We start from the raw sequence: 113,766 nt of genomic DNA on the forward strand, positions 1-113,766 counted from the left end.
GGGTTTGCCCGCCGAGCGCTGGGTGGCCATGCTCCATGATCGGCAGGGGACATTGTGGCTGCGTGGCGAGCGCCATGTATTTGCCTTGCCGGCGGACGCGAATAGCTTCCTGGATCGTTCTCCGGCGCAGGACCAACAGAAAAAGGCGGGGCGTGTCCCGCTCCTTGTAGCGGATGCCAGCGGCAGGATTCTAAGCCAGCAGGATAGCGGCATCATCCGGTGGCAAGGCAATAGCTGGGAATCCTTTACCGAATCGAATGGCTTGGCGATCGGCGGCGGAATCAACTCGATCCTGGTTGACCGCGACGATGGCGTATGGCTAGGATCTTTCGGCCTTGGCTTGATTCATTGGCTGGGTTATCCAAGCTGGGAGAATTGGACGTCGACGCAGGGCTTGCCCAGCAACGTCGTATGGTCTTTTCTGCGTGACCAGGAAGGGTTGCTCCATGTCGGCACGGCATCCGGATCTGCGACGCTGCAGAAAACCGGCCGCTTTTCCATTTTTCCGGGGCGCTATGGCGATCGGTCCCACCAATGGGACAGCCTGGTCCAGGATGGCCGGGGCCGTATCTGGGCAAGCTCGCTTTCAGGATTCCTGGTTCGCCGCGACCCCGGAGCAAAGCGGGACGCCGTCGTCGCCAAGCTGCCGATGATCGTCAGATTGTTCTTTGACCGTTCGGGGCAACTCTGGATATGTACCCGGCGTGGGCTCTATGTCATCAAGCATGCCGATGCGAACGCCGTGCCGTTGCAGGTAACAGAATTTACGTCAATCACCGGGAGTGCGGACATTCGTTTTTTTCATGGATGTCAAAGTAAATCCGGGGCGCTCTGGTTTGTCTCCAATAAAGGGGTGCTGCGGTTTGACGGTGGAGGCTGGCGCAAGCGCCGGCTGAGTCCGGCAGCTCCTGTTGCCAGGTTGGAATCCATCGTCTGCTCGGACAATGGCGACTTGTGGTTTGGCACCGGCGGCGGCGGGATTTGGCGTGCTAGAGAGCAGGACGATAGGCTGGAGATAAGCGACGCGACGCCATTGCCGTTGCTAAACCAGGCAGTGCTGTCATTGCTTGAAGACCGGCGCGGCTGGCTGTGGCTAGCTACCGATACTGGAATCGCAGTCTGGAATCGCGCGCAATGGCGATTTTTCAACCAGGAAAGCGGCATGGTCTGGAACGACAGCAATCAGTACGCTTTGTATGAAGATAGCGATGGTTCGATTTGGGTGGGAACCAGCAATGGCGCTTCCCATATTGTGCACCCTGAGTCGCTTTTTGCTCCGGTACACCTGGAAGTGCAGGTGGCAAGCGTGACCGGTGACGGTCAGGTGCTTGCCGCTGATAAGCCGATCAGGCTGCCATGGACGACCGGTCCGCTCAACTTCAAGCTGGCGGTGCTTTCGTACCAGAATCGCGAGGCAGTCCAATTTAGTTACCGATTGAAGGGGCTGGAGCGGGACTGGTCGAAGACCGCCATCCCTGAAGTCCGTTACCCGGCTTTACCGCCTGGACGCTATAGCCTCCAGGTGGCCGCCGATAATGTCGCCATGCAAACGTCTTCTCCGATGGCCGAGATCGGGATCGTGATTCTCCCTCCCTGGTGGAAGACAACGACAATCTATGTCGCCTGTGCTGTCTTTCTTCTTCTGCTGCTGTTTTTGATAGAGCGCCATCGTGCCCGCAGCCTGCGCGCCAGGCAGCAGCTGAAGGCGCAATTGGAGCGTGAACGCGCCTATGAACTCGAACAGTCGCGAGAAGAGGAGCGCAAGCACCTGACGCGCGAAATTCATGATGAACTAGGCCAATATCTGTCGGCGCTGCGCATGGGGGTTTCAGTGGTAGGCATGGAATTTGGAGAGAAAAATCCATCGCTGCAAGGAAAAATACAGCGCCTGGTATCGCTGGTCGACGGCACCATCAGGGTAGTTCGCAACATCGTCTCCGCGTTACGTCCTGGGGCGCTGGATATGGGGATCGTGTCGGCGCTGGAATGGCTGGTGGAAGAATTTTCAGAAAACACCGGCATACCATGTACGCTGCGCGTCTGCGAGGAAACAATCACCCTGGATGACAAACGAGCGACGACCATTTTTCGCATTGTGCAGGAATCCCTGACCAATATCGGCCGGCATGCGGAAGCGAGCCAAGTGGGGATCCGGCTGGAGAGAAAAGACCAGCATTATCTGCTGGAGGTGTGCGACAACGGCAAGGGGTTTGATCCTGCTTTGCGCAAAAAGAAGTCATTCGGCCTGGTCGGCATCCGCGAGCGGGCCAGCATGCTTGATGGCCATGCGGACATCATCAGCGTGCCCAACGTCGGCACCACAATCAAGGTATTTATTCCGATTGGCGGCTAGATGCCGGCCCGAGTCTGCATGCATCGTCGTGGTGCATGAGGTTTCATGGTGCATCATCCAAATCTTCTGTTGAAGCACGTTACGTAAATAGTGTTTTACGCAATTATTGGTACGTACCAATAGGCATTGTGAAATAACGTAATCCACATCCATAGAATAAAGTTATTTTATTTTTTATAAAAAGATATTTTTATACGCATTCATCTGGTGCGTACCTCTATGGCGCGAAATTTGCATGTGAACGGGTTGCTACCACCGCGGGAGCCGTTTGATGCTGCGGTGGCCGGACAACCTTGATCTGAAACTGGAGCAATCATGCGAGAACTTGCAGCAAAGCGCTTTTCCGTCAAATTCAGCCTGGTGGCAGGGCTGTTCGCACCGGGCATCGACGTCTATGCCCAGGCCAATCCGGCAGCGCCCGATCAGGCGCCCGCTGCGGGACAATTGCAGTCGATGACCGTCACCGCCGAGCGCCGCGAGGAAAACATCAAGAATGTCCCGGTGTCGGCGTCGATCATCAGCGATGACATGCTCAATGTGCTCAATTCCGGCGGTCAGGATATGCAGATGCTGGCTGGCCGGGTGCCGAGCCTGAATGTCGAATCCTCTCTCGGCAGAGCATTTCCGCGGTTTTATATTCGTGGCTACGGCAACGTCGATTTCCATCAGAATGCTTCGCAACCGGTGTCGCTGGTGTATGACGACATCGTTCTTGAAAGCCCTGTACTTAAAGGTTTTCCGGCGTTCGACCTGGATCGCATTGAAGTGCTGCGCGGCCCGCAGGGCTCGTTGTTCGGGCGCAACACGCCGGCCGGCGTGGTCAAGTTCGATTCGGTCAAGCCGTCTTTCAAGCAGGAGGGATATGTCAGCGTCTCCGATGCCACCTATAACACGGCCAATCTGGAGGCCGCCGTCAACCTGCCCATCAACGGCGAGCTGGCGGCGCGCATTTCCGTGCTAGACCAGCATCGCGACGACTGGATCGGTAATTCCCATACCGGAAAAACCGATCAATATGGCGGCTACAATGACAACGCGGCCAGGCTGCAGCTGCTCTACAAGCCCAATGCCGATTTCAGCGCCCTGGCCAATCTGCATGAGCGCACGATGAACGGCAGCGCATCGCTGTTCCGCGCAAATATCATTCAGAAGGGCACGGATAACCTGATTCCCGGCTTCGACAAAAACAATATCGCGACGGATGGCCAGAACGGCCAGCATCTCGATAATTACGGCGGCAGCTTGCGCCTGCGATGGCAACTGGGGGATTACACCTTGCATTCGACCACCGGCTACGAGACCGTGCGCATGTTCAGCCGCGGCGACGTCGATGGCGGTTATGGCGCGGTATTCGCACCGCCGTCCGGTCCGGGCGTGATTCCTTTTCCGGTCGAATCTGCCGACGGTACGTCTGGCCATCATCAGTTCACTCAGGAATTCCGTTTGGAGTCGGACCGCAAGCAGAAGCTAAGCTGGCAGACCGGCCTTTTTTTCTTCGACGAGAAATACAATGTCGACAGCTACAGCTACAATTCTCTGGCCAATGGCGTGCTGACCGGCGACGTCAAGTCGCAGCAGAAAAACGATGCCTTGGCGGTGTTCGGTTCGCTCAACTATGCATTGAGCGATCGCATCGACCTGCGCGCGGGCTTGCGCTATACCCACGACAAGAAGGATCTGGAGACGGCTGCCGTCAACAAGCCTGACGGCAGCTCCGACCTTGACAAATCGAACGGGCTGAGTGCGTCGACCAGCGTTTCGAAAATCAACTGGGACTTGAGCGGTGTCTACAAACTGAGCGACACAAGCAATCTCTATTCCCGTATCGCCACCGGTTTCCGCGGCGCGACCATCCAGCCGGCCGGGTCCTTCAATCCGATGTCGGTCGCCAATCCGGAAACGGTCACGTCGTATGAAGTCGGATTCAAGTCCGACCTGTTTGACCGGCGCGCGCGCCTTAACTTCGACATCTACAATTACGACGTCAAGAACCAGCAGCTGAGCGCCGTTGGCGGTACCTCCAATTCGACCATTCTTCTCAATGCCAAGAAGAGCGTGGGACGGGGAGCGGAACTCGACCTCGAAACCTACCTTACGGAGAATTTGCTGATGACGCTCGGCGGCAGCTATAACTTCACCAAGGTCGAAGATAAGGACCTTGCCGTCGGCGCATGTGCGGCCTGTACCATACAGAACCCGACCTTCGTGAATGCCGCCGGCGCCACCTTGGTGCGCATCGACGGCAATCCTCTGCCGCAAGCGCCGCGCTGGGTCGCCAACTTCACTTTGCGTTACGGATTGCCATACAAGAATGGTGAATTTTTCGCCTACACCGATTGGGTATATCGCAGCGCAGTCAACTTCACGCTCTACCGTTCCGCCGAATATGTCGGCAAGCCTTTGCTGACCGGCGGCCTGCGCCTCGGTTACAAGTGGGACCATGAGCGTTACGAACTAGCGCTGTTTGGCCGTAACATCACTAATCGCGTGCAGCTGATCGGCGGCCTCGATTTCAATAACCTGACAGGCTTCGTCAACGACACCAATCCGCGTATCTTCGGCCTGCAGTTCACTACCCGCTTTTAATGGGGTTGGAAACGCGGTTAACCTATTTCAGTTAAGTAAGATTCCAAGAGAAGGGGCAGCATCAGCTGCCCCTTGGCATTTTCTTGCGAGAGACTTCAGTGCGTCTCGAAAAAAATCTATTACGTCAAGACGCCCCCATCACTTCCGCGCTCGCGGGAATGAGGGGGTTTTCAGAGCGCCCTTTCAGCGTCAGATCGGCGACGTTGGCAAGACTGATTTGAATGGCACGAATGCGGAGCTGCAATCCAGCGCGCTTCCGCTTCCCGGCGTGCCGCTGACGGTCACGCCGTTGGCGGAGGAGGTGATGATCGACGATGCAAAACTCACCGGCCCCGGGCCTAGCGTGAAGTGGGTGGCAGCGGGGGTGACCGGTCCGCCGTTGTGGGCAGCGGTAAACGTCGGCTGTGTACCGTCGAAGACCACATTGTCCAGTGTTATCGTCAGCGGATTGTTCTGGCCATTGATAGCGTATCCGGAAAAGGTCAGCCTGCCTCCCGCATACTTGCTGCTTCCCAGGTCATGAAATTTCCGGACCGCGATGTTGGTGAAGCTCGGGTACAAGGATCCTTTCGAGTTGCTATAGAACGGATCAAAGGTGAGCGGCTGGCTGACATTGCGCACGCAGATCTGGCTATAGCTTACGTTTGCGACTGCACCCCCCCGCGACTGGTCCGACTTGATGCGCAGACCACCGCTGGTGCCGCTGTTGAAGCCGTCGATCGACAGATCGGTAACCGCGATGTCGCTCACACCTGCATTGGTTTCGCTGCCGATGGACAGCGCGTGTCCGTAATAGAAGTGGTTATGCGCGTAGGTGTGATTGTGGGCTCCTGCGCCGGAGCTCGACTTGATTGCCACATGGTCGTCACCCACGCTGATGTAGGAGTAAGCGAGCAGCACCTTGCTGGAGTAGCCTGTGTCGAAACCGTCTGTGTTCACAGCCGTGTCCGGCGTGAAGCAGGTGGCAGGCGTGACGGCATCCGGCGTCGTGCCGGCAGGGCACGCATAGCCGTCCCTGCTGTAGGCCAGGCTCGGCGTCAGTATCTTGATGCCCCAGGCTGTCAATCCTGTCACGCCATAGGCCCAGATATGGAAGTTGGGGGAGTTCTGCAGCGTGATGCCATGCAGCGTAAAGTTACTGCCGTTCTGGATCTGCAGTATGCGCGGATTCTGCTGGTTCAGGCCGGAAGTGCGGTTCTGCCAGGCTACATCCCACCATGTACGCATGTTGGCGTTTGCCCCGCCGGTCACTACGCTGCCGCCGCGGCCGTCGATGATGCCGCCGCCTACGACGCCACTTTGCGCCGTCTTATCCGCCAGGATCAGCGGCTTGCACGATTTGATGCTGGATTTAGTGGCCGTGCCACAGGTGCCGACGCCGTTGTCGTAGTCCTTCGGGTTGCGCGAGGCAAAAAGCGTGACGCCGGTATCGACCCATAGCGTGACGCCGGACTTAAGATTTAATGGACCACTCAGGAATGCAGTTTGTCCTGCGGAACCTGCAACCAGCCTGACCGCCTGCCCGGCCGGGCAAGCGTTGATTTTATCCTGGATAAGCGACGTATCGGGCTGCGAGCGGGACGGGTCGCCGTCCAGCGAATCGACCGAACCGTTGACCGGTGTCAGCGTAGCTGCCAGCGTGCTGCAGACAGTGGCGGGAAGTGCAGGCTCGGAGACTTGCCCCCATTGCGTACTGACGGGCGTGCCGGCGGCATGCGCATTGGCCAATCCAGCGACAGCCAGTATTGTGAAACATCTGATCGGGCTCAACAACATACGTGCTCCATGTAAAAGGAATTGGATTTTGATACTGCAGGCCTGGAATGGCTGGAATAAGAAGATGTATCAGGATGGCCCCTGCACCAGGGGCCATCCTGCGGAAATGCCGATGGCATATTCAAGTCCTTGGTGGCCGACAGAACTCTCGTCGGCCCGTCAAGGATGGCATCCGGCTGCAGCATCTTGCGAGAAAAGTTGTTTCTTTCCGTAAATTATTCTACCCGCAAAAATATCGAAAATAACCATTGATTTCTCGAATCAAGAAACAAGGAAATCCTTACATAAAAACAGGAATTACCTTATTTTCATTGATGGGTATCCGTTGAATGATCTTGCGCGGAGCAACGGTCTGACGATGCGTGTAAAAATGCGCCGCGAGGTCGATAACGGATACATTGCGCATGCGTGCTTGGGTAAGGAATTTCTTATGCCAGCTTCTTTCTTGCCTACACAGAAATCACGATTTCCCGATGACTCAAGTCTTTGATGTTGATTAAAATTTCTAATTGGAAATATGTGAATTCTTCCAAGGATTCACATAGCCGGGCTTTTATCTCAACACTCGAAGGTTGCAAATGAAACGTAAAGACAGCACAGAAGAATATATAAATAACGCAAACAGATTGTTGGATGCGGTCACTGCCAAACTCGGGCTCAAGAACGACGCCGCGCTTTCCCGCTGCCTTAAAGTGCGGCCGCCGGTCATCAGCAAGATTCGCCATGGCCGGGTGTCGGTTGCCGCCTCCCTTTTGATCACTATGCATGAAACCTGCGATTTATCGATTGCTGAATTGAAGAGTTTCTTGCAATCGAATGATCTTTCTTCGAAGGGCTTGGCATGAGAAGCTGCCGGCCAGGCAAACCGGGGACTATCGCTGTCGCTCAGGAGCTGTAGATATCGGCTTGGCATGAATTAAAGTGTTTTTTCTGAGGAAACTCATTCATCCAACTATAAAAATAATAGCGATTGGATCAGGAATGCCGTTGATCTTGCGCTGGCGTTATCGATTGATTGTGCCGCTGTGGCTGGTTTGCATGCCGCTGCAGGTACTTTGCCAGCAACTGCCGTTGCGCTATTACGGTCAGACGGATGGCCTGGGGAATATGGCCATTTCGGCGCTGGCGCAGGAGCCGGGAGGCTATCTCTGGATCGGCACTCAAAACGGCCTGTTCCGTTACGATGGCGCGCGCTTTCAGCGCTTTGAGTTGCGCCATGGCGTTCCTGGCCCCAACTCCGGCCCCAGCCTCAGTCCGCACATAACGGCACTGCATGTCGATAGCAGTGGTCGATTGTGGGCCGGCACCAGTGAAGGCTTGTATCGCTGGCAGGGGCAGCGCATGGTGCCGATGCAATTCCAGAATGCCAAGTTCAGCTTTTATGAGGGACAGAATTTTGCCGCCTTTGGGCCGGATCGCCTGCTGGCGATAAGCCAGGATCGATTGTGGCTGCTGAAAACGGCGGATCATGGGAAATCCTGGCAGGCGCAGGAATTTTTCGACGCGGCGCAACTGGCGCATCATCCTGAAATGCGCACGCTTTTCAGCATTCATGTCGGCCCGCGGGAAGAGCTGTGGATGGGGTGCGGGCGAGCGTTGTGCCATTACCATCAAGGGAAACTGGAAGTACTGGGGAAAGAGAGTGGTTTGCCCGCTGAAAGCTGGCGCGCGATTATGCATGACAGGCAACAGACACTCTGGGTGCGCGGCGAGCACCACATACTTGTATTGCCGGCGGGCGGCCATGTGTTCCAGGATCGCTCCCCCCGGCAGGCTGAGCAGAAAAAGGCAAATGCGGTTCCTTTCCTGATGACGGATGCCGGCGGCCGGGTATTCAGCAGAAACGATCAAGGCGTCATCCGATGGAATGGCAAGCACTGGGAATCCTTTGGCGAGGCCAACGGACTGAGCGTCGGCGGCGGCATCAACTCTGCTCTGGTTGACCGCGATGGCGGCGTCTGGCTTGGCTCGCTGGGACATGGCCTGATTCATTGGATAGGTTATCCGAATTGGGAGAACTGGACGCCCAGGCAAGGCTTGCCCAGCAGCGTTGTGTTGTCCTTCATGCGCGACCGGGAAAATCTGCTGCATGTCGGCACCCGTTCCGGTTCCGCGATATTGCAGAAAACCGGATACTTTTCCGTTGTGCCGGCAACCTATGGCGGCAGTTCGTACCAGTGGAGCAATATGGCTGAAGACGCCAACGGCAATATCTGGGCAGGCTCGCCGTCGGGCTTTCTGGTGCAGCGCGGCCGCGGCGCGGAAGCGGACGTCATGGTCGCAAAACTGCCACGCATCCGCGTCTTGTTTTTCGATTTGTCAGGGCAACTCTGGATTGCCACCGAGCGGGGCATTTACCGCATCAGGCATCCCGAGTCCAATCCAGTTCCGCTCAAGGTCACGGCATTCCCGTCGATTGAGAGCGTCAATGTATTCCAAGGATGCCAAAGCCCTACGGGAGTGCTGTGGTTTCTCACAGATAAAGGGTTGTTGCGTTTTGACGGCGCAGGTTGGCGCAAGCCGCGATTCAAGCCGGCAGCACAGGTCTTTCAATCTAATATCCTTGCTTGCGCCCATGATGGAACACTGTGGCTGGGAGGGGAACTCGGGGGGATCTGGCATGCTGCCGAACAGGGCGAGACGCAGGGCATCAGCGACGTCACACCGTCGTTGATGCAGGATCAAACGGTGCTAGCGCTGTTTGAAGATAGTCGCGGCTGGTTATGGGTCGCGACGGGTGCGGGAATCGGCGTATGGAATCGCAGGCAATGGCGGTTTTTCAACCAGGACAGCGGCCTGGTCTGGAACGATACCAGCATGAACTCTTTTTATGAGGATGGCGACGGTTCGATGTGGGTGGCAACCAGTAACGGCGCCTCCCATATCTTGCGGCCGGACTCCCTGTTCGCGCCGTTGCAGTTGAATGTGCTGGTGGAGAGCGTCGTGCGCGACGATAAGATCCTTTCCCCGGATCAGCCTGTCCGCCTGCCATGGGCATCGAGCCCGCTGAATTTCAAGCTGGCCGCGCTGTCATACCAGAGCCGCGAAACCCTCAATTATCGTTACCGGATGCAAGGCCTGGAGCCTGACTGGTCGAAGACCAGCGTGCCGGAAGTACGCTATGCGGCTTTGCCTGCCGGCCATTATCGCTTCCAGGTAGCTGCCGATAATCCCGCCATGCAGGCTTATTCGCCGACGGTGGAAGTCGAGGTCGTTATCCTGCCGCCATGGTGGGCAACCAGGACTTTCTATGCTGTCTGCGGCTTGCTGCTGGTGCTGCTGCCTTTTTTGCTGCATCGCTACCGCGTCCGCTGGCTGATCTCCCGTCAGCGTCTCAAGGAACAGCTGGCGCGTGAGCGCGCCTATGAACTGGAAGCTTCGCGCGAAGAAGAACGCAAGCACCTGACACGAGAAATTCACGACGAATTGGGACAACACCTGTCGGCGCTGCGCATGGGGGTGTCAGTGGTGGGGCTGGAGTTCGGTGGAAAAAATCCATCGCTGCAAGGAAAAATCGAAGGTATGGTAGCGCTGGTGGACGCCACCATCAAGGTAGTGCGCAACGTCGTCTCCTCGCTGCGGCCGTCGGCGCTTGACATGGGGGTGGTGTCGGCGCTGGAGTGGCTGACCGAGGAATTTACAGGGCACACCGGCGTTCCATGCAGCCTGGATGTATGTGAAGAAAACATTGTCCTGGACGATCAGCGGGCGACTACCATTTTCCGTATCGCGCAGGAATCATTGACCAATATCAGCCGCCACGCGCAAGCTAGCCAGGTGAAAATCAGTCTGGAGAGAATAGACGAGCATTACGTGCTGCAGGTACGCGATAACGGCGTGGGATTCGATACTGCTCTGCGCAAAAAGAAATCGCTGGGCTTGATCGGCATTCGCGAACGCACCTCCATGCTCGGCGGCGAGGTCGCCATCTTCAGCGTGACTGGTGTCGGCACCACGGTCAAAGTATCGATTCCCGTAGCCGATGAGGCGCAGAATCAATGAGGGCGGAGATCGATATTGTTCGCGACATTACGCAATCAATTATTCAATCAGATTGTAGGTAATCGCGTAGCGCACCAGCTCGGCGTTATTCTGGAAGTTCATCTTTTGCATCAGCCGCGCCTTGTGGGTGCTGACCGTCTTGTTGCTGATCGACAGCTCTTCGGCAACCTGGTTGACGCTTTTGCCGCCCACCAGCAGACGCAGGATGTGGAGTTCCCGATCGGACAACATTTCATGGGGCGGACTCTGATCGGAACTGCCGGATTCGAATACCATCTGTTCCGCCAGTTCAGGGTCGATGAAACGTCCTCCCGCGACCACTTTGCGGATCGCGTTCATCAATGTTTCCGGTTTGTTATCCTTGGTCAGGTAGCCGGAGGCGCCCGCTGCCAGGGCCCGCCGTGCAATCGGCAGCTCATTGTGCATGCTGAGGACCAGGACCGGCGGATAGGATTCATGGGCGCGGATGCGCTGGATGAGGTTGACGCCGCTGACGCCCGGCATGGTCATGTCGAGCAGCACCAGGTCTATGCCGCCCGCATGCAAGGCGTCGAGCACTTGTCCGCCGTTGACGGCTTCTCCCGCAACCTCCACCTCTTTGCCTAGGGCGAACAATTGTTTCAGCCCTTCACGCATTATCGCGTGATCGTCGGCGATCAATACTCGTATCATGAATCCCTCAATTTCTTGTGGACAGGAATGCTTACCCTGATTATTGTTCCTTGATCCGGCATGCTGGAAATCTCAACTTCACCTTCCAGCATCAGCACGCGTTCGCGGACGCCAATCAGACCGAAGGATTGTTTTTTCTGTAATAGCGAGTTGAATCCCTTGCCATTATCGCGTACCTCCAGCAGGTAATGGCTTTCTTTCCGCTTAAATGCGATCTGGACTTCAGTTGCGTCTGCATGACGGCTGATATTGGTCAGCGATTCCTGTGTAATCCGGAAAATTTCGGTAGCGCGTTTTTCATCCAGATGGATATCCTCTTCAACCACGTACAACATGCATCGTATGCCGGGATGTCCGCGGCTGAATTCCTCCACCAGCCATTCCAGCGCGGGCACAATCCCCATGTCGAGCGCTGTCGGGCGTAACCACGTCACCAGGTTGCGCACTATCCGGATCGTAGAATCGACCAGCGTTATCATGCGCTGAATTATTGCTTGCGACGAGGCATGATCTTCGTTGTATTGGAGCTCAAGGACCGACATGCCCATGCGCAAAGCCGACAGGCACTGTCCCAGTTCGTCGTGAATTTCACGCGACAGGTGCCGACGTTCATCTTCTCTTGCGGTTTCGTTGTGCGCAGCCAGTTGCCGCAGCAGCAGCTGTGATTCTTCAAGACGGCGCTGGGTTTCTTTCAGGACCGTGACGTTCTTGCCGATCGCCAGCGCGCCGATTACCTCGCCATCCGGATTGCATTCTGCGACGACGTGGAAGGCATAATCGGCAGTTTGCAGCTCCGCTTTGACCCCTCTGAGAAAAATCTGTGCAGGGATCCTGGTTTCCATGACTTTACATAGCGTCGCGTTGAATTCTTCGCCCGAAATGCCGGTCCGCCATTTTGCATCCGGCATTTTATTCATCGATTGTCTTGCCGGAATGCCGGTTTCCTGTTCATAGGCCGGATTGACGTAGGTGCGCCGGCAATTGCGGTCGTAGCGCACCACCAGATCTGGCAGATTTTCAGCAAGCGTGCGGAATTCCTGCTCGCGCTTACGCAATAATTCATCCGCTTGCTTGCGTTCGGTGATGTCGCGTCCGATCGCCAGCACGCCGATGGTCGACCCGAAGCCGTTCTTCTTGGGGATAAAACGTATTTCAAAAAGACGTTCCCCGTCCGGCGTCATCCGTCTGTTTTCTATCGTATGGGGCGCGCCTAGCCGGATGGTTTCCTTGAGGTATTTTCCCAGTTGTTCATCCGGATCCAGCTGCAACTCGTGCAGCGTTTTACCGATGAAATACTGAGCGGACTGACCGCAAGCCTTCGCCGCGGACGGATTGACGTATGTATGGCGGCCTTGCAAATCAAAGCGGGATATGAAATCGGGCAGATTCTCGACCAGGGTGCGCAGCCTCATCTCGCTTTCCTTGAGCGCGGTGATGTCCCGCCCCAGCGACAATACACTGATAACTTGCCCGTTCGGATCCAGTTCAGGCATCAACTGGAATTGCAGGCAACTGGTTTTGCCGTCCGGGGAGTGCATGAAGAGCTCGGTTTCCTGCTTCACGCCGCTCTGCAGGACTTGTTTTATTGCGTGTTGATATTCCGTTGTCCCGTTGTAATTCAATTTAAATTCGACAGGAGTTTTACCGAGCATTTCATGTGCTGGAATACCGGTGATATGCGTCAGTGCGGGATTGACGTACATGCGCCGGCATTCCCGGTCGTAACGGACAATGGTGTCGGGAGAGTTTTCCACCAGGGCGCGAAACTCCTGTTCCCGCTTGTGCAAAAGCTCTTCTGTGCGCTTGCGTTCAGTAATGTCGCGCACCAGCGCGACGTTGTAACTGCGTCCTTGGTATTCGAAATATCTGGCGCTGACTTCCACCGGGAAGGTGCGCCCGTCCTTGGCCTGATGGCGAGTTTCGATCTTGTTGGAGCCGTGGATCCTGATGTAATCAAAGCATTCAGGCCAGCGCGCCGCCGGCCAGTCGGGATCGATATCGGCTACACCCATGCGCAGCAATTCGGAGCGACTGTAATTGAGCGCCCGGCAGGCTGCATCGTTGACATAGTGAAAGCGGGCGTGCTGATCGATCAGGACCAGGCTGTCATTGAGCTGATTCAGGGTGAATTCGGCCAGCGCCAGATCCCGCGGGCGGATATCAAGATCTGGTTCGCCGACGAATTCATCGGAGGATGCGAGACTGGAGGCATCGACCAGCCAGGGCTTCTTTGGCGATGCCAGCTCGCTAATGCAGATAAGCTGAGAGAAAAAATACAGGAGTCCTCCGCACTCCTCACGCACTGGCGAGATGCGTAACATTCTCTGGATGATTTGGCCGTTTTTGCGAATATATCGCGATTCCAGGCATAAGCCGTCGGCCGTGTCATGGATCAATCGATCAAACGCGTCCTGGATTGAAAGCCGGTCATCAGGATGCAGGATGTCAGTGAAATGCTTGCCGATCAATTCTTCCGCTTCATGTCCGAGGAACGCGCACATTGCGCCATTGAGCGCCAGGAAGGTTTGGTCCGGGCCGACGATCATCGATGCAGTTGCAGACCGCTCGAAGATTCTTTTAAAAAAATCTTCCCCATTGAGTGGCAAATTGATGGATGGCTCATTTCGCATAGAGGTCATTTAGATAGTTTTTTTCGGCGAAGTCTGGTGTATCGCAAGTGCTCGGCTTACTCTTGCTGAGCACCTGAAATAACCGATCGCTATCGATTGTAGTGCGGCCATATCCATTTTTGCTATACATGATTTGATGCCTGACGGGTTCTTTCAACGGTTGCAACCGTGATCCCGGCCTGCGGAGGAACGCGCGGTCACGGGAAGAAGCTCGATTTCCATAGGGACGCGGAGTGATGACAGTTTTGGGAGTGGTCACACATGCAGGTATTGGCTTACATCAATGTCGGAAATGCCTACGATAAATTCAAGAAATTCCCACAGTGTTTTTGTCGTTTTTAACTTCATGCGAGCGAAGACCGTAGAGCCTTCAGCACAATCTTTTCATCGAATAAAATCGTATCTCTTCAAGGACCGTGCTTATGCAATCAATGAAGTGTAGTTGCGATGACAACGCGATCCGGCATCAACATGTGCGCGGTTTCACATTGATCGCGCTGATGGTGACTGTGGCGGGATTCGATTATTTTCCCAAGCGATAAGGCAGGAGATTGAAAACGCACTAAAAATACAAAAAAATAAGGCAGCCATCGATATCGATGGCTGCCTGGCGTGCTCAGGTCCCGAGGCAAATCAAGCCAGGAGAAATTCTCATCTGGCCTGCGGCAGTGCTCACATCACCAGCGCTTGCTCTGCATCCAGTACCTTGCGGCGGGCCAGCGCCAGATTGGCTTTGCTCTTGTCCAGGACGGCATAGATGAACAGGCCGTCTTGTTTATCGATAGGGCGCAAGATGTGATACTGCTTGCCGAGGGTAATCAGGATGTCTTCGATGTTGTCTTTCAGGCCGAGGCTTTTCATGGTTTTTGTCTTGGCGCGCACTACCTCGGTATTGCCGGCCGCTGCCAGTTCCAGGTCGACGCCGGAACCGCCGGAACCCAGGATCATGCCGCTATTGCTATCGACAATTGCTGCCGCCAAAGCACCATCGATGGCCAACAATTTTTCAACGATAACATTCATGTTACTCATATTTTTTCCCCTGCATATATTGATAGCGGCGTTAAATGGACCAGAAACATCACCGTCGGCCGGCCAGCGCCGGTGATGCATGAAGTGAACTTGGAAACGGCTTGGCGTTATTGGCTGAGCTCTAGCTGCTGGATGAAATTGCTGACAATCTTGTCGACCGTCCACAGCGTGTGCCCCAGGATGGCGTCCCGATTGACAACGATGCAAAGCAAATAGGGATATTGCATGCCGACTGGCCGGAAGATGATTTTCCCGTTCGGGGTTTCAAGCAGCAGGCGATCGCATCCGTGAAAATCCACTTCCTTGCCTACCGATCGCGCAATCGCGACCAGGGAGCTGGTCATTGCCGACAGGCGCGCCGCGCTGAATTTCCGCCCCGGGTCGTGGATGGCGATTTCCTGGCCATCCAGGGTGGTCATGACTATCGTGGAAATGCCGTTTTGGGACATGCCGATTTGATTGAATACGTGGTGGGCTGCGATTGATGCAGAAGCTAGTTTGGCTTTCATGTCTCTTGATAGTTGAATTTATATTGTTACCAGCAACGAAGAAAATATATCCAATGCGTCGAGCATTTGCGATTTTTCCCGTACGTCCGCAGCGATTACCGGCACCGGCATGCCTAGTATGTCGGTGATTGCAGATGTAAACCGGTCAGCCGCCTCGGCACTGATTGGGCGTGCCTGCAACAGCATGCATGGCATGCTCTCGGATACCGAAAGTACAGTACGGATATATCTGGTCGCCACCTGAACCGCGTCTGGCTGGTTAGCGTCGATCATCACGATGACGCCGATAGACATGGAGAGCAGCCAGCCGCGCATGAAGTCGAAGCGATCCTGTCCGGGGCTGCCGTAAATATGCAATTGCTCGCCGCCATCCAGCTCCACCACGCCGAAATCGGCGCCGACGGTGGTGCTTTCTTTGGCGCAGGATGACGGATCCATGTTGGGGACATCGCAATCGACCATGAGATCGCCGCACAGAGAGCGAATGGCGGTGGTCTTGCCGATTCCCATCGGCCCTAGCAGAACAATCCGGAGTATGCACACTATGAGGTTTTCTCCAATTCTTGTGAGCGAGTCCGGCCTAGCCATTGATTGATTTTTTTGACGAACAATCCGACGCCGCCTTCATGTTGCTCAAGAGAGATCGGCCGCGATGCGTGTGCGATGCGGTCGTGGACGAGGAACATTTTATTTCTCTCTACAAGTGCGCTTTTCTTTCTCAATTCGCCAAGAAACAGCATGGCGTCACGTTCCGTCAAGCCGCCATATGTCAACAGCCAGCCCCAGCTGATGTCTTGTTTTGTCATTATTGCCAGGATTTTCTGAAAGCGGAGAGTGGAAAAGCCGTGTTCGAGACTGACCCATTTCGAGATGCGGTAGGTTTTTTGTGAAAGCGGTTCCGATTCAATATCCGGGCTGTCATTAGCTGCTTTCATGTCTAGCAATCGCAAAGCAGCACGATCCAATGCGTTAATCAAATCCGAAACGCCGAAATTGGGTAGCAAAGTCATGTCGCCTTTACGGCCTGGATAGGCAGGGGATTCAGAGATCCAGATACACACGCAGTTAGCAGGAAGTGGCTCGCGAGCAGCGAAAATCGTCATGTCCAGCAATGCCACGGAGGCGAGTTTGAGATCGGATGGACGCCATTGGGATATGGTTTTTTCATCCGCGATCTGCATCAGGAGGTCATAACGCAGGAATTCTTTTTCAGCCAGGTATTTGACGGATATGAAGGAAGTTTTACGCATCACGCAAACCGATTCGAGTGCAGCCAATGAGGATGGCGGTGAAATCGCAGAATTGTGTGCTTGCACTTTCTGGTTGGCAATTCGGCATGGTTCTTCCTTCAAAGACGCGGTAACTCAGTCGACACTGCCTTGCCGGGCCAGTGGAGGACGTAAGGGATGTGCATGCAACGTATGTTTTTCAATCGCTGGGCATACGGCAAGACTAAGCAATGCGATGAATGGGGGGTATCAGGGGATCTTGATATTTCTGTAGGCTCACTGCTGTCGACTGTAAGAATTTCCCTAATCCTGCTATGAAAATCTGATCGCCGCAGTGTGCTAAAACTGCGAATTCTTGTTGTTGTTGATCCAATTTCCAACGGCCGGTCGCTGGAATTGTTTGCACTATTGAAGGAAATGCTTACATGGATTTCAGGATGGTCTGATTGGAATTTTCTTTGACACTATGCACTATCGAACATAGGACTGAAGCAGATCCGGAAGGTAGCCAGAGGTAGCGACTAATGAGCCCAACTCTTCGAAAAATTTCTCCGCCAGCAATGAGTGCGAGCGCGTCAGCGGCAACCGTTATCACAAGCAGGAAATTCTGCACAAATCACCAGGGAGAGGTGGTGGCAGGCGCGGGCAGCTACGTTTTGCGCAGAAAATCAAAACGCTGGATCTGCTTTCGATGCCAGGAAATCATCGAAATCATCCGCTGCCGTGGTTAATAGCTACTTTCAATATTTCCGATACTTGAGTTGGCGCTGCTTAAGCAGGCTTTGAATACATCGAACTATCTGTATGACCTTTTACAACTATTCGCGTTTTCAGACCGACGAGGTGGACAACATGGTGGAAAAGATTTCAGACGACGATGCTTTATTGCTGGCGCAGATATTGCGTTCTTTTAATCTGGATGAGACAACCAGTGCTGCACGATTTATAGAGAGCCTGACTTTCGACGCCATTTTTCTTGAAGAATGGGAGAGCATCTGCGGCAATCAGCCTCAGCTGCAATTTTACGGCACGCTTGCCGAGGCCATTCTGGATGGACTGGCGAACCATGGCGACGTAGACAATGCGGTACGCGAAAAAGCCAGTCAGCTGCTTGTCGAAATTGAAGCGCATTATGAATGGCTCAGCAACTATATGAATTCAAGCAGGGGTCGCGATGCAAGACCCAGGATGGCATTCCGGCCATATTGACGCGGATTTTTCCATTGCGGCGGTGATCGAGTTCGCTTTGTCTTGACGCTGGTCAATTCAAGCTCCAATTGCTTCGTCTTATGCAATGGGATTTCGCAGCGTTGGTAAATGCCCTTTGGCTTACCTGTAGCATTTCTTGAGCTTGAGGCCAGCCAGGCACAAAATGGAACTCGGGTAATCATTTGTTTTTCATGCTTGGCATGCCAGCCTAATGCCGCAAACCACCTGGAGCCTGCCATGCCTATTCGCCCCAATGTTGGCCGGGGAATTCCGGCCATAACGCAAACTTCCGCGCAGGAACCGCCATCCACTGCATCGTCGGCCGCACAGGAGAATCCGCCAACGGAGCGCGGACGGGCGAGTGGAATGTCGGTGCAATTGTCCACGCTTTCCGATATGTCTAGAGTAAGGCGTTCCAGATCGGAACTCAACCTCCCACGCAAGACGGATGCAGGCGTTTCCTTGTCACGCAGTTTTCGTGAACCGCCGGCGTCCGCCTCGGCGGCGCTGCTCGACAGTGTGGTGCGTAGCGACGATGGGAGGTGGAGTGAAGAATCATTGGCGCAATCCCTTGCTTCGAAAGGCAAGGCTAAACTTGAGGAACGATCCGGCGTGATCGATCTTCACACTTTGCCAGACATGGACTCGTCGGCCGCGCCGCTGACGAGTGAGGAAATCGTCGCCTCATGGCTGTCGAAGGCTGAATTGAGCAATCCGCGAAGGCGCGGTGAGGCAGAGCTTTCGTCGAGTGCATCGCGCGCACCGCCGATAGGCTCTTCCCGACGCAGTGTCGCCTCCTTGCCCAGCATTGCCGAGCAGCAGGACGACCGGCGGGATCAACAACGCACCGAGCCCTCTACCAGTTCCGGCGCGCGCCGCAATGGCAGCGTGAAGCCGCGGCCGGAGGTGCTGGAGCGCCAGTCGGGCACGCTGGCCGCCGCTGCTCCGCAATTCTCTCGCGGCACAGTCAAAGACCGATTTGCACAATTGGTCAATATCAAAAAAGTCCCATTCACGCCTCCCATCCGGGTCGAACAGTGGAATCTGGAGAGCACGCTGGAGATTTGCCAGGGGTGGCGCAACAGCCAGGCCGGCTCGCCGGCAATACCGGAATTGTCCAGGCTCATGGCGCTTAATTTCGAACGTGCCCATGCCGGCGCGATTCCCGAGGAAAGGCGAGGGCAGAGGCTTCTTCCCAAAGGAGCGGGAGACGACGACTACTACCGGGAAATGATCGCGACCTTCCTCAAAGCTGCAGGGATCGAGAATTCCGACGAAGTGCTCAATAGTTTCAAGACGACCGGAACCGGTGCTCTGCACCGGCAGCCGGTCATGTCTTCGTCTACGGTGGGCGGCGCTGTAAGCAGCATCGCGCAGATTGCCGCTTCCTCCCATCCGGCAGCAAAAACCGCACTGTCGGCGGTCCAATTGATTCTCACGGCCGTGACTGCCAAGCTTTCGTTCGACTCCGCCGAGTTGCGCATGCGTAACGCCGGCACCGAGGAAATCATGCCATTGGGAAAAGCCGATGCCTCTCCGAGCGCCAAAACCGGACCCAACGTATTGGGTGCGGCGGCAACGCTCGTATGGCGTTTGCCGAAGATCCGGCAATGCGTGCAGCGGATGGAAAAAGCACAGATCCTGCTCGATGCCGCGAAATCAAGGCTTGCCGTTGTGGACATCTCTCCCGCAGAACGTCTGCAAGCTGAAAACGATGTCCGTGCCGCAGGAGGAAAACTCGGCATCGAGTACGCGCGGTTCTGCTTGCGCAACGAGCTGAAGACGGACTACAAAACCGCTTCTGAAAGCGCCAAAATCGAATATGAGGGTAACAAGCGCTACCTGGGCGTCAGTGGCGCAAGTGCTGCGTTTTCCGTCACGTCGACCGTTCTGGGTATCTTGTCCCATGCTGTTGCAGCCACCGTGACGGGGGGCTTCAGTGCCGTAGCGGTGACGGCGGTGGCATTGATGTATGTGGGTTATCAGCTCAGTTCCGGACCGAGCAAAGATGGAGAGTCCAAGGCGAAGCGCGCCATCGTGGCGCTTGGGAAGTCGCTCGATCTGCTCGGCGGCAATGCGGCCAGACAGCAAAAGGAAAGAGCGCAAGCCTATCAAATTTACATCAAGGAAAAACGCCTCTGGCGCCGCCCGGAAGTGCGCGCGCAGGCAAAGACCAGGCTGCTCGCCGCGTTAGACGATATCGCGCGCCGTGACACGACAGAGCATGACGTCAAGCCGCTGGCGAACTGGACAGCCTATGCCGATTACCGGCAGCAGATGGAAGCCGCCGCCGCTGACCCGCATGCCATGCAGGAGCTGGAAGCGGCCTTTACGCAAGCGCACCAGGCCGAGTTCAAGGCTTCGACCCTCGCTGACTCCTGGAAAACACCGTATCGCATGCGCCTCGACAGCATGGGCCGTATCTTGCTCGGCAAGAGCGGCAAGACAATGGCGGCATTGCTGAAATCCGCCGCCCGCACCGGACAGGCATCATCCGGCCGGCCTGAGCGTCGCACATTTGTGCAGGCGGAGATTCATGCCGGCTTGCGCGCCGACGTCAAAGCCAGCCTGCGCGATTGGATCTCATTTGAGCTGGCGCAATCGAACATCAAGAGCGTGCTCTCCGAGGGTGAAGGCCCCGCTGCGGAAGCCGGTTTGCAATCGGCCGCCCGGGCTCTTGCAGCGATCAGGGATGGCGATGCACAGGCGCTGTTCACCGGCGATGGCCGCGGTCAGGTAGAAGCGACCGAATTGGCGAAGAGATTGACTGCCGGCGAGGCCGAGCGCTACTCCATAACCAATGCCGGTTCTGCCACGCTGGCAGGTGTCGCCAATACTTTCGGCGCTGCGGTGAGCCTAGGCCTCAACATCAAGAATGAAATCAAGATAAGCCACGGCATCCACGTTCCCAAGACGTACAACGATCAGAACGACGCGCGCGTGTTTGTGCAGGGAACGGCTCCGGTCACGGCGCCATACATTTCGGCCGAACGCGCCCGGTTCCAGAAGACCAGCATGGCGAAGCTGTTGGGAACGCTGGCGCGGGATGGCGATCCGGTTTCTCTCGGATTGGACATCGCCGAGGCAGATCCGTCGGCGATGGATATGAGCGATCCGCGGATCGATGTCGCACTCGACAGGCTGGTGGACGATCTCGAAAGACTTGCCGACTTGCCGGACGACATCAAGCTTTCGATTGGCGGGAAGAGCATCGCAACCGGCAAGTTGAGCGGCACGTCGAACTATTTCGATTGGCGCTACAGGCAGGCCTCGGCCGGTACCAAGGCCCGGTTTCAGATGCGGCGTACCGGGATGATTGTTAATAACATGCATGTACCCATCACGTCCCCGATCAGCCAGCTCGTGGCGCAGATTCCGCTATCCGTGACCCGGCGCGCGGCCAATCGCGGCCAAGAGATGAGCCATGACGTGCGCGACCGCCTCACCGGTCTCACCAGGCAATCGTCGTCCATCGGTCCAGTAGACGAGGGAGCGGCGCCGGCAGAAGCGGCGTTGAAGATTCAGGCAAACATTTAAGTGGAAATTCTGCTTCAATGAGAACGTCCGATGCGCGTATTAGGACAGTATTATGAGCCTTGACCGCGCCGAGCCGCTTCAATCGCAGCGATGTCTATCTTTCTCATCCCCATCATGGCATCGAACGCCCGCTTGGCCGCAGCGCGATCAGGATCGGTGACCGCGGCCGTCAGGACGCGTGGCGTGATCTGCCACGACAATCCCCATTTGTCCTTGCACCAGCCGCACGCGCTTTCCTGGCCGCCATTTCCGACAATCGCGTGCCACAAGCGGTCCGTTTCGGCCTGGTTGTCGGTCGCGACCTGGAATGAGAAAGCCTCGTTGTGCTTGATCGCCGGCCCCCCGTTCAGGCCAAGACAAGGAATGCCCATCACCGTAAACTCGACCGTCAGGACGTCGTTCTCCTTACCCGCAGGATAGTCGCCAGGCGCGCGATGGACTGCCCCCACCGCGCTGTCCGGGAACGTCTCGGCGTAGAATTTCGCAGCGTCCAGCGCCGCGCCGTCGAACCAGAGACAAATCGTGTTTTTGCTGACCATGTTGTTTCTCCTGAATTGGAACAGATAAAAGAAGCCTCATCCGCCTCTCAACATTTGGGCTGGGTATGCCTAGTCACACGCTTCTTCGATTTGATTTCCTGAAAATAGTGCCGGCAAAATTCCTGGCTCCCAGATGGTCCGCAGATCAAGATGGAATACATTACTTGATTGCTGAACAACAATGATGATTCTTTTCTATGGTCGATGGCAAGTGGCGCGGATGATGGCTTGCTATTATTTTATGCCTACATCCGGCCACAAGCGGACGATTAGCCATCTTCCGCAAATAGGTTTCCGTCTCACGGGTTTCGGCGCCGTACGTCTTGCACGGTGATTACTGCGCTGCGCGGGCAAGGAAACTGGTGGAACGGGAAGTGCGCAGCAAGATCGCGAACACCAGCACATGGGTCCAAAGCAAGAGAGGAACGCCGACAGTCGGGATAAACCAGGCAGCACCGAGCGCAGCCGGCTCGATGCCTACGCCGATCACGCCTTGGTAGAAGGCGAACAAAAGGTCGGCAAAACCCCACAAGTTGAACACCCAGATCGCGATGCGCGAATAGCGGCCTGATCCCATCGTCAAAGCCACCCACGCCAGCACCGTTGCAACGAGATCGCCGTACGCCGCGGGCGCGGCGAACCCCACGGCAAGACTCGGGCCGACGACGCCCGGCACGATGAAAGCCAAACCTATGAAGCGGAACAAGTGCAGATGCAGAATAGGACGTATCGCCGCGTGCAGCGGGAGCTCGCGCACGCGCGGCCAGACATAGGTAAGGCAGAATGCTCCCCACGCGAGCATGCCGAAGGCGACGCTCGCCGCAAAGGGAAGTAAGGTTGCAAGGTTTCTGATGGGTTCCATACAAGACTCCAATAGAATGTTTCCGACATCAACGCCAGTGAGCGATGCTTGACCTTGCCCAGCCGCGCTGCTCATGGCTCATGGCATGCGCCAGCGCCAATATCCTGTAGCTGCCAGGCGGCATCGGACTTAAACTTGCAAAATGCAAGTTCGAACTTGTATTTTGCAAGTATTTTGGATAAAGTCAAGCAATGGACAACAAAAACCCGATTCCGCCCCGACGACCGTTACGCAGGAGTTTCTTTGCCACGCGCTAAGCAGGGTGCTGCGCGCCCCCAAAACAACACGAGCTCGGCTCACAACGAGAATCGCCGATCGGTATGCCCGGTCGCGTGCACCTTGGATCTTTTAGGCGACAAGTGGACTCTGCTTGTCGTTCGAGATTTGATGTACGGTAAGTCGCATTTCAAGGAATTCCTCGCGTCGCCAGAGAGAATCGCAACCAATATCCTTGCCGAGCGGCTCGCCCGGCTTTCTGCCAGCGGTCTTGTCGAACGCTACCCGTCCAGCGATATTGCCGGCAGGGAGGCTTATCGATTGACTGAGAAGGGACGTTCGCTCCAAGGGCTGATGGCCCAGCTCAGGACCTGGGGACTGGATCACATTGATGGAACTGACGCGCGGCTGCAGACAGATAGTTCGAAATCCTTGTCCGACTGACCGATTGAGCAAATGTACTTTTGCTGTCGGCGAGGTCATTAGCCAGGGTCGTCTAGAAGCAGTGTTCCGAGGCAGGGAAGGACTTGTCCCTCACCGCCTTGATATAGGCGCGGACAGCAGCTTCAATGCTCGACTGCCCCTCCATGAAATTGCGCACGAAGCGGGCCTTCTTGCCGGGGAATACGTCCAGCATGTCGTGCATCACAAGCACTTGTCCCGAGCAGTCGGGGCCGGCGCCTATGCCGATGGTTGGGATGGCCAGCATCTCAGTCACTTCCTTGCCCAGCGCAGCCGGAATCGCTTCAAGCAGGAGCAGCGTTGCGCCTGCAGCCTGGAGCGCCATGGCGTCGGCTTTCAGCCGCTCCGCGCTTTCCGCTGTTTTTCCCTGCACCTTGAATCCGCCCAGTTGATGCACGGCTTGCGGCGTCAGGCCGAGATGGGCGAATACCGGTATGCCGCGCTCGGTGAGGAATTTTACGGTGTCCGCCAGCCATGCGCCTCCTTCAAGCTTGACCATCTGCGCGCCTGCCTGCATCAGCTTCACTGCATTGTCGAATGCCGACTGCGGCGTGGCATAGCTGCCGAACGGCATGTCTGCGGCCAGCAGCGCAGTCTGGTTTCCGCGCGCGGCGCATGCGGTGTGATAGGCAATATCCGCAATCGTCACCGGCAGCGTCGTGCCATGTCCCTGCAAGACATTGCCGAGCGAGTCGCCGACCAGCAACAAGTCAACGCCACAGTAGTCCATGAGCGACGCAAAGCTGGCGTCGTAGCAGGTCAGCGTCGCAATCTTTTCGCCGGCGGCTCGCATGGCCGATAGTGATTGCATGGTAACCGCCTTGCGGCGCACGGCGCCTTCGCGTTCCTGCAGGTATCCAGACATAGTCATTCCTTAATGTTGAAAAGTGCACACTTGCCACATGCTGCCGACGCGCCCAGGCGCCGCGTCGTTGTCCTGACCGTGCTCAATCAGGTTAAAGCTTTTCCTCTTGCATGACGCCAGGAGCGGGGAGGGGGAGTGATGATACCCGAAAAGGCTGCGATCTTTGCCGGCGCCAGGTAACGCGGCGCCTGGAATTGTTGTGCCGAATCGGCCGAGTCCACCTTCTTGCTGGAAATGGTTTTCCTTATGCATAATGACTGCATGCATATCCGGTCCGCCTAATGATCGTTAGGCGGTATCCACTTTCCTGACAAGAGGCAAATTCTCCATGAGTGGCATTCAAGAAAGAATCGCAGCCAGCTTCAACGCGCAGGGCCTGATGGCGACCCTCGGCGCCCGGCTGGTCTCAGTCGCGGACGGCGAGGTGCAAATCGAATTGCCGTTTTCCACCCGGCTTTCGCAGCAGCGCGGTTATGTTCACGCTGGCGCAATAACCAGCATTGTTGACAGTGCATGCGGGTACGCGGCGCTGACCAAGGCGTCGTTGGAAAGCGATGTTGTGACTGCCGAGTTCAAGATCAACTTCGTGCGCCCTGCGATTGGCGAACGATTCCTGGCAGTCGGAAAAGTGCAGACTTCGGGCAAGCTGCTCACTGTCTGCACGGGAGAAGTCCAAGCCTTGTCGGGAGGCGTCTGGAAAGTGGTCGCCATCATGCAGGCAACGATCGTCAATGTTGGCGCCTGACGCCTGATTCCGCTCCATATATCTGATCATGGATGACAAGGGACGTTTGCGCGCCGACAAGAGGGCAGCAGCGGTGCCTTCCTCGGGAGCGGGGCGGTCCGGCGTTGTCTTTACCGTTCTGTTCTACTGTTTCCTGCTGGTGGCCACATTGATGGTGTGGATTCCGCTTGCGGTGCTTGTCTTCTACCACGCGGCAAGCGCCATCGCGTTTCTCGCGTATGCACTTGACAAGGACGCCGCAAAGAAAAAACGATGGCGCACCAAGGAGAGCACGCTGCACCTGCTGGCGCTTGCCGGCGGCTGGCCAGGGGCTTTCCTGGCCCAGAGAATAATGCGCCACAAATCGAAGAAAGAAGAATTCCAGGCGGTATTCTGGATCACCGTCATCTTGAATTGCTGCGCGCTTGGCTGGATTCTCACGAAGCCTGGCGCCGGTTTCCTGCGCTCTGCCATGGCCTTGGGCGCATAGGCAATGTTGAGCAGATCGACATGAGGCGCTCCACGTTGCCGAAAGCACTCAAATATTAGCGAGAAAACAACATGTTGTAATGCTCGCTATCGCACATACGGCCGCGAAGGTTTCCGATAGATTCAAATTTTAGATCGGAGATCCATCATGCCAGCCAAGCGAAATTTTTCCTTATCCACGTTTATTGATTGCAAGGCAATACGGCAACTGGCCTTGGCGCTCTTTATCTCCGGCGCCTCGCTGGCAGCCGTGGCCGCCGGCAATCCGCAAGATGCGAATGCACGCTACCAGGCGGAACGGGCAGCCTGCCTGAACGGACAATCGAACCAGGCGCGCGAGACTTGCCTGCGCGAAGCCGGCGCCGCTTTGCAAGAGTCAAAAAGAGGCCACCTCAGCGACAACCCGGAGGCCGACCAAAAGAATGCCCTGTTAAGGTGCAACGCTTTGCCGGCCGACGACAGGGATGCGTGCCAGCGCCGCATAGCAGGTGAAGGCACGGCGACCGGCAGCGTACTTGACGGTGGCGTGCTGCGGGAATTGACTGTGCCGGATCGCAAATAGGCGTCCTGCTTTTGAATTGAAGCGGCCGGCCAAAGCCAAGCCGCGCGGCTTGCCGGCTGCGCGGTGTGGATATTGGTAAATGCTCAATACATCGATCGTGATGTATTGGGCTGCGGTTAAATGCGTATCTAAATGCGCATAAATTTTGAACTTGCGAAACGGGTGCGATGTCTTATTCCATCAGCTCCATCGCAGGCGTCCGCATGGTTTCAAGGCTGGCGCGACAGTTACTGTTCAATGCTGGGATGGGAATGCTGGTTTTACCACCTATTTTCAGGAGAGAAGAAAATGCGGATTTCCTTTCTCGGTGCAATAGTCCACGATCCCAATTCCAACAGCGTCATCATTCCAGTCGTCATTGATAACAAACTGACAAAATGCAATGTCACCAAGGAATGCCTGGATAATAAATTCTACGCGGGGCCGCAACCGGAAGACCGGCTTGCGACTTATCGCGGCCATAAGGTCGAGATCCAGATAGCGCTTGCCCACAAGCTCAGGGCAACGGGACGCCGCAACGGCGTTACACTGTTGGCTGACGATTTTAACGATTAGATAATTCTTCATTATTGCAGGCCGGTATTCAACCGGAACAGCGGATAATATCGAGCATGCATATCAAACCTGTCATGTCCCGGCTGATCGCTCTTGGAGCGATCAGCCTTGCCTTGTGCGCCAGCACTGTACAAGCCGATGAAATCGATGTGATGAACTCGGGTGGCTTTACCGCCGCCTATAAATCCTTGCAGCCCAAATTTGAAGCGGCTACCGGCCATGCGCTGGCAACCGCCTGGGGACCTTCCATGGGCAAGGCGCCGGAAGCGATTCCCAACCGCCTGCAGCGGGGCGAACCGGCTGATGTCGTGATCATGGTCGGTTATGCCTTGGACGAATTGATCAAGCAAGGCAGAGTGATTGCCGGCAGCCGCGTCGATCTGGCGGATTCCCGCATTGGCATGGCGGTCCGGAGCGGCGCCGCCAAACCGGACATCAGCACGGTGGCAGGCTTGAAATCGGCTTTGCTCGGTGCGCAATCGATTGCCTATTCAGATAGCGCCAGCGGAGTCTATATCGAGCGCGAGCTGTTCAAGAAGCTGGGCATTGAAGAACAGGTCAAGCCGAAAGCCCGCATGATCCAGAAAACCCCGGTCGCTGCACTGGTGGCTGGCGGCCAGTACGAACTGGGATTCCAGCAGGTGAGCGAGATATTGCCGGTGCAAGGCGTCGATTTTGTCGCCAGGATTCCTGAGCAGGTCCAGAGCATCACCACTTTCGCGGCCGGCATTCCAGTCGGCGCCAAACATCCGGACGCCGCGCGCGCATTGATTCGTTACCTGGCTTCGCCGGAGGCGCGCGCCGACGTGATCAAGAGCGGCCTCGATCCGCGCCAGTGAACTGCGCCGCGCGCAGGCACGCAATACGGATCAAATATTCGTTCGCAAGCAGCGGCGGCAATGGATTAACATGTGGTATCTGCCGACATGTATCCACTGCCCGTATCCGAGCTATATGAAATTACCGATCGCTATTGTCATAGGTTGCATCATCATCGCAGTTGCCATATTCCTGGGCCTTACCTACGACAAGCGCACCTGGATGGCGTCATGCACCAGCGGCAATGAACTTTTCCTCAAAGACCAGACGGCGCAAACCTGCGAGCTGCAATACGTCAAATCCAGGAAATAAATCGAGGGGCGGACAGCTTGCCGGCGGGCGCCGGCGCTGTCGTGAAAAATTTCTTATCTCTCAGTCAGCGCCAGCTTGACCGCCAAGGCGCCAAACGCCGCTGCAAAACTGCGCCGCATCCAGGTCATGACATGCGGCCGCGATACCACGCGATCGCGCATCACGGCGGCAAACACGCCATAGCCTGAAAAAATCACGAAGGTGGCCAGCATGAAGGCGCCGGACAGTTCCAGCATGCGCAACAGCGGATGCGTATCCTGGGGACTGACGAACTGCGGCAAGAACGCGACGAAGAAGATGGATAGCTTCGGATTGAGGATGTTGACGAGGACGCCATCGACGATCACGCGCAGGTCGGAGCGTTTGTCTTCGACGCGGTCCACCCGCAATGCGCCTTTCTCGCGCAAGGAACTCCAGGCCATGAACAGGAGATAGGCGATGCCCGCATACTTGACGGCGTTGAAGGCAAGCGCCCTGGCGTGCAGGATCGCGGCCAGTCCGAACATGGCGGCGCCGAGGTGCGGCAGGATTCCCAGCGTACAGCTGAAGGCGGCCAGGATGCTGGCCTTTGTTCCGCGCGACAGGCCGGCGGACAAGGTGTAGATCACCCCGGTGCCGGGCGATGCGACAATGATCAAGGTCGTCAGCAGGAATCCGAGTGTCATTGGCCGGTCCTCAATGATGTGGTTTGCGGGCAGGATGGTGAGTCGCGATTGCAAAGTCTATCATTGAAAACAGCTTTGGTATTCCGGGGCGTCATTACGTGGGGAAATGCTGGGGAGGGGGCACAAGGGGGTAAATGTATTGGCGCACGCGCCAGCTGTGGAAGCGTGCCGCTGCTCCCAGTGCGGTTTGTTGCATGCCAAGCCTGAACTCCACCGGCCGATCCACATATACATCAAATCGGTGGAAAGCGTCCAGCCCGGTTCAGGCAAGTCTTTCGACGCCAGGCATGTCATTCGAGAGCTGTAAAACGGCTCTCGGGGCCTGGCGCTCGTGATCGAGGTTCAGGGGTTTTGAATATTGGATGCCTGCTTGCCTTTCGGACCTTGGGTGACATCGAATGACACCTTCTGGCCTTCCTTGAGGGTCTTGAAACCTTCCATGTTGATCGCGGAGAAGTGCGCGAACAGATCTTCGCCGCCATCGTCCGGCGTGATGAAGCCGAAACCTTTGGAGTCGTTGAACCACTTTACTGTACCTGTTGCCATGATGATCTTTCAAATGTGTTAGCTACGGGCCAAGGTTAGTAGCGCCAGGAAAATGCTTCTGTACGCTATTTAACATAGCGCCGAGGGTCGGGCCGAAAACAAGCTGCGTCCCGGCATCGATCAGTATCCTCCTAAATTTCTGTTTTTGCCAAGAGTGTTGCTGAAATAAATACAGATATCCAACTATTGGATACCTGCCGTCCGTCAGCGCACGTTCGCCAGCGATTCCAGAAACTGTCCGCACCACCAGTGCACATCGTATTTCCGCACATTTTCCAGCAGCGCCCCGTGGCGCGCCTGGCGCTCTGCCAGCGGCATTTGCAGGGCGCGCTGGATGGCCTGCGCCGTGCCGGGAATGTCGTAGGGGTTGACCAGCAACGCCTCTTTCAGCTGCTCGGCGGCGCCGGCAAAACGCGACAGCACCAGCACTCCCGGATCGGCGGCATCTTGCGCCGCGATGAACTCCTTGGCGACCAGGTTCATGCCGTCGCGCAGCGGCGTCACCAGCGCGACGTCGCAAGCCTGGTACAAGCCTGGCAGCCGGCGCCGCGCCACGGCGCGATGGATGTACCGGATAGGCATCCAGTCAAGGTCGCCGTAATTGCCGTTGATGGCGCCGCACAGGCTTTCCAGTTCATGCTGGATGTCGCTGTAGGCGTCGACATCTTCGCGGCTGGGCGCTGCTATCTGCAGCAAGGTCGCGCTATGCCGGTTCTCCGGGTATTCCTTGAGCAGTTCGCCGAAGGCGCGGATGCGTTGCGGCAGTCCTTTTGAATAATCGAGGCGGTCAACTCCGATCAGCAGCCGCCGGCGCGAATATTCGCGGCAGGTAGTTTCATAGGTTTCCTGCGATTCGCGCGCCCGTCCCAGGCGATGAAAGTCGTCGATGTCGATGCCGATCGGGAACGCGCCGGCCTGCACCGTGCTGTTGAAGGCGCGGAACTGGCCGACGCCGACGGTTTCAGCAGTGGCCTCGGCTTTCACGTAGTGAGCGAAATTCAGCAGGTCGGCCTCGCTCTGGAAACCCACCAGGTCGTAGGCAAACAGGGCGCGCATCAGCCATTCGTGCGATGGGATGGCAGCCAGGATCTGCTGCGGCGGCAGCGGGATATGCAAAAAGAAGCCGATCTTGTTGCCGCAGCCCATGGCGCGCAGTTCTGCCGCCAGCGGGATCAGATGGTAGTCGTGGATCCAGATAAGGTCGTCCGGTTTCAGCAGCGGCATCAGCTTGCGCGCGAACAGGTGGTTGACGCGGCGGTAGCCGCTCAGGTAGCCGGACTCCAGGTTGGCCAGGTCCAGCCGGTAATGGAATATCGGCCACAGCACGCCGTTGGCGTAGCCGCGGTAATACGCATCGTGGTCTTCCTGGCACAGGTCCATTTCGGCCAGCGTCACCGGCCCGGCCTGGTGCACGCGCAGTTCGCCTTCGCCGGGCGTGCCGTCCTTGACTACGGTACCGCTCCAGCCGAACCACAGGCCGCCGGTTTTCTTGAGGGTTTCGCCTAGCGCCACCGCCAGACCTCCTGCCGCGGGTTTGCGCGGGTCAGCGAGTCGGTTGGATACTACGACCAGGCGGGGCATGGGCGGATTCCTTTCTTGTTGTGGTTGAGGGGCACTAGCCGGAAGATGTTCAGATGGCGCTCTCCCAGGCTGCAGACAGGCGCATGGCGCAGTTGATGATGCCGACCATGGAGTAGGTCTGTGGAAAATTGCCCCACATCTCGCCGGTGACCGGATGCGTGTCTTCCGATAGCAGGCCGAGGTGGTTGCGGGTCGCCAGCATGGTCTCGAAAATCTCGCGCGCCTGTTTTTTGCGGCCTATGCGCGCCAGCGCGTCGATACGCCAGAAGGTGCAGATATTGAACGCGGTTTCGGGCCGGCCGAAATCGTCGGGCGCTTCGTAGCGCCGCATGTAAGGGCCGTCGCACAGATATTTTTCCAGGGCGTCGACGGTGGCGATGAAACGTTTGTCGGTCGGCGTTACCAGGCCGACTTCCACCATCAGCAGCACGCTGGCGTCGAGGTCGCGGCCGCCGAAACTCTCGGCGTAAGCCTGGCGCTCCTCGTTCCAGGCTTCGCTCAGGATACGCTGGCCGATGGTTGCGGCGCGCTCCTGCCAATAGCGGGCGCGTTCGGGGAGTTCCAGCTTGGCGGCAATCTTGCCCAGGCGGTCGCAGGCGGCCCAGCTCATCAGTGCCGACGAGGTATGGATGCGCGAACGGGTGCGCAACTCCCACATGCCGGCGTCCGGCTGGTCATACAAGGTGAAGGCACGTTCGCCGCAGGCTTCCAGATGCTGGAACTGTTCAACGCCGGAACGGTGCAGCAGGCGCTCATCATGGAACGACTGCGCCGCGCCGAGCACGATATTGCCGTAGACGTCGTGCTGGAAATGCTCGTAAGCCTGGTTGCCGACGCGCACCGGTGCGTGATTGCGATAACCGGGCAGGTGGTCCAGGGTTATTTCCGGCAGCGCTTCTTCCAGGCCGATGCCGTACAAGGGCTGTACATGGCCGCCGGCGCTCCTGACCACGACATTGCCGAGCCAGCGCAGATAGTCTTCCATGGTGCCCAGTTCGGACAGGCTGTTGAGCGCGCGCACCACAAAAAACGCGTCGCGCAGCCAGCAATAGCGATAGTCCCAGTTGCGCGCGCTGCCTGGCGCTTCCGGCACGCTGGTGGTCATGGCCGCGATGATTGCGCCGGTGTCTTCGCACAGCGATAGCTTGAGCGTGATCGCGGCGCGGATCACGGCGGCCTGCCATTCCAGCGGCGTCGCCAGGGCGCGGCTCCAGCTGCGCCAGTAAGCCAGGGTCTCCTGCTCGAAGGTGCGGGCGGTGTCGCCGATGCCGTTGAGCAGGGTTTCGTCCGGTCCCAGGATAAAGTTGTAAGGGCGGCTGACGACGAACGCGGTTTCCGCCAGCAGGTAGCTGATGGGCGCGTCGGTGTTCAGGCGCAGGGTTTGTTCCGAGCCGACATAGCGCAGGTGGTTGCTGCCGCGCGTGATGACAGGTATCTCGCGGCCCCAGTCGAAGCGCGGCCGCAGCAATACGCGCAGGCGCGGCGCGCCGCTCAGCGGATGCAGGCGGCGCACCAGGGTCAGCGGGCGGAAGTAGCGGCCGCGGCTGGGAAAGCGCGGAGCGAAGTCGGTAATCTCCACGCCTTGCCCCAGGGTGTCGAACAGGCGCGTGTGCAGCACGGCGGTGTTCGGTTCATACCACTGCTCGCTATGGGAAAAATTCTCCAGCTGGAAACTCCACAAGCTGCCGTCTTCGCTGGGATCGAGCAAGGCGTTGAACACCGGGTCGCCGTCGAAGCGGGGCAGGCAGCACCAGACTACGCGCCCCAGCTTATCGATCAAGGCGTTCAGCGCGCAATTGCCGACGACGCCGAGGTCGAGAGAGGAGGTGGAGGGTATTGCGCCGTCTTCGATCACTGCGGCAGCGGCCAACGTTTCTGCGGGTGGCTTGGTCATGATTTCCTTCGACTTTATTGTTGTTCCAGAACTTGCGCCAGCATGCTGCGTACCGCAGCGGGGCTGGCGATACGCGCGCGCGCCAGGCTGGCGCCGTCGCCGACCTTGATGCCGAGGCCGCCTGCCGGTTCCGACTGGACCCAGGCAAAACCGATTTCATCCGTGATGTCGTCGCCGATGAAAATCGGACGGCGGCCGGCAAACGGCGCTTCTTCCATGAAGGCAGCAATCGCCTTGCCTTTGTCGGCGTCGGCGGCCTTGGCTTCGACCACCATGTTGCCGCGCAATAGCGAAAATCCTTGCTCATGGGCCAGGGCTTCGTTCATTGCTTCGACGCAGATCTGTTCCAGGTGCGGAGCGCGCCGGTAGTGCAAGGCCAGCGCGCCGCGTTTTACTTCCAGCAGCAAGCCCGCATGCTGCGCCGTCAGCGGTTGCAGGCAGGTCAGCAAGCGTTCAATGTCGGGGACCGCCAGTTGCGTCATGCGGCCGTCGGCGCTGCGGCGCTCGGCGCCGTGTACGCCGGCCACGGGCAAGCGCAGCGGTGCAAGGAAATGGTCGATCTGCTTTAACGGACGGCCGCTGACAATGGCCAGCGCTCCGTTTGCAGCATGTTGGAGCCGTTGCAAGGTTGTTATCAAATCCGGTGGCAGCACCACGCTTTCGGGCAGCGGGGCAAAATCGACCAGGGTATTGTCGAAGTCCAGAAACAACGCATCAGCGGCAAAGTCGTAGTCACGATTTTGTGGAGGCATGTTATGTATGGCGGCAGAATGCCGGAATAGTTCCATGACGAAAGTGACAAATGATGATTTGTCATCAAGGCCAGGCTGGAGAGGTGCTCGGGAAACTGGGCGGCAGTGCTGCCGATACGCCGTCCCGGCTTAATACAGCCGCGTTTTCATGACTTCGGATTCCATCGCTGCATTGCGCTCCTCGCTGGCTTCGATGGGATCGACTATGTCGTCGCTGAGCGCCGCCGCGCGCTCAGCGGCCGCGATGGCAGGATCCAGTCCGTCGCCGAATTCTTCCTCGTCGTCGCCCGGCGGCTCCAGCATGTCTTTCAGCATGGCGCTCAGCTCCGGCGTATCCCACGGCTCGCCATGGCGTTTTTTTACCGTGATGTAGTGCCGCACTTCTGCATCTTGCTCCGGAGTCAACGGCAGTCCCCGGAAACTGCTCTTGGGATCAATGTCGGTCATGATGTCACTCCCGTGTTGCGCTGGCTGGCGTGGCGCTGCATCGAATGGCTTGCGAAACACCACACTAGGAGTGTAGACCTATTGCGCGCGCTAGTGGGAGCCTTCGGCGGTTTTATCGCACCGCATCCGCCGCCCGCGGCCGGGCTTACAGTTTTGGAATCCGGATGCGGCTGACCATCAGGGCCCCGGACACGGCAAACATCAGTACCAGCGGGTGGAACTGGAAGCCGGCGACGTACACCACGCCCAGCCACAGCTGTTCGCCCACGGCGTCGTGCCAGGCAGCGGCGGCCAGCACCATGACCAGCAGCAGGGAAGTCGGGATCGGCGTGCCTTCGAAATATTTCACTTTGTCGCCGCCTTCGGCAAGCTTTTCGGAGGTGACGTTGTAGCGCGCCAGGCGCGAGACGCCGCAAGCGACAAAAAACACCAGGATGATGCGGTCCACCAGCCCCTGCATGCCGCAGCCGTAGGCGATGATTGCCGGGGCCACGCCAAACGAGATGATGTCGGCCAGCGAATCCAGTTCGCGCCCCATGGCCGAGCTTTGAGCGCGCCAGCGGGCGATGCGGCCATCCAGCACGTCGAACACCAGTGCCGCCGGAATCAGGCTGCACGCCAGCAGCAGGTGCAGCACTTCGCGCGTCTGCAGGTAAGTCATCACGGAAAACAGGGAACCGACTCCGCAGAACGCGTTGCTGAGCGTGAACCAATCGGCGAGATGGAATTCACGTATCATCGAAAAAGGCTTAGGTCTGGTCATTGATTCAATCCGGATGTGATAAAAAAGTAGGGGCAATCAATTGCCCGCACCAAATTTATCACATACGGCGCGCCAATCCGAAGTTGAATCTCCGATCTAAGGCCTGTTCGCACTCCCAAATCAAGTGTGAACACGCCCTAGCGCGATGCGACCTTGGTAAGCGCCGGCTGGGCGCGGTACACGGCTGGAAACAGGCGTTTCAGGTCGCCGATCTTCGGCAGGTCGTTGACCACGATATAAGGATAGCTCGGGTTGTGCACCAGGAAATTCTGATGATATGGCTCGGCAGGATAGAAACCGTTGAAGGGCTCTACCCGTGTCGCCAGCGCCTTGCCGAATACCTTGCTTTTATCTATCTGCCCGACATACGCCAGCGCCAGCTTGCGCTGCATGTCGTTGGCGGGAAACACGGCAGACCGGTACTGGGTGCCGGAATCCGGACCCTGGCGATTCAGCTCGGTCGGATCGTGGGCGACCGAGAAAAATATCTGCAGCAGCTTGCCATAAGTGACCTGGGCAGGATCGTAGGTGATCTGCACGGATTCCGCATGCCCGGTATCGCCCTCGCTGACGCGTTCGTAGCGGGCCGTATCGCGGCTGCCGCCGGCGTAGCCGGAGACCACGTCCGTCACTCCGCGCACATGCTGGAACACGCCTTGCACGCCCCAGAAACAGCCGCCGGCGAACACTGCAGTTTCCGAATGTGCCGCGGCAGACACCGGTTCGTCGCTGGCAGGCGGCGGCACGACTTGGGCCGCCTCCGACGAGAATGCGGGATTCAGGCCAAGCAGCAATGCCAACCCGAGTCCGCACGCCGTCAGCAGTCCCTTGGCCCAGAGCGCCATGGTTGCCGGTTGCCTTGTTTCAGTTGATAAGTTTCTCATGACGCCCATCCTCTTCGATATGATCAGTTTTTGCGGAGCTGATGGTTAGTCGGCGATGCCTGGATTTCCTTACGGGAGTGCGCACGATATGCGTAGATTTCCACGCCTCAGCTTACACCCAGGCTGGAATATCGACTGCGCCCGCAGCGCTCGATGTTGCTTTGCCAATTTTTCCATGGCAACATGCTTTGGCCATTTTGGGTTTGTTGTCTGGAAGAGAGCGTATGACAGAATTAAAGTTAAGACCGCCTGTCGCAGCCGATTACGCCGCGATCGCCGGATGGATCCCTGATGCCGCGGCGTGCACGCGCTGGGCCGGTCCGCAGCTGGCGTATCCGTTCGACGCCGGCGCGTTGCCCCGGCTGCTGGCGGTGGAGCGCGGCGCCAGCTACGCGCTCCATGACGCGCATGCCGAGCTGCTAGGGTTCGGCCAGTATCGGCTGCGCCAGCCGGGCACGGCGCATCTGTGCCGCATTATCGTGGCTCCGGCGGCGCGCGGCAAAGGCATGGGCAAGGCGCTATGCCGCCTGCTGATCGACGAAGCGCGCCGCGCCACTGCGGCAGAGGCCGTGACGCTGCGCGTTTATCGCGACAACCTTGCCGCCTTCGCGATCTATTCTGACCTGGGGTTTGTCCCGGCGGCTGCTGAATCGGACGCCGAAGTGCTCATGATGAAATTGACGCTCAAGGCCTGACCGCCGACGGCTGTTGCGTGACGCCCAGGAATGCCGCCCTGAGCCTGGCGTTGACCGGTTCCGAATAGAAGCGGGCGACAAGGCCGGCGACGATTGCCGAGACAGCCAGAAACAGCGCCAGCAGCGGCAGTTTGTAGGCATAGCCCATGGTCCCGCGCGGTACGGCGCTGCGCATCAGTCCAAGTACGATAATGTGGAACAGGTACAGCTCGTAGCTATGCCTGCCCAGCCAGCGCACTCCGGCGAGCAGCCGGTTGCGGCGCAGCCAGGCGGGTGTGGCGCGGCTGCCGGATCCGGCCAGCAGCACCGCGGTGCCGGCCGCGACCAGGCTGAAGCCAAACACCTCATGGCCATTGATGCCGCGCACATAAGTGACGGCGACCAGGCAGGCGGCGGCGACCTGGATTACCGCTCCGGCTTTCCCCTGCAAACTGTGCCGGCCCGCAAACAAGGCTGCGCAGCAGCCAAAGGCCACGGCGTCGAAACAGGCTGCATAGGCATACATGAAATAGATTTCATCGGTGGCGTGGAAGCTGCGGTAAACCGGGCCTGCCGCAATCGCCAGGATCCATATCGAAGCGATCGCCCATTCGCGTTTCAAGCCGAAGCAGAGCACGGGAAAGACAAGGTAGAACACCTCTTCCACCGACAGCGACCAGTAGATGTTCATCGCATAGTTGAAATACCAGGCATGCTGCATCAGCACGTTGTGCCAGAAGGTCAGGACAGACAGGACCGCGAGCGGATAGCCGACGTCGGGCCAGCCGTCCGCGGACGAATTCATGAATGCCGGTTGGCCGAGCAAGCCCAGGATGACGATGGCGGCAAGCGCGGCCAGCAGGCAGGGGATGATCCGCGACAGGCGGAAGACATAGAAGCTGCGGATATCGATATTGCCAAGGCTGCCGTAGCGTTTGACCGCAGTCGAAGTGATCAGGTACCCGGAGATCGCAAAAAACATCGTGACGCCATAGTTGCCGTTAACCGCAACCGCCTTGATTGCTTCCCTGGACAACAGCAGGTTGAGCGGACTGTCGGTGAGCGCGTAGGACAAATGGAAGTGAAGGATGAGGACCAGGAAGATGGCAATCCCTCTGAGCAGGTCTATTCTGAAATTGCGTGAATCGTCAAGAGCCATTGGGATTTTCATTTTCCAGGACGACCGGAACTGCCGGGCGGGCAAGCATCATAAACTTAATTTGCGACGATGGGCGGCGGCAGCAAATGCAATTGCGCGTATTGCAGCAGCATGATGGTCTTGCCGTCGGCGATTTCACCGCTGCCTATCATCTGCAGCGCCTGTTCCAGCGGCAGTTCCAATACCTGGATGTCTTCGCCTTCCGCATGCAAGCCGCCGCCATCGCTGACGCGCGATCCTGGATCATATTCGGCCACGAAAAAATACAGTTTTTCGGTGACGGAACCCGGGCTCATGAAGGCTTCGAATATTTTGCGCACTTCCGTCACCCGATAGCCGGTTTCTTCTTCCGCCTCGGCCTTGATGCGCTCTTCGGGACTGGCCTGGTCCAGCAGCCCGGCCGCGGTTTCGATCAGGAAACCGTCATGGCCGTTGCCGTAGGTGGGGAAGCGGAACTGGCGGATCAGGATCACGCTGCGCCGTTCGCGGTTGTACAGCAGGATGGTGGCGCCGTTGCCGCGGTCATAGGTTTCGCGCGTCAGGGTTTGCCAGCTGCCATCGCTGCGGCGGTAATCGAAGGTGGTTTTCTGCAGTAGGTACCAGTCGTTCGACAATACTTCAACCTTACGGATCTTGACTCTGTCATCTTGCACGGCGGATCTCCTGTTGGTGTTGCATCGGGCTTGCGTTCGGAGAATTTATCATGCAATATCGTTAAATATCAAGAAAAAACGTGCAAACCATGTGTGGAAAATTATGCTGACCCTGCAACGCAAGCAACACTTGCTGGAAATCCTGAAGCGCGACGGACAGATCGTCGCCAAGTCGTTGAGCGAGCAGCTCGGGCTGTCGGAAGACACTATCCGGCGCGACCTGCGCCAGCTGGCGAAGGAGGGCCTGCTGCAGCGGGTCCATGGCGGCGCCTTGCCGGCGTCCTCGGCGATGGCTCCTTTCGCTGAGCGGCAGCAGATTTCAAGCGACGCCAAATCCGCCATCGGCCGCGCCGCTGCCGCCATGATCCAGCCGGGGCAGGTGGTGTTCATCGATGGCGGCACCACCGCGGTGCAGCTGGCGCGGCAGCTGCCGCCAGCGTTGCGGGCAACGGTGGTGACGCACAGTCCGTCGATCGCGCTGGAGCTGGTTGAGCATGCCCACATTGACGTGATCATGATCGGCGGCCGCCTGTTCAAGCACTCGATCGTCAACGTCGGAGCGAACGCAATCGAAGCCATCGGCCAGATCCGTGCCGACCTGTATTTCATGGGGGTGTGCAGCTTGCATCCCGAGGCGGGCATCAGCACCGGTGATTTTGAGGAGGCTAGCGTCAAGCGCGCGCTGTGCAATGCGGCTGACCAGACCATCGTGATGGCGTCGCCGGAAAAACTGGATACCGCATCGCCGTTCCAGATTGCACCCTTGACTCAGGTCAGCGGCATCGTGGTTAGCGCAGGAGCGTCCGAAAGCCTGATCGCGCCTTATCGAAAAATAGGCATAGCGATCACCATGGCTTAGTTTTCCCCGGTGGCCGGATCCCATGATCTTCGGCCGTTGCCCGACAGGCTGTGAGGCCGAAGTGTTTTTATCTGAAAAGGCCAGGTGAAAATCTAACCCGGCCTCGGTGCGGCAGCCAAAAAATCAAAAAGATATTTTCAGGATCTGTGCTCCGTTGCCGCGGGTGCCGGCATATAGGTGCCCGCCGCTGTCTGCGACCAGCGAACTGATAAAGCCCGAGGTTATGCCCGTACTGAACGTCGTGACATTCCCTCTGGAGTCCAGGCGGACTATGTTTGAAAAACCGTCAGTTGTATAGATATTGCCAGATGAGTCAATGGCAATCGGACCACTCAAGTGCCCCAGTGTCGCGATAGTGCTGACTGTGCCGCCGGCCGTGATTTTCCGGATGGTCGACTTTCCCGGATTGGTGGTCGAGTCGGTAAAATACAGATTGCCGCCGGTATCGATTACCAAATCCGTCGGATTATTTAGCGTTGCCGCGGTGCCGATCCCATCGCCGCCGCCGCTTGTACCGCTTCCTGCAAAGACCGACATGACGCCGCTCGCGCTGAATTTCATGATACGGTTATTCAACCCGTCTGCCAGATATAGATTTCCGTTGCTGTCAACCGCAATGCCGCCAAAGCCGATGGCGGAGCTGGTAGTGGAAGTTTCCCAGTTCAGGGCAATGGTCTTGACCGCTCCCGCCACAGGCAACAGGTAAATCGATGCACCCCACGTGGCAGGAGATGTCGATACCAGCTGTGCGGAAGAGCCCGCTCCGTAGATATTTCCGCTACTGTCGATGGCGATCCCTTCCCAGTCTGCCGGCAGGTAGAGTGGAACCAGCGTGGTCACTATGCCGGCTTGCGTCACCTTTCTCAATGCTCCCCGGTCGGAAACGATGATGTTGCCGCTGGCGTCAAGAGCCAAGTGCCCGCCGCCCCAAAAAACGGCCGCTGTTCCCGTGCCGTCGACCGGGGCCTGGTTAGCCGTGGCCGAACCGGCTATCACGCTAACCGTGGCCGCCGTGGTCGCAAGAGCGCCATTTGCCGCCGGCCCGGTAGTTACCAGGTTGTTGGCTGGGCCGGTGGCGTTGGCTGGCACACTGACGATCGCCCCGGCCTGGGTATAGACGGTATTGGAAGTGCCGTTGATTGTGACGACGTTGCCATTGGGAGCGCTAATCGTGGTGCCGGCGGGCACCAGTACTGAACTGTTTTGCGTCATGGTCACGCTGGACCCGTTTGGAACGACTGGCGGCGTGCTGCTGGTGGTGGTTGGATTGGCGCCTGGCGCCGAGCTGCCGGAATCACCGCCGCCGCCGCATGCCGACAATATCGCGACAAGTCCGAGCACCAGTACCGACCGAAAATAGGGACGCATAAATTTGCCTTTTTGTTGTTGTTTGTTGTGTAGGGAGTTCGATTTGCGACCCGAAGTATAAATTGCCATTTTTTCTATTCGGAAACAAAGTTGTTTCTAAATGTTTCCGTATGCATATGCTTGGTGACGTCGAGAATTGGAGCCGATATGATGCATTTTTCTCAATCACAATCTTCCTCCATGAAAAACATCGTTCTAGGCTTGATTGGCGCGGCCCTTGCATTGCCTTGCGTTGCGCAATCCGTCGATGCTCCGTCGGTCAAGGCGGGCGACAGCTGGACTTACCGGACTACAGTGGAGAAAGGATCGTCCGGCTGGAGCCAGAGCCGTTCCGAAGTCACGGTTTCCCATGTCACGTCTTCCAGCATTTATTACTCGACAAAACAAAGCGGATCGACGCAAGCTGCCAATGACTTGTTTGCCGGCACCGACTGGAGCCGCAGCCGCGACGTGAACGGCAAGGAGATGGTGGTCAATAAACCGCTTTCATTTCCGTTGAATGCCGGGAAAACCTGGGAAGTCCAATACACCGAGCAGCACCCGAACAAGGCGCACAGGTTTGAGCAATGGAGCCAGAAGTTTACGGTGGTCGGCTTCGAAACGGTTGAAGTACCGGCGGGAAAATTCAAGGCAATCAAGATTGAAGAAGAAGGCCGCTGGAATGCGGAGATGGAGCCCGCTCAAAGAATCGTGCAAGGGGCGCAGACAGGACAAGGCGGCACCACCATGGTCACCCAGGTACAAAAGACGACAGCCGAGCCGGCGACCGGCAGAACCTACAAGGCATTCTGGTATGTGCCGGAAGTTAAACGCTGGGTCAAATCGGTAGAAGAATATTATGGGAATGGCGGCGTCCGTACCGAGCGTTACACCGGAGAGCTGGAATCATTCAAGTCGGGCGAGTGACTTCCCGGCCTGGATGAAATGCCATAGGATGGGAGCAACGGCTGGTTTCTAATGCATGAAAACGGCCTCATTCCTGTCAAATTCAATTTATGCGATATATCGATCTGCCTGAATTCGCACATGAACTCGTCTCTCTGCGTCCGCTGAGCCGCGCCGATGCGCCATCCTGGTATGCGTATTTGACCATGCCGCATGTGCTGGAACATACCAGCTGGCGTCTCGCCTCAATGGACGAATTGCAGTTGAAATTCGATGCCATGGAATCCTCTGACCCTGGGGCGGAGAGGCGGTTGGCGATTATCCGGCGCGACTCCGGCGCGCTGGCTGGCACTATCGGTTTCCATAGCGTATCGCAACTGAACCGGACCGCTGAAATCGCCTACGACCTTGCCCCCGATGTATGGGGCAAGGGCATTGCGGCAGCGGCATGCAATGCAGTAGTCGAATGGGGATTCTCGCATCTCGGCGCGGTCCGGATCCAGGCTACTGCGCTTGACACCAATGCGCGGTCTGTCAGGGTATTGGAAAAATGCGGCTTCCAGCGCGAAGGGCTGTTGCGCAGTTTCCGCATGGTGCGAGGCAGTCCGCGCGATTTCTGGATCTACTCTCGCCTCAATCCGCCTGCAGCGGTGGCATAAACCTGGATAGCGTCAGCCTGCTCGCCAGAGTCGTCGTCAGCGAGTACCATCGCCGCGTTGTCGCCTAACAAATAACGCGGTCCTGCGCCGCGCCGTTTTGCGGCATCGTCGGGATTGTATAGCGCGCATTTTTTCAGCGAAAGACAGCCGCAGCCGATGCACGAGGTAAGCTGGTCGCGCAGCGCGGTCAGGGTGTCTATGCGTTGCTGCAGCAGCGGGTGCCAGGAGCGTGAGAGCCGTTCCCAATCCTGCCTGGTCGGTGTGCGTTTTTGCGGCAGCGTGGACAGGGCGTCCTTGATTTCCTCGAGGCTGAGGCCTACCGTCTGCGCCACGCGGATGAAGGCGACCCGGCGCAATACGTCGCGCGAGAACTGGCGCTGCCGTCCGCTTTCGCGCGTGCTGCTCAGCAATCCCTGTTCTTCATAGAAGCGCAAGGCGCTGGCGGCCACGCCTGAGCGTTTTGCCAGTTCGCCGATGGTGATCAGTATCTCGCTCATCAGATGTTCCCGAAATGTCATTGGCTTCAAGTTTACTTGAACTTTGCGCTGCCTGCCCGATGTTGCGCCGGGCGAGGAATGCGGCGTGGGTGATCTGTGCTAAATTTGCATTCAACGTATATCGCCATGCAGGGCGGGGAGTAGTGAATTGAGCGAAAAAACCACCTCAGTGAATGCCGAAGGGGTATTCGAACCATTCCATGTCGGCAGCGTGCCATGGGAAGAAGCTTCACGCGGGGAGCGTTTTGGCATGCGTTTCCAGCACCTGAGTTCATTCGGCGGCGGTTCCCAGCTGAGCGTGTCGATGGAGGTGCTGGAGCCCGGCAAGCAAGCCAACCAGTCGCATTACCACCTGCTTGAAGAGGAGCACCTGTTCATCCTTGAAGGCAGCCTCACTTTGCAGCTCGGCGCCAAGAGCTACGAACTGTCGCCCGGGCACTATGCCTGTTTTCCGGCAGGCCAGAAAGTCGGCCATTGCCTGGTCAACCACACATCCGCGCCTTGTCGCTACCTGGTGCTGGGCAATCCGCAGCGCAACGACGTGGCGGTGTTTCCGGAAACGGGGCGGGTCAGCGTGAGGCTGACAGGGGAAAGTTATCGCCAGTCAGCCACCATGGAGTATTGGGATGGCGTCGATATCAACCAGCCGGCGCGGGCGCCCGGCGCCGGCTGACACCGGCGATGTCTTTGGAGCCAGGCGGCTGATTTAACCTAGCATTTGGCGAAGAACATTTTTGTCTTGGCGTCTTTGCGTTCCTTGTCTATCCATTCCTTGGTCTGGACCGGGCTTTGCTGCGCACCGGTCCGCCCGGCGCGGGCGATACGTTCATCGTCCATCCTGTCGAGTTCGCTGATACGGTCCTGCAGGCGCCGGCATTCGTCGGCGGCTTGCGGTTTGGCGGTATCCAGCGATGCGCGCGGTCCGGCTTCCTGCGCCTGGGCGGCGGCAAGGCTGGCCGCCGCCAGCAGTGCGGCAGCGGCGAGGATTTTGTGGATTGTCATGGCTGTCGTCAAGTTGATGCTCCTGTGAATCCAGGCGCAGGCTCTGCCTTTGCCTGTTGTCGTATGGCGTAGTGGTTAGCGGTGATGGCGGTCGTTGTCGCGGCGGTCGTAGCCGCGATGGTCATCGCCGCGGTGATGATCGCGCCTGCCGTCATATCCGCCGCGATGATCGCCGCCGCGCTGCCAGCCGCCGCGGCGCAGTTCCCAGCCGTGCCGCCCCTGGCGCCATTCCGGCCGGTTATACATATAGCCGTTGCGTGATCGTTCCCAGTGGCCGCCGGACCAGACATGGCGGCGGCCGTCCCAATTCCAGTATCCCGGCGCCCACATGTAGCCGTAGCGCGGCGGCGGCGCCACTTCGTATCTTGGCGGTGGCGGCGGGGTGCCGATGATGATGTTGACGCCGACCTGCGCCATCGCCTGGGTTGGCAATACCGCGGCAGCGCCGGCGGCGACAAGGGCAATTGCGCAGAGCAAACGTTTCATGGTTTTTTTCTAATGTTGTTGGGTTGGGCTAACTATACCTGTGAATGTTTGCCTGCCAAGCAATGATGCAAATAATTACATCCATTTGGAGACTGGCGCTGGTCATGTTCAAGCAAGGCTGAATGTCGGCCATCGCCGACGGTACTTCCAATGGCGTGATGAAAGGCAGGGGAGTGGTTCCACCAGATTCGGTGATTGCAGCGGTGCTGGCGGCGAACTTCGGCTCTCGTGTGTGGAGAATTCCCATTGTCAGGATTTTGTCAGCTTTCCTTCAGGTTCCTGACAGGATAGCCCGGTAGCCTGTGCGGGTCCCAGTTTGGTGGGACTGAATCCACCTTCGGAGCTGCGGCGGACGACATGCCTGGCATGCCGCCGCACGCGAGCTCCCTGCGCCGCTCTTCAGCCGCGCTGACCCAAACCGGTGCCGCCGGCAATGTCCGGCAACTATCCCGGTTGAAAAAAACAGCATTCCGCCCTCTGCATGGCGATCTAGCCAGGGGCTGACGTGAACCACAATCTCTTAACACGAGCACGATCATGAACAAGAATATTTTCCAGCGAAAACCCCTGATGACTCTCGCCATCGTCATCCTGATTGCCGGCAGGCTGGCCTTCGTCGTATTCGACAGCAAGGCGTCCGCGGGCGCTGCCGGCGCGCAACCGGCTCCTAATTTCACCAGGCAAGGCGAACGCATCACGATCCCGGAACATTCGCCGTTGCGGCAGCGCCTTGCCGTACAAACGGTGGCGGCGCTGGACGCGGCGCATGCACTGGAACTGCCGGCGCAGGTGGAGGCGGACCCTGCCCGCACCGTCAATATCGTGCCGCCGGTGGCCGGCAAGGTGCTGGAATTGAAGGTCGGCCTTGGCGACCGCGTGCGCAAGGGGCAGCTGCTGCTGGTGATGACGTCCGGCGATTTTGCCCAGGCTAGCGCCGAGCTGCAAAAGACCCGCGATGCGCTGCAGCTGGCCAAGCGCGCGCTGGAGCGGCAGCGCGGCGTGCAGCAGGCTGGCGCCGGAGCGGCCAAAGACCTGGAGCAGGCGGAAAGCGCTTATGTCCAGGCCCAGGCGGAATTCGCCAGCGCCGATACCCGCCTCAAATCGCTGAGCGCCAGCGGCGCAAGTGCTGCCGACCGCAGCGGCCAGCGCCTCAACCTGGTTGCGCCGAACCCCGGCAGCATCACTGAACTGGCTGTCAGCGCAGGACAGTCGGCCAACGATACGAACGCCGTCCTGATGACGATCGCCAACCTGGAGAATGTCTGGATTACCGCCAACGTGCCGGAAAACATGCTGTCGTCGATCAAGAAAGGGCAGGCGGCCAGCATCAGTTTGCCGGCTTATCCCGGTGAACGGTTCCAAGGCAAGGTATCGTTCGTCAGCGACGTGCTGCAGGCTGATACGCGCAGGGCGCTGGTGCGTATCAGCGTGCCCAATGCGGACGGCAGGTTCAAGCCGAACATGTTTGCCAATGTGTCTTTTGCCGTGGCCCAGGCTGCGGCGCCGGCGGTGCCGCCGTCGGCGCTGCTGATGAATAACGAAAACACCACGGTATTCGTCGAAGTGGCGCCCTGGACGTTTGTCCGCCGCGCCATAGAAACCGGTAGCCAGGAAGACGGCAGCGTGCGCATCCAGAGCGGACTGCAGGTCGGCGAGCGCGTGGTGACCAAGGGCGGAGTGCTGCTCAATGATTAACAACATCGTCCGTTACTGCCTGCAGAAGCGCTATGCGGTCATCCTGGTGACATTGATGGTGACGCTGTTCGGCTATTATTCCTGGACCCGGATGGCGGTCGAGGCGTATCCCGAGCTGTCCGATGTCACTGCCCAGGTGACGACCCAGGCGCCGGGCTTGGCCGCTGAGGAAATCGAGCAGCAGATCACCATCCCGCTGGAGCGCCAGCTGAGCGGTACGCCTGGCCTGGTGCATATGCGTTCGTCAAGTACTTTCGGCTTGTCGCTGATCACGCTGACATTCAAGGACGGCGCCGAAGATTACTGGCAGCGCCAGCGCGTCACCGAACGCATGACGCAAGCGGCGCTGCCGGCCGGCATAACGCCCAGCCTGGATTCGGTGACCAGTCCAGCCGGTGAAATCTACCGCTACACGCTGGAGTCCGACAGCAAGAACCTGATGGAGCTGTCGGAGATCCAGCGCTGGATCGTGATTCCTGAACTGCAGCAAGTGCCTGGCATCGCCGAGGTCGGCAATTTCGGCGGCCTGACCATGGAGTACCAGCTGGAAGTCGACCAGAAGCAGCTGGAACGTTTCGACGTTTCCCTGTCCGACGTGACTACCGCCATCAGCAACAACAACGCCAACGCCGGCGGCAGCCGCATCACGCGCGGCGAGCAGGGATACGTGGTGCGCGGCATCGGCCTGATGCGCAGCCTGACCGATCTCGGCAACGTAGTGGTCAAGCAGACCAACGGCGTGCCGGTGCTGGTGCGCGACCTGGGCAAGCTGCAATACAGCCATCAGGAAAGGCAGGGCATCCTTGGCAAGGACAATAATCCCGACACCATCCAGGGCGTGGTCAAGCTGCTGAAATACCAGAACGCCTCGGAAGTCATCAAGGGCGTGCACGCCAAGGTGGACCAGTTGCAAACGCAATTGGCGGCGATGGACGTCAAGATCGTGCCGTACATCGATCGCGACGACCTGATCCAGCTCACCATACACAAGGTCGGCCATACCGTCATGGAAGGTATCGGCCTGGTCTGCATCGTGCTGATCCTGTTTCTCGGCAGCCCGCGCAGCGCGCTGGTCGCCGCGGTGACGATTCCACTGGCACTGGTGACGGTCTTCATCATGATGTACCTGACCAAGATGCCGGCCAATCTGTTTTCGCTGGGGGCGATCGATTTCGGCATCATTGTCGATGGCGCGATCGTGGTCACCGAAGCGATCTTGCGGCGGCGCGAAGCGCAGCCTGATGCGGAACTGACCGAGACCGACGTACGCGACGCCACTACCGAAGTGATCCGGCCGATTTTCTTCGCCACCCTGATCATCATCGTCGCCTATCTGCCGCTGTTCGCTTTCGAACGCGCTGAAGGCAAGCTGCTCTCGCCCATGGCTTTCACCGTGGCCTATGCCTTGATCGGGGCTTTATTGTGCAGCATCGTGCTGGTGCCGGGACTGGCCTACATGGCTTTGCGCAAGCCGCGCCGGATTTTCCATAACAAGCCGCTGGAATGGCTGGGCGCCGCTTACCGTAAAACCCTGGGCCGCTTGCTGGATAATCCTGCGGTTTCCTATGGTATCGGGGCGGCGGCACTGGCCGGCGTCATCGTGCTGGGCGCGGCCACCGGCCGCGAATTCATGCCGAACCTGGATGAGGGAACGCTGTGGCTGCAGGTGCAGATGCCGTCCGGCCTGTCGCTGGAAAAAGGCAGCGAAATGGCCAGCGAATTGCGGCGTACCCTGCTGGAGTTTCCTGAAGTGTCTTATGCGGTTACCCAACTGGGCCGCAGCGACGACGGCACCGATCCCTGGACGCCGTCGCACATGGAAGTGCCGGTGGGCCTGAAGCCCTACAGTAGCTGGGCCAGCGGCGAAACCAAGGAACAGTTCGTGCGCCGGCTCAACGCCCGCCTGTCGCAGCTGCCCGGCTTTTCAATCGGCATCAGCCAGCCGATCAGCGATGGCGTCAACGATGCGGTGGGCGGCGCCCACAGCCCTCTGGTGATTCGCGTGTACGGCGACGATTTCAGGGAACTGCGGCGCATTGGCAGCCAGATCGTCGAAGTGCTGAACGGCGTGCCGGGATCGGCTGATGTGGCGATCTTCCAGGAGCCGCCGGTGCCGCAGGTGGCGATCGATATCGACCGTGCCGCCGCCGCTCGCCTCGGCATCAACGTCGCCGATGTCGCCAGCCTTATCCAGACAGGCATCGGCGGCGCGCCGGTGACCCAGCTGTACCTGGGCGACAAGGTGCATAACGTTACGGTGCGTTTCCCCGTGAGCAGCCGCAACAACCCGGAGGCGCTGGGCCAATTGCTGCTGACGGCAGCCGGCGGCGCGCGCATTCCCTTGTCGCAGGTGGCGCATATCCGCACCACTACCGGCGAGAGCACCATCGCCCATGAAAACACGCATCGCCAGCTGACCGTGCGGCTCGACTATGCGGACCGCGACCTGCTGTCGTACTACAAGGATGCGCAGGCGCAGGTGGCGCAGAAAGTGCATTTCGATAAAACCAGATACCGCCTCGAATGGGCCGGCCAGTTCGAGAACCAGGAACGCGCGCAGTCGCGCCTGATACTGGTGTTCGGCCTGGTGCTGGGATTGATGGCGATCATCTTGTATGCGGGATTCGGCAAGTTGCGCCAGGCGCTGCTGATCCTGGGTGTGGTGCCGCTGGCCGCACTTGGCGGCCTGATTGCGCTGCGCGTCACCAACGGCACCATCAACGTCGCTAGCGGCGTCGGCTTCATCGCCTTGTTCGGGGTGACGGTGCAGAACGGCATCATCATGGTGTCGAATATCAACCGCGTCAGGCGCCAGGGCATGGCCTTGCTGGATGCGGTCCTGGCGGGCGCCTACGAACGTTTCCGGCCGGTGCTGATGACGGCCACGGTGGCATCGGTGGGCATGTTGCCGGCGGCCTTGGCTACCGGCGTCGGCACCGATGTCCAGCGTGGCCTGGCGACTGTGGTGGTGGGCGGCCTGGTTGTCGCCACCATGCTGACGCTGTTCATCCTGCCGGCCTTCTATTATTCGCTGGAGAGCTGGATTGAAAAACGGCGCGGGATCAGCAAGGAAAATGACGGCCGCTAGCGCGCAACCGACCAAATCTTGAGCAGGTGAAGAATGAACGCAATCAAATTGAAACTACAGATGTCGGCGCTGGCGGTGTTGCTGTCAGGCTGCGCGGCCGGACCGGATTTCAAGCAGCCGGATGCACCCCAAGTGCAGGGATATACCAAGGAGCCATTGCCGCAAAAAACCTCTTCCGCGGCTACGCTTGGGGGCGATGCGCAGCAATTTGTCGAAGGCATGGACATTCCGGCCCAATGGTGGACGCTGTTCAATTCGCCGTCCTTGAATGCCGTAATCGAGGAAGCCCTGAAAGCCAGCCCCGACCTGCAATCGGCGCAAGCCGCATTGCGTGCGGCGCAGGAGCAGGTGTCGGCGCAGCAGAGCGCGTTCCTGCCGAGCGTCAACGCCAGCCTGGCGCCGACCCGGCAGAAGCAGCCGGTATCGGCCGGGCAGGGCGCCTCGCCGTTCAATCTGCATACGGCGCAGGTCAGCGTCTCTTACACGCTCGATGCTTTCGGCGGCAACCGGCGCCAGGTCGAGGGTTTGCAGGCGCAGGCGGAACAGCAGAAATTCTTGCTGGAGGCGGCGTACCTGACGCTGACTTCAAATGTAGTGGAAGCAGCGGTGCAGGAGGCCGGGTTGCGGGCACAAATTGCAGCGACTCAGGAAGTGCTCAAAGTGCAGGAACAATTGCTGGAGCTGTTGCAGCGGCAGTATGCACTGGGCGATGTCGCCCAGGCCGACGTCCTGACGCAGCAGGCGGCGCTGGCGCAGACCCAGGCCGGTTTGCCGCCCCTGCAGAAATCGCTGGCGCAACAGCGCGATCGCCTGACCGCGTTGGCAGGGCGATTTCCGAGCCAGGAGCTGGAGCAGAAATTCGACCTTGCCAGCCTCAGCCTGCCGCAGAAGCTGCCGCTCAGCCTGCCGTCCAGCCTGGTGCGGCAGCGGCCGGATGTGCGGTCGGCGGAAGCGCAGCTGCATGCGGCCAGCGCCGCGGTCGGCGTCGCTACTGCGAACATGCTGCCGCAGATCGCCTTGAGTGCGAATATCGGCAGCGCGGCGGCGGAAATGGGGAACCTGTTTACTTCGGGCACCGGCTTGTGGGGACTGGTGGGCGGCTTGACGCAACCTTTATTTGCCGGCGGCGCGCTGCTGCACAGGAAGCGCGCCTCCGAAGCGTTGCTGGAGCAGGCGGCCGCGCAGTACAAGAGTACGGTGATCCTGGCTTTCCAGAATGTGGCGGACAGTTTGCGTGCCTTGCAATACGATGCTGACGCCTTGCAGGCGCAAGACGCCGCCGAACGTGCAGCAGCGCGCAGCCTGGAAATTTCACGCAGGTCGGTGCAGCTTGGGGAGACCAGCCCGCAGACTTTATTGGCCGCGCAACAGGCTTACCAACAAGCGGTGATCAGCCTGGCGCAGGCACAGGCAGAGCGCTTCGCCGATACGGCGGCCTTGTTCCAGGCTCTGGGCGGCGGCTGGTGGAATCGCGGCGAGCTTGCGCTCAACAGTCCTGCCAAGTAAACCACCGGACGCGCATTTAGGCAGTTTAGCAACACGGCAGCTTGTGCACTTGCCATGCCGCAGCCATTTTCTGTTATGATCGGCGACATCCAGTTTCTGCTGTTGTTATTGCTGTTTTGCGGCAGGCAGGCTGAAACGAATTCCACATCTGTAAGAGCGAGAAAGGCATCCCGGTTATGACACCGCGAACTACCACCACAATCTGTGAGCGACGCTAGTCGAGGCCTTTTTCTACCTGCATGATGAAAAAAGCGCGGCTGGTCCGCGTTTTTTTTCGTCCGCGTTTTTGTAAAGCACACGTTAATTTCATTCAATCCGGCGTCGTCCCGAGTGACCGCCGATATGGGGCTCAAAATGATAGCAGTCAAACTTCCCGATGGTTCACAGCGTCAATTCGATGCGCCGCTGACTGTGGCGCAGGTCGCCGCCAGCATCGGCGCCGGCCTGGCCAAGGCGGCGCTGGCCGGCAAGGTCGACGGCAAGCTGGTGGATACCTCGTTTCTGATAGAGCGCGATGTCGAGCTGGCCATCGTCACCGACAAGGATGCCGACGGACTGGAAGTGATTCGCCATTCGACCGCCCACTTGCTGGCGTACGCGGTAAAGGAACTGTTTCCCGATGCGCAGGTGACTATCGGCCCGGTGATCGAAAACGGCTTCTACTACGATTTTGCCTACAAGCGTCCGTTCACTCCAGAAGACTTGCAGGAGATTGAAAAGAAGATGGCGGAGCTGGCCAAGAAGGACGAGCCGGTGACACGCAAGGTAGTGGCGCGCGACGAAGCCATCGCCTATTTCGAATCGATAGGCGAGGCTTACAAGGCCGAGCTGATCGGCTCGATTCCCCAGGACCAGGAAGTCTCCTTATATACAGAAGGCAAATTCACCGACTTGTGCCGTGGCCCGCACGTGCCGTCGACCGGCAAATTGAAGGTGTTCAAGCTGATGAAGCTGGCCGGCGCCTACTGGCGCGGCGATGCAAAAAATGAAATGTTGCAGCGTGTGTACGGCACCGCCTGGGCCAAGAAGGATGAGCAGGAAGCCTATCTGCACATGCTGGAAGAGGCGGAAAAGCGCGACCACCGCAAGCTGGGGCGCGCGCTCGACCTGTTCCATTTCCAGGATGAAGCGCCGGGCCTGATTTTCTGGCATCCGAAGGGCTGGACTATCTGGCAGCAGGTTGAGCAGTTCATGCGCCGTGTTTACCAGGATAACGGTTACCAGGAAGTCAAGGCGCCGCAAATCCTGGACCGCACTTTGTGGGAAAAGACCGGCCACTGGGATAACTACCGCGACAACATGTTCACTACCGAGTCGGAAAGCCGCAGTTATGCCCTGAAGCCGATGAACTGCCCCGGCCATATCCAGATTTTCAATTCCGGCCTGCATAGCTACCGCGACCTGCCGCTGCGCTACGGCGAATTCGGCCAGTGCCACCGCAACGAGCCGTCCGGCGCCTTGCACGGCATGATGCGGGTGCGCGGCTTTACCCAGGATGATGGCCATATTTTCTGTACCGAAGAACAGGTGCAGGAAGAGGTGGCGGCCTTCGACAAGGTGGTGCGCCAGGTGTATACCGATTTCGGTTTTACCGAAGTGGCGGTGAAGCTGGCTTTGCGCCCTGAAAAGCGGGTCGGCGAAGATGTGGTCTGGGACAAGGCGGAAGGCGCCTTGCGCGAAGCGATCCGGGCTTCCGGCACGGAATGGGAAGAATTGCCGGGCGAAGGCGCGTTCTACGGCCCGAAAATCGAATACCACCTGAAAGACTCGATCGGCCGCTCCTGGCAGTGCGGCACCATGCAGGTCGACTTTTCAATGCCGGGCCGGCTCGGTTCGGAATATGTCACGGAAGATAACGGCCGCAAGGTGCCGGTCATGCTGCATAGGGCGATTGTCGGTTCGCTCGAGCGTTTTATCGGGATACTGATCGAAAATCATGCCGGCGCGATGCCCCTGTGGCTTGCTCCCGTGCAAGTTGTTGTTTTGAATATCTCGGACGCGCAGTCGGAATATGTGAAAAATGTTGCACAAACGCTGAAAAAACAAGGGTTTAGAGTAGAGACCGATTTGCGTAATGAGAAGATTACCTATAAAATACGGCAGCATTCTTTGCAGAAGCCGCCTTATATACTGGTTGTCGGTGATAAAGAGCGGGATGCAAACACAGTGGCCGTGCGAGCGCGGGGCAATGTCGACCTGGGTGTGATGCCTATCGACGTACTGGTGGAACGCCTCAAGAACGAGGTTGAAACCAAAGCCTGAACGGGGCAACCCGAAGCGCAAGAGCACGGCTTAATTATTTGATTTTTAAAGGAAACTGCAATAGCTACGGACAAGTCACATCGCATCAACGGCGAAATTACTGCGCCAGAATTGCGCTTATCCGGTGTCGAGAACGAAGCACTCGGTATCGTCAGTCTGGCTGAGGCCTTCCGCCTGGCGGAAGAGGCGAACGTTGATCTGGTGGAAATCGCACCGACCGCGCAGCCGCCAGTAGCCCGTTTGATGGACTACGGCAAGTTCAAGTACCAGGAGCAGAAGAAGGCGCACGAAGCCAAGTTGAAGCAGAAGGTCATCCTGGTCAAGGAAGTCAAATTCCGTCCAGGCACCGATGATGGGGATTACAACATCAAGCTGCGCAACTTGACCCGTTTCCTGGATGAAGACGGCGACAAGGTCAAGATCACGCTGCGTTTCCGCGGCCGTGAAATGGCTCACCAGGACATCGGCGTACGCATGCTGGAACGTCTGAAGCAAGACCTGGAGCCGTACGGACAGGTCGAGCAGTGGCCTAAGATGGAAGGGCGTCAGATGATCATGATCATTGGCCCCAAGAAGAAAAAGTAATTCGATTTTAGGCGAGCTGGATGAGCAATCGTCCGGATCGCCCAAAAGCAGCAGGCCAGATTCTGCTGCGAAATTCAGTTGCGGTCATTGGTGCAGCTGGGTTTAAACAAGTGAGAGCAGGCATCCAAGCGTAACGTCATGTTGCCACCTGCAATCATGTTAAAAAAGGAGCTGTCCCTAGAGGACAGATAGTGTCATGCCAAAAATGAAGACGAAAAGCAGCGCCAAAAAGCGCTTTCGTGTGCGTCCGGGTGGAACAGTTAAACGCGGTCAAGCGTTCAAGCGCCACATCCTGACCAAGAAAACCACCAAAAACAAACGTCAATTGCGCGGTTCCGTTGGGGTCAATGACCACAACATGGTATCCGTTTCGCGCATGTTGCCGAACGCTTAACCTCATACTAAGGAGTTATTATGCCTAGAGTAAAACGTGGGGTTACAGCTCGTGCCCGTCATAAAAAAATCTTGGTGCAAGCCAAGGGTTACCGCGGTCGCCGCAGTAAAGTCTATCGCGTAGCCAAGCAAGCGGTTATGCGCGCTGGTCAATATGCATACCGTGACCGCCGCAACAAGAAGCGCGTATTCCGTGCATTGTGGATCGCCCGTATCAACGCCGCTTCGCGTGAGCATGGCGTTACATACAGCGTATTCATGAACGGTCTGAAGCGTGCTTCGATCGAACTGGACCGTAAGGTTCTGGCTGATATGGCAGTGATGGACAAGCCAGCGTTTGCTGCGATTGTCAATCAAGTCAAGGCCAACATCGCTGCGTAACTCATCTTAGTTACGTAGTTTTGCCATCGCTGCAGCGTTTTTTGTGCAGCGTGGCAATCCCGAGCGGGGCAGAGGTCAACACCTTGTGCCCCGTTTGTGTTTTTAACCGCTGGTTTTTCGATTTTATCAGCGTATTTCGGCTTCATTGGAGCAGGAAAACTGCATGAACTCCCTAGAACAATTAGTAACGCAAGCCCAAGCTGATTTCACCGCCGCCGCCGACGCCGCCGCGCTGGAAAATGCGAAGGCCAAGTATCTCGGCAAGACCGGCCAGATCACCGAGCAGATGAAGGGGCTGGGCAAGCTGGCGCCGGATGAGCGCAAGGTCCAGGGCGCAGTCATCAACAATGCCAAGGAGCAGATCGAAGCCGCGCTGAATGCGCGCCGTGATGCACTGGCCAATGCGCAGATGCAAGAGCGCCTGAATGCGGAAGCGATCGATGTCACGTTGCCGGGCCGCGGCCGCGGCGTCGGCGGCATCCATCCTGTGATGCGCTCGTGGCAGCGTATCGAAGAGATTTTCCGTTCTATCGGTTTCGACGTGGCCGACGGCCCCGAGATCGAAACCGACTGGACCAACTTTACCGCGTTGAACAGCCCGGAAAACCACCCGGCGCGTTCGATGCAGGACACTTTCTACATCGACGGCAAGGACAGCGAAGGCAAGCAACTGCTGCTGCGCACCCATACCAGCCCGATGCAGGTGCGTTATGCGCGCATGAACAAGCCGCCGATCAAGGTCATTGCGCCGGGCCGTACTTACCGGGTCGACAGCGATGCTACCCACTCGCCGATGTTCCACCAGGTCGAAGGCCTGTGGATCGCCGAGGACATCAGCTTCGCCGACCTCAAGGGCGTGTACCTGAATTTCGTCAAGGCCTTCTTTGAAACCGACGACCTGCAAGTGCGTTTCCGCCCGTCCTACTTCCCGTTCACCGAGCCATCGGCCGAGATCGACATTGCCTTCGGCAGCGGTCCGCTGAAAGGACGCTGGCTGGAAGTGTCCGGCGCCGGCCAGGTGCACCCGAACGTGGTGCGCAACATGGGGCTGGATCCGGAACAGTTCATCGGTTTTGCGTTCGGCTCCGGCATCGAGCGCCTGACCATGCTGCGTTATGGCATCAACGATCTGCGCCTGTTTTACGAAGGCGACCTGCGCTTCCTGAAACAATTTAATTAAACTGGCTTCTGAAACGAGCCCATCGCCGAAGACGCCCGGGTTGTCTAGCCATCGTGCTCCGATGCCCCAGCGTTCCCTGCTTCTGTGACTAAAGGTTTTTGAAGGTTTTACCTATGCAATTCTCTGAAAGCTGGCTGCGTTCCATGGTCGATCCGAAGATGACTTCGGACGAATTGTCCCATCTGCTGACCATGTCAGGTCTCGAAGTGGAAGAGGTCGAGCCGGTTGCGCCGCCCTTTACCAATATCGTGGTCGGCCTGGTGGTCGAGACCGCCAAGCATCCGAACGCCGATCGCCTCAATGTCTGCCAGGTCGATGTCGGCACCGGCACCATGCTCAATATCGTATGCGGCGCGCCGAATGTACGGCCTGGCCTCAAGGTGCCTTGTGCGATGGTCGGTGCAATCCTGCCGCCAGGCGCGGATGGCAAGCCATTCGAGATCAAGCTCGGGCAGCTGCGCGGCGTCGAATCGCAGGGCATGTTGTGCTCGGCGCGCGAACTGAAACTGTCGGAAGACCATGGCGGCTTGCTGGAATTGCCGGAAGATGCGCCGGTCGGCAAGAATTTCCGCGATTATTTCGAGCTGAACGACCTGAAGTTCACCATCAAGCTGACGCCGAACAAGGCCGATTGCCTGTCGGTGCTGGGCGTGGCGCGCGAAGTATCGGCGCTGACCGGCACACCGCTGAAGCAGCCGGTATTCAAGGCCGTCAGCGCCAACATCGCTGAAACGCTGCCGGTCAAGATTTCGGCGCCGGACCTGTGCGGCCGTTTTTCCGGCCGCGTGATCCGCGGTCTGAACGCCAAGGCGGCAACGCCGCGCTGGATGAAGCAGCGCCTGGAGCGCAGCGGCCAGCGTCCGATTTCGGCTTTGGTCGACATCTCCAACTATGTCATGCTGGAGCTGGGGCGTCCTACCCACGTCTTCGACCTGGACAAGATCCACGGCGGCCTCGATGTCCGCTGGGGCAAGGCTGGCGAATCGCTTAAACTGTTGAACGGCAATACGGTCAGCGTCGACGACTGGATCGGCGTGATCGCCGACGACCGGCAGATCGAATCGCTGGCCGGCATCATGGGCGGCGACGCTACCGCGGTGTCGCTGGAAACGCAAAACATCTACCTGGAAGCCGCATTCTGGTGGCCGCAGGCGATACAAGGCCGTGCCCGCCGGTTCAACTTCTCGACCGATGCCGGCCATCGCTTCGAGCGCGGCGTCGATTTTGCGACCACGGTTGAGCACATCGAACGCATCACTGCCTTGCTGATCGACATTTGCGGTACGCCCCAGACCCAGGTCGGCCCGGTCGACGATCAAAGCGTCAACCTGCCAAAACGCGATCCGGTCAAGGTGCGCACGGCGCGCGCCATCAAGGTCATCGGCGTGCCTTTGTCGGATAGCCAGATCGCCGACATCTTCACCCGCCTGGGCCTGGCGTTCACGCAAGAGAACGGCGTGTTTTCGGTGACGCCGCCGTCGTACCGTTTCGATATCGAGATCGAGGAAGACCTGATCGAGGAAATCGCCCGCGTCTACGGTTTTGAAAATATCCCGGCCTTGCCGCCGGTGGCGCCGAACGCGATGTACATCGCGCCGGAGAACCAACGCTCGCTGTTCACGATCCGGCGCCAGCTGGCTGACCTGGATTACCAGGAAGTGATCAATTTCAGTTTTGTCGAAGAAGCCTGGGAAGCCGACTTTGCCGGCAACCTGGAGCCGATCAAGCTGCTCAATCCGATCGCCAGCCAGATGAGCGTGATGCGTTCGTCGCTGATCGCCAGCCTGGTGGCCAACGTCAAATACAATCTGAACCGCAAGTTGAACCGGGTCCGGATTTTTGAAACAGGCGCGGTGTATACGCGTAACCAGGAAGTCCAGGACGGGCCGCTGGCAGTCGCCGGTTTTGAACAGCCGAAGCGGGTCGCCGGCCTGGCCTATGGTCCGCAAGCAGATGAGCAATGGGGGCAGGCTAGCCGCACCGTCGATTTCTTCGACGTCAAGGCGGACCTGGAAGCCTTGTTTGCACCCGCAACTTTGCGTTTCGCCAAACTGGAACATCCCGCTTTGCATCCGGGCCGTTCGGCGCAGGTGCTGCTGGGCGACGTCGCGGTAGGCTTTATCGGCGAGTTGCATCCGCGCCTGCAGCAGAAGTACGAGTTGCCGCTGGCCCCGGTTTTGTTTGAAGTCGACGCCTTGGCCTTGCAGCAACGGCAAGTGCCTGCGTATGCCGAGATTTCGAAATTCCCGGCGGTGGTGCGCGACCTTGCGGTGGTGGTTAAACAAGCCGTTTATGCACAAGATTTACTGGATGTTTTTGCTGCTGAGCAGCAAGGGAATCCAGCCTGCCGGATTCTGCAAGCCATTGTTTTATTTGATGAATATCACGGCAAAGGACTGGAAAATGACGAAAAAAGTCTTGCTTTCCGTTTTACCTTGCAAGATACTGAAAACACCCTTCAAGATGACACCGTAGAAGCCGCCATGTCGGCTTTGATCGCTGCTGTCAGCAAGGTGCCAACAGCTAGATTGCGCGCCTGATCTGTAATTGAATGGCTTTAATGATATCTAAACCTGCAGCAAATACCGGTGCGCTCGACACACAGCCGCACCGGCTGCAGCAATCCCAAAAAGACGGGGGCGTAACAACAGAATGAACAATATGCAGACAGTAGAATTTGAATCCGTTCTGGACGCCGATCTGAACCGGGCGATGCGCGAAGCGCAAGCCCGTTCGCAGGCAGAAAAGAATTTGCCGACATTGACCAAGGCGGAACTGGCTGAACTTTTGTTTGAACAGGTAGGCCTCAACAAGCGTGAAGCCAAGGACATGGTTGAAACGTTTTTCGATGAAATCCGGGATGCGCTGGAACGCGGCGAATCCGTGAAATTGTCCGGTTTCGGCAATTTCCAGTTACGCGACAAGCCGCAGCGTCCGGGCCGCAATCCGAAGACCGGGGAAGAGATTCCCATCACTGCGCGCCGCGTGGTCACTTTCCACGCAAGCCAGAAACTCAAGGGCATGGTTGAAGCCGCAAGCCTGCAACCGATCCAGCCTATCCAACAGTTTGCCGCCGCTCTCCCAGCTAATTCATGAACGATCGCATTAGTAAGTCCGAGCTTGTCGTATTGCCGCCGATTCCGGCCAAGCGTTATTTCACCATAGGCGAAGTCAGCGACCTGTGCGGCGTCAAGCCGCATGTGCTGCGCTACTGGGAACAGGAATTCACCCAGCTCAAGCCGGTCAAGCGGCGCGGCAATCGCCGTTATTACCAGCACCATGAAGTGCTGCTGATCCGCCGCATCCGTGAATTATTGTATGAACATGGCTTTACCATCAGCGGCGCCCGCAACAAGCTTGACGGCCGCCTGGGTGGCGCCGCCGAAGCCGAGCTTGCCGAGGCCAGGCAAAACGAAGTCAACCTGACAGAAGTGCGGCATGAACTGGAACAGATACTCGATTTGCTGATACCCAAGGTAGAGCAAGCCGCTCAGTGAATATTGAATCAACGAGGGAGAGCAATCTCCCTTTTTTGTATTTGGAATAATTACACTTATGCTTAGCGACCCGCGTTTCCCCAATCTTTTCATCCTCAACCATCCGCTGATCCAGCACAAGCTGACGCATATGCGGAGCAAGGAAACATCAACCCGCACGTTCCGCCAGCTGTTGCGTGAAATCACGCTGCTGATGGGTTATGAAATCACGCGCGACTTGCCGCTGACCACGCAGCAGATCGAGACGCCGATGCAAAGCATGGAAGCGCCGGTGATTGCCGGCCGCAAGCTGGCGGTGGTGCCGGTACTGCGGGCCGGGATCGGCATGAGCGACGGCTTGCTGGACCTGGTGCCGTCGGCGCGGGTCGGCCATATCGGCGTGTATCGCGATCCCGACACGCATCAGCCGGTTGAATACCTGGTGCGGTTGCCGGACCTTGCGGAGCGGATCTTTATCGTGTGCGATCCCATGGTGGCGACCGGTAATTCGGCAGTACACGCGGTCGATGTCCTGAAAAAACGCGGCGTCGGCGACGACCAGATCATTTTCCTGGCGCTGGTGGCCGCGCCTGAAGGCGTGCAGGTATTCCAGGACGCGCATCCCGGAGTCAAGCTGTACGTTGCCAGCCTCGATTCGCATCTCGACGCGCATGCCTACATCGTGCCCGGACTAGGCGACGCCGGCGACCGCATCTTCGGCACCAAATAATCCGCGCACCAGTTAAATAGGGTCAGAGTCGAATTTTTGACCGCTTAATAATTCGACTCTGACCCTATTTAACGAATAATTCGACTCTGACCCTATTTAATCGGCGACGGGATGCAGAGTTTTGCATCTCGCCGCCGGTATCTTTCCGTATTACGTCAACCCAGCAATTTCAACACTTGCTGTGCTACGGCAACCGAAGAGGCTGGATTTTGTCCGGTCACCAGGTTGCCATCGGCAACGGCATAGCTCTGCCAATCGGCCAGCTTGCTGTAGTTCCCGCCCAGGCGCTTCAATTCGGCTTCGACCAGGAACGGCACGATATCGGTCAGCTGCACGGCAGCTTCTTCGCTGTCTGAAAAACCGGTTACCTTCTTGCCCTTTACCAGTGGCGCACCATCTGCACCACGCGCATGGCGTAATACGCCGGGTGCATGGCAAACCGCAGACACTGGCTTGCCTGCCGCATACATGGTTTCGATCAGCGCGATCGAATCCTTGTCTTCCGCCAGGTCCCACAGGGGGCCATGGCCGCCCGGATAGAACACTGCGTCAAAATCGCTGGCCTGCGCCGCCGATAACTTGATGGTGGAGGCTAGCGCTGCCTGCGCAGCGGTGTCTTTCCTGAAGCGTTCGGTGGCTTCGGTCTGCGCGTCCGGTTCGTCGCTTTTCGGATCCAGGGGCGGCTGGCCGCCTTTCGGCGAAGCCAGGGTGAGTTTGGCGCCGGCATCCAGGAACGCGTAGTAGGGCGCTGCAAATTCCTCCAGCCAGAAACCGGTTTTCTTGCCGGTGTCGCCCAACTGGTTGTGGGAGGTAAGCACCATTAATATTTTCATTTGAATTCCTTTTGAGTGTGTGCTGCGTAATGCTTCATTCGTCGCCGGCCCGTATGACCAGCTTGCCGAAATTCTTGCCTTCCAACAGGCCGATAAAGGCTTGCGGCGCATTCTCCAGGCCGTCGACGATATCTTCCCGGAATTTGATTTTGCCGGCGGCGAGCCAGCCGCTCATGTCCTTGAAGAATTCCTGGTAGCGATGGTAGTAGTCGAAGATGATGAAGCCTTGCATCTTGATGCGGCGTACCAGCAACTTGCCCATCAGTCCGGGCAGGTGATCCGGTCCTTCCGGCTTGCCGGCGGCGTTATAGTTGGCGATCAGGCCGCATACCGGGACCCGGGCGCGCAGGTTCAGCAGCGGCAGGACGGCGTTGAAGACAGCGCCGCCAACGTTTTCAAAATACACGTCGATACCTTTGTCGCAGGCGGCCGCGAGCTGTTGCGGGAAGTCGGCGGCGCGATGGTCTATGCAGGCGTCGAAGCCCAATTCTTCCACTGCGTATTTACACTTGTCGGCGCCGCCGGCGATGCCGACCACGCGGCAGCCTTTGAGCTTGGCAATCTGTCCGACCACCGAACCGACCGCGCCGGTGGCCGCTGCCACCACCACGGTTTCGCCGGCTTGCGGCTGGCCGATGTCGAGCAAGCCCATATAGGCCGTGAAGCCTGGCATGCCAAGCACGCCTAAGGCGTAGGACGGTTTGCCGAGTTTGGCGTCAAGTTTGGTCAAGCCCTTGCCGTCCGATAGCGCGTAATCCTGCCAGCCGCTGTAGCTGAGGACCAGGTCGCCGGGTTTGTAATCAGCGTGCTCGGAAGCTTCTACCCGCGCAACGGTGCCGCCGACCATCACTTCACCGATTTCGACATGCGCCGCATAGGAAGGTGCGTCGCTCATGCGCCCGCGCATATAAGGATCAAGCGACAGGTAAACCGTGCGCAGCAGCACCTGGCCGGCGGCCGGCGCCGGCACCGGGCTTTGCTCCAGCTTGAAATTGTCCGGCGTCGGCGCGCCGTGCGGACGCGAGGCTAGCAGGAATCGGCGATTGATGGTTTTGCTTTGTGACATGTTGGCTACTCCTTCAGTGGAATGAATGCCGACGCTGGCCTGCCGGCATGGTCGAAATCAGCTAAACATCAATTTCACAAGGCGGCTTCGAGGATGGTGCGGCTGACGGCCAGGGTATGGTCCTGGTGTTCGCCCAGCGCTGTCATGCCATGCTTGTCCAGTTGACCAAGCACGGTCTCGACCGCATCCTGGCCCAGTTCATAGTCCGCCAGGCGAGTCTTGATGCCCAGGCTTTCAAAGAAGTCGCGGGTGCGCTGGATGGCCAGGTCGATGCGTGCATCTTCGCTGCCTTCGGTGATTTGCCAGACGCGTTCGGCGTATTGCAGCAGCTTGGCGCGCTTGCTGTTGCGCCGGACCGACAGCAGCGAAGGCAGCACGATCGCCAGCGTGCGCGCATGGTCGATATCGTATTGCGCGGTCAGTTCGTGGCCCAGCATGTGCGTGGCCCAGTCTTGCGGCACGCCGGCGCCGATCAGGCCGTTGAGCGCGAGCGTGGCAACCCACATCAGGTTGGCGCGGGCGTCGTAGTCGTCAGGTTCGGCCAGCACTTTCGGCCCGGTTTCGATCAGGCTCAGCAGCAAGCCTTCGGCGAAACGGTCTTGCACCTGGCCTTGCACCGGATACGTCAGGTACTGCTCGACGGTATGCACAAAAGCGTCGACGACGCCGTTCGCAATCTGCCGCGGCGGCAAGGTGAAGGTCTTGGCCGGATCGAGGATGGAGAATTGCGGGAACACCAGCGGGCTGTGGAAGGCCAGCTTGGCTTGTATCGATTTGCGGGTGACGACGCCGCCGTTGTTCATTTCCGAGCCGGTGGCCGGCAAGGTCAGCACGCTGCCGAAGGGCAGGGCGCTGCGGATATTGGCGCCGCGCTTGACCGCGATGTCCCAGGCTTCGCCTTCAAAATTCGCCGCCGCAGCGACAAACTTGGTACCGTCGATGACCGAGCCGCCGCCTACCGCCAGCAGGAAATCGATCTTTTGCGCTCGCACTTGTTCAACCGCCTGCATCAGCGTTTCGTAGCTTGGATTGGGTTCGATGCCGGCGAACTCGTGGATTTCGCGTTTGCCCAGCGCTGCCTTGACTTCGTCCAGGGTGCCGGTTTTCTGGGCGCTGGCGCCGCCGTACAGGATCATTACGCGGGCGTCGCGGGGAACCAGGCCGGCCAGTTTGGCGATGGTGTCGCGGCCGAAGACGATCTTGGTGGGATTGTAGAATTCAAAATTCAGCATGGGGTTTCCTTGGGAAGTGATCCGCGCATCGGCGGAGTGGTAAAAAAATGCACGAACTGGTGTCGTGCTTCAGCGTGGGGGCGGCGGCGCCAGGATGTTGAGGGTAACGTCCATGGCGTTTTCCAGCGCGCTGCGGTCGCGCTGGAGCTTGGCCAGCAGGCTGGCTCCCAGCCAAAGCTGGTACAGCATCTGTGCGGTTTTCTGCGGTTCCAGCGCGATCCGCAAGGAGCCATCCGCTATGCCTTCGGCGATGCAGCCTGCCAGGCGCGCCATGACCAGGCGTGTGCCTTCGCACAGGGCCAGGCGCATGTCCTCCGACAGGTCGGCGACTTCGGCGCTGAGTTTCACCACCAGGCATTTGTCCATGGCTTCCGCGCCGGACTGGGTGTCGAGCCAGTGGCCCCAGTAGCGCAGCAGCCGTTCGCGGGCGGGTTCTTGCGCCGGCTGTACGCCGACCTGCAAGACTGCATCCATCGCCTGCAGGTAGTTGTCGACATACTGCTCCATCAGCGCCCGGCCATACTGTTCCTTCGATCCGAAGTAGTGGTAGAACGAGCCCTTGGGTATCGCTGCCGCGCTCAGGATCTCGCTGAGGCCGACGCCGGAAAAGCCTTTGACGGCAATGATCTTTTGTCCGGCGTCCAGGATATGGCGCTTGGTGGTGTCGTATTTTGCTCTCATGGTGCGGCTATTCTAAACCTAAATTAGACCGGTCGTCTAATGACAGGTGATTTTGAGATTGTTGCTGAATGGAAAAGTGCGTCCGATTCGATACCTGAAGTCACGCCAGTCATGCTTTGGCGATGGCTACCCATGCCTATGCATATCCGTTATGCTAGTGAGGTTTATTGTGCAATTTTCTTGTCTGAACATTCGCATTCCCATACTAATTTTACTGTAGTGTTTCGCACATGATGACACTTGATAAACGGCGTCTTTCCGTGCCATACGTCGTTGCAAATCCTCGCGATAGCTCGCTATCGCTCCGGTTTGCGCGGGGCGGCCATCCGCCTAGCCTGGCACGAAAATCCACCATTTCTTAAGCGCCATTATGTGCGAAATACTACACGAGCGCCGCCCATGACATCGCGTACCAACCACCATCTCGATACCTACCTGCTGCGTGTTTTGCACACCTTGCTGGTGGAAAAAAGCGTATCGCGCACCGCCATCAAGCTGGGACAGTCGCAGCCGACCATCAGCAATACGCTAAAACGCCTGCGCGAACTGACCGGCGACGCCATCCTGGTGCGCGGCAAGACCGGCATGGTGCCCACCGAACGCGGCCAGGAATTGCTGGCGCTGGCGAAGCAGGGCCTGGAAGTCATCGAAAAAATCGCGGCGCCGGTAGCGGCGTTTGAAGCCGACAGCACGGCGCGGGTATTTCATATCGCCACGCCGGATTACCTGAACATGCTGTTGATCCCTTCCATCATCGAACAGCTGCGGCGGCGCGCGCCCGGCGCCAGCCTGATGGTGCACGCGCTGGACGCCAACCTGGACTATGCCAACGCGCTGGAAAACGGTCGCTTCGACCTGGTGATCGGCAACTGGCCCGATCCTCCCGAGCACCTGCACCTGGCGCAACTGTTCGATGACGACGTGGTATGCATGATGCATCGCGACCATCCGGTGGCGAAGAAGGGCCTGACCCTCAAGTACTACCTGGAAATGCCGCACCTGGCGCCGACGCCCTATATCGAAGGCCATCGCAGCGGCATCGACGCCGCCCTGGCCGAGCAGGGCTTGAAGCGCAACGTGCAGGTGACGATCCCGTATTTCGCGCTGGTGCCGCACGTGCTGGCGAAATCGGACCTGATTTTCACCACCGGCCGGCAGTTTGCCGAACATATCATCGAGGACTGGCCGATCGGCATGTTCACGCTGCCGTTCGACATGCCGAAGATGCGCTTCTACATGTTGTGGCACGCGCGTTCGCATGTGGCGCCGGATGTGGTGTGGCTGCGGCGCCTGATTGCCGAAGTGTCGGCCGATCTCGGCAAGTCCAGCGGCAAGCCGCCGGCCCTGTAGCGCCAGCCACGCCGGCAGAGCCGGGCTTGGCTCACTTGCCGCTGTAGTCGACGTTCGGCCGCTGCGGCGATTTGCGTGAAGTCGCGCGCATGTATTGCGGCGCCCATGAGGTGACGTCGTGCAGCGCGTCGGCGGCGTGCAAGGGCCAGTAAGGATCGCGCAGCAGTTCGCGCGCCATCAGCACCAGGTCGGCTTGTTCGGTGCGCAATATGTGCTCGGCCTGGCCGGGATCGGTAATCATGCCGACCGTGCCGCTAGGGATGCCGGCTTCATTCCTGACCCTGGCTGCGAACTGGGTCTGGTAACCGGGCCCTACCGGAATCGCGGCGGCTGCGATATTGCCGCCGCTGGAGACGTCGATCAGGTCAACCCCCGCTTCGCGCAACAAGCGGCTCAATGCCACGGTTTCATCCACATTCCAGCCGCCGTCGATCCAGTCCGTGGCCGACAGGCGCACCAGCAGCGGCAGCTGTTCCGGCCAGACCTGGCGCACGGCTGCCACCACTTCCAGCACCAGGCGCGCGCGGTTTTCAAACGAGCCGCCGTATTGGTCGGTCCGGTGATTGCTGATCGGCGACAGGAACTGATGCAGCAGGTAACCATGCGCCGCATGGATTTCGACGACCTTGAAGCCGGCTTGCTCGGCGCGCCGGGCGGCGTCGGCAAACGCCTTGACGACATCCTTGACGCCATCGGCAGTAAGCGCGCTGGGCGTGGTGTAGCTGGCATCGAACGGAATCGCCGACGGACCGTCTGTGCGCCAGCCGCCCTGGCCGGGATCGACCCGCCCTTGCTGTTCTTCCCATGGCCGCCAGACGCTGGCCTTGCGGCCGGCATGCGCCAGCTGGATGCCGGCTACCGTGCCCTGCTGCGCGATAAAGCGGGTGATGCGGCTTAGCGGCGCGATGTGCTCGTCTTTCCAGATGCCCAGGTCCTGCGGCGAGATACGGCCTTGCGGCAGCACCGCGCTGGCTTCGAAAATGATCAGGCCGGCGCCGCCGACCGCGCGGCTGCCGAGGTGCACCAGGTGCCAGTCGTTGGCGAAGCCGTCTTCCGCGGAATACTGGCACATGGGGGCAACGGCAATCCGGTTCGCCAGGGTCACGCTGCGCAATGTGAGCGGAGAAAATAAGAAAGTCATGTTCTTTTCCTGTAAGTTGGTTTATGCATCCGCCAGGCCGTTGAACTGCAATGCCGCGAGGCTTGCGTACAAGCCGTTTTGCGCCACCAGTTCGGCATGGCTGCCGGTTTCCACTATGTGCCCGTGTTCCAGCACGATGATGCGGTCGGCGCGCTGCACGGTGGCCAGGCGATGGGCGATGACCACGGTAGTGCGTCCCACCATCGCCGCTTCCAGCGCGCCTTGCACCGCACGTTCGGATTCCGCGTCGAGCGCGCTGGTGGCTTCGTCCAGCAGCAGCAGGGGCGGATTTTTCAGCAGCGCGCGGGCGATCGCAATACGCTGCCGCTGGCCGCCCGAAAGGCGCACTCCGCGCTCGCCGAGGAAGGCTTGGTAACCTTCCGGCAGGCGTTCGATGAATTCGTGCGCCGCGGCCATTTTCGCCGCTGCGATGACTTCAGCATCGCTGGCGCCGACCCGGCCGTAACGGATGTTTTCCATTGCATTGGCGGAGAAGATGACGGTATCTTGCGGCACGATGCCGATGGCGTTGCGCAAAGTGTGGAGGTCGAGATATTTGATGTCGACGCCATCGAGCTTGATGCTGCCTTGCTGCGGATCGTAGAAACGCAGCAGCAGCTGGAACAGCGTGGTTTTGCCGGCGCCCGAAGGGCCGACCACGGCGACGGTTTCACCCGGCCTGATGTCTAGCGACAGGCCGGACAGGGCCGCGCTTTCAGGGCGCGACGGATAACGGAAGCCGATGTTTTCCAGGGCCAGCGCCGCGCCCTGCGCGGTGCGCGGCGGCAGCGTTTCGGGCAACAGCACGGATTGCACCGGCGACTGCGCCGCCAGCAATTCCAGCAGCCGTTCGGTGGCGCCGGCAGCGCGCTGGGCGTCGCCCAGCACTTCTGCCAGGGCGCCGATGGAGCCGGCCAGCAAGGCCGCATACAAGATGAACTGGCCGAGTTCGCCGCCGCTCATGCGGCCCTGGACCACGGCGTGCGCGCCCAGCCACAGCACAAACACGATGGCGCCGAACACCAGCAGGATCGCCATCATGGTCAGCACCGAACGGGCGCGTATGCGCTCCATCGCAGTGCCGAAAGCGTTTTCGATAGAGACGTCGAAACGCTGCGCTTCGATATTTTCGTGGGTAAACGCTTGCACGGTCGGCATCGCATTGAGGATTTCGCCAGCCATCGCCGAGGCGTCGGCAACCCGGTCCTGCGACGCCCGCGACAGCTTGCGCACGCGGCGCCCGTACCAGACTATCGGCAGCACCACCAGCGCCAGCATCACCAGGATGATCGCACTCAGCTTGGCGCTGGTGATGAACAGCATGACCATGCCGCCGGCGAACAGCAGGGCGTTGCGCAAGGCCATCGAAATGCTGGTGCCGACCAGCGCCTGGATCAAGGTGGTGTCGGTGGTGATGCGCGACAGCACTTCGCCGGTCTTGGTGGTTTCAAAGAACTGCGGGCTCTGCGTGACGACATGCGAATAGACCGCGCTGCGCAGGTCGGCGGTAACCCGCTCGCCCAGCCAGGACACCATGTAGAAGCGCGCCGCGGTAGCTACGCCCAGCACGCAGGCGACGCCGAACAGCGCCAGGAAGTACAGGTCGATATGATTGGCGCCTTGTATGCCGCCGGTGCTGAAGCCGAGGTCGATCATCTGCCGGAATGCATAGGGAATCGCCAGCGTGGCGCCGGCCGCCACCAGCAAGGCCAGGCTGGCCATGACGAATTGCCGTTTATACGGGGCCAGGAAAGGAACCAGCCCGACGAGCGTGCCCAGACTGCTTTTTTGAGGTTCTTTGGAGGTTATGGTTGTCATGTCTGTTTCGGTGGGGGCGGCGCAATCCGCTGCGAGCTTGGCCTGGCAACGTTGAAGCACGGTGCAGCGGATAGGGCGGAAAAATGTATTTGTGCCAATATTTTCTGCATTTGTCTTGCAATCAGTTAAGAGACTGGCCGCAGCTTGTCCGCAATATGCATTCTCTTGAACGGGAACTTCAACCGTCAATCGAATATCGATATACTTTGTACAGCATGCTTAGCTCAGAAGAGCAGTTTGCTAGTGTAGTGGATGTTGCGCGATAGCGCAGGATCTCGATGCAATGGAGCGGACTTGAATCCCGGTAGTGGAATGCGTAATTTTTTTAATGATTGCCATCTCAGGAGAATCCTTTGGCTCAATTGTCGCAAGCGATGCAAAACAGCGTGGCGCCGGACGAGATCCAACAGCAGCTGGCGGCCGGCCTGCTGGCGGCGCACGCGCACACCTCTCCCAAATATCTCTACGATGTCCTTGGTTCACGGCTGTTCGCCGCGATTTGCGAACTGCCTGAATATTATCCGACCCGCACCGAAGCGGCGATTTTCACGCAGCATGAGCAGCAGATTGCCGCCGCGATCGGGCCGGGTTCGGTCTTTATCGACCTGGGAGCGGGCAATTGCAGCAAGGCTGCCCGGCTGTTCCCGAGCCTGCAGCCCCGGCAGTATGTGGCGGTCGATATCTCCGTGCAGTTCGTGGCGGAAGCGGTGAATGCGCTGCAGCAGCAGTTCCCGCAGATCAGGATGACTTGCCTGGGCATGGACTTTTCTGCCGAACTTGAACTGCCGGCGGCGCTGGACATGCACCATCGCCAGTTCTTTTATCCGGGATCGTCGATAGGCAATTTTGCACCGCTGGAGGCATTGATGTTCCTGCGACGGATTCGCAAGGCCATGGCCGGCAGCCAGAGCGGTTTGCTGATCGGGGTTGACCTGATCAAGGACAAAGCGATCCTGGACGCCGCTTACGACGATTCGCTGGGCGTCACCGCGGCGTTCAACCTGAATCTGCTGCATCATTTGAATCGTTTGCTGGATGCCGATTTCCGGCCGGCAGACTGGCGCCACTGCGCTTTCTATAATAGCGGCCAGTACCGCGTAGAAATGCATCTGGAAGCCAAACGCGAGCTCACCGTCCACTGGCAGGGTGGCGGCGAGCGGCGGTTTGCGCGCGGCGAGCGCATCCATACCGAAAGCAGCCATAAATATACCCGCCAGGGATTTATCGACATGCTGCAGCTGGCCGGCTTCAGCGCCGTGCAGACCTGGTCCGATCCCGACAACTGGTTCATGGTCTGCCATGCCCAGGCCGCCTGAACCAAAACCTCCAGACAGGAACGCGATGCACAAGCTGGCGAAAGCTTTTTCCACGGTACGCGACCAGACTTGCCGGCTGGTGCAGCCGCTGTCGGCAGAAGATTGCTGCGTACAATCGATGCCCGACGCCAGCCCTGCGAAATGGCACCTGGCGCATACCACCTGGTTTTTTGAAACCTTTATCCTGGAGCGGTTCGAGACTGGTTTCCAGCCGTTTCATCCTGCTTTCCGGGTACTCTTCAATTCGTATTACGAAGGCGTGGGCGAGCAGCATCCGCGCGCACAGCGCGGCCTGGTGACCCGGCCCGCCTTGAGCGAAGTGCTGGCTTATCGGCAAAACGTCGATCAACGGCTGCTGGCGTTGCTGGGACAAACGCTGGCGCCGGAGCAAGCGCAGCAGTTGTCGGCGCTGGTCGAGCTCGGATTGCAGCACGAGCAGCAGCACCAGGAATTGTTGCTGACCGATATCAAGCATCTGCTAGCCATGAATCCTTTGCTGCCGCCTTACCTGGCGTCGAATGCGATGGCGGAAGCCAGCAACGGCGGCAACCCGGCGGCAGCCTTGTCATGGCAGCCGTTCGAGGCCGGGATTGTCGAGATCGGGCATGCCGGGCAAGGGTTTTTCTTCGATAACGAAACGCCGCGCCACCGGCAGTTTGTCGAACCGTTTTCGATGGCGTCGCGGTTGGTCAGCAATGGCGAATACCTGGCGTTCGTGGAAGACGGCGGCTACCGGAATCCCTTGCTGTGGCTGGCCGCCGGCTGGGAATGGGTGCAACAGCAAAAGCTGTCGCGGCCGCTGTACTGGCAGACCGCGCATGCGCAATTCGATTCCGCCTGGCGCGAATTCACCTTGAACGGCTTGCAGCCGCTGGCCTTGCATGAAGCGGCCACCCATCTTTCCTTTTTCGAAGCCGAGGCTTATGCGCGCTGGGCAGGCGCCCGCCTGCCCACCGAGGCGGAATGGGAGCGCGCGGCGGCGAGCCAGTCGGCAGATTATTTCGGCGTGGCGTGGCAATGGACCACCAGCAGTTACGCACCGTATCCCGGCTACGTCGCCTTGCCGGGCGCGGTGGGCGAATACAACGGCAAGTTCATGGTGAACCAGTATGTGCTGCGCGGCTCTTCCTGCGCCACGCCGGATGGCCACGCGCGCCTGAGCTACCGCAATTTTTTCCCGGCCACCGCGCGCTGGCAATTCAGCGGGATCCGCCTGGCGCGTTCCTAGGGCCTGTTAACATTTAATTTGGGAGGTGCGTTCAAACCAAAACGTGTGCTGGCAAGCCATGCAACGCCGCCAGCGCACGTTTTGGTTTGAACCCTCCGGGAACGGCTGCAGGCGTCGCATGCCGTTGTTGTCCGGGGCGGCCATCCGCTCCTTGCCGTAGCACCGCTACGTCGCGTCGTCATGCCTAGGCCTGCAACGCCTGCCGCGCGTTCGCACTCCCAAATTAAATGTTAACAGGCCCTAGTACTGCGCTAGCGCGGACAATTGCCGGGAGCCGGCTGCAGCTTGCTGAGATGCTCGATCAGGAAGTCGACAAATACGCGCACCGCCGGCAGCAAACCTCTCTGGGTCGGATAGACCACTTGCAGATGGCCGGCCGGCATGCTCCAGTCCGGTAGCACATGCACCAGGCTGCCCTGGTTCATCTCCTCGATGCAATATTCGGTCGGCAGCATGGTCAGGCCCAGGCTGCGCAGCGCCGCCCGCTTGCGCAAGGAGAAATCTTCGACCGACAGGCGCGGCTCCGCCACCAGTTCGAAACGTTCCTTGTCCGGGCCGTCGAGGAACAGGTGGACGCGGCGGTCGCGCTCGACCGCGCCCAGGAACGGCAGTTTGGCCAGGTCGCGCGGATGCCGCAGGGGCGCGTAGCGCGATATCAGTTCCGGCGTCGCTACCAGCACACCGGAGGCGGCGCGCAGGCGCCTGGTGGCCAGGTTCGGATCTTCGTCCTCGGGCGCTCTTACCCGCACCGCCACATCCACGCCTTCTTCCAGCAGGTTGACGCGGCGGTTGGTAAACAGCAGGTCGATATTCACCTTCGGATAACGTTCCAGGAAAGCCGGCAACGCCATCGCCACTTCCGACTGGGCGATCGCCACCACGCAAGTCACCCTGACCGTGCCGCTCGGTTCCGCCAGCGAACTGGTCACCGCCAGTTCCGCCGCTTCGGCCGCGGCGATCACTACCTGGCAGTGCTGGTAGTAGCGGTTGCCAAGGTCGGTGAGAGAGATGCCGCGCGTATTGCGCTGTAGCAAGCGTGCTCCCAGCCGGCTTTCCAGTTCCGATATGCGCCTGGACAGGCGCGACTTGGGAATGCCCAGGCTGCGTCCGGCGGCCGTGAACCCACCTTCCTGCACTACATTGGCGAAGAAATAGAGGTCGTTCAAGTCTTGCATGATAATCATCCATTGTTCTGTATGTAGAACAATATATCTTGTTTTTGCTATCTAGTTCTATTTTTGAGGCGGGGGTAGGATGGCGTCAATGGTTCAGGTAACCAGGTAAATCAAACTCTGTTGGCATCGTGATGTACGGATCGCTATAGATTTTGACCCACTCTTAATTTAATCGAACGGCATATATCATGAAACTCTTACATATTGATTCCAGCATCCTCGGCGACGCTTCGGCCTCGCGCCAACTGACCCGCGAAGTAGTGGCGACGCTGCAAGCAGCGGATTCCGACCTTGAACTGACTTACCGCGACCTTAGCAAAGACGTCACTGCCCATTTGAGCGGCGCCACCTTCGCTGCCAAGGGCACGCCAGCGGAAAAACGCAATCTGTCGCAAAAGCTGGAAGTGGAGCTAAGCGAAGCGATCCTCAATGAATTCATGGCAGCCGATGTGATCGTGCTCGGCGCACCAATGTACAACTTCAGCGTGCCGACCCAGCTCAAGGCATGGATCGACCAGATCAGCATCGCCGGCGTCACTTTCCGCTACAGCGAAAAGGGCCCGGAAGGCCTGGCCACAGGCAAGCGCGTCGTGATCGTGTCGACTTCCGGCGGCAAGCATGCAGGCAGCCCTACTGGCGTCGCCCATGAAGACTATTTGAAATTGGTGTTCGGTTTCCTCGGGATTACCGATATCGACGTGGTTCGCGCCGACGGCCTAGCCTACAGTCCTGAAGCGAAAGAAGCCGGCTTTGCGGCAGCGCGTGCACGTATCAGCGACCTGACCAGCGCAGTGGCAATGGCCTGATCGACAGGGCTGAAATGAAAAAACCGCTACCTGGTAGCGGTTTTTTTACGCCTGCTATATTTAGCCCGCGCAGAAGAAATGATAGCGCGGCCGGACATCATGGGTAACTGAGGTCCGGCCGCGCCGATGAAAGCATGTAGTACGGTAATACCCAGCCTGCACGATACCTGCCTGCCGCGTGATCGCCGCGGCAGGAGGATTAAAGAAAACTGCTGTTTACGCCGCGGCCGCGCTGTTGCCGATTTCCTGGTTGGCGGCCTGGCCGGCGATTTCAATCTGGCGGTTGACCGCGCTCAGGATCGCCTTGAACGAGGCGGTCAGGGTATTGGCGTCGATGCCGACGCCGAAGCCGGTTGGCGCATCGTTCAGGCGCAGCTCGATATAGCTGGCGGCCTGGGCGTCGGCGCCGGCGCTGATCGCGTGCTCATGGAAATCCATCAGCTTGATGTCCAGCCCCAGCGCATTGACAAAGGCGTCGATCGGGCCGTTGCCGTGGCCGCTGGAAGTGTGCTGCTGGCCGTCGCGCACGATGTCGATTTCGATCTTCACCGGCTGCGCCTGGCTGGAATCTTCGCTCATGCGGTGGCCGCGATACACATATGGCGTTTGCTTGTCCAGGTACTCCTGCTTGAAGATGTCGTAGATGTCGCTGGCGGCAATTTCCTTGCCCGTGGCGTCGGCCGCTTTCTGGATCGCGCGGCTGAATTCGATCTGCAGGCGGCGCGGCATCGCCAGGCCGTATTCCTGTTCCAGCAGGTAAGCCATGCCGCCTTTGCCTGACTGGCTGTTGACGCGGATGACGGCGTCGTAGCTGCGGCCGAGATCGGCAGGATCGATGGGCAGGTAGGGGATTTCCCAGATAGCGTCGGCTTTTTGCGCGGCGAAGCCTTTCTTGATCGCATCCTGGTGCGAACCGGAGAAAGCGGTGAACACCAGGTCGCCGACATACGGATGGCGCGGATGGACCGGGATCTGGTTGCAGTCTTCGACGCACTGGCGCACTTCGTCGATGTCGGAAAAATCGAGGCCCGGGTTGACGCCCTGGGTGTACAAGTTCAACGCCAGCGTCACCAGGTCGACATTGCCGGTGCGTTCACCGTTGCCGAACAGGCAGCCTTCAACCCGGTCGGCGCCGGCCATCACGGCCAGCTCGGCGGCGGCGACGCCGGTGCCGCGGTCGTTATGCGGGTGGACGCTGATGATGGCCGCGTCGCGCCGGGCCAGGTTGCGGTGCATCCATTCGATCTGGTCGGCGAATACGTTCGGCGTGCTGCATTCGACGGTGGTCGGCAAATTGAGGATGACTTTGCGGGTAGGGCTGGCTTGCCAGGCTTCGACCACGGCGTCGCAGACTTCTTTCGAGAAATCCAGTTCGGCCATGCTGAAAGTTTCCGGCGAATATTCATAGCGCCATTGCGTTTCCGGGCGGGCGTCGGTCAGTTCCTTGATCAGGCGCGTGCCGGAGACGGCGATTTCCTTGACTTCGTCGCGGCTCTTGTCGAACACGATGCGGCGCCAGGCCGGAGCGATCGGATTGTACAAATGGACGATGGCTTGCTTGGCGTCCTGCAGCGAATCGACGGTGCGGCGGATCAGGTCTTCGCGCGACTGGGTCAGGACGATGATGGTGACGTCGTCCGGGATATGCTTCTCTACGATCAGCTTGCGCACGAAATCGAAATCGGTTTGCGAACCGGAGGGGAAACCGACTTCGATTTCCTTGAGGCCTATCTTCACCAGCAGCTTGAAGAAGCGTAGCTTGCGGTCGGCGTCCATCGGTTCGATCAAGGCTTGGTTGCCGTCGCGCAGGTCGGTGCTCATCCAGATCGGCGGAGCGCTGATGACCTGGTTGGGCCAGGTGCGATCGCTTAATGGAATCGGCGGGAACGGACGATATTTGACAGCAGGGTTGTGCAACATCATGGTAGGCCTCTCTTGGAGCTAGTGATTGTGCTGAAGAAAAAAAGAAACGAAATGGTGCGGTGGCGGGAGGGTTGCCTGGCGGCCACTCGGAAATCAACGCGAGGCCAGGCAACCGATCGCTAGCGATAGCAGGAATTGCGCTGGCAAACGCAAGGCGGCAAGCGTGTTGCTGTAGCAAAAGAAGGTAAGGCGGATTGGCTGGGATTGCATGGAATCGTGCTCTTTAAAATCGAGATCCCTTATCGGAACCTCAGTTTTACTACCGTTGATTTCTTGACTGGCGCTGGTGTTGCCTGTTGCTGCCAGTGGCGTCCCCGTCAGAACGGGGTCGAGATCATAGTGCGCGTAGTAGCGATAGCGCTAGTAGCGGCACTAGCAGCATTGCTGGCAGGGCGCCGGCAACGTGCAGTAGAGAGCGGGATTGGATGCGTGTGGAAAACATGCAGTTAATGTATGAGATAAAGCCGGACCTTGTCAAGCGCCGCTTGCCGCCTGGCTGAAAATACAGCGGAATCGGTGCGGATGTGTGGCCGGGGCAAGCTTTTTCAGCGGCCGAACAAGCCGATCAGGCCGATCACGATCAGGTACAGGGCGATGATGTAGTTCAGCAGGCGCGGGATCGCCAGTATCAATACCCCGGCGATCAGCGAAACGATGGGGGTCAGGTGCAGGGCGGTAATCATATGCGCTCCGTTTCGAGTGAGGAATGGCGTTGTTGCTGACTCGATGATACGGCGCCGGCGGTTTTACCCGTGTAGGACAACGCCGTCCGATAGCGTAGGAGTTGCACTGATTCTGGACGAAAAAAAACGGCTTGGCTATCCACCGCTGCAGGAGGAGATTCTGCAGCAGTATTGGCTAATGCCGATAAGGACACACACTCCGTCAGGTGCACGAGCTGGAACTTGGCGGCCTTCGTCAGCAACGGGCAGGTCGTTGGCGATGGCCATTCCAGATCGGGCAAGAGACGGATTTACTCCCTTCCCGGGGAATATCTTGGCGGTTTCAGATGTTTGCTGAAACCCGCACTGAATCACGCTTGATTCATCAATATGGTGCTAGAGCGCGCGGGTGCCCGAAATCAGGCGCGTGATAAACGCCGAACGCTCATTCTTTTGCTTGGGCAAGGCGCGCTCGATTACCGAGGTCCATTGCTCCGACAGCTGCTGGCAAGTGGCGCGCAGCACCGGCGCCAGTTCAGGCCAGTCGGACAGGGTGCGCAAATGCCGTTCAATCGTCCGGGCCGACTGCACGCAAGCGTCATTGGCCAGGGTGTGCATGTTGTACTGGGAGATCAGGTGCAGCACCGCCGAGATCAGGAGCTCCGGCGGCGTGCGATAGTCCTCGGCCGCGGCCGGATCTGCTGCATTGCGTGAACCGTTCATCAGGTGCTCCTTGATCAGCTGGTTTTAAATAGTAATGATTCTCATTTAAATTATTATCCAAGCCGGTCGTGAATGCAAGTGTTTTGCCGTTTTTTTATCTTGGACGCGAGTCCGGCCCAGCGGGCGGGGTTCAGCCTGTAGCTGAAACCCGCTCCTGGCGGGGCGGGCAGACCATCAGGTGCTCAGCGTCTTCCTGGCTGGTTTCCCTGAAACCGAGCGCTTCGTATAGCCGCCTTGCCGGATTGCCGGTCAATACCTTCAGCGCCGTAGGCAGCCCATCGCGGCGCGCCTGGTCCAATACATTTTCAATGATGGCGCGGCCCAGGCCTTGGCCCTGGAATTGCGGCGCGATCTGGATCTGTGCGATATACCATTGGCCGGGCTCGCGATACGCTTTCAGCAGGCCGACATCCTGGCCGTTGACGGAAACGATCCGGGCGTGCTCGAACCGGACCAGCACGCGCGCCAGCTGCGAAGCGTCATCGCGCGCGGCATTAACGCGCGCCAGGTGTTCGCTCATGGTCGCATGGCGCAGGGCAACCAGGAACGGCAGGTCTGCCGCGGTAGCGCTTCTGAATTCCAGGGCTTGCATGCCATCCTTTCAATAAAAGACGTGAGCCGCTGCAGGCGGTTGCGGTTTATTTGTTGACCAGGTGTTTCGGCACCGAAAGCGTCAGCAAGGCGCCCAGCACCAATGATGCCGCCAGCACGAACATGCCGCTGTTGGTGCTCTGGGTCTGGTCCTTCAGCCAGCCGACCAGGTAGGGGCTGACGAAGCCGGCCAGGTTGCCCAGCGAATTGATCAGCGCAATCCCGGCCGCCGCCGCCGCGCCGCCGAGGAATGCGGTCGGCAAGCTCCAGAACAGCGGCAGTACGGTAATGATGCCGATGGTCGCCAGGGTCAGCGCCGACATCGCCAGCACGGTATTGTGGTCGTACACGGTGCTCAGGATCAGTCCGACGCTGCCGAGCAGCGCCGGGATCGCCACGTGCCAGCGCCGTTCGCGCCGGCTGTCGGCGCTGTGGCCGATCAGGATCATGGCGATGGCGGCGCTGGCGTAAGGGATCGCGGTCAGCAGGCCGATATTGAAGGTGTCTGTCACGCCGGTAGCCTTGATGATGGTCGGCAGCCAGAAGCTGACGCCGTACAGGCCCATGACAAAACAGAAGTAGATCAGCGCCATCAGCCATACGCGCGGGTTGGCGAACATCTGGCCCAGCGAGGCTTCCTGCTTCTGGCTGCTTTCGGCCTGTATCTGTGCTTCCAGCAATTGCTTTTCGGCTTCGCTCAGCCAGTCGGCGCCGCGGATCCGGTCTTTCAGGTAAAAGATCACGAACACGCCCAGCAGCAAAGAAGGAATCGCCTCCAGGATAAACATCCATTGCCAGCCCGCCAGGCCGTGCACGCCAGGCATGGCTTTCATGATCCAGCCCGACAGCGGACCGCCGATGACGCCCGATATCGGCACGCCGGTCATGAACAGCGCCGTCATCTTGCCGCGCCGGTGTGCCGGATACCAATATGTCAGGTACAGGATGACGCCCGGGAAAAAGCCGGCTTCGGCCACGCCCAGCAAGAACCGCATCACATAAAACGTAGTGGGGCTGTCGACAAAAATCATGGCCCCGGAAATGATGCCCCAGGTGATCATGATGCGCGCGATCCAGAGCCGGGCGCCGACCCGGTGCAAAATCATGTTGCTCGGTATTTCAAAGATGAAGTAGCCGATGAAGAAAATCCCCGCGCCCAGGCCGTAGACGGTTTCGCTGAATTTCAGGTCGTTGAGCATCTGCAGCTTGGCGAAGCCGACATTCACGCGGTCCAGGTAGGAGGCGACATAACAGAGGAACAGCATGGGCAGCAGGCGCCAGGTGACCTTGGCGTAGGTTGCGGTTTCGAATGCACTGCTGGCAGGCGCGTTTGAATTATCTGGCATGTCTCTCTACCTTGGTTTAGTTATAAGAAACGGCGGGGGAAAACTCAGCTCGGCCGGGATGCCGGATTGCAATGCATTGTAGCCGCACGATGGTGGAATGGCTACGGCGCGCTTGCGTCCGCCAAGGTATGGGGAGTGGCAGCTCGCGGTGAAATGGGCCGTTGGCTGTCCGATGGCGTGGCGGCCGGGATCAAAAAGCGCTCCCGTTGCAATGATCTCAACTATACTCGGCAGCATGCGGCAAAAGCCCCGATTTGCACTCCTGCCGTGCCCGCAAGAGAGGAATGCAGATCCACCCACAGCACTGAGGTTTCTATTTCATGGAGTTGCGTCAACTGCGCTATTTTGTCGCCATCGTCGACCATGGTTCGCTGTCGCGCGCAGCGCGGGTCTTGCATATCGCCCAGCCGGCCCTGACGCAGCAGATCAAGCAGCTGGAGGATGAACTGGCGGCGCAGCTGCTGCACCGCTCCGCGCAAGGGGTGATCGCCACCGACGCCGGCAAGATTTTTTATGAACATGCGCAGGCGATCCTGAAGCAGGTGATCGACGCCCGGTCGGCCGTCGCCCAATCCACCGACAAGCCGACCGGCACGGTCGCCCTCGGCATCCCGCAAAGTGCCTCCGGCATCCTGGCCTTGCCTTTGCTGACTGCAATGCGCGCCCGCTATCCTGATATTTCCCTGCAATTGACGGAGGAACTGACCGGTAACCTGATCGAACAATTGAAGACCGGCCGCATCAACCTGGCGATACTGTTCGACGACGGCCAGCTGGCTTCGTTTGCCACCACGCCGCTGGTGGAAGAGGAGATGATGTTCATCACGCGCAGCGGTTCACAGCATGCGGGCGGGCGCCGCTCGATAACCTTCGCGCGCGCCGTCAAGGCCCGGCTGATATTGCCCGGCATGCAGCACGGGGTGCGCCCGCGCATCGAGAGCGTGGCGCGCGCCGCCGGCCTGACGCTCGACAACGTGATTGAAATCAGTTCGGTGACGATCATGAAATCAGCCATCCTGGCCGACATCGGCGCCACCATCCTGCCGGTAGCGCCGCTGCTGCCGGAAATCAAGCGCGGCGAGATGAACGCTTATTCCATCAGCGGCGAAAAGCTGTCGCGCACGCTGACGCTTTGCGCGTCGAAGAATATTCCGTTGACCACGGCGGCAGCGGCGGTAGAGCGGCTGGTGCTGGAGGTGACCGACGAATTGTGCCGCAGCGGGCAATGGCTGCATGCGAAGATCCTGGCGCGGCCGTGAGTCCGGCATGCGAGCCATCGTTTTTTCTTATATCCATATCCAGAATCAGTATTTCCTGCCGGCGGCGCCAGTCACTTAGACTTCAGTCACAGCAGAGTTCAATGCGTGCTGCGAGGGCCGCCACCATGGCCGTTTGGCCTGACAGTCGGACACCTTATCGGGCGTTCACATGGCAGGTTGTTTCCGGATCATCATCCTGGAAATCGTATGGAAAATCGCACATGCAGTGTCGTCTGCCGTTATCCGGAATCTGTGCTGCAGCTCCGTCCTGATCAAACGGAGCGAGCCGGAGCCACGCACGGTCCCGGCTGTTTCCTTAAAGTCCGTTTTACTGGGGATGGGCCAGCCTGTCGTGTTCAGCGAACACTTCCTTTGCTGCAAACATGCCGTTCAATGCCGCAGGAAAACCGGCATACAGCGCCATCTGCATGATGGTTTCCGTAATTTCCTGGCGCGACAGACCGACGTTCAGGGCGGCTGCCAGGTGCACTTTCAATTGCGGCTGCGCGGTGCCCATCGCGGTAAGCGCGGCCACTGTCGCCAGCTCACGCTGCTGCAGGCTGAGGCCGGGACGGGAATAAATTTCGCCGAAGCCGAATTCGATCACATAGCGCCCGAGGTCGGGAGAGATGTCGGCCAGGCTGTCGATCACCTTTTCGCCGGCGATGTCGTCGACTTCCTTCAAACGTTGCAAACCTCTTTCGTAAGTGCTTTGTTCCATGTGTTTCTCCAAGTGAATCATGCGTGGTCAAGGGCTTTCAACTGGCGTTCCATGCCGGCATACAGGGCGACTTTGTCGCGCAGCATCTCCAGCGTTTCCTGCAGCTCCAGCAGTTCGGCTTCCAGCGCAACCGCATGCTGTTGCAGCAACGTCTTGCGCTCTGACACACTGCCAAGCTGATCCCCCAGCCTGCGCAGTTCGGCGTAGCGCAGCATCTGCTGTATCGACATTCCCGTAGCGCGCAGCCTGAGCAGGAATTCAATCCAGCGCAGGTCTTCCTGGCGGTACAGGCGATGCCGGTTGCTTTGCCTCGGGACAGGGTCGATCAAGCCTATCTTTTCGTAGTAGCGCAAAGTGTGGACGCTGAGTCCGGTGGCTGCCGCAGCTTGCTGGATCGTGATGGAAGTGGCCATGGAATAAAGTTTAGAAATTAGAGTGCACTCTAGGTCAAGCGTTTATTATCGCAGCACTGCGATTTATCCGGCCGACGGCGCGCCAAAAGTCCGGATAGCCGTTACGGGATATGATTACCGGACGACTTTTCCCTGCTTTTGCGGATTTTTTTCATCCCGTTTCTTTAAACGAAAGGCTCATCATGGACTACCGACGTTTAGGAGCATCCGGATTCAAGGTGCCGGTACTGAGTTTCGGCACAGGCACGTTTGGCGGCAAAGGCGATTTTTTTGGCGCGTGGGGCAATACCGATGTTGCCGAGGCAAGGCGGCTGGTGGACATCTGCCTTGATGCCGGGCTGACCATGTTTGACAGCGCAGACATCTATTCCGACGGCGTCGCCGAGGCGGTGCTTGGCGAAGCGATCAAAGGCCGGCGCGACCGCGTGCTGCTGTCGACCAAGGCGACTTTCCGCACCGGCGAGGGACCGAATACGGTCGGCTCGTCCCGCTATCACCTGATCCAGGCTTGCGACGCCGCGCTCAAGCGCCTCGGCACCGACTACATAGACCTGTTCCAGCTGCACGGATTCGACGCCCTGACCCCGGTCGAAGAAGTGCTGTCGACGCTGGATGACCTGGTGCGCGCCGGCAAGATCCGCTATGTCGGCGTATCGAATTTCTCCGGCTGGCACCTGATGAAGTCGCTGGCGGTCGCTGAGCGCTACGGCTACCCGAAATATGTCGCCAACCAGACCTATTACTCGCTGATCGGCCGCGATTATGAATCGGAACTGATGCCGCTGGGCCTCGACCAGGGAGTCGGCGCCGTGGTCTGGAGCCCCCTCGGCTGGGGCCGCCTGACCGGCAAGATCCAGCGCGGCCAGCCGCTGCCGGAACATAGCCGCCTGCACAAGACCGCTGACATGGGGCCGCCGGTGGCGGATGAACTGCTGTACCGGGTGGTCGACGCATTAAAGGAAATCTCTGCCGAAACCGGCAAGAGCATCCCGCAGATCGCCCTGAACTGGCTGCTGCAACGGCCTACCGTCGCCACGGTGGTGATCGGCGCCCGCAATGAAGAACAGCTGCTGCAGAACCTTGGCGCCATCGGCTGGAACCTGGACGCGGGGCAGGTGGCCAGGCTGGATGCCGCCAGCGCGGTGACTGTCGCCTATCCATACTGGCACCAGCGCGGCTTCACGGAGCGCAATCCATTGCCGGTCTGACGGCCGGGGCTCGGTTCTTGATCCGCCATCGGAATTGCCAAAAATAAAATGTTCAAAATAGCTGCATCATCATTAGGGCCTGTTAACATTTGATTTGGGAGATGCGTTCCAACCAAAACGTGTGCTGGCAAGGCGCGTGGCGTAGCAGGGGCTGGCCGCCCCTGCAAGCCATGCAACGCGGCCAGCGCACGTTTTGGTTGGAACCCTCCGGGAACGGCTGCAGGCGTCGCATGCCGTTGTTGCGGCTCCTTGCCGTAGCACCGCTACGTCGCGTCGCCGCGCCTAGGCCTGCAACGCCTGCCGCGCGTTCGCACTCCCAAATCAAATGTTAACAGGCCCTAAAATCAGCGACTTATTTGTGAGTAACCGTTGCAGCTAAGGAAATCAAGTGCATATTCTTTTGGTGGAAGACGATTCGGTGCTGGCGGACGGCATCTTGCGCATTTTCAAAGGCCACGGCATGGTGGTCGACGTGGTGAAGAACGGCAACGACGCCGACGCGCTGCTGCAGCGCACGGAAATTTCGGCGGTGGTGCTGGATATCGGCTTGCCAGGCATCGACGGTTTTGAAGTGATCCGCCGCCTGCGCGCGCGCGGCAGCCAGGTCCCGGTGCTGTTGCTGACCGCGCGCGACTCGGTGCAAGACCGGGTCTACGGGCTGGAGCTGGGCGCCGACGATTACCTGGTGAAGCCGTTCGCGACGCAGGAGCTGGTGGCCAGGGTGCGCGCGCTGCTGCGCCGTAGCGCGCCGCAGCCGCTGGAAATGCATCTGGGCGGGCTATCGCTGAACACCTCGTCGCGGCGCGCAAAAATCAACGGCAAGGCGATCGAGCTGTCGGTGCGCGAGTGGGCCGTGCTGGAATACCTGCTGCAACAAGCGTCGCGCGTCGTATCCAGGCAGCAGATCATCGACGCCATCCTGCCATGGGGCGCGGAGCTGACCCTGAATGCGGTCGAGGTGTACATATCCAGGATCCGCTTGAAAATCGCCGACGCCGGGATCGAGATCCGCACCATACGCGGGTTTGGCTACATGCTGGAAAAAACCGAACCATGAGCAAGCCCAGCATCCGCATCGGGCTGCTGAAGTGGCTGCTGGTCCCGCTGCTGGCCGTCAACCTGGCCGGCGTCGGGCTGGCTTATTGGCTAGCCTGGATTCCGGCCCGGACTGCTTTCGACCAGACCAGGATCTTGATGGGGCTGGTGTGGCTGGAGGCGGGGTTGGCGCTGGTGCTGGCGGCCGTCATCTGGCTGGCGCTTGGCAGGGGATTGCTGCCGCTGAAGAAAATGACTGCCGACCTGGAGGCGCGCAGCAACGACGACCTGTCGGCGCTGGATGAACGGCATGTGCCGCTCGAACTCAGCCCGGTGGTGCAAGCCATCAACCGCCTGTTGGACAAAGTGCAGCAGGACGCCAAGGCGCAGCAGAATTTTCTCGCCAACGTGGCCCACCAGCTGCGCACGCCGCTGGCCGGATTCCGGACGCAGCTGGAATGGCTGCTGCAGAAGCATGCCGGCGAACCGGAAAGCGCGCACTCGATCGCGCTGATGACGTCGTCGACCGAACGCATGATCCGCCAGACCAACCAGCTGCTGACGCTGGCGCGCGCGGAACCGGCCAAGTTCGAGAAGGAGCGCTTGCGGGTGGTCGAGCTGAACCGGCTGGTGGAGGAATCGATCCAGCATTTTGTCGAACAGGCGGACCGGAAGAACATCGACCTTGGCTTCAATCTGCAGCCGACACGGGTGATGGGCGATCATTTCCTGCTGCGCGACCTGATCGACAACCTGGTCGACAATGCTATCCGCTATTCACCCTCGAACGGCAAGGTGACGGTGAGCACGCTGCATGGCAAGGACGGCGGCATTTTTTCAGTGGAAGATTCCGGTCCGGGGATTACGCCGTCCGAGCAGGAACTGATCTTCAACCGTTTCCGCCGCCTCGACGACAGCGTTGCCGGCAATGGCCTGGGGTTGGCGATCGTGCGAGATATCGCCAAAGACCACGGGGCCAGGATCAGCGTCGAATCCGGCGTCTCTGCCGGCACGATTTTTTCGGTGCATTTTCCATTCCCGATTTTGGGCATGCCGTCGAAATTACCCGCATAAATACGTGCACGGCTCACGCGTGTAGCCGCTTGTAACCGTCTATTGCTGGCGTACAAACAACTGTTGTCGAAGTGCCAGCGGCGAGGTCTCGGAAGCTAGTCGAGGGCCGACACTATGCACTAAATCATTTCCCCGGAACACAATTTTTACGCTTGTTACTCTTTCAGAGCACGAAATGTTGTATCCCATTTACACCAGCATTCTTCCATCCCTATTATTAGTTTCTTTACGGTAATTTACATCCAGAGCGATCGCTCCTCCGCGCTCTGGCGCGCCATTGCTGGCGCTCCAGGCGGAGAGGCATGGCTTAGCGTCGATATGTTTTGTGGCATGTTTGTTGCTTAGTGTGTCTGTGGAAATGTTTTTGAGTGGCAATTACAAATCGCGATTTGAAAACGGATCCACAAGAAAGAGCCTCACCGCTGAGGAACCTGTTTCAGTTGCGCATGGGTTTCGAAGCATCGCTCAGAAGGCGATTAACAAATCTGTTTGATTTTTTACAAAACTGTAAATTTCTACTCTGAAACTTACCTATAGGGAGTTGTGATGATAAAAGAAAGAAGATTGCCGCATTTGCTACGACTGATGTTTTCCGGCAGCGTAGTGGTGGGAGTGGGGCTGCTGGCTCACTCAGTGCAGGCACAGGAGACAAAGACCGACGATGCGCCGCAGCAAATGCAGCGCGTTGAAATTACCGGCTCTTCCATCAAACGCATCACGAAAGAAGGCGCTCTGCCGGTGCAGACGCTGACCCAGGAAGATATCGCCAAGAGCGGCGCCAACAGCGTGGCCGACCTGATCCAGGCCCTGCCGGCGATGCAGGGGTTCATCCCGCAATCGAGTTCGGTCAACGGCAACGGCGGCGGTGTCGAGACGGCCTCCATCCATGGCATCGGTTCGGGTTACACCCTGGTGCTGCTGAACGGACGGCGCATCGCCAAATCGGCGATTTCCCACAACGACTATGCGGTCAACCTCGGCAGCATTCCGCTGGCGGCGGTCGAGCGGGTTGAAATCCTGACCGACGGCGCTTCCGCGCTGTACGGCTCCGACGCGATTGCCGGCGTGGTCAACTTCATCCTCAAGAAAAATTCCACTGAAGCCACCATCACCGCAACCTATAACGCCCCCACCAAAGCCGGAGGCAAGAGTTTCAATGTAGGCCTCTCCAAAGGATTCGGCGACCTCGACAAGGATGGCTACAACATATTGCTGGCATACAGCCACGACGAGCAAAAGAACCTGGTTGCCGGACAGCGCGGGTTCGCCAGCAGCGGCGTGGTGCCTTTCAGCGTCGGCGGCCAGAATTATTCGCTCTACCAGCTCAGCAGCTATACCGCACCCGGCGGCGTTTCATTGCGCCATGCCGACGGTTCCGATCCAACCCAGTTTTCTCCCAACTTCCTGAAAAACGGCAGCTGCGGCCCGAATACTTTCCAGGCCGGGAATTACTGTAAATTCAACTACGCGGCAACGGTCGAACTGATACCGGAATCGCAGCGCGACAGTTTTGTCTTGTCGGGCAACCTGAAGCTCAACAGCGACACCACCCTGTTTGCCGAGGCGGTTGCTTCGCGTTATTCCATCACGCCGCAATATGCGCCGTCGGCCCAGCCTTTGGCGCTGTCGCTGAGCAGCCCCCTGTATGCCAAATACGTGACGCCTTACCTGGCCCAGCTGGGAGAAAACCCTGCCAACATCTCGGGCGCGGTGATGAACCTGCGCCTGGTCGATGCCGGCGGCCGCACCGATGAATACCGCACCGACGCCGTGCATGTGGCATTCGGCGTGGACGGCAACTTCAAGGGCTGGGATTACAACGCGTCCTACACCCATTCGCAAAACAAGTTCTACGACAAGGCGATAAACGGCTATCTCAGCAACAATGCGTTCCAAAGCATCGTCGCTGCCGGCAATTTCGATCCGTTCGCGCCTTCGGGCTCCGGGGTGGCGGCGCTGGCGCCGGCGGTATTGCACCAGACGCTGGACGAAGCGACCTCCAAGCTGGATGTGATCAACCTGCACGGTTCGCATGACCTGTTCAAGGCGCCGGGCGGCATGGCGCAGATCGGCCTCGGCGTGGAAGCGACCAAGGAACAGCATACCGACAGTCCTAGCGCGATTTTGCAAAGCACCAACGCTTTGCAGCCGAACTATACCGATTCCATCATCGGCGGCAACGCCGGCGCCTTGCCGTTTTCGGCAAGCCGGATGAACTACGGCACGTTTGCTGAAATGCTGGTGCCGGTCATGAAGAACCTGGACGTCACGGCAGCACTGCGTTACGACAGCTACGATGCGGCGAAAAACGACGCCAACTTCGACAACGCCGGCAACCCGCTCGGTTCAGCGACCCAGGGCAACTCCGCCAGCAAATCGACGTACAAGATTTCTGCGCGCTGGCAGCCGGTCGAATCGCTGCTGCTGCGCGGTTCCTACGGCACCGGCTTCAAGGCGCCGACCCTGTCGCAGATCACTTCGCCGATCCAGTTCAGCGGCAATACCGCGCAGCAGCACCCGTGCCCGGTTTCGGCGCCGGATCCAAGGGCTGCCGGCTGCCAGGGCGTGACCCAGTATGACGTGCTGCAAGGCGGTAACCAACTGAGCGGTTCCAGCGGCCTGAAGCCGGAAACCTCGAAACAGAGCACCGTCGGCTTCCGTCTTGAACCGATACGTAATGTATCGATCGGTTTCGACCTGTGGACCGTCAGCATCAAGAACCAGATCAGCATCCTGCAGGAAAATATTGCATTCGCCAATCCGGCGGCTTATTCCAACCTGTTCACGCTGTTCAACGATCCGATCCAGGGATCGCAGACGATCGCTTTCATGCAGACCCCGGTCAACCTGGCCAGCGCCAAGTACCAGGGGATCGACTGGGACCACAGCTTCAAGACCAAGACCCCGATCGGCGACATGAGTTTGCAATGGACCGGCACCTACATGCTGAAAGCCGAGCAGGATTTCCCGGGAACCGGCACCCAGAGCAGCCTGGGCAAATACGGCGCCGACCAGAACGTGGTGTTCCGCGTGATTTCACGCCTGGCGGGATCCTGGAAGCAGTCGGATACGTTTACCCATACCCTGACCGCCAACTATCGCTCCGGTTATCATGACCAGACCTATACGGCCGACGACGCCACGGTCCGCATCGTCAATCCTGACGGCTCGTACGGCGCCTTTGTCGCCATGCCTAACCATAACGTGGCTTCCTACACCACGTTCGACTGGCAGACCAAGATGACGGTCAAGAAGGGCCTGGAATTCACGGGCGGCATCAAGAACCTGTTTGCCCGTACTCCGCCGCTTTCGCTGGTGACGGCGGGCGGCGGCAACCAGGTTGGTTACGATGCCCGTTACACCGATCCGCTGGGACGCCAGTTCTATATAACAGGCACCTACAAGTTCTAAGCGTTTTTGGTTTGCAAGCTGCCAGGCCGGCCGGATGCGATGTTTGCGTCCGGCCGGTTTTTTTTCGCCGCGCGGTTTCCTTGCACCAAAATGTTCCAGTGAAGAACTGATAAGATAGGCCGGTCAATTTGATCGAAACAGACGGCGAGTGCTGTCGATTTCCTAACAGGAAGGCCTGCCCATGAACTTATCGAGCCGCCCAGCGGTGCTGGACCTGATCGGCAATACACCATTGATAGAAGTGACGCGGCTCGATACCGGCTGCTGCCAGCTGTTCCTCAAGCTGGAATCGCAAAATCCCGGCGGCTCCATCAAGGACCGCATCGGCCTGTCCATGATAGAAGCGGCCGAGCAGGATGGCCGCCTGCGGCCCGGCGGCGTCGTGATCGAAGCTACTGCCGGCAATACCGGCCTGGGCCTGGCGCTGGTGGCCTGCGCCAAGGGCTACCGCGTGATCCTGGTGGTGCCGGACAAGATGTCGGGAGAAAAAATACAGCACCTCAAAGCACTGGGCGCGGAAATCCATATCACCCGTTCGGACGTCGGCAAAGGCCACCCGGAGTACTACCAGGATTATGCCGCGCGGCTGGCGCGCGAAATGCCGGGATCTTTTTATGCCGACCAGTTCAACAACCCAAGCAATCCGCTGGCGCACGAACAAAGCACCGCTCCCGAGATCTGGGAGCAATGCGGGCACCAGCTCGACGCCATCGTCTGCGGCGTCGGTTCGGCCGGCACGATCACCGGTCTGACGCGGTTTTTCCGCAAGGCGCAGCCGGCGCTGGAATTTGTGCTGGCCGATCCCAAGGGTTCTATCCTGGCCGAATACATCAATACCGGAAAAATAGAATCGATCCCCGGTTCGTGGGCGGTGGAAGGCATCGGCGAGGATTTTGTGCCATCCATCGCCGACCTGTCCGGCGTCAAGCACACCTATACGATCAGCGACGAAGAGAGTTTCAGCAGCGCGCGTGAACTGGTGCGGGCGGAAGGCATCCTCGGCGGTTCTTCTACCGGCACCTTGCTGGCCGCGGCGCTGCGCTATTGCCGCGAACAGAGCCAGCCGAAGCGTGTCGTCACCATCGTTTGCGATACCGGCACGCGCTACCTGTCCAAGGTGTACAACGACAACTGGATGCACGACCAGGGTTTGCTCAAGCGCGAGATCGTGGGCGACCTGCGCGACATCATCGGCCGCCGTTATGAAGAGGGCAGCGTGATCAGCGTGGCGCCCGGCGATACCTTGATGACCGCATTCAACCGCATGCGCAGCGCCGAGGTTTCGCAGCTGCCTGTCATCGACGGGCAAGAGCGGCAGGTGATCGGAATCATCGACGAATCCGACCTGCTGCTCAAGATCGCCGCCGACGCCGCCAATTTCAGCGAGCCGGTAAGCAGCACCATGACCAGCGCGATCGAAAAACTGGCGCCGACCGCAAGTGTCGATGCGCTGCGCAGCACCTTGGCCCGCGGCCTGGTCGCCATCATTGCCGACGGCGACCGTTTCTACGGCCTGATTACCCGATTCGATCTACTCAACCATCTTCGAAGGAGTCTCTCATGAGCAGCAGCAAAGACGCCGGACATCAATCCGACCTGCATTTCGCCACGCGCGTGATCCACGCCGGGCAAAGTCCCGACCCTACCACCGGCGCCATCATGCCGCCGATTTACGCCACGTCGACTTTCGTCCAGCAAAGCCCGGGCGTCAACAAGGGGCTCGACTACGGCCGCTCGCACAACCCGACACGCTGGGCGCTGGAGCGCTGCGTGGCTGACCTGGAACAAGGTTCCCAGGGGTTTGCCTTCGCCTCCGGCATGGCTGCTGCCGCAACCGTCCTGGAATTGCTGGACAGCGGCGCCCACGTGGTCGCCGGCGACGATTTGTACGGCGGCACCTATCGCCTGTTCGACAAGGTGCGCAAGCGCAGCGCCGGCCTGTCGTTCAGTTTCGTCAACCTGGTCGATCCTGCCAACCTGCTGGCGGCGATCCGGCCGGAGACCAAGATGGTGTGGGTCGAGACGCCGACCAACCCGATGCTGAAGCTGGCCGACCTGGAGGCGATCGCTAAGATCTGCCGCGAGCGCGGCATTATCGCGGTCGCCGACAATACCTTCGCCAGCCCGATGGTGCAGCAGCCGCTGACCTTGGGTTTTGACGTGGTGCTGCATTCCACCACCAAGTACCTGAACGGCCACTCCGACATCATCGGCGGCATCGCCGTGGTCGGCCGCGAAGCGCGCCAGGCGGAATGGCGCGAACGCCTGGCTTTCCTGCAAAACGCGGTGGGCGCCATCGCCGGGCCGTTCGACAGCTTCCTGGCCTTGCGCGGCGTCAAGACGCTGGCGCTGCGGGTCGAGCGCCATTGCCAAAACGGACTGGAGCTGGCCGGCTGGCTGGAAAGCCAGCCGCTGGTAAAACGGGTCCACTATCCGGGCCTGGCTTCGCATCCGCAGCACGAACTGGCGCAACGCCAAATGCAGGGTTACGGCGGCATCATCTCGGTGGAGCTCGACAGCGACCTGGCCGGCGCCAGGCGTTTCCTGGAACGCTGCGAGATCTTTGCGCTGGCCGAGAGCCTGGGCGGGGTGGAAAGCCTGATCGAACATCCGGCCATCATGACCCACGCCACCATTCCGGCGGAACACCGGGCCAAGCTGGGGATCAGCGATTCGCTGGTGCGGTTGTCGGTCGGAGTCGAAAATATCGAGGACCTGAAGACCGACATGCGTAACGCGCTGGCAGCCATCAAGCAATGAGCGAAGGTCTGCACGATTGGGAAGCGCGGGTAGCCGCGCTCTGGAAGCAGGTGGATGCGATGCCGACCGAGGACCTGGTCAGCCGCATCGATACGCTGGCGGCGGAGCGGCCTGCGGATGACGCCCTGGCCTTGTTCGAGCGCGCTTGCGCGCGCGATACCGCCGGGCTGGAATCCGCCGCGGAGCCGCTGTACCGGGCTGCCTTGGCAAGCCATGGACTCGATCCTTATCGCCAGGCGCGGGCAACCATACAGCTGGCCAGCACCTTGCGCATCCTGGGGCGGCTGGAGGAGAGCGAGCAACTGGTCAAGGCGCAGCTTGAGCGCTATGCAGATGCGGGCTATGGTTTGGCGCTGTACGACGAAACGCGGGCGACCCTCGCTTTGACCTACCTGGTCCAGGGACGGGCGGTTGAAGCAGCCTGCCTTGCGCTCACTACGCTGGCGCCGCATTTGTCGCGCTACAACCGTTCGGTAGCCGGCAACGCCGCGGAAATTCTCAAGGGCAGCGTTGCCAGCTGGTCCTGAACAAACTGCTTGCGTTGAACAAGACCCCGGCCGCGCCTGAGCGGCCGGGGTCTTGTTATCTTGCGCTTACTGGTAGTTCGCTACCAGCGAAACGCCGCTGATGGAGCGGTAGGCGTTCAGCAGCAGGTAGTAGGTGCCTGCCGACGGTGCGCCTATCGTCACATTTTCCGAGGTGGTGCTGCCGTCGGATTTGCCGTCGTAAGACGAAGTGGTCGGCGTAGCGTTGAATTTGACATAGATGTCGCCGTCACCGCTGCCGCCGGACAACTGGAAGCTCAGGTTCCTGGCGCCGGCCGGCACTGTGATGCTGTACACGTTGCTTGCGCCGGTGGCAAGCGCGATGCCTGTGACAGGTACGCCCTTGACCAGCACGTTGCCGCTGCTGGTGCTGCAGCTGACGCCGACAGCCTTGAATGCCGCCGTCACGTTGGCCACGACATAACCGCGGTTGGCGGCGGCCTTTTCGACGCCGCAAGCGCCTTGGTTAAAGGTGCTGTTGGCAGTCCAGTAGAGGTGGTTGGCGTCAGCCATCACTTCGAACGCCTTGCGGGTGCTCCAGCCGGCGGTGGTAGCCAGCAGGTAGAACGCCTTGTTGTACACGCCGCTGCTGTAGTGCACGTCCAGGCTGCTGGTGTAGTTCCTGGCGTTGTCGATGGAACGGCCATCCTGGGTCGGGTTTGCCATGTAGCGCAGCGCGCCGCTGCCCTTGAAAATATCGGTCCCGACCAGGAAGTCGTTGGCGCCCTTCATGTAATTCTCGGAAGCTTCGCCGGCCATGTCGGAAAAAGCTTCATTCATGCCGCCCGACATGCCGCTGTACACCAGGCCGGAATTCTGCTCGGTGAAACCATGGCTGACTTCATGGCCGGATACGTCCAGTGCAACCAGCGGATAAAAAGTGGAAGCGCCATCGCCGAAATTCATGGCGCTGCCGTCCCAGAACGCGTTTTCATAGCTGTTGCCGTAGTGGACCTTCATGTACAGGGTCTGGCTGATAGGGCGCAGGCTGAGCCAGTCGCGGTACATGTTGAACACGACGTTGCCGAAGTAGTGGGCGTCGTTCAGCGGCGAAAACGCGCCGTTGACCGCCTTGTAGGTATTGCGCGGGCAGGTGAAGTGGAAGGGCGTGCTGCCGCTGGTGCCGTTTTGCAGGTCGACTGTCACCACGTTGGTAGTGATCATGTTGCAGTTGCTGTCGACAACCAGCGGACCGTATATGCCGCCTGGCTGGTACTCGTACTGGCCGGTCTTGGCGTTGCCGCCGGGACCGCTGGCTTCGTAGTGCGTGATGCCTTCCCATTTTTTCAGGACGGCGCCGGTGTTGGCGTCAATGATGAAATATGGACGGCTTGGCTTTGCTGCGCTCTTGTTGACGAAGGACACCACATAGATCAGCTGCGCCACATTGTTGCTGCCGAGCTGGACGTACAGCTTGGCCTGCTCGTTTTCGGTGACCGCGGCGCGGGAAATCGACTTGGCTTGCAGCAGCACGTCAGCTGCGGCGTAGGCCGGCTTGGCGCTGGGCAGGTCGTTGTCGATATTGCGGATCAGGCTGCCGGACATGGCTGGCAGCGCCTGGTTGGCCGTGCGTTGTTCGACAATCGCCTGGTCCCACAGCGGCACGCCCTGGAAATATTGCTGGTAGCGGGTGACGACCTTGCCGTTGGCATAGTTCTGGCTGCGCAGCGGCTTCAGCTCATCGCTGGTGAGGCCGAGAAAGGCTTGCGCCGTTACCGGTCCGGCCTGTTTTGCCGCAGCTGCCTGCGGGGCGTAGCTTTCAAGGTCAACGCGGTCGGCCGCGATGGCGCTTGAGCCTGCTGCTAGCAGCAGTGAAAGAAATAAAGGGCCTTCGACGTGACGTAATGCTGGCTTCATGTTATCTCACTCTCTTTAAATGGATGCGTGGATATTTCATAAGATTGACCAGATACTTCGCGAACAAAAACTCAACCGGCTATCGAGGACAGCGGCGATGACTTTCACAGATGGAAATACGTGACTAAAGTTACGTATTGTTACAAAATGAATGCCATGCGGCAACATACCTGCATTCATGATGCCGAAACAGCTGTTATTTCTTACAGGATGTGTTGGTGGTGCTTGGCGCCGGATGAGGAGGGAGGAGCAGGATGCTGCGCGGCTGGATAAAGGCAGGAAACGTCAGGAAACGCTAGGAAATTGATGCTGTCGAAGTAGAATTACACATATACAAAATGTTTCATTGAATGGAGAAAAAAATGAAAATCAAATCCATGCTGGTCCTGATTGCCTGCGGCTCGTTCGCCGCCTGCGCCGCAAGCCCGTACAACGACGGTTATAACCCGTATCAGCCTGCTGCCGCCGGCGGTTATGGCAATGCCCCGATTGTTGCCTATGGCGGATACGGCGACTCCCCATCCTACGGCGACCGCCGCGACGACCGCTACGACGACGACCGCGGCGGCTGGACGCCGCCCGGCAGCTACCGCGATTCCTGCCGCGATATCGTGGTCCGGCGCGGCATGCTGGAAGCCACTTGCGGCGGCGACAACGGCGGCCGCAGGACGGCCATTCCCCTGTCATCCTGCCGCAGCGGCAGTTTTGAAAACATCAACGGCAACCTGCAATGCATGGGCGGGGGCGATCGGGGCTACGGCGGTTCCAGCAGGGACGTGCCGCCTGGGAGCTACCTCCAGTCTTGCTCGGAGATCGGGGTTTACGGCGGCACGCTGCAAGCAACTTGCGGCGGCAGGGATAACAGCAGGATACGGTCTTCCATCTCCATACGTTCCTGCCGCAGCGGCAGCTTCGCCAATATAAACGGCTACCTGCAATGCGACAGGTAGCCGCAGCTGTCAGAGCAGTTCTACGCTCAGCAGGTTGACGTAGCAGCTCTCGCGCGTGGTCCTGACAAAATCGGCCAGGTACGATTGCTGCGACATCTCCGGCAGGCAAGCCGCATACAGCCGCCCGGTCAGGCCGGCGGCGGTGATCCTCTTGGCCAGTACATAATCGCGCGTCAGGTAATTCTGCGCGGCCCAGATCGGCAAGGTAGCGATGCCGCGCCGGCTGGCGACCAGCTGCAGCATCGCCACCGTCAGTTCGGTGGTGCGGCGCGCGGTCTGGATGCCGGCCGGTTTCAGTACCTGGCGCACCACGTCCAGCATGTCGTCCGGCACCGGATAGGTGATCAGCGTGTCGCCGGCGAAGTCTTCCGCCACCAGGTACTCCTTGGCCGCCAGCGGATGGTCATGCGCTACCAGCGCCACGATCTCGAAACTGAACAAGGCGTGGTAATCGACCTTCTCGTCAGGATCGACTTCCGCCACGATCGCAACATCGGCGCGATGCTCATATAACAGGCCGACCGGATCGGCCTGGAAGCCCGAGACGATATCGAGCTCCACTTCCGGCCAGCGTTTGCGAAAGATGTCCATGGCCGGCATCAGCCAATCGAAGCAAGTATGGCATTCCACCGCAATCCGCAGCTGGCCGGCCACGCCTTGCGCCAGCCGCACCAGGTCGCGCTCGCTTTCCGCTACCTGCGGCAACACCGCATCCGCCAGCTTCAGCAAGCGTTCGCCGGCCGGGGTAAAACGCACCGGCACCGATTTGCGTTCAAACAAGGTAGTGCCGTGATGATCTTCCAGCTGCTTGATCTGGTGCGACAGCGCCGACTGGGTGACGTTGAGCAGCGTCGCCGCGCGCAGCAGGTTGCCGGCTTCGCGCAGCGCGTGCAGGGTTTTCAGGTGGCGTAATTCCAGGATGGATTGCATATTGGTTGCTTAAAAGATAATCAAATAAGATGTATTAGTAAAATTCAAGTTGATTCTTAATATTTATCGTTTGAATCATAATCCAAGCTGGCTCAACATGCGAGTCATCGAACTTGTTTTTTATGGAGATAAAGATGGCATTGGCACACGTATTAGGGTTTCCGCGCATTGGCGCTCACCGCGAACTGAAGTTTGCCCAGGAGTCGTTCTGGAAGGGCGCTTCCGATGAGGCCGCATTGCGCGCTACCGGTGCCACGCTGCGCGCCCGGCACTGGCAGGCGCAAGCCGATGCCGGCCTCGATTTCGTCACTGTCGGCGATTTCGCCTGGTACGACCAGGTGCTGGGCACGCTGGCCCTGCTGGGCGCGATTCCGAGCCGCTTCGGCTTCGATCCGAAACAGTTGACCCTGGCCGACTATTTCACCCTGGCGCGCGGCAGCAAGCATCACTTCGCGATGGAAATGACCAAATGGTTCGACACCAACTACCACTACCTGGTGCCGGAATGGACTGCCGAAGTGCAGTTCGACGGCGGTGTCGACTGGCTGCACGATGAGATTGCCGAAGCGCGCGCGCTCGGCCACAAGGTCAAGGTGGCGCTGGTCGGCCCGCTGACCTTGCTGTACCAGGGCAAGATCAAATCAGGAATCGCGCACAAGCTGGACCTGCTGCCCAAGGTTGTGGCCGGCTATCAGCAGCTGCTGCAGCGCTTGCACGCCGCCGGCATCGAATCGGTGCAGATCGACGAGCCTATCCTGGCGCTGGAACTGGATGCCGCCTGGCGCGCCGCCTTTGCGCCGGTCTACGCGCAATTGAGCGGCACCGCTCCGGCACTGCTGCTGACTACCTATTTCGGCGAAGTCAGCGAACATGCCGACCTGCTGCGCGCGCTGCCGGTAGCCGGCGTCCACCTGGACCTGGTGCGCGGCGCCGGCCAGCTGGAACAGATCGCTGCCGGCTGGCCACAAGACAAGGTGCTGTCGCTCGGCGTGGTCGACGGCCGCAACCTGTGGCGCACCGACCTCGACCAGGTCTTGTCCAAGCTCAAGCCTTTGCAAGCGCAGCTGGGCGACCGTCTGTGGGTAGCGTCAAGCTGCTCCCTGCTGCACGTGCCGGTGGACCTGGCCAATGAACCCAAGCTCGACGATGAACTGAAGAGCTGGCTGGCGTTCGCTACGCAAAAGCTGGCGGAAATCGTCGCCCTCAAGCTGGCGCTGAATGGAAAAGCTGCCGAAGTCGAAGCGCAATTCGTCGCCTCGCGCGCCGCCCAGGCGAGCCGCCGCAGCTCAAGCCGCATCCACAATCCGCTGGTGCAAAAGCGCCTGGCCGCGGTGACCGCGGCGGACGCCGAACGCTCGGCCGGTTTTGCCGCCCGCATCGCCAAGCAGCAAGCCAAATGGCAGTTGCCGGCTTTCCCGACCACCACCATCGGCTCGTTCCCGCAGACCGCCGAAATCCGCCAGGCGCGCGCCGCCTACAAGCGCGGTGAAATCGGCCACCTGGACTATCTCGACAAGATGCGTGAAGAAATCCGCGACGTGGTGGAGAAGCAGGAACAGCTCGGCCTCGACGTGCTGGTGCACGGCGAACCTGAGCGCAACGACATGGTCGAGTATTTCGGCGAACAGCTGTGGGGCTACACCTTCACCGCCAACGGCTGGGTGCAAAGCTATGGTTCGCGCTGCGTCAAGCCGCCTATCATTTATGGCGACGTCTACCGTCCGGAAGCGATGACCGTCGGCTGGAGCCAGTTTGCCCAGACCCTCACTTCGAAACCGATGAAGGGCATGCTGACCGGTCCGGTGACCATGCTGCAATGGTCCTTCGTACGCGACGACCAGCCGCGTGAAACCACTGCGCTGCAAATCGCCCTGGCCTTGCGCGATGAAGTGTGCGACCTGGAAAAAGCCAACATCGGCATGATCCAGATCGACGAACCGGCGTTCCGCGAAGGTTTGCCGCTGAAGTCGCGCGACTGGCCGCATTACCTGGACTGGGCGGTGCGCGCATTCAAGATCAGCGCCGCCGGCGTCGGCGACGAAACCCAGATCCACACCCACATGTGCTATTCGGAATTCAACGACATCCTGCCGTGGATCGCCGCGATGGACGCTGACGTCATCACCATCGAGACGTCGCGTTCGGACATGGAGCTGCTGGATGGCTTCGGGCAGTTCGCCTATCCTAACGACATCGGCCCGGGCGTCTACGATATCCACTCGCCGCGCGTGCCGCAGGTCGACGAGATGGAGCGTTTGCTGCGCAAGGCGCGCGGCGTGATTCCCGATGCGCGTTTGTGGGTCAATCCGGATTGCGGCCTGAAGACCCGCGGCTGGCCCGAGACTTACGAGGCGCTGGAGAACATGGTGCTGGCCGCCAAGCGCCTGCGTGAGACGGTGGAGCAGGAACGCAAGGCAGCATAAGCTGGGATGAAAAAAGGGGCGAATATCATTCACCCCTTTTTTTTCGCCTCTTATTTCAAGCCGGTTGCGGCCAGCCGCAACCTTGGCTTATGAAACTTCCTTGGCGCTGACGATGGATTTGGACACCAGGCCATACTCTATCGCTTCCGGCGCCGACATCCAGAAATCGCGGTCGATATCGGCCATGACTTTTTTCGGGTCCTGCCCGGTTTCCTTAGCGATCAAGGCGCCGATCCTTTCGCGCACGCGGATGATCTCGCGCGCCTGGATGGCGATATCGGAAGCCTGGCCGCCGACGCCGCCGCTCGGCTGGTGGATCAGGAAGCGCGTATTCTGCAGGCAGAAGCGGCGTTCTTTCGGCACCGACAGGAAAACGTTGACTGCGGCGCTGCCGACCCAGCCGCTGCCGATCATGTTGACCGGGGCGTCGATGAAACGGATCACGTCATGGATCACATCGCCCGATTCCACATGGCCGCCCGGCGAACAGACCAGGAAATTGATCGGCGCCTTGGATTCGCCCGAAAGAGCGATCAATTGGCGCACGACATCGCGCGCCACGGTGTCGTTGATCTGGCCGAACAGCAGCACGGTGCGTGACTTGAACGCTTTTTCTTCGAGGAAGGCGTCGCGCTGGGATGCATTGGGTTCCACTTTTTCTTCCATGATGTGCCTCTAAGGTGTTGGGGGAGTTCATTAACCGCAAAAGAGCCAGTGTAAACCAAAAAGCCCCCGCAAATCGCGAGGGCTTCTTTTGTTATTGCTGCCTGACAGCGATCCGGGCGATCAGAATGCCGGAACCACCGCGCCTTTGTATTTCTCTTCGATGAATTTCTTCACTTCCGGCGAATTCAAGGCTACGGCCAGTTTCTTGACGGCGGCGCTGTCCTTGTTGTCCGGACGGGCAACCAGCAGGTTGGCGTAAGGCGAATTGGCGTCTTCGATGAACAGCGAATCCTTGACCGGATTGAGCTTGGCTTCAATCGCGTAGTTGGTGTTGATCAAGGCCAGGTCGACCTGGTTCAGCACGCGCGGCAAGGTAGCCGCTTCCAGTTCCTTGAACTTCAGGTGCTTGGGATTGTCGATGATGTCTTTCTGGGTCGCAGAGATATTGCTCGGATCCTTCAGTTTCAGCAGGCCCTGGCGCGACAGCAGCAGCAAGGCGCGGCCGGAATTGGACGGGTCGTTGGGGATGGCGACCGTGGCGCCGTCCGGCAGGTCGGCCAGTTTCTTGTATTTGGTCGAATAACCGGCGAACGGTTCGACGTGGACCTTGGTGATCACTACTTCGATATCGTTCTTGTGGCTCTTCTTGAATTCGTTCAGGTAAGGCTGGTGCAGGAAAAAGTTGCCGTCGACCCGTTTCTCGTTGGTCTGCACCGCCGGCTGGATATAGTCGGTGAACACCTTGACCTGCAGGTCGACGCCTTCCTTGGCCAGGATCGGTTTGACGAAATCGAGGATTTCCGCATGCGGCACCGGCGTGGCGGCGATCACCAGCTTGTCGGCGGCTTGCGCCGGCGCGGCGGCGATCAGGCCGAAGGTCGAGAACACGGCTGCGGCCAGTCCCAGGGACAGTGAAAATTTGCGTGACATATAAACTCCCATTTTGGATTTTAAAAACAACGTTGCTGCATTACCTGCAAAAAAACATGTACAAATCATTTGCGCGTGAAATGCTGCACCAGGCGGTCGCCGGAAAACTGCAGCGCCTGCACTAGCACCACCAGCACGGCAACGGTCGTGACCATGACTTCAGTCTGGAAGCGCTGGTAGCCGAAACGGATCGCCAGGTCGCCCAGGCCGCCGCCGCCGATCACGCCCGACATGGCGGCGTAAGACATCAGCGCGATCGCGGTGACGGTGGTGGCGGCGATCAGGCCGGGCAGGGCTTCCGGCAGCAGCGCGCCGAAGATGATCTGGCGCTTGCTGGCGCCCATGGCCTGGCAGGCTTCCACCACGCCGCGGTCTATTTCGCGCAGCACGTTTTCAACCAGGCGCGCGAAGAACGGCGCGGTGCCCAGCACCAGCGGCGGAATCGCGCCCTGTACGCCGAGCGAGGTGCCGACCAGGATCACCGTGACCGGGATCATCACGATCAGCAGGATCAGGAACGGCACCGAGCGCAGCACGTTGACGACCAGCGACAGTGCGCGGTAGATGCCGCGCTGTTCCAGCAGCTGGCGCTTGCCGGTGATGAACAGCAGGATTCCGAGCGGCAGGCCGAGCAGTATCGTGAACAGCAGGGAAAAGCCGGTCATGGCCAGGGTTTCCCAGGTGGCTTGCCAGATGTCGCCCCAGTCGATGAGTGAGAAATCCATCATGCGAGCACCTCATGACGAATGTTGTGCTGGTCGAGCGTGGTGAACACTTGCGCTACATCGGCCGGTTCGCCGCGCAGTTCCACCAGCAGCTGGCCGTAGGGCGTGTCCTTGATGCGGGCGATGGTGCCTTGCAGGATGGTGATCAGCGCCGGCGTCGCGGCCGCGATGCTGCTCAGGATCGGCTGGTAGGTGATGTCGCCGACATAGGTCAGTCGCACCAGCAGTCCGCGCAGCTGGCTGGCGCCGGGCACGGTCGACGGCAGCAATGCAGTCTCGGCTGAAAACGGCGTGCTTTCGGCGACCATGCTTTGCGTCACCGCATGTTGCGGATGGAGGAACACCTCTGCCACATCGCCGCTTTCGACGATGCGGCCGGCCTCGATCACCGCAACCCGGTCGCAGATGTTGCGGATCACCTGCATCTCGTGCGTGATCAGCACGATGGTCAGGCCCAGCTTGCGGTTGATGTCGAGCAGCAGGCGCAGGATCGCCTGGGTGGTTTCCGGATCGAGGGCAGAGGTGGCTTCGTCGCACAGCAGCAGGTGCGGCGTATTGGCCAGGGCGCGGGCGATGCCGACGCGCTGTTTCTGGCCGCCGGACAATTGCGCCGGATATTTGTCGCGATGCTCGCTGAGCCCGACCAGGTCCAGCAGTTCGCTGACCCGGGCCGCGCGCTCCTGCTGCGTGTATTTGCCGGTGATCTTCAGCGGCCAGTCGATATTGGCGGCCACGGTCTTGGCGTTGAGCAGGTTGAAGTGCTGGAAAATCATGCCGATGCGCTGGCGCAGCCGGTGCAGGCCGCTGTTGTCCAGCGCGGTGATGTCTTCACCCTCGATCAGCACTTGTCCGCCGGATGGGCGTTCCAGCATGTTGAGGGTGCGGATCAGGGTGCTTTTGCCGGCGCCGGAGCGGCCGATGATGCCGAAAATTTCACCCTTCTTGATATGCAGGTTGATGTCGGACAATGCGGCGACGGGAGTGCCGGCGGTTTTGGCATTGCGTTCCAGCGGATAGGTTTTATGCAGGTGCTCGATGCGGATCACAGGTTTGCTTCACGAATTCAGTCAGGCTTGCCATTTTATCAGCGAGCCTATATACGCCAAAGTTATATATCGTTATTTATATATAACAAACCTGTTGGTAAGCTGCGTTTGCGTTTGGTAAAGATGTTGCGAAGGGAACATGCAAGAGATGTTTTTTTATGGCATAGTAAAGACACTATGAAAGCACTCCAAAGCGAACTGGCCAAAAAGATTCTCGCCGACCCGAGGGCTGCGCTGCAATTGCGCGCTTACCTGGCCAGCAAGAACTCCAAGTCATCGTTATCCGCTGCTGTCGAGACCGATAACGTGATCAGCTTGCATTCCGAGCAAGAGGGAACCGTCCAGTACCGCATCACCGTTGTCCCTAGCGCCGCCTGAGCGCATCGATGAACGTAGCGCTGCCTGCTTTCATTGTTTTCCTGCTGTTGCTCCCCGGTTTTATCGCCCGTTCCCGCTTCAAGCGCGCAGAGCGCGCTTCGTTTGATTATTCCCCGTTTGGACAGATTGTCACCGAGGCGGTGCTGTGGAACTGCATTTTCCATTCCTTGTGGCTGTTGCTGTCCGCCGTCCTGTTCGGACGCGTATTGCAGCCGCTGCTGTTGCTGGAGCTGCTGTCTTCCGATCCCGCCAGCCAGTCCAGGGCGATCCATGGAATCGCCCTGGAATTTTCCTGGATCAGCGCTTATTTCCTGACCCTGTATGCGGGCGCCTGGGTTGTGCCGAACGGGTTCCGGCTGCTCATCACCCGCTTCGGGCTGGACCGTTCCGGCGCCGGCTGGTTTGTGCCCTGGCTGCGCTTTAACCAGGCGCCGTGGTATTACCTGCTGACCGGCGCCGATTTTGAAGAAGGGCGGCGCCCGGACCTGATCGCCGTATCGGCGATCGTCAATGTGGCCGGCCAGGCGGTATTGTTTACCGGCCTCCTGACGGATTATTTTTTCGATGTCAACGGCGTCCTCGACCGGCTCATCCTGCAGCAGGTGATGCGGCGGCCGCTGGTCGCGGACAAAGAGACGGACGCCACGGTGGAGCAGGACCTGGCGCGCTTCTATGGCGTCGACGGCGATTATTTCGTGCTGCGCTATAGCGAAGCGATTACCTTGAACATCGAATACATCAAGCTGGCCAAGCTTGCGGCAGAAACGCCGGCCGGCGAAAGCGCGCCGGCAGGTTAGCCGGCGCCGCCATCATTCTCAGGGCAGGGGAAAGACCAGGCAGGTAGTGGTCGCATGGGCGTAGATCTTGCCCTCGGCATCGACGATATTCGCCTCCGCCACGCCGACCCTGCCGCCGACCTGTATCACCTTGCCGATGGCGCGCACCGGCCCGGTCTTGTCGGTCAGGGCGCGAATCAGGTTGACCTTCAGTTCCAGCGTGGTGTAGCCGCTGCCCTTGGCCAGGGCCGATTGCACCGCGCATCCCAGCGCCGAATCGAGCAAGGTGCAAAAGTAGCCGCCATGCACGCTGCCGATCGGGTTGTAATGCTGCATGGCCGGCGTCCCCTGGAACACCACGCGGCCGAATTCAGCTTCGATCAGGTTGAAATCCAGCGTTTGCGCAATCGGCGGGATCGGCAATTCGCCCCTCAGGATGGCTTGTAAAAATTCAACGCCGCTGTATTGCTTGAGCTGTTCCAGCGAAGCCACGCCGGGCGCCGCCAGTTTGGCGCGCACGGCCTTGTCCTGCGCCTGCCATTGCGCCACGGTTTCTTCTCGATTCGACATTCGTTCTCCTGTTTGTTGCTGATGAGGGGCTGGGCTTGCCGCCGTCGCGGCGCAAGTTCAGGCCAAGGCAATCGATTGTAAGCGGGATTTTAGCCGGGCATCGGGCGACGAGGCGACCTGGCCGCGCGCCTGGGTCTGCCTGATAGGTAACATGTGGTTTAATCCGTGCAACTGTGTTGCAATTGCCTTGCAAGCGATGCCGGTTCGCGATTACACTTGCAGCTTCAGGTCTTTGATTTTTTACCAGAGACATAACCAGGCCGAACCGCATGTATCGTCAGCAAACCAGCTTCGCCGTGTCTTCGCCGTGCCTTGCATGCGCGGCCGGTGCGCGTTTGCCCGAAGCGGACGTAGCCGGCAGCTGCGCGGGTGCTGCATGCGCCTGATCGTCGAACCGCATTTCCACGCCAGGCGCCGCCTCAAGCTGCGCCTGCAGCAGTTCGCGTTATGGCTGGCGCTGACTATCCTGGTGCTGCAGCTGGTCGGGATGGCTTTCCACCATCACAGCCTGGCCGAAATTTCATCCGACTGCGTCAGCTGCGACCTGGCTGCCGATTTCCCTTCTCCTGTCCCATCCAGTCCGGTGCCGGTGCTGGCGCCAGTCCTGGTATTTGCCTACCGCAACGCCGTCGAACTGGTGTATGCCTTCGTCCCGGCGCCGAAGCATTACCTGACTCCGCATTCTCAAGCTCCGCCGATCTCCATCGTCTGACCCTCCTTGTTTGTTCCTATTTGTTTCTGACCCAGCCCTGAGGCTGCGCCATTTTCTATTGCGTTGCGGCGTTTGCCGCCGCCTCGGAAATGGCGGTCCGGCGGCCGGATTATCCGCGGGGTTATTCCCCCTATTGGAGTTTTGAGAATGAAAATACGCTTGTCGCGCCGAGTACAACTAGGCGCCCTGATTGCGCTGGCTTATGGTTTTGCTGTTCCTGCTGCCTATGCGCAGTCCACCGTCAAACAAATCAGCGGCGCCATCCATGATGCGCTCGGCCATCCTTTGCCTGACGCCACGGTCGCTCTGAAAGATGCGGCCGGCAAGGCGGTCGGCAGCACCCGGAGCGATCAGCAGGGGCATTTTGTCTTTAGCGACATCGCACCCGGCAGTTATGCCATCAGTGTCGGCAAGCCTTCCTTCCAGTCGGAGAACGGCACGGTGACGGTGGCCGACGAGAACGGCGCGACTGCCGACATCACCTTGAAAGCCAGCCAGGGCGGCACAGTCGAGGCCGGCAACGCGGTGGTGATCACCGCCGATCGCCTGGACCGCGCCAGGAACGGCATCCAGGTGGAAACCGGCAGCAGCATCTATCGCATCGGCCGCAAGGAGATCGCCGCCATGCCGCAAGGCGAAGACACGGCATTCAACGAGGTCCTGCTGCGCGCGCCCGGCGTGGCGCAGGATTCCTTCGGCCAGCTGCATGTGCGCGGCGACCACGCCAACCTGCAATACCGCCTGAACGGCATCATCCTGCCGGAAAGCATCTCCGGCTTCGGCCAGACCCTGGACACCCGCTTTGTCGACAGCGTCAGCGTCCTCACCGGCGCCTTGCCGGCGCAATACGGCTACCGGACCGCAGGCGTGGTGGATATCCACACCAAGAACGGCGAACTGCAGAACGGCGGCAATATCGGCGTGCAGGTCGGCAGCAACAATACGCGCCAGGTCAGCGGCGACGTCAGCGGCAGCACCGACACTTTCAGCTACTACATCAACGGTTCTTTTGAAGCCAATAACCTGGGCATCGAAAATCCTACCGGCGCGTCCAGTGCCTTGCATGACCGCACTTTACAGAACAAGGCCTTCGGTTATTTCTCTTATCTGCTGGATGCGGATACCCGGGTCAGCCTGATCCTGGGCAATTCGGACGGCCGTTTCCAGATACCGAACAGCGCTGGCCAGACTCCAAGCTTCCAGCTGGACGGCGTGACCGATTTTCCCTCGGCCAACCTGAACGAGCGGCAGCGCGAAACCAACCGCTACGGCATCCTTGCACTGCAAGGAAAAATCGGCTCCGACATCGATTACCAGGTAGCCGCATTCAGCCGTTATTCAAAAGTGCTGTTCGAGCCAGACCAGGCCGGCGACCTGCTGTATACCGGCGTCGCCTCGCGCGTATTGCGTACCGGCCTGGCGAACGGCCTGCAGGCTGACGGCAGTTATCGTTTGAACGCCAGCCATACGATACGGGCCGGCATCAACTACACCCGCGAGAACTTGAAGAACAGCGACAACTCGCTGACTTTCCCCGCCGACGACAGCGGCGCGCAATTGTCGACGCAGCCGATCTCGCTGGCCGACAGCAGCCAGAAGACCACCAACCAGACCGGCATATACCTGCAGGACGAATGGAAACTGAACGATAAAGTGACCGTGAATTACGGCGCCCGTGCCGACTGGGTGAATGCCTATGTCAGCGCCAGCCAGTTCAGTCCGCGCATCGGCGTGGTGTACCAGATGACGCCGCGGACCACCTTCCATGCCGGTTATGCCAGGTACTTCACGCCGCCCGCCAGCGAACTGATCGGTTCGAGCACCATCGCCAGCTTCAACGGCACCACCAACGCCCCGGCCAACAACCAGAACGACTCCGTGCAGGCCGAGAGCTCGGACTATTACGACCTTGGCGTCAACCACCAGCTGACCCAGCACCTGACGGTGGGGCTTGACGGCTACTACAAGAAGGTCAAGAACATGCTGGACGAAGGGCAGTTCGGCTCGGCCTTGCTGTACACGCCGTTCAACTATGCGCAGGGCAAGGTGTACGGCCTGGAGCTGACGCTGAACTACCACAAGGACAACCTGTCGGCCTACCTGAACCTGGCGCGCTCTACCGCGCTGGGCAAGAACATCGTGTCGAGCCAGTACAACTTCGGCCAGGATGAACTGAACTATATCTCCAGCCACTGGGTGCATCTGGACCACGATCAAAGCATTACCGCTTCGACCGGCGTTTCCTACCTGTGGCAGGGCACCACGCTGACGGCGGACGCGCTGTTCGGCAGCGGCTTGCGCAGCGGCTTCGCCAACACCGAGCATTTGCCGGCCTATACCGAAGTCAACCTCGGCGCCAGCCATACCTTCAACGACAGCCCGATCGGCAAGTTCACCACGCGCCTGAGCCTGATCAACCTGTTCGACAAAGTCTATGAGATCCGCGACGGCTCGGGCATCGGCGTCGGCGCGCCGCAGTTCGGCCAGCGCCGCGCTTTCTACCTGGCCATGACGAAATCGTTCTGAGGTACGCGGCAGTTACGGGAAAGGGGGAGCTTGCTCCCTCTTTTTTTTTCGCATATTTCAGGATATGACATGCGTTTCATAATGTGGAATTGTGAAATGCGAAGCACCATTTTCATATTTCACTCTCAGGGATTTTATTTCATATCGCAAAAAATGAAAGTTAAGTCATTGAATTTAAATGAAATAAAAATACTTATATGTCTTATATAAGACATTGTTGCCTCGCACAGATAAGCCTACTATTTAGTCATCGGATTTGATTTTACTTTTTGTTTTTAACAGGAGAACGACGATGACTACACGTGAACAGCAAGTTGCCGCACTGGCCAAGGACTGGGCCGAAAACCCACGCTGGAAGGGCGTTACCCGCAATTATTCTGCAGAAGACGTCGTACGTCTGCGCGGTTCGGTGCAGATCGAACACACGCTGGCAAAGCGCGGCGCCGACAAGCTGTGGAAGTTGCTGCACGAAGAGCCATTCGTCAATTCCCTCGGCGCGTTGACCGGCAACCAGGCGATGCAGCAAGTCAAGGCAGGCTTGAAAGCGATCTACCTGTCGGGCTGGCAAGTCGCGGGCGACGCCAACCTGGCCGGTGAAATGTATCCCGACCAGTCGCTGTATCCGGCCAACTCGGTGCCGCTGGTGGTCAAGCGCATCAACAATACATTCCAGCGCGCCGACCAGATCCAATGGTCGGAAGGTAAAAACGATATCGACTTTTTCGCGCCTATCGTGGCGGATGCGGAAGCCGGTTTCGGCGGCGTGCTGAACGCTTATGAACTGATGAAGTCGATGATCGATGCCGGCGCTGCCGGCGTCCACTTCGAAGACCAGCTGGCCTCGGTCAAGAAATGCGGCCACATGGGCGGCAAGGTGCTGGTGCCAAGCCGTGAAGCGGTCGAGAAGCTGAACGCGGCGCGCCTGGCGGCCGATGTTTCCGGCACGTCGACCCTGGTGATCGCCCGCACCGATGCGGAAGCGGCTGACCTGCTGACTTCGGATGTCGACGAAAACGACAAGCCGTTCCTGACCGGCGAACGCACGGTAGAAGGTTTTTACAAGACCCGTCCAGGGATCGACCAGGCCATCTCGCGCGCACTGGCTTACTCGCCGTACGCCGACCTGGTGTGGTGCGAAACCGGCAAGCCGGACCTGGCTTTCGCCAAGAAATTCGCGGAAGCGGTGCATGCCAAGTTCCCAGGCAAGATGCTGGCGTATAACTGCTCGCCATCGTTCAACTGGAAAAAGAACCTGGACGACGCCACCATCGCCAAGTTCCAGAAAGAGCTGGGCGCGATGGGCTACAAGTTCCAGTTCATCACCCTGGCCGGCTTCCATGCATTGAACTACTCGATGTTCAACCTGGCGCACGGTTATGCACGCAACCAGATGTCCGCGTTCGTCGAACTGCAGGAAGCGGAATTCGCGGCCGCCGACAAGGGCTTCACCGCGGTCAAGCACCAGCGCGAAGTCGGCACCGGTTATTTCGATGCGGTGACCCAGGCGATCCAGCAAGGCCAGTCGTCGACCACCGCGTTGCACGGCTCGACCGAAGATGAACAATTCTTCGAAGCCAAGGTGGCCTGATTTGCAGGACTAAAAGCTTATTGAACGCCGGCTAGCCGGCAGGCTTCTGGCGTTATCTCGCCAGGAGCCATGAAGGCCGCATCCCACAAGGATGCGGCCTTTTATCATTGGCGAGCGGGTTTGTTCACGCCGGCGGCAAGGGCAGCATGTTGGTCGACTTGATTTCATCCAGGCAGACGCTGGAACGCACGCCGCTGACGCCGCGCATGCGCATCAGCTTTTCCATCAGAAAATCCGACAGCTCTTTGAGGTCGTGGGCGGTGACCTTGAGCACATAGTCAAAGTCGCCGGTTACCGAGTAACATTCCAGGATCTGCGGCCATTCGTTGATGGCGCTCTTGAAGCCGGACAAGTCGTTGATGTGCCCTTTTTCCATCGAGACGTGGACAAAGGCGATCACGAACAAGCCCAGGCTGGCTGGATTCAGGCGGGTTTCATAGCGTACGATAAAACCCGCTTCTTCCAGCCGTCGATGGCGGCGGTGGCACTGCGGCGCCGACAGGTTGACTGCCTGCGCCAGCTCCAGGTTGGATACGCGGCCGTTCTGCTGCAGAAAAGTCAACATTTTGCGGTCGATTTGATCGATGTCTATTTTGTGCAATTTATTCTCGATTTGCGTATTTTCTACGAAATTATATTTCATAACCGGGTAAACATCGGCCTCAAGTCGCAAGCCAATTTTGAGCGTTAAAAGCTATACTTTTTTCAAAATAACACATGGCGCCGCAGGGGGAGCAGTACGAAGCAAGTCCCTGTTGCAATATAATAAAGAAGCCGATTTCCGGCAACCAAACTGACTCATTTGGAGACAAAGTCATGAAATTTCCTTTCTTGCGTTCCGCTATTGCATCCCTGGTCTTGCTGAGCCTGGCGGGCGTATCCGCTTCCGCGGCGTATGCCGCAGATAAAACGGTAGTGGTCACGGCCATCGTTGAACATCCGGCGCTCGACGCTGTGCGCGACGGCGTCAAGGACGAGTTGAAGGCGGCCGGCTATGAAGCGGGCAAGAACCTGAAGTTCGAATATCAAAGCGCGCAAGGCAACAACGCCACGGCGTCGCAGATCGCCCGCAAGTATGCCGGCAGCCGGCCGGATGTCGCGGTCGCGATCGCCACTCCTTCAGCCCAGGCGCTGGTGGCCGCCACCAAGACCGTGCCTATCGTATACGCTGCAGTGACCGATCCGGTCGCCGCCAAGCTGGTGAAGAGCTGGGATGCATCCGGCACCAACGTCACCGGTGTTTCCGACATGTCGCCGCTGGACAAGCAGATCGAACTGATCCGCAAGGTGGCGCCGAAAGCCAAGCGCATCGGCGTGATCTACAGCCCGGGCGAAGCCAATTCGGTATCCATCGTCGAATCGCTCAAGAAACTGCTGGCCGGCACCGACCTGACCCTGGTCGAAGGCGCCGCCGCCCGCACCATCGATGTGCCTAGCGCTACGCAAAGCCTGGTAGGCAAGGTCGACGTCATCTACGCGCCGACCGACAACAACGTCATGTCGGCCTTCGAAGGCATCGTCAAGGTAGCGGAACAGGCCAAGCTGCCTGTGGTTGCCGCCGATACCGGCGCGGTGAAGCGCGGCGCCGCCGCCGCCATCGGCCTCAACTACTACGACCTCGGCCGCCAGACCGGCAAGATCGTGGTGCGCATCCTGAAGGGCGAAGCCGCAGGCAAGATCGCTTCGCAAACCAGCACGACATTCGAACTCTACGTCAATCCTAAAGCTGCGCTGAAACAGGGCCTGACCTTGCCGGCTGACCTGGTCAAGTCGGCCAAGGTGGTCGAGCAATAAGATGCGCGCGGATGGCGCCGCCATCCGCTTGCTGCATCGCTGGTGATTCTGTTTTGTTGGTGAACCGCCTGCCGCCTTGCCGGCAGGGCGGTCCCGAGCTTATTGAAGGAAGTTTATGTCGCTCATCGCTTCGCTAGGCGCCATTGAGATCGGCCTGATTTTCGGCCTGGTCGCGCTTGGCGTGTTCTTGTCTTTCCGTGTCGTCAATTTTCCCGACCTGACGGTCGACGGCAGTTTTCCCCTCGGCGGCGCAGTTGCCGCAACCCTGATCGTCTCCGGCTGGAATCCTTTCCTGGCCACCTTCATCGCGCTGCTGGCCGGCGGAGTGGCAGGCTGCGTGACAGCCTGCCTGAATGTATACCTGAAGATCATGCAATTGCTGGCCAGCATCCTGGTGATGATTGCACTGTATTCGGTCAACCTGCGCATCATGGGTAAACCCAACGTAGCGCTGATCAGCGAGCCGACGGTGTTCAGCATGACCAGCATCGGCGACCTGCCGGACTACTGGGTGCAGCCACTGGTGATGCTGGTGATCGTGCTGATCGCCAAGCTCTTGCTGGATGCGTTTTTTGCCTCCGAGACCGGGCTGGCCATGCGCGCCACCGGCGGCAATGCCCGCATGGCGCGTGCCCAGGGCATCTCCACCAACCGCCAGACCGTATGGGGCCTGGCGATTTCGAACGCGCTCGTGGCCTTGGCCGGCGCGCTGTTCGTGCAGACCCAGGGCGGCGCCGATATTTCGATGGGCATAGGCACCATCGTGATCGGACTGGCTGCCGTGATCATCGGCGAAACCGTGGTGCCGGCACGCAGCCTGGTGATCACCACCGCGGCCTGCATCTTCGGCGCCGTGCTGTATCGCTTTTTCATCGCGCTGGCGCTGGACATGGATTTCATCGGCCTCAAGGCGCAGGACCTGAATCTGGTGACAGCCTTGCTGGTCGGCTTTGCGCTGCTGATACCTAATTTCAAGCGCAGCTTCGGCCGCAAGCGCGGCAATGGAAAACTCAAACCTTCCGGCGGCAGCGTTGTGCCGGCAACCCAGGAAGGAGAAAACTGATGCTGCAGCTGAATAACCTGGAAATCACTTTCAATCCCGGCACGCCTATCGAAAACAAGGTGCTGCGCGGGCTATCGCTGGAGATCCCGTCAGGGCAGTTCGTGACGGTGATCGGCTCCAACGGCGCCGGCAAGTCGACCATGCTCAATGCCGTCAGCGGCGACCTGATGGTCGACAGCGGCAGCATCACCATCGACGGCACCGATGCCACCCGCCGCTCCAGCTGGCAGCGCGCCGACCTGGTGGCGCGGGTATTCCAGGACCCGATGGCGGGCACCTGCGAGAGCCTGACGATTGAAGAAAACATGGCGCTGGCGTGGAAGCGCGGCAGCCCGCGCGGCCTGCGTTTTTCCTTGAACCGCCCGATGCGCGAACTGTTCCGCGAAAAGCTCAGCATCCTTGGCCTGGGCCTGGAAAACCGCCTGTCCGATCGCATGGGACTGCTGTCAGGCGGCCAGCGCCAGGCCGTCAGCCTGCTGATGGCTTCGCTGCAGCCGTCGCGCATCTTGCTGCTGGACGAACACACCGCCGCGCTCGATCCGAAAACCGCGGCCTTCATCCTGAGCCTGACGGCAAAGATCGTCGAATCGGGAAAACTGACGGCGATGATGGTGACGCACAGCATGCGCCAGGCGCTCGACTATGGCACGCGCACCGTGATGCTGCACGAAGGCAAGGTGATCCTGGACGTGCACGGCGAGCAGCGCAAGGGCATGGATGTGCCTGACCTGCTGCGCATGTTCGAAACCACGCGCGGCGAAAAAATCGATGACGACAAGCTGTTGCTGGGCTGACCGGGCAGCAGCGCAGAAAACCCAGACAGGAGAAACATGAAGGCTTTATTGAATGCGTTTGAAAGCAGGGCGCCGGAAATCGTCTTTGAATGGCATGACGCGGAGACCCCGGCGCGCGGCTGGATCGTCATCAACTCGCTGCGCGGCGGCGCGGCCGGCGGCGGCACCCGCATGCGCAGCGGCCTGGACCGGCGCGAAGTGGAATCGCTGGCCAAGACCATGGAAGTCAAGTTCACCGTCTCCGGCCCGGCCATCGGCGGCGCCAAGTCGGGCATCGATTTCGATCCGGCCGATCCGCGCAAGGATGGCGTGCTGCGGCGCTGGTACAAGGCAGTCACGCCTTTGCTGAAAACCTATTACGGCACCGGCGGCGACCTCAATGTCGACGAAGTCCACGAAGTGATCCCGATGACCGAGAGCTACGGCCTGTGGCATCCGCAGGAAGGCATCGTCAACGGCCATTTCCAGCCGAGCGACAGCGCCCGCATCCAGAAGGTCGGCCAGTTGCGGATGGGCGTGGCCAAGGTGGTGGAAGACGCGCGCTATACGCCGGCCGCCGGCCGCAAGTACCTGGTGGCGGACCTGATCACCGGCTGGGGCGTCGCGGAATCCGTATTGCACTACTACCGCCTGTATGGCGGCAGCGTGGCAGGCAAGCGCGTGATCGTGCAGGGCTGGGGCAATGTCGGTTCGACCGCGGCGTATTACCTGTCGAAGGCCGGCGCACGCGTGGTCGGCATCATCGACCGCAATGGCGGCCTGGTGAAAGCCGATGGCTACAGCCATGACGAAGTGCATGCCTTGTTCCTGGCCAAGCAGGGCAATCAGCTGATCGCCGACGGCATGCTGTCGTTCGAGGCATGCAATGCGGCGATCTGGAGCGTCGGCGCGGACATCTTCCTGCCTTGCGCCGGCTCGCGCCTGGTCAGGCAGGAACAGGTGGAGCAGATGGTCGCCCACGGCCTTGAAGTGGTCGCCAGCGGCGCCAACGTGCCGTTTGCCGACAGCGATATTTTCTACGGCCCGATCTATGAAGATGCCGACGCCAAGGTTGCCGTGATCCCGGATTTCGTCGCCAACTGCGGCATGGCGCGCGCTTTTGCGTTCCTGATGCAAAGCGAGGTTGAAATTTCGGACGAAGCGATCTTCGGCGATGTCTCGGCCACCGTGGCCGCGGCGCTGGAGAAATGCCATGCGCGTTCGGCCAGCCGCACCGGCATCGCCAAAGTCGCTTTTGAAATCGCCCTGCAGCAACTGATTACGCCAGATACACCAGAAACCCCGGAGCCGGCTGCTACCCGCAGCTGATCCGTTTTGACCCAGTCCACCAGACTTTATTTGCAGGAGTTCATCATGTCCGATCTGTTTGAAAACCCCATGGGCCTGTGCGGCTTTGAATTTGTCGAATTCGCCTCGCCCACCCCGAACGTGCTGGAGCCGGCATTCGAAGCCATGGGCTTCTCCAAGGTGGCGCGTCACCGTTCCAAGGACGTGACGCTGTATCGCCAGGGCGATATCAATTTCATCATCAACTACGAGCCGAAGAGCCCCGCTTATTATTTCGCCAAAGAGCATGGCCCGTCGGCCTGCGGCATGGCGTTCCGCGTCAATGATGCGCACCTGGCCTACCAGCGCGCGCTGGAACGCGGCGCCGAGCCGATGGAAATCAACACCGGCGTGATGGAGCTGCGCTTGCCGGCGATCAAGGGCATCGGCGGCGCGCCGCTGTATCTGATCGATCGTTTCACTCCCGGCAAGTCGATCTATGACATCGATTTCGAATTCATCGAGGGCGTCGACCGCAATCCGGCCGGCGCCGGCCTGAAAACCATCGACCACCTGACCCACAATGTGTACCGCGGCCGCATGGCGCACTGGGCCGCGTTCTACGAGCGACTGTTCAATTTCCGCGAAGTCCGCTATTTCGACATCAAGGGCGAATACACCGGCCTGACCTCGAAGGCGATGAGCGCGCCGGACGGCAAGATCCGCATCCCCCTGAATGAAGAGTCGTCCAAAGGCTCGGGCCAGATCGAAGAATTCCTGATGCAGTTCAACGGCGAAGGCATCCAGCATATTGCTTTGCAAACTGACAACCTGGTGCAGACCTGGGACGCCCTGAAGAAAATGGGCACGCCGTTCATGACCGCGCCGCCGGCGACCTATTACGAAATGCTGGAAGGGCGTTTGCCTGGCCATGGCGAGCCGACCGCCGAGCTGCAGATGCGCGGCATCCTGCTGGACGGCGTCTCCAACCAGGACGGCCAGCGCCTGCTGCTGCAAATCTTCTCGGCGACCACGCTGGGGCCGGTATTTTTCGAATTTATCCAGCGCAAAGGCGACGAAGGCTTCGGCGAAGGCAATTTCAAGGCGCTGTTCGAGTCCATCGAACGCGACCAGATACGCCGCGGTGTACTGAAATCAGAATAAACTTAGTTGGGTTTTAACAACAACTTGTTTTGGGAGAAAGTTGTGCTGATATGATGTCCGTTCAACTTTATCCCGGCGACGCTGGAATGGCAGCGTGATGTGGCAGCAGTGGCGGTAAAGCGATGGCGGGGCGACGTGGGGGCAGGCGTCGCCAGGCTGTCGAAAAAAATCTAAAAAATGTTTAACTTACGGAGAGACGCATGAAAAAAATATCCTTGATGCTGGTAGCGGCAGGTTTGGCCAGCGGGAGCGCGATGGCCCAGACCAATGTCACGATCTACGGCATTGTCGACACCAGCATCCGTTATCTCAGCAGCGATAACGCAGCCGGGCAAAAGAACTTCGTCATCACGAATGGCGCGATCTCCAACAGCCGCATCGGCTTCAAGGGTACTGAAGACCTGGGCGGCGGCCTGAAAGCCATTTTCCGCCTGGAAAACGGCTTCAACTCCGATACCGGCAGCCTGTCCAGCGCCGGTACCTTGTTCAGCCGCCAATCCTACGTCGGCCTGAGCGGTTCGTTCGGCACGGTCACCCTGGGCCGTCAACAGACTCCGCTGTTTGACCTGATGGCAGATCATTTCGATCCGCTGACCGTCGGCAATTACGACCAGAATGCATGGCTGCCGGCCGGCGCCACGCTGGTCCGCAATTCGAACATGCTCAAGTACTACGGCACTTTCGGCGGCCTCGCTGCCGGCGTGAGCTACGCTGCGGGCGAGAAGGCCGGATCGGTCAAGCTGGGCAGCCAGATCGGCGCCACGCTGGCCTATACCGCAGGTCCGTTTGCGATCGGCGGCGGCTTCCAGCAAACCGTCAGCCCGACCAATTCGGACTGGAAAGATACCGCCTATAACCTGAGCCTGTCCTACACCCTGGGCGCGGCCAAGCTGTTCGGCGGCTACTATCGCATCAAGGACAGCACCGGCACTACGCCGGCATATTTCGGCGTCACCAACAGCGTGGCTTCGATCAATGGCGGCATCGGCGGCGTCGAGCGCAAGGACGATGCTTATTTCCTGGGCGCGACTTACCAGGCAACTCCAGCCTGGTCGCTGACCGCAGCCGGCTACTATGACAAGAGCAAGAACGTCACGGTCGCCACCTTGGGCAACCTGGGCGACGGCACCCGTTACGCGCTGGTCGGCGTGGCTGAATATGCCTTGTCGAAGCGGACTCAGGTCTATGGTACCGTGGACTACAACAAGGCCAAGAATGCAGCCTTGTCGGAACTGGTCGGCAAGGATAGCGTGACCGGTGTTGCGATCGGCATCCGTCACATTTTCTAAGCAGGGAAATCCGGCGACAAAAGCGCAGCTTCGGCTGCGCTTTTTTTATGTCCCGGCCGGCGGCGCGATCATGCCGTCGCGGATCTCGAATATCTCGTCGCCCAGCAAAGCCAGGTCGGCGGGATCGTGGGTGATCACCATCATCGGCACGTCCAGCTGTTTTTGCAGCTCGGACAATTCGCGCCGCATCTTGTCGCGCAGGCTCAGGTCGAGCGCGGAAAACGGTTCGTCCAGCAGCAGGATGTCCGGTTCCAGCGCCAGCGCCCGGGCCAGGGCCACGCGTTGCCGCTGGCCGCCGGACAGCTGGTGCGGATAACTGTTGGCGGCTGCGCTCAGCTCGAACGAGGCCAGCCACTTCCTGACGATCGGATGATCGTGCGGGCGGCGCAGGTTGAAACAGCCCGGGCGCAAGCCGAAAGCCACGTTCTGGGCCACGGTAAGGTGCGGAAACAGCGCATAGTCCTGGAACAGGTAGGCGACCTTGCGCTGCTGCGGCGGCAGGCAAATGCCGCCGGCGCTGTCGAACAGGGTGTTTTGCTTGAGGCGTATATGCCCCTGGTCTGGCGTCAGTAAACCGGCGATCGCTTGCAAGGTCAGGCTCTTGCCGGCGCCCGACGGGCCGTACAGCACCACGCGGTCGCTTTCGGTGCGCAAGGCGATGTCCAGGTTGAAGCCGCGGTCGTCGGCTTGCAGATGCTTGCGTATGCTGATCTCGATGGTCATAGGAAATTCGTCATGATTGCCTGCGCCGCTGGCTTTTCGGTAACAGGCGGCCGGCGATCAGCAGCACCACGATGCAGGTGGCCGAAGTGATCAGCACCAGCAGGTTGGCGGTCTGGTCGTCGCCGGCCTGCACCGCTTCATAGATGGCGACCGACAAAGTCTGGGTGCGGCCCGGCAGGTTGCCGGCAATCATCAGGGTGGCGCCGAACTCTCCTAGCGCGCGTGCAAACGCCAGCAATACGCCGGCGGCAATGCCCTTGGAAGCCAGC

At 59.1% G+C, this 113,766-nt stretch carries 105 protein-coding genes (2 of these 105 running past the window's edge); 56 read left to right on the top strand and 49 right to left on the bottom strand.

Features of this window, described 5'->3' with window-relative positions:
* Positions 1–2,353, top strand: partial view of a sensor histidine kinase gene (locus V8G57_RS00270; protein WP_342827717.1) — the 3' portion only. 602 nt of this gene lie to the left of the window's left edge; the window shows 2,353 of its 2,955 coding nt (coding positions 603–2,955); its start codon lies beyond the left edge, outside the window; it ends in the stop codon at positions 2,351–2,353.
* Between the two features lie 315 nt (positions 2,354–2,668).
* Positions 2,669–4,939 carry a TonB-dependent receptor gene (locus V8G57_RS00275; RefSeq protein WP_342827719.1) on the top strand — a complete coding sequence of 757 codons (2,271 nt, stop codon included), beginning with the start codon at positions 2,669–2,671 and terminating at the stop codon, positions 4,937–4,939.
* A gap of 189 nt (positions 4,940–5,128) precedes the next feature.
* On the opposite strand, the gene V8G57_RS00280 is transcribed toward V8G57_RS00275, so the two are convergent.
* The gene (locus tag V8G57_RS00280; protein WP_342827720.1) at positions 5,129–6,715 is read right to left on the bottom strand and encodes a glycoside hydrolase family 28 protein; all 1,587 of its coding nucleotides are present in this window, start codon (positions 6,713–6,715) and stop codon (positions 5,129–5,131) included.
* A 578-nt stretch (positions 6,716–7,293) separates the two neighbouring features.
* Here V8G57_RS00280 and V8G57_RS00285 point away from each other — a divergent pair.
* Together V8G57_RS00285 and V8G57_RS00290 are read left to right on the top strand one after the other, a co-directional pair.
* Entirely contained in the window at positions 7,294–7,560 is a 267-nt protein-coding gene (locus V8G57_RS00285; protein ID WP_092399116.1) for a hypothetical protein, read from the top strand.
* Positions 7,561–7,696: 136 nt separating this feature from the next.
* A complete protein-coding gene (locus tag V8G57_RS00290) occupies positions 7,697–10,717 on the top strand; it encodes a sensor histidine kinase (protein ID WP_342828046.1) in 3,021 nt (1,006 codons plus the stop codon).
* 39 nt (positions 10,718–10,756) lie between these two features.
* Here the strand turns inward: V8G57_RS00290 and V8G57_RS00295 are convergent, their stop codons facing one another.
* The 6 genes from V8G57_RS00295 to V8G57_RS00320 form a co-directional block, all read right to left on the bottom strand.
* The gene (locus V8G57_RS00295; RefSeq protein WP_342827721.1) at positions 10,757–11,389 is read right to left on the bottom strand and encodes a response regulator; all 633 of its coding nucleotides are present in this window, start codon (positions 11,387–11,389) and stop codon (positions 10,757–10,759) included.
* A complete protein-coding gene (locus V8G57_RS00300) occupies positions 11,386–14,028 on the bottom strand; it encodes a PAS domain-containing sensor histidine kinase (RefSeq protein ID WP_342827722.1) in 2,643 nt (880 codons plus the stop codon). The genes V8G57_RS00295 and V8G57_RS00300 overlap by 4 nt, the downstream gene beginning before the upstream one ends.
* Before the next feature lie 663 nt (positions 14,029–14,691).
* Positions 14,692–15,051, bottom strand: a complete 360-nt coding sequence (locus tag V8G57_RS00305; protein ID WP_092399108.1) for a hypothetical protein — start codon at positions 15,049–15,051, stop codon at positions 14,692–14,694.
* A 107-nt stretch (positions 15,052–15,158) separates the two neighbouring features.
* Positions 15,159–15,560, bottom strand: a complete 402-nt coding sequence (locus V8G57_RS00310; protein WP_092399106.1) for a roadblock/LC7 domain-containing protein — start codon at positions 15,558–15,560, stop codon at positions 15,159–15,161.
* Positions 15,561–15,578: 18 nt separating this feature from the next.
* Positions 15,579–16,070 (bottom strand): GTP-binding protein, encoded by a 492-nt coding sequence (locus V8G57_RS00315; protein ID WP_254785123.1) that lies wholly within the window; start codon positions 16,068–16,070, stop codon positions 15,579–15,581.
* Between the two features lie 32 nt (positions 16,071–16,102).
* Positions 16,103–16,912 carry a hypothetical protein gene (locus V8G57_RS00320; RefSeq protein WP_342827723.1) on the bottom strand — a complete coding sequence of 270 codons (810 nt, stop codon included), beginning with the start codon at positions 16,910–16,912 and terminating at the stop codon, positions 16,103–16,105.
* Between the two features lie 681 nt (positions 16,913–17,593).
* Here V8G57_RS00320 and V8G57_RS00325 point away from each other — a divergent pair.
* Both V8G57_RS00325 and V8G57_RS00330 read left to right on the top strand, forming a co-directional pair.
* Positions 17,594–17,998 carry a hypothetical protein gene (locus V8G57_RS00325; RefSeq protein WP_342827724.1) on the top strand — a complete coding sequence of 135 codons (405 nt, stop codon included), beginning with the start codon at positions 17,594–17,596 and terminating at the stop codon, positions 17,996–17,998.
* Between the two features lie 237 nt (positions 17,999–18,235).
* Positions 18,236–21,535 (top strand): hypothetical protein, encoded by a 3,300-nt coding sequence (locus V8G57_RS00330; RefSeq protein WP_342827725.1) that lies wholly within the window; start codon positions 18,236–18,238, stop codon positions 21,533–21,535.
* Positions 21,536–21,585: 50 nt separating this feature from the next.
* Here V8G57_RS00330 and V8G57_RS00335 read toward each other — a convergent pair whose 3' ends face one another.
* Positions 21,586–22,074, bottom strand: coding sequence for a VOC family protein (locus tag V8G57_RS00335; RefSeq protein WP_342827726.1), 489 nt, complete (start codon positions 22,072–22,074; stop codon positions 21,586–21,588).
* A 334-nt stretch (positions 22,075–22,408) separates the two neighbouring features.
* On the bottom strand, positions 22,409–22,936 hold the full coding sequence (locus V8G57_RS00340) for a hypothetical protein (protein ID WP_342827728.1): 528 nt from the start codon (positions 22,934–22,936) through the stop codon (positions 22,409–22,411).
* Positions 22,937–23,071: 135 nt separating this feature from the next.
* Here V8G57_RS00340 and V8G57_RS00345 point away from each other — a divergent pair, with 135 nt between their 5' ends.
* On the top strand, positions 23,072–23,596 hold the full coding sequence (locus V8G57_RS00345) for a winged helix-turn-helix transcriptional regulator (protein ID WP_342827729.1): 525 nt from the start codon (positions 23,072–23,074) through the stop codon (positions 23,594–23,596).
* Positions 23,597–23,648: 52 nt separating this feature from the next.
* On the opposite strand, the gene panB is transcribed toward V8G57_RS00345, so the two are convergent.
* Positions 23,649–24,479, bottom strand: a complete 831-nt coding sequence (gene panB, locus V8G57_RS00350; protein WP_342827730.1) for a 3-methyl-2-oxobutanoate hydroxymethyltransferase — start codon at positions 24,477–24,479, stop codon at positions 23,649–23,651.
* Between the two features lie 328 nt (positions 24,480–24,807).
* On the opposite strand from panB, the gene V8G57_RS00355 reads away from it, so the two are divergent.
* The 6 genes from V8G57_RS00355 (at position 24,808) to V8G57_RS00380 (ending at position 27,940) form a co-directional block, all read left to right on the top strand.
* Positions 24,808–25,224: a PaaI family thioesterase gene (locus V8G57_RS00355; protein ID WP_092399088.1), complete on the top strand. Its 417-nt coding sequence runs from the start codon at positions 24,808–24,810 to the stop codon at positions 25,222–25,224.
* Between the two features lie 46 nt (positions 25,225–25,270).
* Positions 25,271–25,693: a DUF1294 domain-containing protein gene (locus tag V8G57_RS00360; protein WP_342827731.1), complete on the top strand. Its 423-nt coding sequence runs from the start codon at positions 25,271–25,273 to the stop codon at positions 25,691–25,693.
* Between the two features lie 147 nt (positions 25,694–25,840).
* Entirely contained in the window at positions 25,841–26,254 is a 414-nt protein-coding gene (locus V8G57_RS00365; protein ID WP_092399084.1) for a hypothetical protein, read from the top strand.
* Positions 26,255–26,542: 288 nt separating this feature from the next.
* On the top strand, positions 26,543–26,809 hold the full coding sequence (locus V8G57_RS00370; RefSeq protein WP_041741488.1) for a DUF1488 family protein: 267 nt from the start codon (positions 26,543–26,545) through the stop codon (positions 26,807–26,809).
* 74 nt (positions 26,810–26,883) lie between these two features.
* Positions 26,884–27,648, top strand: coding sequence for a substrate-binding domain-containing protein (locus V8G57_RS00375; RefSeq protein ID WP_425458209.1), 765 nt, complete (start codon positions 26,884–26,886; stop codon positions 27,646–27,648).
* Positions 27,649–27,763: 115 nt separating this feature from the next.
* On the top strand, positions 27,764–27,940 hold the full coding sequence (locus V8G57_RS00380) for a hypothetical protein (protein ID WP_342827733.1): 177 nt from the start codon (positions 27,764–27,766) through the stop codon (positions 27,938–27,940).
* Between the two features lie 53 nt (positions 27,941–27,993).
* On the opposite strand, the gene V8G57_RS00385 is transcribed toward V8G57_RS00380, so the two are convergent.
* The 8 genes from V8G57_RS00385 to msrA form a co-directional block, all read right to left on the bottom strand.
* Positions 27,994–28,605, bottom strand: coding sequence for a LysE family translocator (locus tag V8G57_RS00385; RefSeq protein WP_342827734.1), 612 nt, complete (start codon positions 28,603–28,605; stop codon positions 27,994–27,996).
* A gap of 342 nt (positions 28,606–28,947) precedes the next feature.
* Positions 28,948–29,151 (bottom strand): cold-shock protein, encoded by a 204-nt coding sequence (locus V8G57_RS00390; protein ID WP_092399078.1) that lies wholly within the window; start codon positions 29,149–29,151, stop codon positions 28,948–28,950.
* A gap of 204 nt (positions 29,152–29,355) precedes the next feature.
* On the bottom strand, positions 29,356–30,732 hold the full coding sequence (gene otsA / locus V8G57_RS00395) for an alpha,alpha-trehalose-phosphate synthase (UDP-forming) (RefSeq protein ID WP_092399076.1): 1,377 nt from the start codon (positions 30,730–30,732) through the stop codon (positions 29,356–29,358).
* 49 nt (positions 30,733–30,781) lie between these two features.
* Positions 30,782–32,626: a glycoside hydrolase family 15 protein gene (locus V8G57_RS00400; protein ID WP_092399074.1), complete on the bottom strand. Its 1,845-nt coding sequence runs from the start codon at positions 32,624–32,626 to the stop codon at positions 30,782–30,784.
* Between the two features lie 14 nt (positions 32,627–32,640).
* Positions 32,641–33,378: a trehalose-phosphatase gene (gene otsB, locus V8G57_RS00405; RefSeq protein ID WP_342827735.1), complete on the bottom strand. Its 738-nt coding sequence runs from the start codon at positions 33,376–33,378 to the stop codon at positions 32,641–32,643.
* Positions 33,379–33,507: 129 nt separating this feature from the next.
* A complete protein-coding gene (locus tag V8G57_RS00410) occupies positions 33,508–33,825 on the bottom strand; it encodes a hypothetical protein (protein WP_092399070.1) in 318 nt (105 codons plus the stop codon).
* A 145-nt stretch (positions 33,826–33,970) separates the two neighbouring features.
* Entirely contained in the window at positions 33,971–34,588 is a 618-nt protein-coding gene (gene pssA / locus V8G57_RS00415) for a CDP-diacylglycerol--serine O-phosphatidyltransferase (RefSeq protein ID WP_092399068.1), read from the bottom strand.
* Positions 34,589–34,725: 137 nt separating this feature from the next.
* Positions 34,726–35,472: a peptide-methionine (S)-S-oxide reductase MsrA gene (gene msrA / locus V8G57_RS00420; protein WP_425458202.1), complete on the bottom strand. Its 747-nt coding sequence runs from the start codon at positions 35,470–35,472 to the stop codon at positions 34,726–34,728.
* A gap of 224 nt (positions 35,473–35,696) precedes the next feature.
* Between msrA and V8G57_RS00425 the strand changes: the two genes are divergently transcribed.
* Positions 35,697–36,167, top strand: coding sequence for a GNAT family N-acetyltransferase (locus tag V8G57_RS00425; RefSeq protein WP_342827737.1), 471 nt, complete (start codon positions 35,697–35,699; stop codon positions 36,165–36,167).
* Here the strand turns inward: V8G57_RS00425 and V8G57_RS00430 are convergent.
* Both V8G57_RS00430 and V8G57_RS00435 read right to left on the bottom strand, forming a co-directional pair.
* Positions 36,157–37,305 carry an acyltransferase family protein gene (locus V8G57_RS00430; RefSeq protein WP_342827738.1) on the bottom strand — a complete coding sequence of 383 codons (1,149 nt, stop codon included), beginning with the start codon at positions 37,303–37,305 and terminating at the stop codon, positions 36,157–36,159. The genes V8G57_RS00425 and V8G57_RS00430 overlap by 11 nt on opposite strands.
* A 56-nt stretch (positions 37,306–37,361) precedes the next feature.
* Positions 37,362–37,958 carry an NUDIX domain-containing protein gene (locus tag V8G57_RS00435; protein ID WP_342827739.1) on the bottom strand — a complete coding sequence of 199 codons (597 nt, stop codon included), beginning with the start codon at positions 37,956–37,958 and terminating at the stop codon, positions 37,362–37,364.
* A 103-nt stretch (positions 37,959–38,061) separates the two neighbouring features.
* Here V8G57_RS00435 and V8G57_RS00440 point away from each other — a divergent pair, with 103 nt between their 5' ends.
* Positions 38,062–38,817 (top strand): DeoR/GlpR family DNA-binding transcription regulator, encoded by a 756-nt coding sequence (locus V8G57_RS00440; protein WP_342827740.1) that lies wholly within the window; start codon positions 38,062–38,064, stop codon positions 38,815–38,817.
* 123 nt (positions 38,818–38,940) lie between these two features.
* Here V8G57_RS00440 and V8G57_RS00445 read toward each other — a convergent pair whose 3' ends face one another.
* Positions 38,941–40,254, bottom strand: coding sequence for a hypothetical protein (locus V8G57_RS00445; RefSeq protein WP_342827742.1), 1,314 nt, complete (start codon positions 40,252–40,254; stop codon positions 38,941–38,943).
* A 111-nt stretch (positions 40,255–40,365) separates the two neighbouring features.
* On the opposite strand from V8G57_RS00445, the gene V8G57_RS00450 reads away from it, so the two are divergent.
* Together V8G57_RS00450 and V8G57_RS00455 are read left to right on the top strand one after the other, a co-directional pair.
* Positions 40,366–41,091, top strand: a complete 726-nt coding sequence (locus V8G57_RS00450; RefSeq protein WP_342827743.1) for a hypothetical protein — start codon at positions 40,366–40,368, stop codon at positions 41,089–41,091.
* 89 nt (positions 41,092–41,180) lie between these two features.
* Positions 41,181–41,729, top strand: a complete 549-nt coding sequence (locus V8G57_RS00455; RefSeq protein WP_342827745.1) for a GNAT family N-acetyltransferase — start codon at positions 41,181–41,183, stop codon at positions 41,727–41,729.
* Here the strand turns inward: V8G57_RS00455 and soxR are convergent.
* On the bottom strand, positions 41,693–42,226 hold the full coding sequence (gene soxR, locus V8G57_RS00460) for a redox-sensitive transcriptional activator SoxR (protein WP_342827747.1): 534 nt from the start codon (positions 42,224–42,226) through the stop codon (positions 41,693–41,695). The genes V8G57_RS00455 and soxR overlap by 37 nt on opposite strands.
* Positions 42,227–42,374: 148 nt before the next feature.
* On the opposite strand from soxR, the gene V8G57_RS00465 reads away from it, so the two are divergent.
* The gene (locus tag V8G57_RS00465) at positions 42,375–42,899 is read left to right on the top strand and encodes a cupin domain-containing protein (protein ID WP_342827749.1); all 525 of its coding nucleotides are present in this window, start codon (positions 42,375–42,377) and stop codon (positions 42,897–42,899) included.
* Between the two features lie 38 nt (positions 42,900–42,937).
* On the opposite strand, the gene V8G57_RS00470 is transcribed toward V8G57_RS00465, so the two are convergent.
* Positions 42,938–43,228, bottom strand: a complete 291-nt coding sequence (locus V8G57_RS00470; RefSeq protein ID WP_092399050.1) for a hypothetical protein — start codon at positions 43,226–43,228, stop codon at positions 42,938–42,940.
* A 75-nt stretch (positions 43,229–43,303) separates the two neighbouring features.
* Positions 43,304–43,714, bottom strand: coding sequence for a YXWGXW repeat-containing protein (locus tag V8G57_RS00475; RefSeq protein WP_092399048.1), 411 nt, complete (start codon positions 43,712–43,714; stop codon positions 43,304–43,306).
* A gap of 122 nt (positions 43,715–43,836) precedes the next feature.
* Here V8G57_RS00475 and V8G57_RS00480 point away from each other — a divergent pair, with 122 nt between their 5' ends.
* The 13 genes from V8G57_RS00480 to upp all read left to right on the top strand — a co-directional run bounded on the left by V8G57_RS00480 (position 43,837) and on the right by upp (position 59,010).
* A complete protein-coding gene (locus tag V8G57_RS00480) occupies positions 43,837–44,013 on the top strand; it encodes a hypothetical protein (protein WP_342827750.1) in 177 nt (58 codons plus the stop codon).
* A gap of 238 nt (positions 44,014–44,251) precedes the next feature.
* A complete protein-coding gene (locus V8G57_RS00485; protein WP_342827751.1) occupies positions 44,252–45,409 on the top strand; it encodes an efflux RND transporter periplasmic adaptor subunit in 1,158 nt (385 codons plus the stop codon).
* Entirely contained in the window at positions 45,402–48,497 is a 3,096-nt protein-coding gene (locus V8G57_RS00490) for an efflux RND transporter permease subunit (protein ID WP_342827752.1), read from the top strand. The genes V8G57_RS00485 and V8G57_RS00490 overlap by 8 nt, the downstream gene beginning before the upstream one ends.
* A 33-nt stretch (positions 48,498–48,530) precedes the next feature.
* Positions 48,531–50,003 (top strand): efflux transporter outer membrane subunit, encoded by a 1,473-nt coding sequence (locus tag V8G57_RS00495; RefSeq protein ID WP_342827753.1) that lies wholly within the window; start codon positions 48,531–48,533, stop codon positions 50,001–50,003.
* Positions 50,004–50,357: 354 nt separating this feature from the next.
* Complete coding sequence (gene thrS / locus V8G57_RS00500) at positions 50,358–52,265, top strand: threonine--tRNA ligase (protein ID WP_342827754.1); 1,908 nt, start codon at positions 50,358–50,360, stop codon at positions 52,263–52,265.
* Positions 52,266–52,325: 60 nt separating this feature from the next.
* Positions 52,326–52,850 (top strand): translation initiation factor IF-3, encoded by a 525-nt coding sequence (gene infC / locus V8G57_RS00505; RefSeq protein WP_082814671.1) that lies wholly within the window; start codon positions 52,326–52,328, stop codon positions 52,848–52,850.
* Between the two features lie 196 nt (positions 52,851–53,046).
* The gene (gene rpmI / locus V8G57_RS00510) at positions 53,047–53,244 is read left to right on the top strand and encodes a 50S ribosomal protein L35 (protein ID WP_061539612.1); all 198 of its coding nucleotides are present in this window, start codon (positions 53,047–53,049) and stop codon (positions 53,242–53,244) included.
* 20 nt (positions 53,245–53,264) lie between these two features.
* On the top strand, positions 53,265–53,624 hold the full coding sequence (gene rplT, locus V8G57_RS00515) for a 50S ribosomal protein L20 (RefSeq protein ID WP_014005489.1): 360 nt from the start codon (positions 53,265–53,267) through the stop codon (positions 53,622–53,624).
* A gap of 163 nt (positions 53,625–53,787) precedes the next feature.
* Positions 53,788–54,804, top strand: a complete 1,017-nt coding sequence (pheS, locus tag V8G57_RS00520; RefSeq protein WP_092399038.1) for a phenylalanine--tRNA ligase subunit alpha — start codon at positions 53,788–53,790, stop codon at positions 54,802–54,804.
* Between the two features lie 113 nt (positions 54,805–54,917).
* Entirely contained in the window at positions 54,918–57,344 is a 2,427-nt protein-coding gene (gene pheT, locus V8G57_RS00525) for a phenylalanine--tRNA ligase subunit beta (protein ID WP_092399036.1), read from the top strand.
* A 112-nt stretch (positions 57,345–57,456) separates the two neighbouring features.
* Positions 57,457–57,900 carry an integration host factor subunit alpha gene (locus V8G57_RS00530; RefSeq protein ID WP_014005494.1) on the top strand — a complete coding sequence of 148 codons (444 nt, stop codon included), beginning with the start codon at positions 57,457–57,459 and terminating at the stop codon, positions 57,898–57,900.
* The gene (locus V8G57_RS00535) at positions 57,897–58,301 is read left to right on the top strand and encodes a MerR family transcriptional regulator (RefSeq protein WP_342827759.1); all 405 of its coding nucleotides are present in this window, start codon (positions 57,897–57,899) and stop codon (positions 58,299–58,301) included. The genes V8G57_RS00530 and V8G57_RS00535 overlap by 4 nt, the downstream gene beginning before the upstream one ends.
* 58 nt (positions 58,302–58,359) lie before the next feature.
* A complete protein-coding gene (gene upp, locus V8G57_RS00540; protein WP_092399032.1) occupies positions 58,360–59,010 on the top strand; it encodes a uracil phosphoribosyltransferase in 651 nt (216 codons plus the stop codon).
* A 155-nt stretch (positions 59,011–59,165) separates the two neighbouring features.
* Here upp and V8G57_RS00545 read toward each other — a convergent pair whose 3' ends face one another.
* The 4 genes from V8G57_RS00545 to V8G57_RS00560 all read right to left on the bottom strand — a co-directional run bounded on the left by V8G57_RS00545 (position 59,166) and on the right by V8G57_RS00560 (position 62,822).
* A complete protein-coding gene (locus V8G57_RS00545) occupies positions 59,166–59,843 on the bottom strand; it encodes a type 1 glutamine amidotransferase domain-containing protein (RefSeq protein WP_342827760.1) in 678 nt (225 codons plus the stop codon).
* A 34-nt stretch (positions 59,844–59,877) separates the two neighbouring features.
* The gene (locus V8G57_RS00550) at positions 59,878–60,909 is read right to left on the bottom strand and encodes an NADP-dependent oxidoreductase (protein WP_342827761.1); all 1,032 of its coding nucleotides are present in this window, start codon (positions 60,907–60,909) and stop codon (positions 59,878–59,880) included.
* 74 nt (positions 60,910–60,983) lie between these two features.
* Positions 60,984–62,141, bottom strand: a complete 1,158-nt coding sequence (locus V8G57_RS00555; RefSeq protein ID WP_092402229.1) for an iron-containing alcohol dehydrogenase — start codon at positions 62,139–62,141, stop codon at positions 60,984–60,986.
* A gap of 69 nt (positions 62,142–62,210) precedes the next feature.
* Positions 62,211–62,822: a TetR/AcrR family transcriptional regulator gene (locus V8G57_RS00560; RefSeq protein WP_342827762.1), complete on the bottom strand. Its 612-nt coding sequence runs from the start codon at positions 62,820–62,822 to the stop codon at positions 62,211–62,213.
* 399 nt (positions 62,823–63,221) lie between these two features.
* On the opposite strand from V8G57_RS00560, the gene V8G57_RS00565 reads away from it, so the two are divergent.
* Entirely contained in the window at positions 63,222–64,172 is a 951-nt protein-coding gene (locus tag V8G57_RS00565) for a LysR family transcriptional regulator (RefSeq protein WP_092402235.1), read from the top strand.
* Between the two features lie 31 nt (positions 64,173–64,203).
* On the opposite strand, the gene V8G57_RS00570 is transcribed toward V8G57_RS00565, so the two are convergent.
* Positions 64,204–65,313, bottom strand: coding sequence for an NADH:flavin oxidoreductase/NADH oxidase (locus tag V8G57_RS00570; protein WP_092402238.1), 1,110 nt, complete (start codon positions 65,311–65,313; stop codon positions 64,204–64,206).
* A 21-nt stretch (positions 65,314–65,334) separates the two neighbouring features.
* Complete coding sequence (locus V8G57_RS00575) at positions 65,335–67,131, bottom strand: ABC transporter transmembrane domain-containing protein (RefSeq protein ID WP_342827763.1); 1,797 nt, start codon at positions 67,129–67,131, stop codon at positions 65,335–65,337.
* A gap of 353 nt (positions 67,132–67,484) precedes the next feature.
* Between V8G57_RS00575 and egtD the strand changes: the two genes are divergently transcribed.
* Together egtD and egtB are read left to right on the top strand one after the other, a co-directional pair.
* Complete coding sequence (gene egtD / locus V8G57_RS00580) at positions 67,485–68,447, top strand: L-histidine N(alpha)-methyltransferase (RefSeq protein ID WP_342827764.1); 963 nt, start codon at positions 67,485–67,487, stop codon at positions 68,445–68,447.
* A gap of 25 nt (positions 68,448–68,472) precedes the next feature.
* Positions 68,473–69,675 (top strand): ergothioneine biosynthesis protein EgtB, encoded by a 1,203-nt coding sequence (gene egtB, locus V8G57_RS00585; RefSeq protein WP_342827765.1) that lies wholly within the window; start codon positions 68,473–68,475, stop codon positions 69,673–69,675.
* Between the two features lie 251 nt (positions 69,676–69,926).
* On the opposite strand, the gene V8G57_RS00590 is transcribed toward egtB, so the two are convergent.
* Positions 69,927–70,850, bottom strand: a complete 924-nt coding sequence (locus V8G57_RS00590) for a LysR substrate-binding domain-containing protein (protein WP_342827766.1) — start codon at positions 70,848–70,850, stop codon at positions 69,927–69,929.
* A 188-nt stretch (positions 70,851–71,038) separates the two neighbouring features.
* On the opposite strand from V8G57_RS00590, the gene V8G57_RS00595 reads away from it, so the two are divergent.
* Positions 71,039–71,656: an FMN-dependent NADH-azoreductase gene (locus V8G57_RS00595; RefSeq protein WP_092402250.1), complete on the top strand. Its 618-nt coding sequence runs from the start codon at positions 71,039–71,041 to the stop codon at positions 71,654–71,656.
* A gap of 216 nt (positions 71,657–71,872) precedes the next feature.
* Here the strand turns inward: V8G57_RS00595 and leuA are convergent, their stop codons facing one another.
* From leuA to V8G57_RS00620, 5 genes are all read right to left on the bottom strand, one after another.
* Complete coding sequence (gene leuA, locus V8G57_RS00600) at positions 71,873–73,579, bottom strand: 2-isopropylmalate synthase (protein ID WP_092402141.1); 1,707 nt, start codon at positions 73,577–73,579, stop codon at positions 71,873–71,875.
* 545 nt (positions 73,580–74,124) lie between these two features.
* Positions 74,125–74,262, bottom strand: a complete 138-nt coding sequence (locus tag V8G57_RS00605) for a DUF3096 domain-containing protein (RefSeq protein WP_092402138.1) — start codon at positions 74,260–74,262, stop codon at positions 74,125–74,127.
* 375 nt (positions 74,263–74,637) lie between these two features.
* Entirely contained in the window at positions 74,638–74,964 is a 327-nt protein-coding gene (locus tag V8G57_RS00610) for a hypothetical protein (protein ID WP_092402135.1), read from the bottom strand.
* Positions 74,965–75,094: 130 nt separating this feature from the next.
* Positions 75,095–75,556: a GNAT family N-acetyltransferase gene (locus V8G57_RS00615; protein ID WP_092402132.1), complete on the bottom strand. Its 462-nt coding sequence runs from the start codon at positions 75,554–75,556 to the stop codon at positions 75,095–75,097.
* 46 nt (positions 75,557–75,602) lie between these two features.
* Positions 75,603–76,901 (bottom strand): MFS transporter, encoded by a 1,299-nt coding sequence (locus tag V8G57_RS00620; RefSeq protein WP_092402129.1) that lies wholly within the window; start codon positions 76,899–76,901, stop codon positions 75,603–75,605.
* Positions 76,902–77,221: 320 nt separating this feature from the next.
* Here V8G57_RS00620 and V8G57_RS00625 point away from each other — a divergent pair, with 320 nt between their 5' ends.
* Entirely contained in the window at positions 77,222–78,160 is a 939-nt protein-coding gene (locus tag V8G57_RS00625; protein ID WP_092402126.1) for a LysR substrate-binding domain-containing protein, read from the top strand.
* Between the two features lie 328 nt (positions 78,161–78,488).
* On the opposite strand, the gene V8G57_RS00630 is transcribed toward V8G57_RS00625, so the two are convergent.
* Both V8G57_RS00630 and V8G57_RS00635 read right to left on the bottom strand, forming a co-directional pair.
* Positions 78,489–78,881, bottom strand: coding sequence for a carboxymuconolactone decarboxylase family protein (locus V8G57_RS00630; RefSeq protein ID WP_092402123.1), 393 nt, complete (start codon positions 78,879–78,881; stop codon positions 78,489–78,491).
* Positions 78,882–78,898: 17 nt separating this feature from the next.
* On the bottom strand, positions 78,899–79,294 hold the full coding sequence (locus V8G57_RS00635) for a MerR family transcriptional regulator (RefSeq protein WP_092402120.1): 396 nt from the start codon (positions 79,292–79,294) through the stop codon (positions 78,899–78,901).
* 182 nt (positions 79,295–79,476) lie between these two features.
* On the opposite strand from V8G57_RS00635, the gene V8G57_RS00640 reads away from it, so the two are divergent.
* The 7 genes from V8G57_RS00640 (at position 79,477) to V8G57_RS00670 (ending at position 89,309) form a co-directional block, all read left to right on the top strand.
* Positions 79,477–80,502, top strand: coding sequence for an aldo/keto reductase (locus V8G57_RS00640; protein ID WP_342827768.1), 1,026 nt, complete (start codon positions 79,477–79,479; stop codon positions 80,500–80,502).
* 388 nt (positions 80,503–80,890) lie between these two features.
* Positions 80,891–81,559 carry a response regulator transcription factor gene (locus tag V8G57_RS00645; protein ID WP_092402114.1) on the top strand — a complete coding sequence of 223 codons (669 nt, stop codon included), beginning with the start codon at positions 80,891–80,893 and terminating at the stop codon, positions 81,557–81,559.
* On the top strand, positions 81,556–82,611 hold the full coding sequence (locus V8G57_RS00650; RefSeq protein ID WP_342827769.1) for a sensor histidine kinase: 1,056 nt from the start codon (positions 81,556–81,558) through the stop codon (positions 82,609–82,611). Before V8G57_RS00645 ends, V8G57_RS00650 begins: the two co-directional genes overlap by 4 nt.
* Positions 82,612–83,157: 546 nt before the next feature.
* On the top strand, positions 83,158–86,022 hold the full coding sequence (locus V8G57_RS00655) for a TonB-dependent receptor domain-containing protein (RefSeq protein WP_092402108.1): 2,865 nt from the start codon (positions 83,158–83,160) through the stop codon (positions 86,020–86,022).
* 181 nt (positions 86,023–86,203) lie between these two features.
* Positions 86,204–87,586, top strand: a complete 1,383-nt coding sequence (locus V8G57_RS00660; RefSeq protein WP_342827770.1) for a pyridoxal-phosphate dependent enzyme — start codon at positions 86,204–86,206, stop codon at positions 87,584–87,586.
* Positions 87,583–88,782, top strand: coding sequence for a trans-sulfuration enzyme family protein (locus V8G57_RS00665; RefSeq protein ID WP_342827771.1), 1,200 nt, complete (start codon positions 87,583–87,585; stop codon positions 88,780–88,782). Before V8G57_RS00660 ends, V8G57_RS00665 begins: the two co-directional genes overlap by 4 nt.
* The gene (locus V8G57_RS00670; protein ID WP_342827772.1) at positions 88,779–89,309 is read left to right on the top strand and encodes a tetratricopeptide repeat protein; all 531 of its coding nucleotides are present in this window, start codon (positions 88,779–88,781) and stop codon (positions 89,307–89,309) included. Before V8G57_RS00665 ends, V8G57_RS00670 begins: the two co-directional genes overlap by 4 nt.
* Positions 89,310–89,375: 66 nt before the next feature.
* Here V8G57_RS00670 and V8G57_RS00675 read toward each other — a convergent pair whose 3' ends face one another.
* Positions 89,376–91,184 (bottom strand): M4 family metallopeptidase, encoded by a 1,809-nt coding sequence (locus tag V8G57_RS00675; RefSeq protein ID WP_342827773.1) that lies wholly within the window; start codon positions 91,182–91,184, stop codon positions 89,376–89,378.
* 362 nt (positions 91,185–91,546) lie between these two features.
* Here V8G57_RS00675 and V8G57_RS00680 point away from each other — a divergent pair, with 362 nt between their 5' ends.
* Positions 91,547–92,134 carry a CVNH domain-containing protein gene (locus V8G57_RS00680; protein WP_342827774.1) on the top strand — a complete coding sequence of 196 codons (588 nt, stop codon included), beginning with the start codon at positions 91,547–91,549 and terminating at the stop codon, positions 92,132–92,134.
* A gap of 9 nt (positions 92,135–92,143) precedes the next feature.
* On the opposite strand, the gene V8G57_RS00685 is transcribed toward V8G57_RS00680, so the two are convergent.
* Positions 92,144–93,064 carry a LysR family transcriptional regulator gene (locus tag V8G57_RS00685; protein ID WP_092402093.1) on the bottom strand — a complete coding sequence of 307 codons (921 nt, stop codon included), beginning with the start codon at positions 93,062–93,064 and terminating at the stop codon, positions 92,144–92,146.
* Positions 93,065–93,198: 134 nt separating this feature from the next.
* Between V8G57_RS00685 and metE the strand changes: the two genes are divergently transcribed.
* Complete coding sequence (gene metE, locus V8G57_RS00690) at positions 93,199–95,487, top strand: 5-methyltetrahydropteroyltriglutamate--homocysteine S-methyltransferase (protein ID WP_342827775.1); 2,289 nt, start codon at positions 93,199–93,201, stop codon at positions 95,485–95,487.
* Positions 95,488–95,574: 87 nt separating this feature from the next.
* Here metE and V8G57_RS00695 read toward each other — a convergent pair whose 3' ends face one another.
* From V8G57_RS00695 to V8G57_RS00710, 4 genes are all read right to left on the bottom strand, one after another.
* Entirely contained in the window at positions 95,575–96,153 is a 579-nt protein-coding gene (locus tag V8G57_RS00695; RefSeq protein ID WP_092402314.1) for an ATP-dependent Clp protease proteolytic subunit, read from the bottom strand.
* Between the two features lie 120 nt (positions 96,154–96,273).
* Positions 96,274–97,083, bottom strand: a complete 810-nt coding sequence (locus tag V8G57_RS00700; RefSeq protein ID WP_092402317.1) for a MetQ/NlpA family ABC transporter substrate-binding protein — start codon at positions 97,081–97,083, stop codon at positions 96,274–96,276.
* A gap of 65 nt (positions 97,084–97,148) precedes the next feature.
* Positions 97,149–97,808 (bottom strand): methionine ABC transporter permease, encoded by a 660-nt coding sequence (locus V8G57_RS00705; protein ID WP_342828049.1) that lies wholly within the window; start codon positions 97,806–97,808, stop codon positions 97,149–97,151.
* Positions 97,808–98,854, bottom strand: a complete 1,047-nt coding sequence (locus V8G57_RS00710) for a methionine ABC transporter ATP-binding protein (RefSeq protein ID WP_342827776.1) — start codon at positions 98,852–98,854, stop codon at positions 97,808–97,810. The genes V8G57_RS00705 and V8G57_RS00710 overlap by 1 nt, the downstream gene beginning before the upstream one ends.
* A gap of 177 nt (positions 98,855–99,031) precedes the next feature.
* Between V8G57_RS00710 and V8G57_RS00715 the strand changes: the two genes are divergently transcribed.
* Positions 99,032–99,232: a hypothetical protein gene (locus V8G57_RS00715; protein ID WP_092402320.1), complete on the top strand. Its 201-nt coding sequence runs from the start codon at positions 99,032–99,034 to the stop codon at positions 99,230–99,232.
* Positions 99,233–99,240: 8 nt separating this feature from the next.
* Entirely contained in the window at positions 99,241–100,029 is a 789-nt protein-coding gene (locus V8G57_RS00720; RefSeq protein ID WP_092402323.1) for a hypothetical protein, read from the top strand.
* A gap of 18 nt (positions 100,030–100,047) precedes the next feature.
* Here the strand turns inward: V8G57_RS00720 and V8G57_RS00725 are convergent, their stop codons facing one another.
* Positions 100,048–100,578, bottom strand: a complete 531-nt coding sequence (locus V8G57_RS00725) for a PaaI family thioesterase (protein WP_092402326.1) — start codon at positions 100,576–100,578, stop codon at positions 100,048–100,050.
* A 376-nt stretch (positions 100,579–100,954) separates the two neighbouring features.
* Between V8G57_RS00725 and V8G57_RS00730 the strand changes: the two genes are divergently transcribed.
* The 3 genes from V8G57_RS00730 (at position 100,955) to aceA (ending at position 105,404) form a co-directional block, all read left to right on the top strand.
* Positions 100,955–101,290 (top strand): hypothetical protein, encoded by a 336-nt coding sequence (locus tag V8G57_RS00730; protein ID WP_342827777.1) that lies wholly within the window; start codon positions 100,955–100,957, stop codon positions 101,288–101,290.
* Positions 101,291–101,437: 147 nt separating this feature from the next.
* Positions 101,438–103,816 carry a TonB-dependent receptor gene (locus V8G57_RS00735; RefSeq protein WP_342827778.1) on the top strand — a complete coding sequence of 793 codons (2,379 nt, stop codon included), beginning with the start codon at positions 101,438–101,440 and terminating at the stop codon, positions 103,814–103,816.
* Between the two features lie 292 nt (positions 103,817–104,108).
* The gene (aceA, locus tag V8G57_RS00740) at positions 104,109–105,404 is read left to right on the top strand and encodes an isocitrate lyase (protein WP_092399690.1); all 1,296 of its coding nucleotides are present in this window, start codon (positions 104,109–104,111) and stop codon (positions 105,402–105,404) included.
* 124 nt (positions 105,405–105,528) lie between these two features.
* Here aceA and V8G57_RS00745 read toward each other — a convergent pair whose 3' ends face one another.
* Both V8G57_RS00745 and V8G57_RS00750 read right to left on the bottom strand, forming a co-directional pair.
* On the bottom strand, positions 105,529–106,005 hold the full coding sequence (locus V8G57_RS00745) for an Lrp/AsnC family transcriptional regulator (RefSeq protein WP_092399704.1): 477 nt from the start codon (positions 106,003–106,005) through the stop codon (positions 105,529–105,531).
* 61 nt (positions 106,006–106,066) lie between these two features.
* On the bottom strand, positions 106,067–106,222 hold the full coding sequence (locus V8G57_RS00750) for a hypothetical protein (RefSeq protein WP_175501085.1): 156 nt from the start codon (positions 106,220–106,222) through the stop codon (positions 106,067–106,069).
* Here V8G57_RS00750 and V8G57_RS00755 point away from each other — a divergent pair.
* From V8G57_RS00755 to V8G57_RS00780, 6 genes are all read left to right on the top strand, one after another.
* Positions 106,221–107,198 carry an ABC transporter substrate-binding protein gene (locus V8G57_RS00755; RefSeq protein WP_342827780.1) on the top strand — a complete coding sequence of 326 codons (978 nt, stop codon included), beginning with the start codon at positions 106,221–106,223 and terminating at the stop codon, positions 107,196–107,198. The two genes, V8G57_RS00750 and V8G57_RS00755, sit on opposite strands and share 2 nt — an antisense overlap.
* A gap of 115 nt (positions 107,199–107,313) precedes the next feature.
* Positions 107,314–108,261 carry an ABC transporter permease gene (locus V8G57_RS00760; RefSeq protein ID WP_342827781.1) on the top strand — a complete coding sequence of 316 codons (948 nt, stop codon included), beginning with the start codon at positions 107,314–107,316 and terminating at the stop codon, positions 108,259–108,261.
* Positions 108,261–109,055: an ABC transporter ATP-binding protein gene (locus tag V8G57_RS00765; RefSeq protein ID WP_092399684.1), complete on the top strand. Its 795-nt coding sequence runs from the start codon at positions 108,261–108,263 to the stop codon at positions 109,053–109,055. Before V8G57_RS00760 ends, V8G57_RS00765 begins: the two co-directional genes overlap by 1 nt.
* Positions 109,056–109,091: 36 nt before the next feature.
* The gene (locus V8G57_RS00770) at positions 109,092–110,363 is read left to right on the top strand and encodes a Glu/Leu/Phe/Val dehydrogenase dimerization domain-containing protein (RefSeq protein WP_092399682.1); all 1,272 of its coding nucleotides are present in this window, start codon (positions 109,092–109,094) and stop codon (positions 110,361–110,363) included.
* 45 nt (positions 110,364–110,408) lie between these two features.
* Positions 110,409–111,485 carry a 4-hydroxyphenylpyruvate dioxygenase gene (gene hppD, locus V8G57_RS00775; protein WP_092399680.1) on the top strand — a complete coding sequence of 359 codons (1,077 nt, stop codon included), beginning with the start codon at positions 110,409–110,411 and terminating at the stop codon, positions 111,483–111,485.
* A gap of 200 nt (positions 111,486–111,685) precedes the next feature.
* On the top strand, positions 111,686–112,774 hold the full coding sequence (locus V8G57_RS00780) for a porin (RefSeq protein WP_092399678.1): 1,089 nt from the start codon (positions 111,686–111,688) through the stop codon (positions 112,772–112,774).
* A gap of 45 nt (positions 112,775–112,819) precedes the next feature.
* Here V8G57_RS00780 and V8G57_RS00785 read toward each other — a convergent pair whose 3' ends face one another.
* On the bottom strand, positions 112,820–113,497 hold the full coding sequence (locus V8G57_RS00785; protein ID WP_092399676.1) for an ATP-binding cassette domain-containing protein: 678 nt from the start codon (positions 113,495–113,497) through the stop codon (positions 112,820–112,822).
* Positions 113,498–113,507: 10 nt separating this feature from the next.
* Positions 113,508–113,766, bottom strand: the 3' end of a protein-coding gene (gene modB / locus V8G57_RS00790; RefSeq protein ID WP_342827782.1) for a molybdate ABC transporter permease subunit. Its footprint extends 419 nt past the window's final position; 259 of the gene's 678 nt are visible here — the last part of the coding sequence; its start codon lies off the right edge, out of view; its stop codon occupies positions 113,508–113,510.

Origin of the sequence: Collimonas rhizosphaerae (assembly GCF_038896935.1) — a bacterium.
Lineage (GTDB): Bacteria > Pseudomonadota > Gammaproteobacteria > Burkholderiales > Burkholderiaceae_D > Collimonas > Collimonas rhizosphaerae.

What these genes read in the sequence shown, in the direction of transcription:
- V8G57_RS00275 (WP_342827719.1), top strand. Translation starts at nt 2,669, where the DNA reads ATGCGAGAACTTGCAGCAAAGCGCTTTTCCGTCAAATTCAGCCTGGTG.
- V8G57_RS00280 (WP_342827720.1), bottom strand. Translation starts at nt 6,715, where the DNA reads ATGTTGTTGAGCCCGATCAGATGTTTCACAATACTGGCTGTCGCTGGA.
- V8G57_RS00285 (WP_092399116.1), top strand. Translation starts at nt 7,294, where the DNA reads ATGAAACGTAAAGACAGCACAGAAGAATATATAAATAACGCAAACAGA.
- V8G57_RS00290 (WP_342828046.1), top strand. Translation starts at nt 7,697, where the DNA reads ATGCCGTTGATCTTGCGCTGGCGTTATCGATTGATTGTGCCGCTGTGG.
- V8G57_RS00295 (WP_342827721.1), bottom strand. Translation starts at nt 11,389, where the DNA reads ATGATACGAGTATTGATCGCCGACGATCACGCGATAATGCGTGAAGGG.
- V8G57_RS00300 (WP_342827722.1), bottom strand. Translation starts at nt 14,028, where the DNA reads ATGACCTCTATGCGAAATGAGCCATCCATCAATTTGCCACTCAATGGG.
- V8G57_RS00305 (WP_092399108.1), bottom strand. Translation starts at nt 15,051, where the DNA reads ATGAGTAACATGAATGTTATCGTTGAAAAATTGTTGGCCATCGATGGT.
- V8G57_RS00310 (WP_092399106.1), bottom strand. Translation starts at nt 15,560, where the DNA reads ATGAAAGCCAAACTAGCTTCTGCATCAATCGCAGCCCACCACGTATTC.
- V8G57_RS00315 (WP_254785123.1), bottom strand. Translation starts at nt 16,070, where the DNA reads ATGGGAATCGGCAAGACCACCGCCATTCGCTCTCTGTGCGGCGATCTC.
- V8G57_RS00325 (WP_342827724.1), top strand. Translation starts at nt 17,594, where the DNA reads ATGACCTTTTACAACTATTCGCGTTTTCAGACCGACGAGGTGGACAAC.
- V8G57_RS00330 (WP_342827725.1), top strand. Translation starts at nt 18,236, where the DNA reads ATGCCTATTCGCCCCAATGTTGGCCGGGGAATTCCGGCCATAACGCAA.
- V8G57_RS00335 (WP_342827726.1), bottom strand. Translation starts at nt 22,074, where the DNA reads ATGGTCAGCAAAAACACGATTTGTCTCTGGTTCGACGGCGCGGCGCTG.
- V8G57_RS00340 (WP_342827728.1), bottom strand. Translation starts at nt 22,936, where the DNA reads ATGGAACCCATCAGAAACCTTGCAACCTTACTTCCCTTTGCGGCGAGC.
- panB (WP_342827730.1), bottom strand. Translation starts at nt 24,479, where the DNA reads ATGTCTGGATACCTGCAGGAACGCGAAGGCGCCGTGCGCCGCAAGGCG.
- V8G57_RS00355 (WP_092399088.1), top strand. Translation starts at nt 24,808, where the DNA reads ATGAGTGGCATTCAAGAAAGAATCGCAGCCAGCTTCAACGCGCAGGGC.
- V8G57_RS00365 (WP_092399084.1), top strand. Translation starts at nt 25,841, where the DNA reads ATGCCAGCCAAGCGAAATTTTTCCTTATCCACGTTTATTGATTGCAAG.
- V8G57_RS00370 (WP_041741488.1), top strand. Translation starts at nt 26,543, where the DNA reads ATGCGGATTTCCTTTCTCGGTGCAATAGTCCACGATCCCAATTCCAAC.
- V8G57_RS00375 (WP_425458209.1), top strand. Translation starts at nt 26,884, where the DNA reads ATGTCCCGGCTGATCGCTCTTGGAGCGATCAGCCTTGCCTTGTGCGCC.
- V8G57_RS00380 (WP_342827733.1), top strand. Translation starts at nt 27,764, where the DNA reads ATGAAATTACCGATCGCTATTGTCATAGGTTGCATCATCATCGCAGTT.
- V8G57_RS00385 (WP_342827734.1), bottom strand. Translation starts at nt 28,605, where the DNA reads ATGACACTCGGATTCCTGCTGACGACCTTGATCATTGTCGCATCGCCC.
- V8G57_RS00390 (WP_092399078.1), bottom strand. Translation starts at nt 29,151, where the DNA reads ATGGCAACAGGTACAGTAAAGTGGTTCAACGACTCCAAAGGTTTCGGC.
- otsA (WP_092399076.1), bottom strand. Translation starts at nt 30,732, where the DNA reads ATGCCCCGCCTGGTCGTAGTATCCAACCGACTCGCTGACCCGCGCAAA.
- V8G57_RS00400 (WP_092399074.1), bottom strand. Translation starts at nt 32,626, where the DNA reads ATGACCAAGCCACCCGCAGAAACGTTGGCCGCTGCCGCAGTGATCGAA.
- otsB (WP_342827735.1), bottom strand. Translation starts at nt 33,378, where the DNA reads ATGCCTCCACAAAATCGTGACTACGACTTTGCCGCTGATGCGTTGTTT.
- V8G57_RS00410 (WP_092399070.1), bottom strand. Translation starts at nt 33,825, where the DNA reads ATGACCGACATTGATCCCAAGAGCAGTTTCCGGGGACTGCCGTTGACT.
- pssA (WP_092399068.1), bottom strand. Translation starts at nt 34,588, where the DNA reads ATGACCAGACCTAAGCCTTTTTCGATGATACGTGAATTCCATCTCGCC.
- msrA (WP_425458202.1), bottom strand. Translation starts at nt 35,472, where the DNA reads ATGAGAAACTTATCAACTGAAACAAGGCAACCGGCAACCATGGCGCTC.
- V8G57_RS00425 (WP_342827737.1), top strand. Translation starts at nt 35,697, where the DNA reads ATGACAGAATTAAAGTTAAGACCGCCTGTCGCAGCCGATTACGCCGCG.
- V8G57_RS00430 (WP_342827738.1), bottom strand. Translation starts at nt 37,305, where the DNA reads ATGGCTCTTGACGATTCACGCAATTTCAGAATAGACCTGCTCAGAGGG.
- V8G57_RS00440 (WP_342827740.1), top strand. Translation starts at nt 38,062, where the DNA reads ATGCTGACCCTGCAACGCAAGCAACACTTGCTGGAAATCCTGAAGCGC.
- V8G57_RS00445 (WP_342827742.1), bottom strand. Translation starts at nt 40,254, where the DNA reads ATGGCAATTTATACTTCGGGTCGCAAATCGAACTCCCTACACAACAAA.
- V8G57_RS00450 (WP_342827743.1), top strand. Translation starts at nt 40,366, where the DNA reads ATGAAAAACATCGTTCTAGGCTTGATTGGCGCGGCCCTTGCATTGCCT.
- V8G57_RS00455 (WP_342827745.1), top strand. Translation starts at nt 41,181, where the DNA reads ATGCGATATATCGATCTGCCTGAATTCGCACATGAACTCGTCTCTCTG.
- soxR (WP_342827747.1), bottom strand. Translation starts at nt 42,226, where the DNA reads ATGAGCGAGATACTGATCACCATCGGCGAACTGGCAAAACGCTCAGGC.
- V8G57_RS00470 (WP_092399050.1), bottom strand. Translation starts at nt 43,228, where the DNA reads ATGACAATCCACAAAATCCTCGCCGCTGCCGCACTGCTGGCGGCGGCC.
- V8G57_RS00475 (WP_092399048.1), bottom strand. Translation starts at nt 43,714, where the DNA reads ATGAAACGTTTGCTCTGCGCAATTGCCCTTGTCGCCGCCGGCGCTGCC.
- V8G57_RS00480 (WP_342827750.1), top strand. Translation starts at nt 43,837, where the DNA reads ATGTCGGCCATCGCCGACGGTACTTCCAATGGCGTGATGAAAGGCAGG.
- V8G57_RS00485 (WP_342827751.1), top strand. Translation starts at nt 44,252, where the DNA reads ATGAACAAGAATATTTTCCAGCGAAAACCCCTGATGACTCTCGCCATC.
- V8G57_RS00490 (WP_342827752.1), top strand. Translation starts at nt 45,402, where the DNA reads ATGATTAACAACATCGTCCGTTACTGCCTGCAGAAGCGCTATGCGGTC.
- V8G57_RS00495 (WP_342827753.1), top strand. Translation starts at nt 48,531, where the DNA reads ATGAACGCAATCAAATTGAAACTACAGATGTCGGCGCTGGCGGTGTTG.
- thrS (WP_342827754.1), top strand. Translation starts at nt 50,358, where the DNA reads ATGATAGCAGTCAAACTTCCCGATGGTTCACAGCGTCAATTCGATGCG.
- rpmI (WP_061539612.1), top strand. Translation starts at nt 53,047, where the DNA reads ATGCCAAAAATGAAGACGAAAAGCAGCGCCAAAAAGCGCTTTCGTGTG.
- rplT (WP_014005489.1), top strand. Translation starts at nt 53,265, where the DNA reads ATGCCTAGAGTAAAACGTGGGGTTACAGCTCGTGCCCGTCATAAAAAA.
- pheS (WP_092399038.1), top strand. Translation starts at nt 53,788, where the DNA reads ATGAACTCCCTAGAACAATTAGTAACGCAAGCCCAAGCTGATTTCACC.
- pheT (WP_092399036.1), top strand. Translation starts at nt 54,918, where the DNA reads ATGCAATTCTCTGAAAGCTGGCTGCGTTCCATGGTCGATCCGAAGATG.
- V8G57_RS00530 (WP_014005494.1), top strand. Translation starts at nt 57,457, where the DNA reads ATGAACAATATGCAGACAGTAGAATTTGAATCCGTTCTGGACGCCGAT.
- V8G57_RS00535 (WP_342827759.1), top strand. Translation starts at nt 57,897, where the DNA reads ATGAACGATCGCATTAGTAAGTCCGAGCTTGTCGTATTGCCGCCGATT.
- upp (WP_092399032.1), top strand. Translation starts at nt 58,360, where the DNA reads ATGCTTAGCGACCCGCGTTTCCCCAATCTTTTCATCCTCAACCATCCG.
- V8G57_RS00545 (WP_342827760.1), bottom strand. Translation starts at nt 59,843, where the DNA reads ATGAAAATATTAATGGTGCTTACCTCCCACAACCAGTTGGGCGACACC.
- V8G57_RS00550 (WP_342827761.1), bottom strand. Translation starts at nt 60,909, where the DNA reads ATGTCACAAAGCAAAACCATCAATCGCCGATTCCTGCTAGCCTCGCGT.
- V8G57_RS00555 (WP_092402229.1), bottom strand. Translation starts at nt 62,141, where the DNA reads ATGCTGAATTTTGAATTCTACAATCCCACCAAGATCGTCTTCGGCCGC.
- V8G57_RS00560 (WP_342827762.1), bottom strand. Translation starts at nt 62,822, where the DNA reads ATGAGAGCAAAATACGACACCACCAAGCGCCATATCCTGGACGCCGGA.
- V8G57_RS00565 (WP_092402235.1), top strand. Translation starts at nt 63,222, where the DNA reads ATGACATCGCGTACCAACCACCATCTCGATACCTACCTGCTGCGTGTT.
- V8G57_RS00570 (WP_092402238.1), bottom strand. Translation starts at nt 65,313, where the DNA reads ATGACTTTCTTATTTTCTCCGCTCACATTGCGCAGCGTGACCCTGGCG.
- V8G57_RS00575 (WP_342827763.1), bottom strand. Translation starts at nt 67,131, where the DNA reads ATGACAACCATAACCTCCAAAGAACCTCAAAAAAGCAGTCTGGGCACG.
- egtB (WP_342827765.1), top strand. Translation starts at nt 68,473, where the DNA reads ATGCACAAGCTGGCGAAAGCTTTTTCCACGGTACGCGACCAGACTTGC.
- V8G57_RS00590 (WP_342827766.1), bottom strand. Translation starts at nt 70,850, where the DNA reads ATGCAAGACTTGAACGACCTCTATTTCTTCGCCAATGTAGTGCAGGAA.
- V8G57_RS00595 (WP_092402250.1), top strand. Translation starts at nt 71,039, where the DNA reads ATGAAACTCTTACATATTGATTCCAGCATCCTCGGCGACGCTTCGGCC.
- leuA (WP_092402141.1), bottom strand. Translation starts at nt 73,579, where the DNA reads ATGATGTTGCACAACCCTGCTGTCAAATATCGTCCGTTCCCGCCGATT.
- V8G57_RS00605 (WP_092402138.1), bottom strand. Translation starts at nt 74,262, where the DNA reads ATGATTACCGCCCTGCACCTGACCCCCATCGTTTCGCTGATCGCCGGG.
- V8G57_RS00610 (WP_092402135.1), bottom strand. Translation starts at nt 74,964, where the DNA reads ATGAACGGTTCACGCAATGCAGCAGATCCGGCCGCGGCCGAGGACTAT.
- V8G57_RS00615 (WP_092402132.1), bottom strand. Translation starts at nt 75,556, where the DNA reads ATGCAAGCCCTGGAATTCAGAAGCGCTACCGCGGCAGACCTGCCGTTC.
- V8G57_RS00620 (WP_092402129.1), bottom strand. Translation starts at nt 76,901, where the DNA reads ATGCCAGATAATTCAAACGCGCCTGCCAGCAGTGCATTCGAAACCGCA.
- V8G57_RS00625 (WP_092402126.1), top strand. Translation starts at nt 77,222, where the DNA reads ATGGAGTTGCGTCAACTGCGCTATTTTGTCGCCATCGTCGACCATGGT.
- V8G57_RS00630 (WP_092402123.1), bottom strand. Translation starts at nt 78,881, where the DNA reads ATGGAACAAAGCACTTACGAAAGAGGTTTGCAACGTTTGAAGGAAGTC.
- V8G57_RS00635 (WP_092402120.1), bottom strand. Translation starts at nt 79,294, where the DNA reads ATGGCCACTTCCATCACGATCCAGCAAGCTGCGGCAGCCACCGGACTC.
- V8G57_RS00640 (WP_342827768.1), top strand. Translation starts at nt 79,477, where the DNA reads ATGGACTACCGACGTTTAGGAGCATCCGGATTCAAGGTGCCGGTACTG.
- V8G57_RS00650 (WP_342827769.1), top strand. Translation starts at nt 81,556, where the DNA reads ATGAGCAAGCCCAGCATCCGCATCGGGCTGCTGAAGTGGCTGCTGGTC.
- V8G57_RS00655 (WP_092402108.1), top strand. Translation starts at nt 83,158, where the DNA reads ATGATAAAAGAAAGAAGATTGCCGCATTTGCTACGACTGATGTTTTCC.
- V8G57_RS00660 (WP_342827770.1), top strand. Translation starts at nt 86,204, where the DNA reads ATGAACTTATCGAGCCGCCCAGCGGTGCTGGACCTGATCGGCAATACA.
- V8G57_RS00665 (WP_342827771.1), top strand. Translation starts at nt 87,583, where the DNA reads ATGAGCAGCAGCAAAGACGCCGGACATCAATCCGACCTGCATTTCGCC.
- V8G57_RS00670 (WP_342827772.1), top strand. Translation starts at nt 88,779, where the DNA reads ATGAGCGAAGGTCTGCACGATTGGGAAGCGCGGGTAGCCGCGCTCTGG.
- V8G57_RS00675 (WP_342827773.1), bottom strand. Translation starts at nt 91,184, where the DNA reads ATGAAGCCAGCATTACGTCACGTCGAAGGCCCTTTATTTCTTTCACTG.
- V8G57_RS00680 (WP_342827774.1), top strand. Translation starts at nt 91,547, where the DNA reads ATGAAAATCAAATCCATGCTGGTCCTGATTGCCTGCGGCTCGTTCGCC.
- V8G57_RS00685 (WP_092402093.1), bottom strand. Translation starts at nt 93,064, where the DNA reads ATGCAATCCATCCTGGAATTACGCCACCTGAAAACCCTGCACGCGCTG.
- metE (WP_342827775.1), top strand. Translation starts at nt 93,199, where the DNA reads ATGGCATTGGCACACGTATTAGGGTTTCCGCGCATTGGCGCTCACCGC.
- V8G57_RS00695 (WP_092402314.1), bottom strand. Translation starts at nt 96,153, where the DNA reads ATGGAAGAAAAAGTGGAACCCAATGCATCCCAGCGCGACGCCTTCCTC.
- V8G57_RS00700 (WP_092402317.1), bottom strand. Translation starts at nt 97,083, where the DNA reads ATGTCACGCAAATTTTCACTGTCCCTGGGACTGGCCGCAGCCGTGTTC.
- V8G57_RS00705 (WP_342828049.1), bottom strand. Translation starts at nt 97,808, where the DNA reads ATGGATTTCTCACTCATCGACTGGGGCGACATCTGGCAAGCCACCTGG.
- V8G57_RS00715 (WP_092402320.1), top strand. Translation starts at nt 99,032, where the DNA reads ATGAAAGCACTCCAAAGCGAACTGGCCAAAAAGATTCTCGCCGACCCG.
- V8G57_RS00720 (WP_092402323.1), top strand. Translation starts at nt 99,241, where the DNA reads ATGAACGTAGCGCTGCCTGCTTTCATTGTTTTCCTGCTGTTGCTCCCC.
- V8G57_RS00725 (WP_092402326.1), bottom strand. Translation starts at nt 100,578, where the DNA reads ATGTCGAATCGAGAAGAAACCGTGGCGCAATGGCAGGCGCAGGACAAG.
- V8G57_RS00730 (WP_342827777.1), top strand. Translation starts at nt 100,955, where the DNA reads ATGCGCCTGATCGTCGAACCGCATTTCCACGCCAGGCGCCGCCTCAAG.
- V8G57_RS00735 (WP_342827778.1), top strand. Translation starts at nt 101,438, where the DNA reads ATGAAAATACGCTTGTCGCGCCGAGTACAACTAGGCGCCCTGATTGCG.
- aceA (WP_092399690.1), top strand. Translation starts at nt 104,109, where the DNA reads ATGACTACACGTGAACAGCAAGTTGCCGCACTGGCCAAGGACTGGGCC.
- V8G57_RS00755 (WP_342827780.1), top strand. Translation starts at nt 106,221, where the DNA reads ATGAAATTTCCTTTCTTGCGTTCCGCTATTGCATCCCTGGTCTTGCTG.
- V8G57_RS00750 (WP_175501085.1), bottom strand. Translation starts at nt 106,222, where the DNA reads ATGACTTTGTCTCCAAATGAGTCAGTTTGGTTGCCGGAAATCGGCTTC.
- V8G57_RS00760 (WP_342827781.1), top strand. Translation starts at nt 107,314, where the DNA reads ATGTCGCTCATCGCTTCGCTAGGCGCCATTGAGATCGGCCTGATTTTC.
- V8G57_RS00765 (WP_092399684.1), top strand. Translation starts at nt 108,261, where the DNA reads ATGCTGCAGCTGAATAACCTGGAAATCACTTTCAATCCCGGCACGCCT.
- V8G57_RS00770 (WP_092399682.1), top strand. Translation starts at nt 109,092, where the DNA reads ATGAAGGCTTTATTGAATGCGTTTGAAAGCAGGGCGCCGGAAATCGTC.
- hppD (WP_092399680.1), top strand. Translation starts at nt 110,409, where the DNA reads ATGTCCGATCTGTTTGAAAACCCCATGGGCCTGTGCGGCTTTGAATTT.
- V8G57_RS00780 (WP_092399678.1), top strand. Translation starts at nt 111,686, where the DNA reads ATGAAAAAAATATCCTTGATGCTGGTAGCGGCAGGTTTGGCCAGCGGG.
- V8G57_RS00785 (WP_092399676.1), bottom strand. Translation starts at nt 113,497, where the DNA reads ATGACCATCGAGATCAGCATACGCAAGCATCTGCAAGCCGACGACCGC.